The organism is Arcobacter sp. AHV-9/2010 (assembly GCF_004116575.1).
GTDB lineage: Bacteria > Campylobacterota > Campylobacteria > Campylobacterales > Arcobacteraceae > Aliarcobacter > Aliarcobacter skirrowii.
In genome coordinates, this window is the sequence record NZ_PDKH01000005.1 from 1 (window position 1) to 105,580 (window position 105,580).

Genomic DNA, 105,580 nt, shown 5'->3' on the forward strand with positions numbered 1-105,580 from the left:
ATAGACAAGTTATAATTTTACTTATACTTGTTTCTTCATAATATTTTTTTAACATTTCTCATATTCAGTTTATAAAGATTACATTCTTCTTAAACCGTCTAATCATACTTTTAAAGATCTTAATTTTAAACCGTACTGGTCAAATTGGACGGGAATTATAATAGGAAAATTTTACTTTGTCAAGAGGTTTACGCTTAAATTTTGCTTAAATTTGGAAAATTATCTAAAATCGTAAAAAACTACTACTTTTTAACTCTATTTGTTAATTTTAATTAATACTATTTTTGATACAATCTTAGCTTTAAATAAATTAAATAATGGGGAGCCGTATATACATAATGAGTAAGTCTATATTTAGAGAGTATGATATTAGAGGAATATTTCAAAAAGAGTTAAATGAAGATATTGTAAAGAAAATTGGATTTTATTTGGCAAAAGCTTTAATAAAAAGAGTTCCTAGTGCTGTTTACATGGCTGTTGGTTATGATGCAAGACTTCACTCACCAATTTTAAAAAATTGGTTAAGCTCAGGAATAAATAAAGCTGGATTAAAAGTTTTAGATATGGGATTAGTTCCAACTCCTGTAAACTACTTTGCAAACTTTAATGAAATTGATGGTTTTAAATCTGATGGCTCAGTTATGATAACAGGCTCACACAATCCTCCTGAATATAATGGTTTTAAAATTACATTAAATAAAGATCCATTTTTTGGTGAAGATATTTATGCTTTAGGAAGAGATATTCTTGCTGATAACTCAACTATTCCTAATAATGAAGAAACAATAAAAATAGATTGTAAAAATAGATATATTGATTATATAGTTAATCACTTCTCTCATTTAAAACTAACAAATAAAGAGTTTGTATTTGATTGCGGAAATGGTGTTGCTGGTGTTGTATTGGGTGAAATTTTAACAAAATTAAATATAAAACACAAAATTCTTTTTGAAGAACCAGATGGAAATTTCCCAAATCATCATCCAGACCCAAGTGATGAACACACTTTAGAAGATATTAAAAAAGAGTTATCATCTAAAAAATTTAATTTTGGATTCGCTTATGATGGAGATGCAGATAGAATTGCATTATTATCTCCAAAATATAACTTCAAAGGAGATATTTTAGCAATATTCTTCTCTAGACATATAAAAAATCCAACAGTTATTGGTGAAGTTAAATGTTCGCAAGTTATGTATGACACTATAAACTCTTATGGTAAAGCTATCATGTATAAAACGGGGCACTCAAATTTAAAAGTAAAAATCAAAGAGACAAATGCTGATTTTGCGGCTGAAGTTTCTGGGCATCTATTTTTTAACGATAGATATTTTGGATACGATGATGCTATTTATGCAACATTTAGAGCTTTAGAATTAATAGATGCTGGTTTTGATTTTGATGCTGAGTATGAAGCCTTACCACAAGTATACTCAACACCTGAAATAAATATAACAGTAACTGAAGAGACAAAATTCAAAATTATTGAGGATTTAAAAAAAGCTTTACAAAATCCACCTTCAAATTTCCCAAAAATCAAAGATATCATAGATGTTGATGGTGTGAGAGTTATTTTTGACAAGGGTTGGGGATTAGTTCGAGCTAGTAACACTACTCCAAAATTAGTAACAAGATTTGAAGCCAATACAAAAGAGAATGCAAAAATATATGAAGATGCATTAATAGAACTATTTAATATAATAAAAGGAAACTAATTATGAATACTACAAATAACCCAATAAAAAAATGTCTATTTCCAGCAGCTGGTTATGGAACAAGATTTTTACCAGCAACAAAAGCAACACCAAAAGAGATGTTACCGATTTTAACTAAACCATTAATTCAATATGGAGTTGAAGAGGCACTTGCTGCTGGAATTGAGAATATGGCAATTGTAACAGGACGAGGGAAAAGAGCAATTGAAGATCACTTTGATATTTCATATGAACTTGAGCATCAAATAAAAGGAACTAGCAAAGAGCACTATTTAACAGAGATTAGAGATGTTATTACAAAATGTACTTTCTCATACACTAGACAAATAGAGATGAAGGGATTAGGTCATGCTATTTTATCTGGTGAAAATCTAATTGGAAATCAACCATTTGCTGTTTTATTAGCAGATGATTTATGTGATGCACCAAATGATGGAGTTTTATCTCAAATGGTTGAACTATATAAAAAATATACTTGCTCAATTGTCGCTATTGAAGAGATTCCAAAAGAGGATACAAATAAATATGGAGTTATTGCTGGAAATGAGATAGAACCAGGAATTTTTATGGTAAAAGATATGGTTGAAAAACCTGAACCAGAAGTTGCTCCTTCAAACTTAGCAATTATTGGAAGATATATTTTAACTCCTGATATTTTTGACATTATTAGAGATACAAAACCAGGAAAAGGTGGAGAGATTCAAATTACAGATGCACTTTTAACTCAAGCTAAAAAAGGAATGGTTTTAGCATATAAATTTAAAGGTCAAAGATTTGATTGTGGAAGTATTGATGGATTTGTAAAAGCTACAAACTATTTTTATGATAAATCTAATAAAGAAGATAAAAAGAGAAAAAAAGATGAAAAATAGCCTCTATTATCCAAAAGTTTCACTAAGTGATGAAGATATTTTTTCAGAGATAAAAAAGGAGAGAGAGACTATTGGTTACTACGCTTTACCTCATGCAGATACTTCAAGTTTAAAATCAAGACTAAATAATCTTGATTTTAAACAAAAAAATATTGCAATTATTGGAATTGGTGGAAGTACATTAGGAACATATGCAATATATAACTTCTTAAAATATAATAAACAGAAAAATCAAACTTTAAAAAAGGATATTTACTTTTTTGAAAGTACTGATCCTGTAAATCTTAATGGAACTATTTGCGAATTTGATTTAAATGATACACTTTTTATTGTTATCTCAAAATCTGGAACTACAATTGAGACAATATCAATTTTTAAATATTTAAGTTCTCTTGTTAAAATGGATAAATCAAATCTTTTAATAATTACTGAAAATGATAGCAAGTTAAATAGTTTTGCACAACACAATAGTCTTGAAACTTTTGAAATTCCAAAAAATGTTGGTGGAAGATTCTCTGTTTTATCAAATGTTGGATTAGTACCTTTATATTTAGCTGGATTTGATATTGATGAGATTTTAAATGGAGCAAAAAAAATATCTACATCATTTTTTGAACAAAATGAGCTTTATAATCATCTAATAAAAAAAGCAAGAACTTACTATGAATACAAAGATGTTTACAATATAAATGCAGTTTTTTCATACTCACAACTTCTTGAAGGTTTTAATAAGTGGTATATTCAACTTTGGGGAGAGAGTCTTGGAAAAATCGATGCAAACAATACAAATCAAGGATTAACTCCAATTGGACTTTTAGGTCCTGTTGATCAACACTCATTTTTACAACTAATTGTTGAGGGAAAAAGAGATAAAACTGTAACATTTATCAAAATAAAAGATTTTAAAGATGATACAAAAATATCTCCTACAAATTTAAAAGCTCTTGAAGAGTTAGATTATATAAATAATATTGATTTTAAAGAGTTAATAAATCTTCAAGCTGATGCAACAATTGCTTCTGTTAAAGAGTACCAAAAAGATATTCCTATTGATTTAATAGAGATTGAAGAGATAAGTGAGTTTGAAATAGGAAAACTACTATTTTACTATGAACTTTTAACTTCACTTGTTGGAAAATTTTTAAGAATAAATACTTATGACCAACCAGGAGTTGAGGGTGGTAAGATTATTTTAAAAGAGATGTTAAAAAGTAAAAAATAGATGGAACAGATATTTTCAAGTTTAATACCAATATTCTCTTTAATAGTAATTGGTTACCTATTTAAAAAGATAAGTTTCCCATCAAATGAGTTTTGGCCAATGGCTGATAGATTAACTTATTATGTTTTAATGCCTGCTCTTTTGATAATTACTTTATCTAAAGCAAAACTTGATTCAAGTGATATAAATCTTATTCTTGTATCTATTCTTGCAATATTTTTAACAATGATTTTATTAATGATATTTAATAAACTAAGTCCTACTCAAAATAGCTCTTTTACATCAATTGTTCAAGGTGGAATTAGATTTAATACATATGTTTTTTTAGCTTTAAGTGCCTCTATTTTTGGTGATAGTGGTTTAGCTATGGCTGCTGTTATTATAACTTTTGCTATTCCTATTTTAAATATATTTTGTATAACTATTTTTGCTTTATATTCACAAAATAGTAAAATTAATTTTTTATATCTTTTAAACTCTATTTTAAGAAATCCATTAATTATAGCTTGTCTTATTGGTTCTTTGATAAATTTTTCAAATATAAATATACCAATAAGTATAGAAAAATTGCTTCAAATCTTAAGTAGTGCAGCACTTCCATTAGGGCTTTTATCAATTGGTTATACCCTAGTTTTAAAAGAGATAAAAAGCTCAAAAAAAGATTTAACTATTAGTACAATTGCTAAATTTTTGATTCTTCCTGCAACTATCTATCTATTTGCAAAGATTTTCAATCTTGATAATAGTATGATCTCTATTTTGGTTCTTTTTTCAATTATGCCAACAGCTCCAAGCTCTTTTATTCTTGCTAGGCAACTAAATGGTAATTTACCTTTAATGACCTCTATAATAACTGTACAAACTCTACTCTCTGTTATATTGTTAACTATTTTTGTAAACTATTTTATATATTTTTAATCTCATAATAGTATCCAACTCCTTGAATATTTTTTAGAAAATCTGATGGGAGTTTTTTTCGTAAATTTTTTATAAAAAGTCTCATTGCATTTTGTGACATAATAGAGTCTTCATCGCAAATATTATCATGTAACTCTTCATAACTAATCACCCTATTTTGAGATAACAAAAACTTTAAAAAATTTGACTCTTTTTTTGTTAGGATAAACTCTTCATTCTCATTTGAAATTGTTGATTTACTACTATTAAAAACCCAGTTTTTATTTAAATAGTATAAACTCTCATTTTTATAAGAGTTTAAAAATAGCTCTAAAGCCTCTTCTAGCTTATCTATTGTAATTGGTTTTACAATATATTTTACCAAAAATAGCTCAGTTGCTTCTAATAAGTAGTTAATATTTGTGTATGCAGATGTTATTATAACTCTCGTTTTTGTATCATTTTCTCTAATTTTTTTTATAAAATCTATTCCTGTTTCACTCTGCATTCTAATATCTGTAATTATTAAATCTGGTTTTTTTTCAAGATATATCTCATAAGCATCTTTTGTATTATCTGAAGTAAAAACTTCTTTAAAATAGTGCTTTAATATCTCTTTAATATTGTTTTGAATACCTAAATCATCTTCAACATACAAAACATTATACGAGCTTAGTTTATTTAAATTATTATTCATATTTTTAAAAATCCATATTAGTAAAGATATGTTATTATAACAAAGCATTCATAAATGAGGAACTTTTTTGAACTATAATATCGAGAAAAATCTATTAAAAACAATAATTTTAAGTTTTATTGCAACTATTTCGGCTTTGGTTTTTGCTATTTCAGCATTTTATGTAAAAAATACTCAAGATAATTTTGAACTTGATATGCAAAAATATGTAAATGTTTACTATAGCGATGTTAAAGATATGTTGAAAAATAAGATTAATATAGTTATTGACATTTTAGAGCATAATGAAAAAGTATTAAATTTAAACAAAGATGAACTTAAAAAATTTAATGCAAATTTTTTAAACAATATAACTTTTGAAAAAAATAAAAGTAACTATATATTTGTTTATGAAGTTGTTAATTTTGATGGTGGTGATGATTTTGCAATAATGCTTGTAAATCCAAATAGACCAGATTTAGCAGGAAGTTTAATATCTACAAATGATATTGATACACATGGTAAAAAATTTCGTGAAGAGTTTTTAGATAATATAAAAAAACATGGAGAATCATTTACAAAATATTCATATAAAAAACCAGATTCAAATGAGGCTCAATATAAACTCTCTTATTTTAAATATTATGAGAAATTAAACTGGATAATTGCTGTTGGAGTATATATTGATGATATTGAAAAAGAGCTTGTAAAACAGAAAAATGAGTTAGAAAATAAGATAGAAAAACAGATATTTCAAAATGTTTTACTATTTATTATGTTTCTTATGATTGCAATTTTATTCTCAATAACAATTTCAAATAAGATATATAATATTTTAAAAATATATAAAAATAAAGTTATAGAAAATGAAAAAGAGTTAAAACTTCTAAATAAATCTCTTGAAGAGATGATGTCAAATATAGCTCATCAATGGAGACAACCCCTTTCAGAACTATCTTCAATTTTAATGCTTATAAAATTAAAATATGACAAAAATAGTTTGGATAAGGAAACTATGGAAAAAAAATCAAAAGAAGCAAATATGGTTTTAGAGTATATGTCTAATACTATTGATGATTTTAGAGGCTTTTTTTCAACAACAAAAGAAAAAGAGGAGTTTTTTCTAAATGAGTTATTAAACAATGTAATATCAATTAATTCAAATGTTTTAAAAATGAATAATATAGATATAAAAATAGATATTGATAAAGATATTAAATTAAATAGTTTTTTAAATGAGTATCAACAAGTAGTTTTAAATATATTAAAAAATTCAAAAGATGCATTAATAGAGAGAGATATAAAAAAACCCACTATAAAAATAGAAGCTTTTGAAGATGAAAAAAGTGTTACATTAACCATAGAAGACAATGCTAGAGGTATTGATGTAAAGCCTTTAAACAAAATTTTTGAAGCATACTTTTCTACAAAAAATCAAAATAAAGGAACTGGAATTGGTCTTTATATGTCTAAAATGATTGTAGAGAAGAGTTTAAAAGGTGAAATAAGAGTGGAAAATATAGATAAAGGTGTAAGGTTTTCTATAACTATTGCTAAAAATATTTAAAAAAAGTAAGAGTAAAACTCTTACTTTAAAATATTTTAATATCCATACATTAAGTTTGGAAGCCAAAGAGATATTGCTGGAATATATGTTATTAACATTAATCCAAAAAGTAAAACTAAAGTCATAGGTAAAGATGCTTTAATAACTTGCCCCATACTAAGTCCCGTAATTCCACTTGCAACAAATAGGTTTAATCCAACAGGAGGGGTTAACATTCCTATTTCCATATTTACAACCATAATAACCCCAAGATGAATTGGATCAACTCCAAGAGCAATACCAATTGGAAGTAATAGTGGAACTGTAATCATAACAACAGAACTAGGCTCCATAAATTGTCCCATTATTAAAAGTAAAATATTTACAATTAATAGGAACATTAAAGGACTAACATTTGCTTCTAAAATCCATTGAGTAATTTGTTGTGGAATTTGCTCATCTGTTAAGAAGTGTGCAAAAATCATAGCATTTGCAATAATAAAGAAAATCATTGATGTTGTTTGTGCTGAATCTAATAAAATTTTATATAGATCTTTAATTTTTAAATCTTTATATATAAAATAAGATACAAAAAATGCATACATAACACTAACAGCACCAGCTTCAGTTGGAGTAAATATTCCTCCATAGATTCCACCAATTACAACAAATATGATTAATAAAGCCCAAAATGCGTCTTTAAAAGCAATTAATTGCTCTTTGAAACTTGCCATTTTAGAAGCTTTGAAACCACTTCTTTTAGCTAGAAGATATGTCATTAACATCATCATTCCACCAATCATTATACCAGGAATTACTCCAGCCATAAATAGTTTTCCAATTGACTCATCAGCACTAACACCATAAACAATAAATACAACTGAAGGTGGAATTAAAATTCCTAGTGTTCCAGAAGTTGTAATAGTACCAATTGCAAATTGCTCATTGTATCCAGCTTGTTTAATTGCTCCATACATAACAGAACCAATAGCTGCAACTGTTGCTGGAGAGCTTCCACTAATAGCAGCAAAAATAACAGATGCCAAAATTGCGGCAATTGGAAGTCCTCCTGGAAGATGTCCAACTAAACTTTTAGCAAAATCAATAATTCTTCTAGCAGCACTTCCTCTTGCAAGTAGTGAACCAGCTAAAATAAACATAGGAATTGCCATAAGAGTATACTTATTTAATCCATCAAATACTTTTGATGTAATTCCCATTAAATCCATATCTGTAAAGAAGAAAGTAGATGCTAATGTACTAGCTCCTAATGCAACAGCAACAGGAACTCCAACTAACATTAAACCAAATAGTAAAATAAAAAGAGTTGCAATAACCATTATTTCTTTTCTCCTTTAATCTCTTCTAAAATAGCTTCATGTTCACTAAATAATTTAATCTTATTTGCATCTGTTCTAAATAACTCAACCAATTTCTCAGCAACTCTATAAGCAGCAAGAATAAAAGCTATTGGAAGAACTAAATGTGGAATCCACATTGGAATATTTAAATCAACACTCATTTCACCAAAATCCATAAGCATTAATACTAACTCATATCCAAAATAAGATAATAAACCTAAATATAAAATTGATAAAATATTTGCAAATATTAAAAATGATTTCATAAACACTGGAGACATTCTCTCTATCAAAATAGTTATAGAGATATGCGCTCCGTGCTTAAATCCATAAGCTGCTCCAAAAAGAGCAGACCAAATAAATAGATAGTTTGTAAGCTCACCCGCCCAAGGAAGGCTCATATCAAAGGCGTATCTAAGTACTACATTAATAAAAGCCACAATCACACCTAATAGCAGTCCGTAGACTGCCATAGTTTGATTTATTGTGCCTACAACTACATCAATAACATCAAAGAATTTTTTCATATTAAAAATTTACCTACTTTGTTTCTATAGTTTGTTTGATTAGATCTTCCCCAATCACTTTATAAAATTGTGGATATACAGTTGACATAACTCTTCTCCAATTAGCAACTTGTTCATCATTTAACTCATAAATTTCAAGTTTTCCAGAATCTTTAGCATATTTTCTTAATGCATCAATAATTTTTGCATCTTCTATAGCTGTCTCTCTTCTTTCTAACTCAGTTGCTTCTTTCATAGCAGTTTTTACATGCTCTTGTAAATCTTTTGGTAATTTATTAAAGAATTGTTGATTCATAACAACTAAATATCCTAAATAACCGTGACTACTTAAAGTTACACTTGATTGAACTTCATGGAATTTTTTTGTATATAGGTTTGATAGTGGATTTTCTGTTGCATCAACAACACCTTGTTGAAGTGCTGAATAAACCTCAGAGAATGGTAAAATTTGTGGATTTCCACCAACTGCTTTAAATTGTGCTTCTAAAACTTTTGAACTTTGAATTCTAAATTTTAAACCTTTTGCATCTTCTGGATTAACAATAGCTTGTTTGCTACTTGAGAAGTGTTTAAATCCAGCATCCCAGTAATCAAATGCAAGCATCTGTTTTTTTGCATCGATAAATGATTTTAACTTAGCACCAACTTCTCCATCCATAACTGCATAAAGGTGTGCTTTATCTCTAAAAATAAATGGTAAATCAAATAGTTGCATTTGTGGTGCAATACTTGTAAACTTTGAAAGACTTGGCATAATTACTTGAACATTATTCATAACTAATGCTTTCATCTCTTCACCATCACCATAAAGTTGAGAGTTAGGGAAAACTTGAACATCAATTCTTCCATTTGATAACTCTTCAATTCTTTTTTCTAAATAGTCAGATGCTATACCTTTTGGTGTACTTGAACTAACCACATGGCTAATTTTCATAACATACTCTGCAGCCATTGCAGATGTCGCTAATAATGAAGCAGTAACTACTCCTAAAATAGCTCTTTTCATGAGTTTCTCCTTAAAATTTGTTTTTAGGAAAAGATTATAACAGAAAATTATGTAGCTATTATGTAAAAAAGTCATATTTAAAAGAAATTATTAAAATTAGCTTAAATACAGATTAATAAAAAAAACTAACTATTTAAATTAACCTAATTTTGATTACTTTTCACACTCTTTATTTAAAAAAAGTACAAGAAAAAATGAAGCAAATAAAACTGAAGCTCTTTTTAGATTGGCTATTTTTTTTGCTATATAAAAAAACATAGCATAAGCTAAAGTTACATAAATACAAAAATAATTAATTTTATTGCTAAAACAGTCAAAAGTGTTTTTAAAACTATTGTAAATCTTTTTCCATCAATTTTATCTCTAAGTTTTGTTCCAACATAACTTCCTAATATTGCTCCTATAATCATAGATATAATAATAGTTATATAATCAAAAAATACAAATCCAAAATATGCAAAAACAACAATTTTTAAAAAATGAGTAATACTCATTAAGAGTGCACCAGTTGCTACAACTTTATCTTTTTCTTTAAAATCTTTTAATAAAAGTGTCATTGTAAGTGGTCCTGTTGCTCCAACTACCATAGAAAGTCCTGTTTGAAAAAAACCTGCAATATAGTAGTTTTCATACTTTTTAATCTTTTCATTAAATTTTTGACTCCAAAGTGAAAGCAAAATATAAACTCCTATAAAAAGTGGCACATAATCAAGACTAATCATTGTTAATATACCAGCAAAAAGAGCTATTCCTAAAATTGAACCAATTAAAAATTTTGGAACAACACTAAACTCTATATCTTTATATCCAAAATAGGCTCGACTTAAATTACTTGAAACTTGAGTAAGACCATGAACAGGAATAAGTGCATTTATAGGCAAAAATGATGGCAAAATTGCTATTAACATCATTCCACCACCAATTCCAACAATTGCAGCAACAACTGATGTAAAAAAAGTAACAAATCCTAAAAATATCTCTATCATATTTATCCTATTTAAAAAATAGTGTAAATTATCAAATAATGCCTTTATTATTGAAATCTAGTTATAATTTTTTCTTTAAAAAAAGGATTTTTATATGAAAATATTACTAATAGTTACTACAATATTTGCAAATTTTTTATTTGCTAATTATGATTATAGAGGTAAAAATAGTGGAAAAATAGATATGCACGGTGGAAAAGGTGAAAATCTTATAAATGAACAAAATAGCCTTCAAAATAAAGATTTAAACAAAATAGGAATTATAAAACCAACGCTACCAAAAGCACCACAAAAATTGATAAATGAAGATAAAAAAGAGAATAAGGATGGACTTAAATAGTGAAAAAAAGATATAAATTTATTTCATGGAATGTAAATGGAGTAAGAGCTGTTGATAAAAAAGAGGCTTTAAAATGGGTTGATGAGCATGATATTCATATTCTTGGACTTCAAGAGACAAAATCTATGAAAAATCAAATTCCAAAAACAATATTTAATAAAGAGTTTAAATTTTTAACAGCTAGTGAATCTGCAATTAAAGGAAGAAGTGGAACTGCCCTATTTTCAGATATTGATATATCTTTTGAGTGTAATTGTCCAACAGTAGATGTTTTAAATGAAGGAAGAATAAACGAGGTTCATTTTAAACTAAAAGATAAAGATATAGCTTTTTTTAATGTATATTTTCCAAATGGACAAAGCTCTCAAGATAGACTTGATTATAAAATGGAGTTTTATGATAGATTTTTAACTCATTGTGAAAATTTAAAAAAAGATGGAAAATCAATAATTGTTTGTGGAGATGTAAACACAGCTCATACAGAAATTGATATTGCAAGACCAAAAGCAAACGAAAACACAAGTGGTTTTTTAAAGATGGAGAGAGATTGGATTAGTAAATTTTTAGAGCATGGATATATTGATACTTTTAGATTAGTAAATGGTGAAAAAAAAGATAAATACTCTTGGTGGAGTTATAGAGCAAATGCTAGAGAAAATAATGTTGGATGGAGAATTGACTACTTTTATGTAAGTTCTGATTTAAAAGATTTTGTAAAAGATGCCTATATTTTAGATAATATTTTTGGAAGTGATCACTGCCCTATTGGGCTTGAAATAGAGTTTTAGATACAAAAGTTTACTATTTGTATCTAAATTATAGAAAAATTGTATAAATATTTTCAATTAGTTAAAAAAATATCAAATATTTTGGATACAATAAAATCTAATTTTAACACGGAGAGTATAAATGAACAAAACAGAATTTATTGATGCAGTTGCAGCAAAAGCTGGATTATCTAAAAAAGATTCAAAAAGTGCAGTTGATGCAGTATTAGAAACTATAACAGAAGCTTTAGTTAAAAAAGATTCAGTTGCATTTGTTGGATTTGGAACATTCTCAACTGCTTCAAGAGCTGCTAGAGTTGCAAAAGTTCCAGGAACAGATAAAACTGTAAATGTACCTGCAACAACTGTTGCTAAATTTAAAGTTGGAAAAGCTTTAAAAGAAGCAGTTGCAAAATAGTTTTAGCTATTTATAAAAGGGAGTCATCAAATGATGACTCCCTTTTTTTATGCTTTTAATCTTGTCTTGGATCTAGTTGCGCAACAACAGGACCTGATGTAACAGGGAAATTTACAAAAACACTCATATCATCATCGGCAACTCTTTTTTTAGATAAAGAGTATACTCCTAAAAAAAATCCAATTGTTAGATATATAAAAAATATGGTTTCATAGTTTAAAAATGTAAATATAATACCTAAAATAATTGGAGCCATAAAACTTCCAGCACCATAAGCAAAAAGTAAAGCACGACTAATCTCCACCATATCTTTATTTTCATCTAAAACATCATTTGCTCTTGCAAGACTAAGTGGATAAATAGCAAATATAGTCACTCCTAAAAGTAGCGCCAAAATATAGTAGTAACTATATAATTCAGGAACTATTATAAAAAGAAGAGAGACAAAAGCTGTAAAAAATCCGCAAAAAGCGATTAATTTTCTTCTTCCATATTTATCTGATAACTTTCCAATAGGCCACTGAGAAATTAATCCACCAATCAAAGTTAATGACATAAATATTGATAAAATAGTTGTTGAATCAAATTTATGCAGTATAGTCAAAGGTAGCATTGTAAAAAAGCTTCCAACAAAAAAACCGCCCATAAAACTTCCTGTAAGTGCCAAAGGAACTATAGAGTATAGTTTTGGAAAACTATACTGTTCAAAAGGTTTTAAAATTGGCTCTTTTATCTTTGTCATAGCAATAGTAATTAAAGAAAAAAGTACAAGCACAGAACCAACAGTAAATACAAAAAATTCAGAATCTTTTGGAATAGTTAAAAATAGTTGTCCTAAAGCAGTTGAAAGATAGAAGATTATTGTATAAATAGCCAAAATCTGACCTCTTTGAGAGTTTGAACTCTTTTCGTTTAACCAACTTTCAACAATTATTAAAAGGGCATAAAATGAAAAACCAGAAATAAGCCTTAAAAATCCCCAAAAAAATTCATTTAAATATACAGAGTGAAGTAAAAAAGCAATTACCATTAAAGCAGCAAAAGATGCAAAACTTCTAATATGTCCAATAGTTGAGATTATTTTTTGGCTAAAAATTGATGATCCAATCGCTCCTAAAAAAAATGCTGAATTTATTAAACCTATTGAAAAACTAGATACTCCAGCTTGTTTTAAATAAACACCTATATAAGTTATCATAATTCCATAACCTATTGCTAAAAATGTGATACTTAAAAAAAGTGATGATATTGGTAAGATATAACTTTTTAAGTTTTTCATATAAATTCTTCCTTTTTATTTATTTATTTTTGAATCATTTAATAACTCATCATGTTCACTCATATCCCACGGTAAAGTTCCTGGTGATGTGTGAACAAATCTTAAGTATTTTTCAAATTGAGTTATTATGTCATTTATTATTGTATTCTCATCATAACCATATAAATCATAGTATAAACCGCCTCTTTTTAGAAAAACTTCTGCATTATAATAATATTTTTGATTTTTTTGATCTATATTTTGTTCTACAAAATCAGGAAGCTCATACTCTCTTAATCTAACCTCATATGTAAACTTAATATCATCATTTTTGAATATAACAATAATAGCTCTTATATACTCCTCATCATATTCAATTTTACAACTCCAATCTTTGTTTTCAAGCTCTTTTTCAACCTCTTTCATACTTTTATAGACATTATTTTTTATAAAATCAACAACTAAATCTTTTGTTGGAAAATTTATAAGTGTATTTAGTTTTTCTCTCCAATCACTTTGTCTCTCATCTGAATACATACTTAAACTTATGCTATGATTTAAACTTGCTACTCTGTGACTCTCTATTACCAAAGCCCTCCAAACTCCAATAGCTGCTATTAACATAATAATTGCAAAAGGCAAAGCACTTGTAATTGATGCGGTTTGCAAAGCACCCAATCCTCCAGCTAAAAGTAGAACAGATGCTATAACTCCTTGAATTACAACCCAAAAAACTCTTTGCCAAATTGGAGTGTATGTTGCCCCTCCAGATGCTAGTGAATCAACAACTAAAGATCCTGAATCAGCTGAAGTTACAAAAAAAGTGATGATTAAAATTACAGTTATAAAAGATACTATTTGAGTAAATGGTAATCTTTCATAAAGTTTAAAAAGTGCTATTGCTTTATCAGTTTGAACCTCTTTTATAAGCTCTTCATATCCTTGAACCATAACCATATGTAAAGCTGTATCTCCAAATACACTAAACCATAAAAATGTAAACAAAGTTGGAACCAACATAACACCAACTACAAACTGTCTAATAGTTCTACCACGACTAATTTTTGCAATAAATAATCCAACAAATGGAGCCCAAGCAATTGTCCAACCAAAGATAAATAGAGTCCAATTACCCATCCAATCACTTGAAGTATAAGCTTGAAGACTAAAAGTTCTCTCCACAATATTACTTAAATAACTTCCAGTATTCTCTAAAAAAGTCTCAAGAATAAATATTGTAGGACCTGCAATAAATACAAATGTCATTAAAACTACAGCAATAAAGATATTTATAATAGATAATCTTTTAATCCCTTTATCCATTCCAGCAACTACAGAGATTAATGCAATTGATGTAATAAGTGCAATAATAGTGATTTGAACAGTAATACTAACATCAATTGAAGGCCATAAATAGTTAAGTCCAGCATTTATTTGCGCAACTGAAAGCCCTAATGTTGTTGCAATTCCAAAAACTGTTCCTAAAATTGCAAAAGTATCAACAATATGTCCAGGCGCTCCATAGATTTTATCACCAATTAAAGGATAAAGAGTAGATCTCATAGATAGAGGCAATCCGTGTCTAAAAGCAAAATATGCTAAAGCCAAACCTGTAAGTCCATATATTCCCCAAATATGAAAACCCCAGTGAAAATAAGATATTTGCATAGCCTGTTTTGCTGCATCAACTGTTAAAGCCGCACCTTGAGGTGGTGTTGAGTAGTGAAGAATTGGTTCGGCAACACCAAAAAAAAGTAAAGCTATTCCATAACCAGCAGAAAAAAGCATAGCAAACCAAGAGCTAAAACTATATTCAGGCTCGGAATGGTCTGGTCCTAATTTAATTTTTCCCCAAGGAGATATAGCAACTCCAACAACAAAGATTAAAAATAGTGCAACACAAAGCATATAAAACCAACCAAAATCTTCTGTAATATATGCTAATACATCTGCAAAAATATCTCCTGCTAATTTTGGATTACTAATTGTTCCTATAACCATAAGTGATATTACAATAACTGCTGGAATAAAAACAGGAATTAGTATAGTTGAATTTGATTTTTTGAGCTTTTCAAATGACATATTAAAATCCTTTTCTTTTTAATATAGTCAAAAGTAGCTTAAATGAAAAAATTGTTTATTAGATTTTAAATAATTTAAATGGTGCGGATGGCAGAACTTGAACCCGCACAAGCGTAGCTTACCACCACCTCAAGAATACAAGTTAATTTTTAATAAGAAAATTATGATGAAATGAGTGTTTATCTAAATGAGATAAAAAATGTTGCTTAATGTTACAAAGCTAATTGGAATTAATATTTATAAATATTTGTCTTGACTTTTAGTGGCATTATTATTCCTTTAGAAACTTTGGTTAAAAGTATTTAAAAGCTAAAGATTTTTTCTGCCCATAATTCAAAAGCTCTATCAGGAATAAAATAAACTCCATCCTCTTTATCAATATACTCTTTTGCAAAAAGTTGAGTTAAAGCAGAATAGCTTCAGATAAGGAAGCATTATCAGCTTTAGTTGCAAGTTCAGTTGATCAAAGTTTAAAACAGTTGAGTGCAGGTAAAGGATTAATAGATTCATTAGCTTATGATAAGAATGGTAATTTATTATCAGGCTCAAGAGAAGCTAATTTACTAGAGCAAGGTTATGCAAAAGCAAACGAATGGGGAGAAAGGTCATCTATAGCACAAACTAAAGGTAGTATGAAGGCTTATGGAAATGATGTTGATAAAATGGCACAAGCCATTGAAGATGATAGTTTAACAAAAGCTCATGGGCAAATGTCAGGTATGAACAAAGCAAGAAAAGAAGGATTGATAAATGAAGATGGTAGTTTAAGTGATACAGGAAAAGAAGCTTTTGCATTACAGTCAAATGAAGCTATTAGTGCTTTAGTTGGAAAAGAGAATATTGGGAAAAATATTGATAAGGCTATGGAGGATATTTACAATCAAGCTTTTACTGAAGGTATGGCTAAGTATAATAATATAGATAAAGCTAAAGAGCATGCAGAGAGTAGAATTGCTCCATTTATGAAAGATGATAAGGTTAATTATAATTCTGATGGAAGTGTAAATACAGATAATGCTTTAACAGGTATAGATTTTTGGAACAAAAACGCTGAATTAAAAGCAGGAAGCTTTAGTGGTTCAAATTCAATTATGCTAGGAGGAGGTTCGATTTTCTCTGGAGGATTAGGACAAGATGGAGAAGTAACTGGAACAGTAAATAGAGGATTGGCTTCTAAAACAGACAATTCTGCAAAGGTTGATTCTAGTAGCAGCAAAAAAACTGGGGAATACTTAGAAACTGGTTCAGACATGAAAGCTGCTAAAGTAGTTGCTGAAATGTTGCTAAATAAAGAAAAGGGTGAAGGAAATTGGACAGAAGAAGACCTTATAAAGAAACAAGAAAGCATTAAAAACAATGCCGATTTATCTAATTACTTAAGATCAAAAGGGATAGACTTAGGTGTTGCTACTACTGCTGAACTTACTAAATATATGGCAAACTTTTTTGGTATAGGTAACGATGATAGTATAAATGAAGCAATAACTACTGGATTAGTTGGTGCAGGTCTTGGAATTACAGGTTATGCTGGTATTAAGAAATTGGTTGGTAATTCTAAAGATAAAGCTTTATTTAAAGATTCTTTTAATAAGGTTGATGCCACTATGCAAAATCCAAAGAGCAACCCAAATAATGCCGCCCAACATCAAGCTAGTCAAAATAGTTCCCATAACAGTCCTCCTAATAAATTTATTCCTGATGGTTTTGGTAGAATGAAACCAAATCCTGAATATGAATTATATCAAAAAAGTGCAGAAAAGTCAAACAAAATGGCTAAATATGGTACTGGGAGTCTTGTTGGAATGGGTATGTATGCTTATGATTCTTGGGCTCAAGGAAAAAGTGTAGGAGAAGTTTTTTCTGATATGAAAAATGTATTATCAAATAAATATAACGAGTATGGTAATGCTTATGATGTAGGAACTTCATTGTTTGTTGGTGATGATGCACAAAGAAAAATAAATGCAACTTCTAATCCTTTTAAAGCAGTAGGATATACAGTAATGGGTATGGCAAATACAGCAGTTGATGGAGCTTATGCGATTAGTGCTGTAGCTGCAAACACTATTAATGGACTCTCTGGGAATGGAGATTTTAAACAAAACTATCAAAACTCAATGCAAAATCAAACATATAACTCAGGACTGTTTAATGCAGTATATGGTTCTAATATTAACTCTAATGTCTTTGCAAATAATGCTCAACAAACAATTTCATATAATACAGGAGAGCAAACAGCTTATTTAAGAGATGTACTATCTGGACAAGAAGAGAATCAAGAAAAAATGGATAGGTTTGTTGAACATTTGAATAATACAACTAAGAGGTAATAATATGCAAAATCTAAGTGATATACAAAAGAGATATTTTGAAAGAGCAAAACAAGAAATAGGCGAAGAAAAAGCTTTAGAAGTTTTAAATGATTGGGATAATAGAGTAGCCCAATCAATATCCATAATGGAAATGGAAGATGGCATTAAAGAAACATATGAGCAAATAATCAATAGCAATAAAAAAAACTTAGTTGAAATATATATTGGTGGAGATTATTTCAACAATAAAGATAGCTATTTCTCTAGCTCTAAAGATGGTTTTTTACAATTAGAAAATATTGCTAGTAAAGAAGTATTTAAAACTCTTATTCCTTATGAAGATTTTAAAGAGTATGCAAGAGCAAATATAAATAGTTTAGCAGAGATATTAGCTTATATTCATACAAGTGACATAGAACTTATGAGTAGGATTACTAAAAGCATTAGTATTGATCAATTAGAACATATTGTGTTTGAATAGAAAAGAGATAGTATCAGGGGAGTGACTAATTCCCCCTTTTATTAATACTTTAGTAACACTTTGTAGCGAATACCAAGAGTATTAAAAGTAATACTATCAATTTGAACTGCATTAAAAACTCCTTTCATTAAGAATTCCCAATTCCCTAGAGTTACACTCTTGCTAACCACCCAGCAAAAAAAAAGGTAAAGCCGTTAAGCTCTACCTTTTATACTTCTTAACTAGTGAGTAGTCATCTCACAAGAGAAATTTTAATGCTTTTTTGTTCAAATCGTTATAATTATACAAAAATTAAAAATCTATGTCAATATAAGAACTACTTTTTGATCTTCACTTCATCAATAAGTTTACCATGCAAATCTTTTGCAACATCAATAGCTATTTGTATAGTTTTAACACCTTCATTTAATGCAGTCTAGCTCTTTAATAGCTTCTTTTAACTCTTTCTTTTTCATACTATATACTCCCATCTTTTATAACAATTTGCAATTTTAGAAATATCTGCAAAAGTATTTGCAGTCATAATCCTACTTTTCCCATTTACTCCATAAACTTTTATTTTCATTTTCAACCTCTTAGATATTAAATTTATGCAATATTACAACAAATAGATAATATTGTCAATAATAAATACAACATTAAGATAAAAAATAATAGAATTATGCAACAAATAGATAAATAAAAGACAATATATGACTAAACAAGAATTAACTAAAAAACTAGAAAGTATCAATTTGAGCAAAAAAGATTTTGCAGAACTATCAAATATCTCATATAACACAATAAATAATTGGCACGATGAAAATAGACCAGTTCCACCTTGGGTTGAATCTTGGCTTGAAAATTACATAGGTAAAAAGAAATTTGAGAATATAAAAGAGATATTGAAAGATGAGATATAAAAAATAGCTATATTAAGTTCCTTATAAAGGAACAAAAGGTAAAATTTTAAATGAACATAATAAGTAAAAGAACATTAGTGCAATTCTATGAAAAACATCCTCAAGCTAAAACACCTTTAGAAGTTTGGCATCAAGATGCAAAAAAATCAGAATGGAAAACTCCTGATGATATTAAAAGAGTTTATTCAAGTGCCTCTTTTTTAGAAGATAATAGAGTTGTTTTTAATATCAAAGGTAATGATTATAGACTAGTTGTTCATATTGATTATTTAAGAAAAATTGTAAGAGTTAAATTTATTGGTACTCACAGTGAGTATGATAAGATAAATGTAAAGGATTTATAAATGCAATTAAAAATTTTAAAAACTGAAAAAGATTATGATAAAGCTTTGAAAAGAATTGATGAACTAATGGAACTTAATCCAAAAATTGGAACTAAAGAGAGTGATGAACTTGAAATTTTAGTTTTATTAGTTGAAAAATATGAAGAGTTAAATTGGAATATTGATACTCCAGATCCTATTGAAGCTATAAAACATAGAATGGAAGAGATGAATTTAAAACAAAAAGACTTAATACCTTATATTGGAAATAAAAGTAAAGTATCAGAACTTTTAAATAGAAAAATATCTCTATCTTTAACTATGGTTAGAAATTTATCTCAAGCTTTACATATTCCTGTAGAAACTTTGGTTAAAAGTATTTAAAAGCTAAAGATTTTTTCTTGCCCATAATTCAAAAGCTCTATCAGGAATAAAATAAACTCCATCCTCTTTATCAATATACTCTTTTGCAAAAAGTTGAGTTAAAGATGATTGCATAGATGGTCTTGATATATTTTCTTCTCTTAATATCTTTTCTGAAAATAGCTCTTTACTATATTTTGCTAAAAGCTTAAATGCTTTTTTTTGATTTGTACTAAAAAATTCAAAAAGAGATTTATAGTGATCATTTTTTAGCATAATTGTAAATATCATTTATATCTAAAGGCTTTAATGAAAATGGTGTAGCCATAGAATATAGTGGTGCTTTATATGCAAATAATGAGTTTAAAAGAGTCTTCAATAAGCTCATCAAAACTTAAAGCTTTTGTAATTGCTCTTATTCCCATCTCACCTGTTTGTGGATCAAATGTAGGTTCAACTATATTTTTTGCGATTAATTTGAAACATTTTTTAGCACTAGATTTTCTAACACTTCATTTAAATACTTTACTATTATTTTTTTGGTCTAAAAGCTTTTATAATCTCTTCATTTGTCTCTAAATATGGACCTTCCATCAAATCAATACAGTATGGAATTGCTGGAAATACAGCATCAAGGCACTCTTTTATTGATTTTGGTTTTCCTGGAAGATTTACTATTAAAGAGCTTCCTCTAAGTCCTGCTGTTTGTCTTGACAAAATTGCTGTTGGAACATATTGTAAACTTACACTTCTCATAAGCTCTCCAAATCCTGGCATCATTCTATCACACACAGCTTCAGTTGCTTCTGGAGTTACATCTCTTAAGGCTGGTCCTGTTCCTCCTGTTGTTACAACCAAACAGCACTTTTGATTATCTATTAAATCTATTAAAGTCTCTTCAATAGTAGATTTATCATCACTAATACATCTATAAACCTCTTGCCAAGGAGATTTTAAATAACTATTTAAAGTATCAATTATAGCCTTTCCTGATAAATCCTCATAAATTCCAGCACTAGCTCTATCACTTGTTGTAATTATTCCAATTTTTGCAATCATAATAAATGTCCTTTATCTTTAAAATAGTAAACAGTTGCAAACTCTTTAAAAAACTCTTTTGCAGCTAAACTATCAATTATTTTATCGTTTCCACCAATAAAAACCTCTATTTTAATACCTTTTTTTATCAACTCTTCTAAATCTTCTTTGCTCCATTTAAAATTTAAAAGTTCATTTAACTCTTCGAAACTTCCTTTTTTAAAGAAGTTTTCTATACTTTTTGTTGATTTATCTTTCAGATTTTCTAAAAAATTTTTGATATAAGCATCTTCATCTTTTTTAAAAAACATAAGTTGCATTCTTTTAAACTTCTCATCTTTTGTTTGAAAAAATGCAGGTGAAAAAAGTTGAAGTTTATCAACTCTTTTTTCACTATTTTTTACATATAAAAATGCTTTAATAGCACCATATGAAAATCCACTTACAACAAAATCACCATCTTGTAAATACTCTTCAAAAAGCGAAGATTCATTAAAAAAACAAAATCCACTAAAAAAATTATTGTAAATCTTCAAGTGTAATTACCTCATTTTTAAGCATAATCTCTTTTAATTTTTCAATTTTTTCAATATTTTGAGATAATGTTGCTCTTAGCTCATCTTTAATCGATACTATTAACTCATTTGCATTTAGAGCCATTTTGTACTCTTCTACTATTTTAGAAGCTAAATCATATGCTTTTTTCAAATCATCATTTGATACAAAATATTTTTCATTTTTTAGTAGCTCTAATCCAATAGTTCCAGCTAAATCAATTTTTATACTATTTTTTAACTCTTTAAATGATGGGAAAACAGAGCTATCTTTTAAAACACCCTCATCTAAAAGTGCAACTTTTCTATTTGCAATAAATGCCTTACAAGCTTGATAAATTGCTAAAATCTCTTTTTGACTATCATCTAATATTCTTATTTGTTTTTTACCAAACTCTAGTTTATTTTTAGCTATTTGAATATCATCTTCAATAAGTTCAACCCTACTCTCTTTTATCATACTTAAAAGTGCTTCATTTACAAGTGTTGAAAGTGATGCTGAGTTAAATCCAGCTGTTTGATTTACCAAATTATCTAAATTTATATTGTGTCTTATATCTTTTAAATATAACTCCAAAATCTTTCTTCTATCTTCAATATTTGGAAGCCCAACATATAATCTTCTATCAAATCTTCCAGCTCTTAAAAGTGCATCATCCAAAACCTCTATTTTGTTTGTTGCAGCAATTACAATTACACCACTCTCTCCATCAAATCCATCCATTTGAGTTAAAAGTTCATTTAAAGTTGACTCTCTCTCATCATTTGATTTTCCGCTTCGCATCTTTCCAACAGCATCAATCTCATCTATAAATACAATTGATGGAGCATTTAATTTTGCACTTGTAAATAGCTCTCGCACCTTTTTTGCACCCATTCCAACATAAATATGTACAAAACTAGCTCCACTTTGATAGAAAAATGGAACATTTGCCTCTCCTGCAACTGCTCTTGCAATTAGAGTTTTTCCAACTCCTGGAGGTCCTACAAGAAGAACTCCTTTTGGAAGTTTTACCTTAAATTTTTGATATTTTTTAGGATTATTTAAAAAATCAACAATCTCTTCAAGCTCCTCTTTTATCTCTTTAATACCAGCAACATCTTTAAAAGTGATATTTGATTTTACAGGTTCAATAGATATTTCACTTGATGCTTTTTCATGACTTTTTTTAAGTTCACTATCAAAACTACTCTCTACACTTTTTCCTTTTTTCTTTAAAAAGTAATCTCTTATTTTATCTTGGTTTGCTCTTATAATAAAAGATAAAATAAGTAAAATAAATAAAAACCCCAAACCAACATAGTATGAAATACCTTGAATGTTTGAACTACTTTTATAAATAGTATAAACAAAAAGTACTAGCAATGCAATTGCTGACATAATCATAAGCTTAAAATTTTTATCAATACTTTTATTATTTGAATCTTGCTTCATTTTTATTATCCTTTACTAAATAATCATCTAAATATAACCAATCTCCAACTAAATCTTCACTGCTTGAAATCTCAACTTGATTAAAAAATTGATCAAAGCCTAAATATTTTCCATTTTTTTCTTGCTCAACTAAAACTTCTAGTTTTGATTTATTGTTTTTTCTAAACTCATAATTTTTTTTCTTAATTATCTCTACAAGCTCAATATATCTATCTTTTGCTACATCGCCTTTTACCATATCTTTCATAGAAGCACTTGGTGTTCCATCTCTTTTTGAGTATGTAAATGCGTGAACATGAGTTAGTGGAAAATTATGTAGATTTTTCATAGCTTCACTCCAAATAGCTTCACTCTCTCCTGGATGTCCAACTATAAAATCAGTTCCCAAAGCATAGCCATTTTGGCTTAAAAACTCAAAAAGCTCTAAATCACTTAAAACTCTGTTTCGTCTATTCATAATTTTTAACATCTCTTTTGAAGTGTGTTGAAGTGCAATATGAAGATGTTTTGCCATAAAAGGCTCATTTATAAGCTCTTTAAACTCATCATCAATTTGAATAGGCTCAATACTTCCCATTCTAATTCGCTTAACACCTTTTATTTGTGACATTTTTTTTAGAAGTTTTGCTAGTGAAGTGTGCATTTTTTTACCATAGCTTCCTACATTTGTACCTGTTAAAATAAACTCACTAAAACCATTTTGTGCCAAAGTTTGCACTTGATTTAAAATAACACTCTCTTCATAACTTCTAGCATCCCCTCTTACATGTGGAATTATGCAATATGAACATCTAAAATCACAACCCTCTTGGATTTTTATAAACGCCCTACTTTTTCCAACAAACTCTTCAACAATAGTTTTATCCAAAGATTTTAAATCACCCTGTTCAAAAAATCTCTCATCTTTTTTAAGTAGTTCATTGATATTCTCTTTTAAACTAGCTCCAAATAAAGCATCAATCTTATTCTCACTAAATAGTTTCTCACCTTTAGTTCTAGTTCCACAACCTGTAAAGATTACTTTTGGAGAGTTTTCAAGTTTTTTAAGTCCATTTATATAGCTTCTAGCAGTCGTATCAGCACTATTTGTAACAGTACATGAGTTTATTACAACAATATTTGCTTCACTCTCATCTTGTGTTACATCAAAATCTTTTAGATTGCTAATCATAACTTGTGTATCAAAAATATTTGTTCTACAACCAAATGTTTTAAAAAATACTTTTGGTCTATTTGTACTAAATTTCATCTTCAATTATCTCTTTTAATCTTGATGGTCCATAAGCTTTATTTGTTTGATTTATATTTATTTGTTGCGTTGGATATGCAATATTTATATCATCCTCTTTCATAAATGCATCTAAAATCTCTGTGCTTATTGTACTTCTTAAAACCAAAGCAGCAAAAGAGTTTGTAAGATACCAACCTGATATTACAACTCCATAAGGCTCTATAAATGTAAATACTCTTGGCTCTACTCCAGTTGCTCGTAATTGATACTTATTTCTCATTTTTGATAGCTGTTTTCTTGTAATATCACTATAACCTTTTGAGTAGTGTTTTAAAATCTCTCTAATGATTTTTTGAGCTTTTTTATGGTTTGAATCAAAAGTTAAAGTTATATCTATACCATCCCAAACAGTTTTTAATTCACTATGACTATAGTTTGCAATTAGCTCTGAAAATATATAGTTATTTGGAACAAAAAATATTCTTCCAGCTCTTCTATTTTTCATATAAGATACTAAAGTAACATCCTCTTTAACTGTGATTTTAAATAGTGAAATATCTAAAACATCTCCAACAGTCTCAACATCTCCTTTTGTAACTCTAATTCTATCTCCAACTTGAATAAATCCAGAAGTTACAATAACCATCCAACCAAAAATTGACATAAACCAATCTTTTAGTGCAATTGCAATACCAGCAGATGCAAATCCAAGGATTGTTACAAGATAAGCAACATTATCAATATATGAAAATAGTAAAACAATAACAATTAATAAAACTAAAGTAAAATTTATAACCTTGTTTACAATATAGTAGTTTTCACTTTGTAAAAAATATTTTTTTAAAGCTAGTTTTACTAAAAAAGTTACAACAAAAAATATAAAAATTATTAGTAAAATATCTAATATCTTTTCAACTTGTTGAGATATTTGATTTTTTGTCTCTAAAATAACTTGCTCAACTTTTCTATCATAAACCTCAGAAGATGTTCCAACAATATCTAAAACTATCTCAAAATCTCTTATTTGTTTTGTTAAAAAGTTTATCTTTTCTTCATACAAAGGTTTTGAATCCAATAAATATATTTGATTATAAAGCTCTTCTTCCTCTTTTAAACTCTTTATTAAATCAATTAATTGAAGCTCCAATTTTGTAAATTGATCTCTATTACTCTCTATTATTTTAATATTTGACAAAGCTCCAATTATTCCAAATGGATTTGTAATCTTTTCAATAGCTCCAATATCAGGTGGATTTATTAAGCCTCCAATAGGAGATCCTCTATACTCACCAATTAATTCAAGTTCATTCTCTTTTACTCTTATTTTATTTAGTAGTTGATACTCTTGTTCATCATTAAACTTCTTTTTACTTTTTAAACTATCTTTTAAAATATCTAATTCATTTGCGATTTTACTATATGAAAGATAGTTTGAATATCTTTTTATAAGAATATTATCTTTGTATGAGTTTTGAATTTTTAATATCTTATCCAGTAGGATATTTTGCTCAACTAAGTTTTCAATCTCTAAAATAGGCTCACTACTATTCTCAACTTTAAGCTCTTGTGATGCAAAAAGAGTTATTGATAAAAAAACTATTAGTGTAATTACTCTATTAATCACTTAAATTCCTTTAAAACTTCAATTACATCCTCTTTTTTTATCTCATCTGTAATTTTGCAATCACCTATTTCAATAGGAACTATAAACTTTATTTTACTATTGCTTGATTTTTTATCCAAATAAAAATGCTCATAAAAATCTTCTACATTATCTATTTTAAATCTTGTTGGAATATTATACTTTTCAAGCAAATTTTTTACTCTTTGTTCATTTTCTCTACTCATAATTCCTAGTTTTACAGCTAAAGCATTTGCCATGCACATACCAATTCCCACAGCTTCACCATGAAGATAAGTTTTGTAGTTTGTAAGATTCTCTATTACATGCCCAAATGTGTGCCCATAGTTTAATGCAGCTCTTAATCCTTGCTCTTTTTCATCTTGCGAAACAACCCAAGCTTTTGTTTGAACAGATTTTTGAATTGCTATATCTATATTTTTTTCATCATTTAAATCACTATTTTCAAGCCAAGAGAAAAACTCACTATTAAAACATACAGCCATTTTAATAATCTCTGCAACTCCAGCACCAAACTCTCTTTTTGGTAAAGTTTTTAGAAAAGTTGAATCAATATAAACAGCTTTTGGTTGATGAAAAGTTCCTACAAGGTTTTTTCCATATTTGTTGTTTATTCCAGTTTTTCCACCAACACTTGCATCAACTTGAGATAAAAGTGTAGTTGGAATTTGAATAAAATCAACTCCTCTTTGATAAATTGAAGCTGCAAATCCCGTCATATCTCCAATAACTCCACCACCAAATGCTACAAGCAAAGATTTTCTATTAAGTTTTGCTTCAAAACAAGACTCTAAAATCATCTCTAAAGTTTTCATATTTTTATACTCTTCACCATCAGGAATTGTACAAAAGCTAAGCTCTTTTGCACTTAACTTTGATTTTAAATACTCTAAGTGAAAACTACTAACAGTTGGATTTGTAACAACAACAACTTTTCTATCAAAGTATATATCTTTTAATCTCTCTATAAATATCTCATATGAGTTACTATTTCCAAGCTCTATTTTTACTATCATTTTTAAATCCATATTAATTAATTAAGCATATATAATAGCTAAAATTAGCTAAGAAAAGGCTTTTACAGTACTTTTTAGATATAATATTTTTTATTTTTTAGGATATAAAATGAGAGAATTAATTTTAATTAGACATGCAAAATCTGACTGGTCAAATCCACTTTTAGATGATTTTGATAGACCACTTAATAAAAGAGGTTCAAAAAATGCTCCTTTTATGGCAAAAATATTAAAAAAAGAGATACAAAAACCAGATTTAATAATCTCTTCACCATCAAGAAGAACAAAACTAACTTTAGAGCATTTTTTAAAAGAGTTTGAGTACAAAGGTGAAGTTATTTTTGAAAAATCAATTTATGAAGCACCTTATCTTAATCTTTTAAATGTTATAAAAAATATTGATGATAGATATAAAACTATTTTTTTAATAGGTCACAATCCAGGACTAAATGATTTAATAAATTTTTTATTAGGAAGTTTTGAAGATAATATTCCTACAAGTGGAGTTTTAAAAATAGATTTTGATACAAACTCTTGGAAAAATATCTCAAAAGATAGTTCAAAACTAATCTTTTTTAAATATCCAAAGATGTTTGAATAATCTATTTTGTACTATTTTTTCTAATAAGCAAATAAACAAAAAATGGAGCTCCAATAAAAGCTGTCACAACTCCAATTGGAAGGGCTGAAGATGTTGGTATTACTCTTGAGATTAGATCACAAAATACCAAAAAAACTCCACCAAAAAATATTATTGGAAAAAATAGCTTTGTATATGTCTGCTTATATATTAATTTTACTATATGCGGAATCACAAGTCCCACAAATCCAATTGGTCCTGTAAAACTTATACAAACACCAACGCTTAAGCTAACAACTATTAAAAGAGTTAAAACTGTTTTATTTATATTTAATCCCTTCAAAAATGCAACATCATTTGATATTAACAAAAGATTGATTTTGTGTTTAAAGCTATAAATTATAAAAATAAAAATAGTTGCTGTAATAAAAACCACTAAAGATGGCATATAACCAACAACATCTAAACTTCCAAGAGTAAATCTTACAATTGAGTAGTTCTCTTGAAGATTACTTAGATAAAAAACAAGCATTAAAGCTGAACCATAAAAATATGATAAAGCGATTCCAATTAGTAAAATTGAGTTTGTTGAGCTTATTGCTCTTTTTTTGTTTAGTGATTTTGTAATTAAAAATAGAATTAAAATTGTAAAAATTGAGCCAAAAATACTTGAAAAAAATAGTGGAATAAAAGGTAAAAAAACTATTGATAAACTTGTAAAAAGTGTAGTTCCACTTGCAATTCCTAAAGTATATGGAGTGATTAACTCATTTTTAAAAACAATTTGAAAGATAAGTCCACCCAAAGCTAAGATTGAGCCAACAAAAAATGCCAAAATAACTCTAGGAACTCTTAAATCCCAAAAAACCATATTTAAACTATCTTCTAAAGAAAAAATTGAAGATATTTCAATATTTACTTCACCCAAAAAAGGTGAAATAAAAATTAAAATTAGTGAAAAAATATATAAAAAAAGTTTCATAAATCTACCACCAAATGACTATTTTCAACTCTTAAGCTATCGTTGTAAAACTCTTTTAATCTCTCTTTAGAAAAAAACTCTTCATGGTTTCCATAAAATTTTAAAACTCCAGCTTCTAAATATAGCACCTTATAGTTTTTGAGTGCATAAGCAAAATCAAGATTATGAGTAATTATGATTTTTTGTTTTAAATAGTTTGAATTTAAAATCAAAAAAACATCTCTTAATCTTTTTATATCCAAATTTGCCATAAGCTCATCAAAAATTGTGATTTTTGCATCATGCAAAATTGCACTTGCCAATAAAACAAGCTGTTTTTCTCCAGAGCTTAAACTTGAACATGAGCTATTTTTTATATGATTTATCTTTAAAATATTTATAATATTTTCAATCTCCTCATCGCTTCTATTTTCAATTGTTGAGAGTTTTAAATACTCTAAAACAGTCATATACTCATCAAATATCTCAAAACTACTTGGAATATAGTTTATTAGTTTTGCTCTTTGAATTCCAGATAGTTTTGAGATATTTTTTTCATTAAAAAATAGATTATTTGAAGATATTATGGAGCTTAAAACCTTTGCTAAAGTTGATTTTCCAGCTCCATTTTCACCTAAAATCAACAGATTTTCATTGCTTTTTAGCAAAAAACTTATATCTTTTAAAATAAAATTACTGTAATTTTTTAGTTCTAACATCTTCTAAAATCTCTCTAAAATCATCTATTAAATATTGTACTCTATGGCTTGAAATTCCTGAGTATGTTTTATCTATTATATAGATATTCTCTTTTTTACTTGCATTTACTGGCAAATTTTTCCAAAGATTTAACATATCATCTTTTTGTTTATCACTTTTTAAATATGGAGCTAAAAGTATAATAATATCTGGATTTAGAACTATTAACTTCTCACTATTTATTGCAGGTTGTGATTTTAAGCTTGATTGATAGGCATTTTTATTTCCACTTTTTTTTATAATATCTTCAAAATATATGTAGTTGTTTGTTACATATATTTGATTAGAGAGTGTGCTTTGAGGACTAATTACAATTAAAATTTTTTGATTTTCTACTATATTTTCAATATTTTTTAAACTATTTTCTATATTTTGATTTAAAGTTTTTGCTTGTAATTGTCTATTGAAAACATCTCCTAAATCTTTGATTGCAAATTTAATATCATCTAAACTATCTGTTTTATAAACTAAAGTTTTAAATCCAAGAGATTTTAGTGAGCTATTTAATTTTTTATCATAATTTTGATTTATTATAATGCTTGGATTTAAGTTTACAACTTTTTCCAAGCTAACACTACCATATCCTCCAACTTTTTCAATACTTTTAGATATTTCTGGATAATCACAAAAATCTGTGTTTGCAATAATATTATTGCCTAAACCCAAAGCAAAAACTATCTCATTTACAGCAGGACTTAGAGTAATAATTTTTTCATTTGCACTTAAAATATTTAAAAAAGAGATATTAAAAAAAATTAGAAAATATAGTAGTTTTTTCATCTTAGAAACTAGCCTTTATACCTAAATATGCTGCTCTTTGACTTGTAGCATATCCATCAACTATTTGATAATCTTTGTTGAAAATATTATCAAGTTTAAGATAAGTAGAGAAGTTTTTACTAATATCATAATCAACTACTGCATTCCAGATTGTATAGTTTCCTGTCTTTGTTTTTTTAGTGCTACTAAGATAATTTACACTCTCTCTGCTTCCAATATATTCACCATTTATATTAAAGTGAAAATCTTTTAAACCATAATAATCAACTCCAAAATTAAACTTATTTGTTGGTCTATTTAAAAGTCCATTCCCATTTTCATCTTTTGTGCTTAAGTTTGTATATGAAAGATTTAAAAATGTATCTTCGATAACTTCATTTTTATAAGCTATTTCAGTACCTTTTATTTTACTTGTACCATGCATTTGTTCATAAGACCAAGTACTATAATTATAATCTATTATATTTTTTATTTTAGTATTAAAGTAAGTAATAGAAAAACCTTTATACTCAATGCTTATATCATAAGATTTTGTTTTTTCTGGTTGCAAAGTATCATTTCCAGCCCAAACATCATGTAGTTGATATAAATTTGGTACATTGTATCCAGTTCCATAATTTGAACTAATATTTAAATCATCTATTATATATTGTTTAATTCCTATTTTTCCAGTTGTTTTATTTTCAAAATCGCTGTATCTATCATATCTTAAAGCTTGTGTAAAGATAGTTTTATCATCAAAAAACTTATTTGTATTTGTAATAAAAATTCCTTTATTATTGTAGTTTTTAACTCTACTTTCATTTGTAGAATCTTCAACTATTTTTTTATCTTCAAATTTTTTATAATCAGCTCCCAAAGTTACATTTGAAGAGTTTAAATAATCTATGCTTGTATTTAATCCATACTCTTTTACAATACCTTTATAATCTGGTGTCTGATTGTTTGTAGAAGTTCTTTTTATCTCTGTAAAATTTGTATATAATTTTGTAAGAGCTATATCATTTCTATTTTCATAAGTAATATTTGCTAAATGAGTTTTATTTTTTGTAGAGTCTTTATTGTTTGGATCTTTGCTGAAAAAATCATCTATATCAACTTTTGTATCAATTATTTCATATGAAGTTGAGACTCTATTATTTTCATCAAAGTTATATCCAAGTTTTATATTTGCACTTGTATTTTCATAGCCATCTTTTTCATATTTTTTTGCATCAGAACTTTTGTTTGGAGAAATAGCTGAAAATCCATCTGTATCAACTCTAGTTGCACTAAGTTTTGCATCAAAATTTTCATTTTTATGAGAAATATTTGCACGAGCTATTTTACTATTGTATCTTCCATATTCAACAGTTGCATTTCCATGCGTTCCATTTTGTGAAGACTTTGTTATGATATTTATAACCCCAGCACTAGCATCTGCACCCCAAATACTACTTTGTGCACCTTTAATAACTTCAATTCTTTCAATATCATTTATCATTAAATGTTCAATATTTGCACTACCTTTTGGAGTTGTAATATCGTTATATCTTACTCCATCAATTAAAACTAAAGTTCTATTAGAGTCCATTCCTCTTAAATATACAGAACTAGTTTGACCTATTCCACCATTACTTGAAATAGAAACTCCTGAAAGAGAATTTAAAGCTTCAATTACTGTTTTAAACTTTCTAGCTTCAATATCTTCTGATGTTATAACATCAACATTGGCTGTAATATCTTTTAATTTTTGCTCTGATTTTGTAGCACTTGTAACTGTGATTGTCTCTAAAGTAGTTGTTTGTGAGTATAAATTTGTTGCTAATAAAAAGCTTGCAACTAAGCTTATATTTGTTTTTTTCATTTTGTACCTTTTTTCTAATTATTATTTATTAAATCTGTTTTGATTGGTTTTAGCTCTATATTTAAAAGCTTCATATGTATATTTGGTAGTTTTCTTAAATATTCAATTAGTTTTGAATAAAAAATATGCAATTTTTCAAAACATGTTGATATTAAAATACCAAAAAAGCTAAAATATTTTTTTGCTCGTCTCATCTTCTCTCCTTTCTTAAAATTTAAATATTTTTACTATTTTGTATTAATATGATGATTATGTTCACTATTCGTAGTTTGATTTTTTAGAAGAGTAAAACCATTGTAAGCTGTATATAGTCCAAATAAAATAACTAAAATTGATGCAATTTTCATAGATATATCTCTAAAGCTTGATTGTTTAAATAATCCCGCAAAAAAACCTACAAAAAATAGTGCAAATATTGTAGTTACTCCAAAAATAAACATTACCATTGCACCATAAAAAGCGCTTCCAGTACTTGCTGCCATAATTGCAAACATATATACAAAGCCGCAAGGTAAAAAGCCGTTTAAAACTCCAATTAAATAGAAACTAAGTTTTGAATTACTTCCTAAAACTTTTTTAAATAGTTTTTGATAAAAAGGAGATTTTGAAAAGGTTTGCTCTAAAATTGTTAAAAATTTTATTTTTCCCATTAGTGAAAAACCAATAAGTATCATTAGTAATCCAGTTATAAAAAACAAAAATCCTTTTGAAGTTGTAGAAAAAGATAGAACTGAACCCAAATATCCAAATATAAAACCTAAAAATGTATAGGTGCTTACTCTTCCAAAATTATATAAAAGATGCATAAGTGCTTGTCTTTTTTTACTATCGTTGCTATTTATTTTTACGCTTGAGTATGCCAAAACAATTCCACCACACATTCCAATACAGTGCCCAAAAGAGCCAATAAAAGCAATACTTATTATAGATATTATACTAATTGTTTCCATTAAGCTCCTGTGTTTTAGAAAATTAAAGCTTTTATTATATATTTTTTGGCATAAAAAAAGGCTTTACAGAGGGAAACTTTTTACCCTTAAAATTGAACGTTTTTTTTGGTTATACAACACTTTTTCTTAGTTTTACTATAAAAAAATTGAGACAAATACCACATGTAAGCTTAATATTTAATATGTTCCACTTTTTGACCACTTTTGATAAACCGTAAAATCGGAAGGCAATAAAAAGGGGTGGAAAAATCGTAACAAAAATTTAAAGGAAAGTGGTAAAAAATTTTTGTTTAAAATTAATGTAATTAATTTTAAAAGGATAAATATGGGAATGAGTTATATATTAAGTTTAATCGCTGGGATTGCAATGACTGTATTGCTGGGAATACAAGTTGCACCAAGTGTAATAGAAGGACTAAAAGTAAAAAAAACGCAAACACAAACGATAAACAATCAAGAAGTTATCTTTGAAGCAATTAAAAGATACACAACAATAAAACAAGTTGCTCCAACTTCAATACAAGATTTAATAGATGCTGGTTATTTAGAAGCAAATGTTAATAATAATGGATTTGGTGAAGAATATATTATTAATGTTGATAAAGCTTTAGGTGTAGCAACAATTACAACAACAATAGAAGATCCAAAAGTGCAAGAAGCTTTTTTAAATTCTTTTAATTCTATGTCTAAACCAATTTGTACTGGTACTATTGTTGATGGGGTATGTTCTTCAAATGAATTTAAAACAACTTTTGTAATACCAAATGAAGTAATGCATGGAAATGCTTTATTAATGACTGGTATTCCAATTCAAGCTACTCCACCAGATAGTAATATTAATAAATATTGGTGTGATACAAGTAGTGGAAAAGCTACTTTAAAAATATATGATGGTACTAATTGGGTGGAAGTTAATTTAGGCAGATCTGGTAATAGCATACCAATACAAAATACTCCACCTGATCCAACAAAATATTCTTATTGGTATGATTCAAGTGTTGTAGGTAAGCTTACTTTAAAAGCATTTGTTGGTAGTATATAGGAAAAAGTTCAAGAAGATAGTAGCACGCCATCTGGTTCTATCATAGCATTTGCTGGTGTAGCAGCAAAAATACCCGAAGGTTATCTATTATGTAATGGTCAAGAAGTAAGTAGAATAACATATAAAGATTTGTTTGATGTAATAGGTACAACTTATGGTTCTAGTAGTTCAACAACTTTTAAAGTACCAGATTTAAGGGGTGAGTTTATAAGAGGTTTTGATAATGGTCGTGTGGTTGATAGTGGAAGAGTAATAGGTAGTAACCAACTTGATGAATTTAAAAGCCATAGACATAATTTCAACTATAATCCTGGTTATGGGTATGGTCCTTCTTGGGGTCCCGATTCTACTCTTGCACAAGCTACATATTCATGGAATGTTTATATGAACGATAGTGCTCATACGAATGCAGGTGGAGTTGAAACAAGACCAAGAAACATAGCAATGAACTACCTTATTAAATATTAAAAAAAACTTCTATTTTTTATGGAATAATATTCCCATATTTATTATTAAATCATAGATTGAATAAATTGTAATTTACTTAAATATTCAGTGTTCATAGAATTATTAAAATATATAACTTTAACTCTATTTTGGTTAGACAACAATTTAAATGTTGGATTTGCACTAAAGTTATATCTAACTTTTCCCCGATTTTTACCAGCTTTCAAAACACTACTTCCATATATAGGTTCCAATTGTCCGTTAGGCATAGAAAGAAGATTAATATTCAATATATTTAGATTATCAGCTTCATAAAGTATTGTTACAAAGAATGTAAGACAAACTTTTTCTAAAGATGTTTCAAAATTATAATATTTTGGTAATGCAGGATTATACATTCTCACAGGATTGAATGAAGTACCATTACTTTTTCTTATTTCAGAAGCATAAGAATTTTGATTTTCACCAACAAAAATAGAAGTTGTATAATCACCTATATTATCAGTTTGAACAGTTTTTAAATCAATATGTATAAATGCATCTTCTACTTCAAAAAACATATCAGCACCAACGGGTGCAGAATTTGGTTGCCCAATACCTTTTCCATTAAATAAAGAATAAATAATTCTTTCAGCGCCTACTGCAAAATCAGAAATTGCTTGACCATTTCCATATCTAGTTTGCCAATCATTTCTAATTAATTCTTTTGTCTGAAATCCATACATCATTTCATCTTCTACATATTTTAGAAAATGATAAAACTTATTTAGATATTTACACTCTAATTGTTCAATTTGAATATCCGTTAGCATCTTTCCCCTATCAATTAATATTAATTAATAGTAGTGTTTTAAAAGCTAAATTTGCCTGAAATATTATTTGTTTTGTAAACTCTTTTTTATTTCAGTTGCAACTAATTTAGCTAATAAAGGAGGAACAGCATTACCTACTTGTCTATGTTGGCTAGATAAACTTCCTAAGAATACAAAATTATCAGGAAAAGTTTGTATTCTTGCACATTCCCTTACAGATAATCTTCTATGTTTATTTGGATGAATTTCAGGTGTAGAAGCAGTTATTGTATCACTTGGTGTTTCCCAATTTGAAATTCTTAATGATTGTTCAAACTTTATTTCTTTTTCAACAAATTCCGTAACTTGCTTATCATATTTATTACAGAAACCTAATAATTTTTTCAATTCCCACCAGTCAGAAGGTTTTGGTATAGAACCAGATTTATTATCTTTTCTAAACCAATGTCCAGCAGTATGTGCATAACCAAAGTGCTCATCTATTTTTTTAGTACTTAAACCTTTTTTATTTCTCCAATATTTTAGATAATCACAAATTTCAGCTTGATCTACTTTATATTTTCTTCCCCAAAATTTACTACTAACATTCGTGTATGCAATATGATTATAAATTTCTTTTGTTTTTAACTTAATTTTTTGATCTGTATTTCTTTCAACAGTTTCAATATTATATAGTTCTTCTAAAACTTCTTTTGCTGCAATATGTTTATTTCCTTTGCCATCATATTTTTCATGATGAATATGAGTTTGCTCAGGAAAAATTATAGGTTTATTTATTCTATTACCTATTATTATAACCCTTTCTCTTTGTTGTGGAACACCATAATCTGCACTATTTAAAAGTCTAGCTTCAAGGTTATATCCTAATTCTTTAAAGTCACTTTTAATTAATTCAAAAACCTTTCCATTATGCAAAGATAGTATACCTTTTACATTTTCTGCAACAAAATATTTAGGTTCTTTATCTTTGATTACTCTTAGCATTTCTCTATATAAAAAATTTCTTTCATCTTCTATTGATCTTTTATTATTTGCTACTGAAAATCCTTGACAAGGAAAGCCACCTATAATAACGTCAATTTCACCTTTTTCATAAGGAATTTCTTCACTTTTTATTTTAATAATATCTCCATGAACAATATGATTTCCGATATTATGAGAATAAGTTCTAGTTGCATCTAAATCAAAATCATTAGCCCATACTATTTCAAAACCAGATTCAATAAAACCTAAGTCCATTCCTCCAGCACCAGAAAATAAAGATATAACTTTCATATTACCCTTTTAAAGTTTTTAATGGAGATTGTATCTAATCTTTTATGAATGCTCAATGAAGTTAATCTAAATATTTAAAATTAAAATATTATATAAATTTGCTTAGAAATAAAAAGAAGTTTAGGGGATTTTTAAGGGGTTTACTCCTAAACTTACGAAGAACCTACACTTTAGTGTAGGTCTAGTAAGTAAATTTCAATTAAAAGGGTATATCGAAAAAATCAACTTATAACTTATAGACTATTGTCCGCTTATAGATAGTCTATAATTACAAACTTCGCAATTGCACCAACTTAGAGTCCTATGTATTAGAACTTACAGAGCTTGGCTAGGCTCTAAAAGTATCTAGAAATGTTTTTTCTCTATCTTTGAAGTAGTTGTCAAGATTCCTTTTTAGTGGTTTATTACACAACTCTCTCAAATATAAAATCTCATTAAAAACTAAATTAAAATCTTGAGTTTCTTTTTTTCGTGAATTGATATAAATAATATCAACTACACTTGCATCATCTCCATTTTGATTTAAAAAGTATCTATATCTTTTTATAAATTTCTCTTCTAATATTTCTAGTTCTTTGGAAATAAAATCTACTTTTGTAGTAGATTGTTTTTTGAGTACTGGAGATTTTACTTTTACTTTTTTTAAAGATAGTTCTTCATAAATTAGTTTTGTGTTCTCATTATTTAGAACAAAATTTTTAAAGTACTCAAAATTATAATTTATACTAAAATCGAATTTTACGAGTTTTACCTCAAAATCATTTTTCTTGTTCACAAAAAATGAAGTCTAAAAAGTTTTTCGATACTGCAAACATTTATATCACTCTCAAAAAAGATTGCTAGTGTTTTGTTTATTAGCTCATACTCTTTAAAATCTATATCTTTGTCGTTTAGTTTAAAACAAATTTGAAACTTATCTTTTGAAGTTTGAACTATGTATGTAGGTTTTATGTTCAAACTTTTAATAAGATTTGCTAAATTGCTTAGAGGTGCTAGGATTGTCAAAATCAAAGATTAGAGCATTTATATGGCTTACATTCCCTTTTGTCTTTGTTGGGTGCTTATAGTTGTTTAAAGTGCATTCTATTAATGGTTTGAAACTATTTGAAGTAAAATAAACACTATAAGTTGTGTTCTTACTTTTTATCAGGTTCAACTTTTGAGAAAAAGAGCTTATATTGTGGTGATAATTTTGTGCTCTCTTCGTTTTGTGGTCTATTAGAGTGATGAAGAAGTAATCTTCATCAGTGAAATATGATTTTAGGAAGTCTAGGCTATTGGTCATTGTCGCTAACTCTCATAGTCTTAAGTGAACTTCTTAGTGATTGTGTTTCTATTGGTGATGGTGTTAGTTTTTGTTTATCTTTTACACTTAATTTATTTTCTTTTTTGTTGTATTGGATTGTAAATTCAAAGCTTTTAAATTGTCTTGATTCTTTGATAGCTTCAAAATTAAAAGATAAGTCTGTTTTCTCTTTTAGTTCTTTTTTAATAGATTTTATTAATCTAATTAAATTCCCATTTTTATATGATTGTGGAATATTTAAAAGAGTTTTTAATTCTTCTATTTCCTGGAATGAGCTTTTAAGGTAGTCTATAGCATTTGCTTTTGTTTGTAGTTCTGTTGTATTGAAAATATCTCTAGCTTTAAATTCTAGCAACATCCTTGATACTTTAACTTGTTTTAGGTTCAAACACTTTATTAAAATAATCTTAAATCTTTTTAATCCAATTTTTTCTTATAGCTCACTTGGTATTGATTTTATAAACTCTTGCTTTGACATAAATATCCCTTACGAATGTTTATATTCAGTTTTAAGCAACACAATTTGTTGAATTCCACTTTTTGACCACTTTTTTAAAATTATTTTCAAAAAGAAATGTTAGAAAGCTTGATTTTATGGTAGTTTACGAGAAAAAAGGCATAAAAAAAGGCTTTACAGAGGGAAAAACTGTAAAGCCATATAAAATTAAATTCATTTCAAAAAAAGTATAGGATACCAAAAAATTGTATCAATTTTGTAGGAGGATCTAATACAGATACCCTATGAGTGAAATTATAAACAAAGAAATATTAAAATAAGATAAAATCTGTCCTATTTAACATTAAATTATTACTAACTTTAAAACTATATAATACAAAATTTATTTAAAAGGATAAAATTTTATGAAAATGATAATTTTTGATATGGACGGAACACTTGTAGATAGTGGGTCTTCTATTGCAAATTGTATAAACTATGTAAGAAGTCATCTAGGACTTGAACCTATGGATAAAAACTTTATTTTAGAAAATGTAAATGATATAAATATAAATAGTGCAGAATTTTTTTATAATAGCAAAACATTTACTCCAAAAGTTACAGAACTTTTTGAAGATTTTTATAGTAAAAATTGTCTTGTAGATTTACATTTATATGATGGAGTTAAAGAGTTACTAGATGATTTAAAAGGTGAGTTTAAATTTAGTGTTGCAACAAATGCAAACTCAGATTATGCTAAAAAAATGCTAGGTCATCTTGAAATTGATAGATATTTCAACTCAATTTTGGGTTACAACGATGTATCAGCTCCTAAACCAAAGCCAGATATGATAAATAGAATTTTAGATTTAAATAGCATAAAAAAAGAGAATGCTCAGCTTTTTGGAGACTCTACAAAAGATACAATAGCTGCATTTAATGCTGGAGTTGATGGAGTTTTAGTAAATTGGGGATTTTCAAACCACGATGATGGTGCAATTTCAAATATAGATGAGTTAAGAAGAGAGATTGAAAAGAAGTTTAGATTATAAATCTATAATCTTAAACTCACCCTCTTTTAAATCTTCAACACTAAAACCAGCAAACTCTAATCTATGAAGTTTTACAACTCTGTTTCCTGTGTATGCAAACATTCTTTTTACTTGATGATACTTGCCCTCAACTATTTCTAAATGAACTAAATTTGGGTTAATAATTTTTAAAAATGCTGGTTTTAAGGCTTTATCTTCACCATTTAAAATAATAGTTCCACTTTCAAAAAGCTCTTGTTCATCACCTCTTAATGGATTTTTTAAAGTTACTTCATAAACTTTTTTTACATCTTTTTTAGGACTTGTTAGTTTATGATTTAGCTCTCCATCATCAGTTAAAAGAATAGCTCCTGTTGTATCCATATCAAGTCTTCCAATAGTTGAAATCTTTGGATTTCTATCTTGCCATCTTAGTGGAAGAAGTGAATATATTAGTTTTCCAGCATCACTGTGAGAACAGATAACTCCACTTGGTTTGTTCATTAAAATTGTAAGTTTTTGGCTATCAAGTTTTTCACCATTTATAAATATATCTTTATGCTCTGCTTTTATACTTGGATTAAAAACTCTCTTATTTAAAATAGAAACCTCATTTTGTTTCATAAACTTTCTAGCTTCACTTCTACTACAATAACCCAAACTTGATAAATATGCTTCAATTCTCTTCATTTTTCTTCCTTTAAATGCGGGATATTAACATAATTTTGACTAAAATTCCCAAATGGAATTACTTGATAAAAAAAATAAAATTTGGCTACTTGATGATGAGGATTTTAATTTTCCAACATTAAAAGATATGAAAGATGATTTAGTTGCAATTGGTGGAAATTTTCATCCTCAAAGATTAATAAATGCCTATTCAAATGGACTTTTCCCTTGGTTTATTGATGATTTAGGATATATTCACTGGTTTTGTCCACAAAAAAGAATGGTTTTAAGACCAGATGAGATGAAGGTATCTAAAACTCTTAAAAAATCTATTTTTAATAGAGGTTTTGAAGTAAAATCAAATACAAATTTCATAGAAGTTATACAAAATTGTTCAAATGTAAAAAGAAAACATGAAAATGATACTTGGATTGATGAGAATTTTATAAAAGCATATACTTTATTGCATAATTTAGATTTTGCAAACTCTATTGAAGTTTATTTAGATGGAAAGCTTGTTGGTGGATTGTATGGAGTTCTTATAAACAATGTTTTTTGTGGAGAGAGTATGTTTTCACTTGTAAATGATGCTTCAAAGGTTGCCTTTTATCATCTTTGCCAGTGGGCTAGTAAAAATGATATAAAACTTATAGATTGTCAAGTTTATAACCCTCATTTAGCCTCTCTTGGAGCTTATGAGATAAGTAGAGAGGAGTATTTAAAAATTTTAAATTAACTCCTCTTTTTACTATTTTTTATGATTCATATGGTTATGTGAATTAATTTTCCCGTAAGTATCAAATATATAAACCTTATAAAAATTGAGACTCATATAAAAGATTATAAGTGCAGATGCAAATGGAAAAGCTAATATTTTTAAATATCTTTTAGTCTCTATTAATTTTAATCTATTTACCATAATAATAAATGCCCAAATATATCCTATATGTGTAAAAATATTAAAAATATGTACCCAATCATCTCTTCTACTTGCAAGTGGTTTCATATTCTCAAATCCTAAATTAAAAGCTTGATTAAATCCATTTACAATATTTGAAGCATAAGAGTAAAAGAAAAACTCTCCAATATGAGACAATCCACCAATTATAAATAAAGGTGCAAAAGCATATCCTAAAGTATAAAAAGTGTTTGAAAAATCAACTTTCATTATTTTTGAGGCTATAAATATTCCTACAACACTTAAAAATATTGAAATTATTACTGCATATAAAAAAGCAAATAAACCAACAGTATCAATTCCTCCAAAATTTATTATAGTTTCAAAATATCTAGCTGTTTTAACCCAAAAAAACTCTTCAACTATTGCACTTCTTCCTAAAGAGTGGTGAAAATTCATAGTAATACTAATAGCTGCTGTTAATAAAATCAAAGCCCAAACCTCAGCTTTTGAATTTTTAAATCTATGAAAAAGTGTATTTGATGGTTTTGTAAATTTAAAAGCTACACTCTCACACTCTCTTGCACAATCCATACATAAAGTACAATCTTCCATAGAGTTTTTTTTCTCAAATGTAAATGGTTTTAAGTTATAACTACAAACTTTTGCACAATCAAAAGTTCTACAGCTTTGACACTCTTGTTTATAAGTTTGTAATTTTGTAAAACCAACTTTTGAATATACTTTTGTAATAGTTCCAATTGGGCAAATATATTTACAATATGACATTTCATCATAAAGATAATAAAAAATCGATGCAATAATTGTCATAATAAAAAACAACATTGCAGTTGCATATGGTGTTTTAAAAAATTGTGGAAACATATAATATACAAACCACCAAGCAAAAAATAGTAGTAATAACCCAATAAATGGATTTGCTAACTTACTTGGTATTTTCTTTTTTAAACCAAATTTTGTGATATATTTTCCAATAAACCCATGAGGACAAACTCCACAAAAAACTCTACCAAAAGTAGCTAAGGTTGTAACCATAAAAAATGGCCAAAACAATCCCCAAAAAAGTGCTGTTGTAAATATATTATTCTCTTTTGTAGGATTTACAAATCCAAAATAAATGGCATAGAAAAATAGAAACAATACAGATAATTGAACTGTTCTGTGAAAAATTTTATTTTTAAATATTATATTTAAAATTGGCATTCCAAAAATATCATTTTTATCTCTTTTTATAAACTTTATCATATCTATATTCCTTAAAACTTATAACTATATGTAAGCATTGTCATTCTAGGACTTGCTGCTTTATATGAAACTCTTGAACCTGTATCTTTAGAAGCTTCAGAAGCGTAATATTTGTCAAATAAGTTATTTACATTTAATTGAATATTGTGATCTTTAAACTCATAACCAAGCATCAAATCTGTAATAAAATCATAACCTTCATACTTTTGCGTATTTGCATTATCCATGTAGTAACTTCCAAAAGTTCTTGTTGTTAATCTTGTTTTAAAACCATTTTGCTTATATGCCAAATATAGAGCATATTGATTTTCTGGAATTGATGGTAGATAATTTCCATCTCTTGAAACTAAATTCGCCCCTACTTTCTCATTAAACTTATCAAATTTAAATTTGCTATAAGCATAAGAGCCACCAATTTCAAGATTTGATGTTAAATCATAAGATAGATTAAACTCTAAGCCTTTTTTATTAGTTTTTCCTGCATTATCATATATTGAGTTACCACTTGCATCTTTAATTTGTATAATCTCATCATCTACATAGTTTTGATATAAAGCTAAATCATAAGATAGATTGTTTGTTCTTGTTTTTACTCCAACTTCATAATTTGTACTAGATGATTTTTTTAAATCACTTGTTTCATCTAACTCACTTGTAGTTGGAGCTTGATTAGCAAATGCAACAGAAGCATAAATATTTGTAAAATCACTTATTGCATAACTAGTTCCAAGTTTTGATGATAAAAGTGTAAAAGAGTTTTCAATTTTATAATCTCCTTGTCCTGATGTATATTTACCTGTTGAATAATTATATTTCGATATCTCATTCCCTTCTATATCAAATTTTAATTTATCAACTCTTGTACTAATATCAAAACCTAAATCATCATTTACTTTAAAACTCTCCATTAAATATATACCATATAAAATAGTTTTAGAGTCTTCAATATTTGCTAAACTACCTTTCTCATTTGATAATGTTTTACTAATTCTTTCACCCGAACCTGTAGAATAATAATCTCTATACTCATACTTCTTAGCATCTTTTGTTCTATCCATTTTTAAAGTTAATCCACCAACAAGCATTGCATCTTGTTTAAATAGATTATGTGATAAATTAAACTCCAAATCTGTTCCAAAAACTTTATTATCATCACTATCATTAATCAATCCTGTAACTGGATGAAAATGCTCCCAAGAGTTAAAATATAATCTTGGTTTTAATAATAAATCTCCAATCTCTTTTTCATATTTACTGCTAAATGAGAATATCTTAGAGTCTCTAGCACTATTTTGCCAAATGTATGAAGTATTATGTTGCTCTCCACTTCTTTTAAACTCATCAAACTCAGCTTGATTCATAGAAGCTGGAAGATTTAAATTTGATTCTGTATAAGATAGTTCATTCTCTATTGATGAGTAATCTTTAAATATATGTCCATATTTTAAAGTTGCTTGAGTAGTATCAAACTCATTATTATCTCTCCATGAGTTATCAATTTTTCTTTTACTAAGAGTTAATGATACAAAATTATTCTCATCAAGTTTTTCTCTTAATTTAATATTCACATTTCTTTGATTCTCATTTCCAACACCAAATTTTATACGATTTTTATCCTCTTCAAATACTGATTTTGTAATAAGCTGAATTACTCCACCAGTTGAATTAATTGCATTTATTGAACCAGGTCCTTTTTGAACCTCAATACTTGAAACATCTTGCATATCTATAAAATCAAATCTTGTAAATGAATCTGGATCTGTCATGGGAATTCCATCTTTCATAACCATTATCTCTCTTACACCAAATCTAGCTTTTAATCCAGCACCTCTAATAATTAATTTTGGACTAGGACTATTTGAAGTTGATTCTGCTATTACTCCAGGAATTGTTTGTAGTGCATCTTGAACATTTAAGATATTTTTATCTTCTATTGTTTTTTCATCAACAACAGCAATACTTTCACTAATATCTTTTGTTGCTTTTTCATATTTTGTAGCTGTTACAGAAACTGTATCTAAAGATATTCTATCTTCTGCAACTATATTTGAATGTAAAAGAATACATGCAAATATTGAGTATTTTAATCTCATAAATTCTATCCTTTATAAAAATTTATGAGATTATTTCAAAGCTCTGTTAATTTACTGTTAAAACTTCTAAATATTAGATTTTATTTTTAAATAGTTTACATAAGAGTTGCAAAATGGGCACTCTTTATCAAAATAAACCTCTATTTTCTCTTTTTTATTTTCATTAATCATAAAAACAATACTATCTAAATATCAATTTATAACCCTTTATTAGTTATACTTTTACAAAAATTTAAAAGGTTAAAATATGCAATATATAGAAGTTTCAAATAAAAGTGTAGATGAAGTTGTAGAGAGTTTAAAACAAATAGCACCAAAATATAGTTTTGGAGTTCAACATGTACACAATATTAAAGAAACACTAAATTCAAAAGGAAAAGAGCTAAATGAGAATTGTCAAGTAGTTGATATTTGTAATCCAAACTATGCAGAAAAGTTTTTAAATGGTGATATTACAATATCTTGTATACTGCCTTGCAAAATTGCTGTTTATACAAAAGATGGTGAAACAAATATAGCTTTAAACTCTTTTACTCAACTAATAGATGATGTAAATCCAGACTTTATAGAGCTTGCCTTAGAGGCACAAAAAGAGATTTTAAAAATTATTGATGAAGCAAAATAGTGATAACATCAGTTGAAATAGACTCAATTACAAATATGATTCAACTATCAGTTGCACCTGTTTTTTTGCTTGCAGGTGTTGCTGGAATTTTGAATCTATTTTCTACAAGACTTATTAGAATCATAGATAAAGTCGATAGACTTGATAAATTTGAACAAGAACAAAAATCTTTAAATAATATGAGTAGTGATTTAAAAAATATGATTAAAGCTAGAAGAGATTTTTTAACAATGAGAATGAATAACACAAATTTAGCTATATTTTTTGGAACAACAACTGGACTTTTGATTGCACTTGTAATTATTACAATATTTTTAAGCTCATTTTTCCATTTTGAATACACTATTTCTATAGCTATTTTATTCATTTTAGCAATGTGCTCTTTAGTTATCTCTTTGATTCTATTTTTGAAAGAGCTCTTTTACACAACAAAATTTATAAATAACAAAGAGAGCTATATTCCATAAAATGAGAAAAAATGACAATAGATAAAGAAATTTTCAAACTAATTACTTTTAATGATAATTTAAATCAGACACAACTTGATATTTTACAAATATCAAATGATAATATAAACTATAAAGATACTATATTTTCAAAAGAGATATCAAAAAATGATTTCAATTTACTTATGCTTTTAAAAGGGATTGAATCACTTCAAGCACAAAATCAAATAGTTGAAAATTATCATAAAATTTTAGAATATAACAAGATAAAAGCAACAGTTTATAAAAATGAAAAGACAAATCAAAATCTTAATTTAACAATCTATTGCGATGGAGCTTGTTCTGGAAACCCTGGATTTGCTGGAAGTGGATTAGCAATTTATCAAAACAATCAAAAACCAGTTTTACTCTATGGAGCATTTGTTGAAAATGGAACAAACAATATAGCTGAACTAAATGCTTTATTAAAAGCACTTCAAATAGCTTCACAAAATATTGGTGAAGAAAAAATTATAATTTTTTCAGACTCAAAATACTCAATTGATTGCATAGCTACTTGGGCATACTCTTGGAAAAAAAATGGCTGGAGTAAAAAAGGTGGAGAGATAAAAAATCTTGAACTTATAAAAGAGTCTCACTTTTTATATGAAAAAATTAAAAATAACATAGAGTTAAATCATGTAAAGGGTCATAGTGGAGTTGAAGGAAACGAACTTGCTGATAGAATGGCTGTAAATGCTATTTTAGAAAAAAGTATAGATTTTAAAGAGTTTGAATATACAAATATAGAAGATGTTTTAAAACTAAAATCTTATTGACTTATTTAGCTCTAAAGAGTTTTTAGATAGACTCTTTTTTATTTTTTTAGGAAAAACACTCTTTATATGGCACTAATAGACTTACAAAACATTTCAAAACAATACGACACAAAAGTTATTTTAAAAGATGCAAACTTTACTCTACAAACTGGGCAAAGAGTTGCTGTTATTGGTCAAAATGGACAAGGAAAATCAACTCTATTTAAAATCATTATGAGATTAGTTGAACCAGATAGCGGTGAAATGTCTATTGATAGATCTGTAAAAATAGAGATGCTAGACCAGCAACCAAAATTTAAAGCAAATTTAAGTGTACGAGATGCTATTGAGAACCAACTAGTTGAACTTAAAAGTGCAAAGCTAGAGTATGAAAAAATTACAAATGAGTTAATGACAAACTATGAAGATGATAATCTATTAAGAAGACAGAGTGATTTAGCATCTTTTTTAGAGTTTCATAATGCTTGGGATTTGGACAATATGATTGAGAGAGTTTTAGTTGAGTTCCAACTAAAACAGTATGAGTTTAAAGATGTAAATTTACTAAGTGGTGGAGAGCAGCGTCGTGTTAGCTTGGCTGGATTGATTTTAAAAAAACCAGATATTTTACTTTTAGATGAGCCTACAAACCACCTTGATGTTTATATGGTTGAGTTTTTAGAGGAGTTACTTTTAAAAAACAACTTTACTCTACTTTTTATATCTCACGATAGATATTTTATTGATAATATTGCTACAAATGTTATTGAAGTTGAAGGTGGAGAACTAAGAAGATTCAACGGCGGATACTCTTCATATTTAGAACAAAAAGCACAAATTTTATCAAATATGCAAAAAGAGCATGAAAACTTACTTAGGCTTGTAAAACAAGAAGCCCACTGGATGCAACACGGAGTAACTGCAAGAAGAAAAAGAAATGAAAGAAGAAAAGCTGAATATTTTGATTTAAAACAAAAAGCCAAAACAAATCCAGCAGCAATAAAAAAGATGAGTATAGAGCTTCAAAGAGAGCAAAAATCTTTTAATAGTGAAGAGAAACAACAAAATAAGAAAAAAATGCTTTATGAACTTGATAATATTTATAAAACATTGGGTGATAAAGAGCTAATCAAAGATTTTACAACTAGAATTTTACAAAAAGATACTATTGCAATTGTTGGTCCAAATGGAAGTGGAAAATCAACTTTACTTAAAATTTTTATGGAAAAAATGAAGATTGATAAAGGGAGTTTCAAAAAAGGTGATTTTCAAATAGCTTATTTTGATCAGCAGCGAGAGATGCTTGATGATGATAAAACTATTTTAGAGATATTCTGTCCAAATGGTGGAGATAGAGTTGTACTTGATGATGGAAGAAATATGCATGTTTTTGGATATTTAAAAAACTTCTTATTTCCAAAAGAGTATTTAGATAAAAAAGTTGGTGTTTTAAGTGGTGGGGAGAAAAATAGAGTTGCACTTGCCCTACTTTTTACAAAAAGAGTTGATTGTATGATTTTGGATGAGCCTACAAACGACTTAGATATTCCAACAATTAATATTTTAGAAGAGTACTTACAAAACTTTCAAGGTGCATTAATATTTGTATCTCATGATAGATATTTTGTAGATAAGATTGCTAAAAAACTTTTTGTATTTACTGGAAATGGTCATATTATGGAGAGTTTCCAGCCTTATAGTGAATATTTACAAATTGAAAAAGAGCTAAAAGAGCTTGACTCTTTAGAACTTGAATTAGAAAAAGAAAAAACATCTGTAAAAGTTGTAAATGAACCTAAAAAACAGACTAAGTTGTCTTATAAAGATCAAAGAGATTATGATAGTTTACCAAAAGAGCTTGAAGAGCTTGAGGCTAAAATAGAAGAGATAAACAACTGCTTGGCAGACCCAAAATGTTATGAAAAAATGGGAATTGTAGCACTAGGAAAAGAGCTTGAAGATACAAAAGCTCTATATGAAGAAAAAGTTGAAAGATTTTTAAATCTTGAGGAGTTGATTGAAAGTTTTAATTCTTAAAAAAGTATAATTAAACTAATTTGAAAAATATAAAAGGAGAAAATATGTCATTAAAAGAGAAATTAAACGAAGACTTAAAACAAGCCATGAGAGATAAAGAGGTCGTAAAAAGGGACTCTATACGAGCTATTAATACAATGATAAAACAGATAGAAGTTGATGAAAGAAGAGTTTTGGATGATGCTGAAGTTATAAAGCTAATTCAAAGAGGAATTAAACAAAGAGAAGAGGCAATTTCTCAATATAGTGCTGCTTCAAGAGATGATTTAGTTCAAAAAGAGCAAGAGCAAATTGATGTATTTATGCTATATTTGCCAAAACAGTTAAGCGATATTGAGCTTGAAGCTGGAATGAAAGAAGTAATAAGTGAAGTTGGTGCAACAAACTTAAAAGATATGGGAAAAGTTATGGGAGCTGCTTCTAAAAAATTTGCAGGTGTTGCAGATGGAAAAAGAATAAATGAGATGGTGAAAAAACTTTTAGCATAGTATTTTACTTAAGATAAATTTTATTTCATTTAGCTAAAATTGTTACTTAATTGTAGGAGAGAACATGGAGAAACCTAAAAAAGAGTATTTTACTATAACCATTAATTATGAAAGAGGTATTCATCAACTAAGAGTCCCCCAAAAACCTCTTTTTTACACATTAATTTCATTAGTATCAATATTTTCAATATCTTTAATAACAACTTTTTTTCTAAATTACTCTTTAAATAAAATAGATAAAGAGAAGATTAATTTAGAGTATGAGTTAGTAGAAACACAAAAAGTAAATGAAGAGCTAAGCTCTCTTGTAAGTCAAACTCAATCTGAACTACTTGAAAAAAATGAAGAGATATCAGAAGCCGCTAGTTACTTATCGAAAATAGAGAACCTAATAGGTCTTTCAACTACAGAAGAAGAGAGTTCTTTGAAAAAAAGAGTCGATATAGCAAAGCTAGATTCTGAACAAAGAGCAACAATTTTACAACTAGTTCCAAATGGTTATCCTCTTGAATATAAAGGAGTTACAAGTCCTTATGGATATAGACAACATCCCATTTTAGATAAAAAATTGTTTCATATGGGTGTTGACTTAAGAGCCTCTATAGGAACACCAATTTATGCAACTGCTGATGGAGTTGTTAAAAAATCCTCTTATGATAAATTTAATGGCAATTTAATAGTTCTTCAACATATTTATGGATTTCAAACTTATTACTCACATTTAAACAAGAATGTGGTAAAATCTGGCGACTTCGTTAAAAAAGGGGATTTAATAGCTTACTCTGGAAATACAGGGCGAAGTAATGGTCCTCATTTACATTATGAGGTTCGTTTTTTAACAAAGACTTTAGATCCTGTAACATTTGCAAAATGGGATATAAAAAACTATACAGAAATTTTTGAAAAGGAAACTGATATATCATGGCATTCTTTAATAACAGCGATAAGCAACTTACGAGTTCAAGAGCCGACTCCTCAACTACAATTATCACTTCAGGAACTAAAATAACAGGTGATATAAGACTATCTTGTAATTTATACATTGATGGTTTTTTTGAAGGAAACATCTACTCTCAAAAAGAGATAAATATTGGTGTAAATGGTCAAGTAAAAGGTGAAATAAATGCTCATAGAGTTGTAGTTCAAGGTTTAGCAGAAGGTATGATTAATGCTACAAAGGTAGATATTAAACCTGAAGGTAAAGTAAAAGGAACAGTAGAATCTGAAGAGTTCATTATTGAAGCTAAAGGTATTTTTGAAGGTAATAGCCTTATTAAAAAGAGCGACAAAGAAGAAAATAGTTTAAAAGACGAATCAAAGTCTAAGAATATCTTTGATAAAAAAGATTCAAATGTAGCAAGTGAAGCTACTATTGAAAAAGATAAAAAATAGTTAATACTCTCAAGCTAAATATAGCTTGAGTTTTATTAATTAACTTATTTTAAAGAGTTTTTAAACTCAACTAACTCATCTTCTATTCTAGATACTCTCATAAAATGCTCACCTATCAAAAATGCATCAGCACCAATACTGTGAAGTCTTTTTATAACATCCTTATTTGATACACCTGATTCTGCAACTATAATTTTTTCTTTTGGAATAAGTGGTATTAACTTATCACATAAACTCATATCCATCTCAAATGTTTTTAGATTTCTGTGATTTATTCCAATAATATTGGCACCACTATTTAAAGCTTTATCTAAATCCTCTTTATCATGAATCTCTACTAAAACTTCTAAATCTAAACTTCTTGCATAATTATATAAATCATTTAACTCTTTTTGCTCTAAAGATTTTGCAATTAATAGAATAAAATCGGCTCCATATATTAAAGCTTCTGCTATTTGATATTTAGTAAGAATAAAATCTTTTCTTAAAAGTGGAATATTTGTAACTTTTTTTATCTCTTTTAAATACTCTAAATTACCTAAGAAAAAGTGTGGTTCTGTTAAAACAGATATTGCATTTGCACCAAATTCATTATACTCTTTTGCTATAGCTAAATGATTAAAATCATCTTTTATAACACCTTTACTTGGACTTGCTTTTTTAACCTCTGCAATTATTCTAATAGGTTCGTCTTTCGTTGATTTTAAAAACTTTTTTACATCTTTTGTAGAAAATTTACCATCTTTTATAATATTTTCAAGCTCTTTAAAAGAGATATCTTTCTCTCTATCTCTTACATCCTGTAATGTCTGTCTATTTATTTTATCTAATATCATTCTCTATACACTCCTTAATTTTTTCATAATGTAGTTTTACCTCTTTATCCTCAAAACCAACTTTTTCAATTACAATCTTTATTAATTCAAGAGCTTTTTTACAATTTTTAATTTTATACTCTCCCCAAGCTAAAGTATCAATATAAGCATAATTTTCAGGATCTTGATACAAAGCCTCTTTTACAAGAGCTATACCTTTTAAATAATCTTTATCATTGTCAATCAAAATATATGCTAAGTAGTTTTGATAAAGTGCTCTTGAAGAAGTTTCAACAACCTTTTCAAGTATAGAGATAATATCTTTTAGCTCTTTATTATTTAAATTTTTATCTTCTAAAGCAATTTCATATCTAAACATAGCTTGATATGCTAAAAAATCATCTATTTTATTGATATCATATAGTTTAGAGGCTAATTTCAAACCATTTTTTTTATCACCTTTTGATATATATAAATTTAATAAAAAATCATCTTCAATACCGCTTGTTACTAAAAAATTTATAATTTCATCTTCAGTTTTAAATCGTTCGAAAATAAGATTTATAAGCTCTTGCTTTTCATAAAATAGATTATTTTCTAAATAAAACTTATAACTATCTTTTAATAGATTATTTACTTTTTCATCATCTTTTAATGTATCAAAAAACAGAAGTGCTTGTAATAGTAAAAGATAGTTATAGTTTTTATCTTTAATTGCTATTTGCAATCTATTAATTGCTTTATCTTTTTGATTAAACTTAAAAAACTCTATTCCACTTAGAGCATGAATAGAACTAACACTATTTGAATATTTATTTGCTTTTAAATATGATTCATAAGAGTTTTTAAAATCCTCTTTTGCTAGGTATATATTTCCTAATAGTTCATAATTATTTGAATTTTTATATTTTTTAACTAAAATTAAACCATATTTTAAAGCATTTTCAAAATCTTTTTGATTTAAAAGTGCAAAACTGTAAAGCCTTAAAATCTCCTCTTCATCTTTCATATTATCAAAATAATATTTTTGACTATTTTCAACAATAGATTTATAATCATTCATAAGTAATGATACTCTTAAATAATTTAATAAATATATTGAATTATTAGTATTAAAAAAAAGATTTAAATATATCTCTCTAGCCTCTTCATAACTATTTTGTGCCTCTAAATCATAAGCACTTAATATAAAAAAATCTTCTAAATAATATTTTTTTATATCTATTTTTTTATTATTTTCATTAATACTATTTTCAGAAAAACTATCTTCATTTTTAATATTTTTATCTCTATTTTCAATACTAAAAATATCTTTTGTGCAAGAGCCTAAAAAAAATAGAATAGCAATAACAGTTATAAATCTAATATACCTATACACTCTTTTTTAAGCTCCTCTTTATTTGTTTTAAAATAGTCCCAAAAAGGAAATGTTCTACACTGATTTGGTCTAAATTCATATATGCTACACATTTTATTAATGTTATCAAAAAAACAACAAGAATAAACTTTTGGCTCAAATTCTACCTCTTTTAAACTATATTTATACCCTACTTTATATAAATACTTTTTACTAAACTCATCAATAGTAAGATCTAAATGTTTACTAAGTCGCTCTATTTCAACAATATTTATCCAAATATAACCACTCTCTCCTGTACAACACTTTCCGCCACAACTCTCACAAGCTTTTGGATTAAATGAAAAACTATATCCATCTTTTTTTAGTAAATTACTCAATACTAGCCTTTATACTATGAGTATTTATATTTTTGTATATTTTTTTAATCTCATTTTTAAATGTTGAATCTTTTTTAAAAACTATTAAAGCAGGTAAAACTTTAAGTAATGATTTTGAATCTTTTTTTGCAAATATTAAAACCAAATTAGCATCACTATCTTTTTTTGGATAGACAAACTGTATTGACTCTATATTTAATCTATACTCATTTAAATAAATAATAATCTGTGATAACTGTTTAGCATCATAACAAAAAAATAGTTTTCCATTTGGTTTTAATATTTTTGATGATTTTTCTATAAAATTTTTTAGTGGCATTGATGAGTTGTATCTTGCAATTTTTAAATTTTCATTTTCACTTTTTATAACATCTGAGTGATAAAATGGTGGGTTTGAAACTAAATAATCAAACTTTATAGGAAAATCAATATCAAAAAATGAGCCACAAAACATATTTGAATCAATTTTGTTTGTAGAGCAGTTTTTATTTGAAAAAAACTGAAAAATTTCTTGAATTTCAACTTGATTTAGCTTAAGTTTAGAAAACTTTTTTGCTACAAGTAGTCCTAGAATTCCACTTCCACTTCCAATATCTAAAAGCTCTCCACTTATATTTTTATATTTTTCTAAATTTTTACATATGAAGTTAAATAAAAAATGTGTATCACTATTATAGCAATAACCATTTATAGGTTGATAGAGTAACAAAAACTAATCCTTATTTTTTAAAGTTTTTATTATATCCAAACTTTTTATATATTTACTTTTAATAAAATAAGCTTGACTTTGGTATTATTCTTGCAAAAATTATAAAGTTTATAAATTTTTATTATATTTTATAAAGGAAAAATATGTCAAATTTTGAAGCTCCTTTAAATACCCCTGTTTGGGTTGATGAAAGTAGATGTAAAGCTTGCGATAGATGTGTATCTGTTTGTCCAGCTGGAGTTCTTGCAATGAGACAAGAGATTCATTCAACACTTGGTGCTATGGCTACTGTTATAAATCCTGAATCTTGTATTGGTTGTAGCGATTGTGAATTATCTTGTCCAGATTTTGCTATTTTTGTAGCAGATAAAAAAGAGTTTAAATTCTCAAAATTGACTCCTGAATCAAAACAGAGACAAGAGAGAATTATAAAAAATAATTATAAATTATTAGATGAAGATAAAAAGGTTTAATTATGGCAAGAGAGTTAATATCAACTGGAAATGAGTTAGCAGCACAAGCAGCTATTGATTCAAAGTGTGAATTTTTTGGTGGCTATCCTATTACCCCTTCAAGTGAAATAATGCATGTTTTATCTTCAAAACTACCTGCAAATGGTGGAGTTTGTATGCAAATGGAAGATGAGATTTCTGGAATTTGTGCAGCACTGGGTGCATCAATGAGTGGGAAAAGAGCTTTAACAGCAACTTCAGGACCTGGAATTTCACTAAAAGCTGAAAATTTAGGACTTGGATATATTGCAGAGGTTCCACTTGTAGTTATAAATGTAATGAGAGGAGGACCTTCAACTGGACTTCCAACAAGAGTTTCACAAGGTGATCTTTTACAAGCAAAAAATCCAACTCATGGAGATGTAAAATCAATTACTTTAATGCCTGGAAATTTAAGTGAGTGCTACACAGAAGTGGTAAGAGCATTTAATCTAGCAGATAGATTTATGCAACCTATTTTTGTTTTACTTGATGAGACAATTGGGCATATGGCTGGTAAGGCTATAATTCCTGATTTAAATGAAGTAGAAAAAAATAGAGTTTATAGAAAAAGATTTGATGGGGATAAAAAAGATTATCTTCCTTATGGTGTAAAAGATGATGAACCAGCTGTTTTAAATCCAATGTTTGAAGGGTATAGATACCATTTTACAGGGCTTCACCACGGACCAACAGGTCATCCAACAGAAGATGGTGTTGTTTGTGATGCTTTAATGAATAGACTGTTTAAAAAAGTTGAAAATCATACAGATGAGCTAGAATCAAATGAAGAGTATATGCTAGATGATGCAGAAATTCTAATCATTGCTTATGGTTCTGTTTCACTTGGAGCTAAAGAGGCTGTTAATCGTCTTAGAAAAGAGGGAATAAAAGCTGGAATGTTTAGACCAAGAACAGTTTGGCCAAGCCCTGAGAAAAGATTAAATGAACTTGTAAACAGATTTGAAAAAGTATTAGTTGCAGAGCTTAATATGGGACAATACACTCAAGAGATACAAAGAGTTAGTGGAAGAAGAGACTTTGATACACTTTTAAAAGCAAATGGAAGACCTCTATCACCTATTGAAATAATAGAAAAAGTAAAAGGAATGTAATATGGCTTTTAACTATGATGAATATTTAAGAACAGATAAAATGCCAACACTTTGGTGTTGGGGATGTGGAGATGGAGTTATATTAAAAGCTTTAATTAGAGCAATTGATAAACTTGGATGGAATATGGATGATGTTTGTGTTGTTTCTGGAATTGGATGTTCTGGAAGATTTAGCTCATATATAAACTGTAATACTGTTCACACAACTCACGGAAGAACTCTTCCTTATGCAACTGGAATTAAAATGGTAAATCCAGATAAAAAGGTAATTGTTGTTGGTGGAGATGGTGATGGTCTTGCAATTGGTGGAAATCATACAATTCATGCAGCTAGAAGAAACATAGATTTAACTTATATTATTATAAACAACTTTATTTATGGTCTTACAAACTCTCAAACAAGTCCAACTACTCCAAAAGGAATGTGGACAGCAACAATGGAAAGAGGTAATATTGATCCAACTTTTGATGCTTGTAAATTAGTTGAAGCAGCAGGTGCTAGTTTTGTAGCAAGAGAGACTATGATTGATCCTAAAAAATTAGAAAAAAGTTTAGTAAAAGCACTTGAACATAAAGGTTTCTCTTTTGTAGAGGTATTCTCAAACTGCCATGTAAATTTAGGAAGAAAAAATAAAATGGCAAGTGCAACTGCAAACTTAGAGTGGATAGACTCTATCTCTTTAGCAAAAACAAAATTTGATATGCTTGAAGATGATCAAAAAATTGGAAAATTTCCAACAGGAGTTTTAAAACAAGATGAGAATGCAGTAGAGTATTGTGAAGCTTATAAAAAAGTTCAAGAGGCTCACAAAAACAAAACTATGGTTGAGTTGTAAGGAGCTAAAATGTCACAAAATCGAACTTTAATGAGATTTACAGGGGTTGGTGGACAAGGAGTTTTACTTGCTGGTGAAATTTTTGCAACTGCTAAAATAAACAATGGTGGATATGGATTAAAAACAGCAACTTATACATCGCAAGTAAGAGGTGGTCCAACTGTTGTTGATATCACTTTACAAGATGAAGAGATTATTTATCCATATGCAAATGATGGTGAGATTGATTTTATGCTTTCAGTTGCTCAAATATCTTTTAATCAGTTTAAAAAAGGTGTTAAAGATGGTGCAACAATTGTAATTGAACCAAACTTAGTAAACCCTAGTGAAGAAGATAGAAAAAGATGGAATATTATTGAAATTCCAATTATTACAATTGCAAAAGATGAAGTTGGAAATGTTATTACTCAATCAATTTTAGCATTAGCAATTGCAAACTATTTTACAAACGAAACAATTCCAAAAGAGGTTTTAAGAGAGGCTATGCTTTCAAAAGTTCCTGCAAAACTACACGATATGAATAATAAAGCTTATGATTTAGGTTATAAATATGCTAAAGAGGCTGATAATAGAAGCAAGTAGATTTTAATCTGCTTGTTTTACTCTAAAATATAATAAAAAGTATGATGATTTTAAATAGGTAGATTTATAAGCCGTGTTATGTATTTGACAATAATTTATCTAGAAGCCAAATCACTTTAGCTTTCCTGCGAAGACCAAAAATGTGAAGCTTATACCAGGTCTTCTTGCTACAGGTTGGGTTTACATAGCTGTTAAGATTGCTCAAAACACTGGTAGGCTCTTACCCTACCCTTTCACCATCACCAATAAATTGGCTGTCTTCTCTCTGTTGCACTATCCCTTAGATTACTCTAGCCATCCGTTAGATGGAACCTTGCTTCACTGTAGCACGGACTTTCCTCTTGAATTCAAGCTATTGTCTAATCTACCTAAGAGATAATTATATCTATTTTCTTATTAAATCATACCCTAAAGGAGTATTAAACATAAATTTACTATCAGAAATTTCACCATCTAAAATAGTATCAATAAATTTTATTTCAACGCTATTTTCAATCTCATCTTTATATAAAATCTTATCTATTTTTCCATTTTTTAAAACTATTTTATACTCTGTTTTATCTATTTTAGAGCTATAGATATTTTCATCTATTTTTTTAGCCTCATTTAACATCTTTAACATATCTATCTCTTTATCTAGCTTTGTAATAATAGCTTGCTCTAAATCAGGTTCATTTATTATAACTTCACTTCCATTTACAAATACATCTTTTCTAACTGGTTCTTGATAACTCCATAAAATTTTTCCACTATTTTTTATAAATAACTCACCTTTATAATCAATTTTTGTATTACTACTTGAAGTAATAGTTTGTATAAACTTTGATTGAAGAGTTTTTAAATTTTGAAACTCTTTTATTGATGCTTGTAGAAAGATTGTTGATAATAATAGCAATAAAGTAACTCTATAAAACATTTTTTAACCTTTTTTTATATATAATCAAGCTTCATTATAACGAAAAGGAACTAAATTATATGCTAAATGTTTTTTCAAAAGTTTTTGGTACAAGAAATGATAGAGTAGTAAAAAAATATAGAAAAAGAGCGAACGAAATTACTCTTTTAGAAGATAAGTACAAAAAAATGAGTGATGATGAGTTAAAAAATGAGTTTAACAATCTAAAAAAACTTGTACAAAATGAGGAAAAATCTTTAGATAATATTTTAAATGATACTTTCGCAATTGTTAGAGAGTCTAGCCATAGAGTTTTAAAAATGAGACCTTATGATGTTCAATTAATTGGTGCTATGGTTTTAAATAAAGGTGATATTGCTGAGATGAAAACAGGAGAGGGAAAAACTCTTGTTGGAGCAATCGCTGTTTGTTTAAATGCAATGGAAGGCAAAGGTGTTCATGTTGTAACAGTAAATGATTATCTAGCACAAAGAGATGCTAATGAGTTAAAACCTCTATATGAGTTTTTAGGATTTAGTGTTGGAGCTATAATTGATAGCATAAAAGATGATTTTATAAGAAAAGAGCAATACGCTTGTGATATTACATATGGAACAAATAGCTCTTTTGGATTTGATTATCTAAGAGATAATATGGTTTATGATTTAAATGAAAAAGTTCAAAGAGGTCATAATTTTGTAATTGTAGATGAAGTTGACTCTATATTAATTGATGAAGCTAGAACTCCACTAATTATTAGTGGTCCAACAAATCATAAAAACTCAAACTATATAAAAGCAAATGAGATAGCTTTAAAACTAGAGCGTGGAACTATAACTGAACCTACAAATCCTACAGAAAAAGCAGTTACTACAGGTGATTTTATTGTTGATGAGAAGAATAGAACAGTTAGTTTAACTGAAGCTGGTCATATAAGAGCTGAAGAACTTTTTGGGGTTGATAACTTATACTCAATAGAGAATGCGATGCTTTCACACTCACTTGATCAAGCATTAAAAGCAAACTATCTTTTTGTAAAAGATGTTGATTATGTTGTAAAAGATGATCAAATTATTATTGTTGATGAGTTTACAGGAAGACTTAGTGAAGGAAGAAGATTTAGTGAAGGTCTTCATCAAGCACTTGAAGCAAAAGAGAAAGTTGCTATTCAAGATGAGAGTCAAACTTTAGCAGATACAACATATCAAAACTACTTTAGAATGTATAAAAAACTCTCAGGAATGACTGGAACTGCACAAACAGAGGCAACAGAGTTTGCACAAATTTATAATCTTGATGTTGTATCAATTCCAACTAATGTTCCAATTAAAAGAGTTGATAAAAGCGATTTAATCTATAAAACAGAGAGAGAAAAGTTTAATGCTGTTTGTGAAAAAATAAAATATTATCACGAAAAAGGACAACCTGTACTTGTAGGAACTGCTAGTATTGAGAAGAGTGAAAAACTTCATAAATTTTTATCAGATAAAAAAATTCCTCACACTGTTTTAAATGCAAAACAGCACGAAAAAGAGGGAAAAATAATCGCTGATGCTGGTCAAAAAGGTGCTGTTACAATTGCTACAAATATGGCTGGGCGTGGAGTTGATATCAAATTAACTCCAGAGATTTTAGCTCTTGGTGGATTAGCAATTATTGGAACTGAAAGACATGAAAGTAGAAGAATTGATAACCAACTTAGAGGAAGAAGTGGAAGACAAGGAGATGTTGGAGAATCGCAATTTTACCTATCTTTAGAGGATAATCTTTTAAGAATATTTGGAAGTGATAAAATTAGAACTATCATGGAGAGACTTGGTATTCAAGAGGGTGAATATATTGAGTCAAGAATGGTTACAAGAGCTGTTGAAAATGCTCAAAAAAAGGTTGAATCTATGCACTTTGAAAGTAGAAAACATCTTTTAGAGTATGATGATGTTGCAAATGAACAAAGAAAAGTTATATATAACTTTAGAAATGATCTTTTAAAAGAGGATTATGATATATCTTCAAAAATCGAAGAGAATAGTTATGATTATGTAGAGTATCTTCTAGCTGAATCAAATGTTTTTGCAACTCAAAGTGAAGAGGATTTTAACTATGAACAAATTATTGCAAAAATCAAAGAGGAACTTCATTTAATATTAACAGTTGAAAATATTAAAAGTGAAGATTATGAGAGTTTAAAAAATAGATTGGCTCAAGTTTTAAAAGAAGTTTATGAAGAAAAAATGAGTGTTACAACACAAAAACAGAGAAATGAGATAGAAAGAATACTCTATCTTCAAATTTTAGATAGTGCTTGGAGAGAGCATCTATACTCAATGGATACTTTAAAAACTGGAATTGGACTAAGAGGTTATAACCAAAAAGATCCTTTAGTTGAGTATAAAAAAGAGTCTTACAATCTATTTGTTGAGCTTGTTTCAAATATTAAAATTGAGATTATAAAAATACTATTTACAATTCAACTTCAAAGCAAAGAGGATGCAAAAAAAGAGCAAGAGGCTTTAGAAAAAATCAAAGCTAATATGGAAAAATCAAATGAACATACAACTACAAATGTTGCTCAAGAGGCTGTAAAAAGTAGTGAGAAAAAAATTGCAAGAAATGAGCCTTGCCCTTGTGGAAGCGGTTTAAAATATAAACAGTGCTGTGGTAAAAGTGGACCTAAAAGAGGTTTGGTAGCAGGAAACTAGTTTGAATAAAAAACTTATAAATTTTATTGTAAAAAAGTATCTTAAATTTGATAAAAAAAATCCATTTATATCAATAAGTGCTATTTTGGCATTTATTGGTGTTGCTGTTGGTGTTATGGTTTTAATATTATCAATGGCAATTATGAATGGAACTGCAAAAGAGTTTGAAAGTAAACTATTTACTATGAACTATCCTCTTACAATATATGGAAAAACTTCAAATGCTGTAGATGAAGAGCTTTTAAAAGATTTACAGCTAGCGTTTAAAGATTTAAAATTTTCACCATTTATATCAACTCAAGCTATTATTCAAAATGGTGATAATATGAGTGGTGGAGTTGTTTTTGGAGTTGTTCCAAACTTAGAAAAAGAGATAAATCCAATATATAAAGATGCATTAAAGGATTTAGTTCCAAATAAGTTTGATATTATAACAGGTATTGGAATAAGTGATAAACTATATCTTTTTGAATCTGCTAAAGCAACTTTATATTTTACAGATTTAAATCCAGCTGGTTTCTCTTTGATGCCAAAGATGAAAAGATTTGAATATATATCATCATTTAGTTCAGGCTTAAGCGCTTATGATAAAGCTTATATGTACACATCAATTGAAGCTTTACAAACTATTTTACAAAAAAATGAAAATATTTATGATGGAATTCATATACACTCAGAGAATGCATTTGATGATATTGAAAAATTAAGAACTTTTTTAGAGAATAAAGATGTTGGAGTTGTAGGTTGGTGGCAACAAAATGGTAACTTTTTTGCAGCAATGAAGATGGAAAAAAGAGCTTTGTTTATTGTTTTAATGCTAATTATTCTAATAGCTTCACTAAATATCATCTCATCACTTCTTATGACTGTTATGAGCAGAAGAAAAGAGATAGCCCTACTTTTATCAATGGGAGCTAGCTCTAAAGAGATTAAATCAATATTTTTAAAGCTTGGAATTACTATTGGATTTGGTGGAATTATTTTAGGAATTATTTTAGGATTTGTAGGTTATTTTTTATTAGATACTTTTGATATAGTATCTTTACCAGCTGATGTTTATGGAAGCGCAAAATTACCTTTAGATTTAGCAATATCTGACTTTTTTTCAATTATAATTGGTGCAATAATTATTGTATTTTTATCATCTTACTATCCAGCTAGTCGTGCTACAAAAATCGATGTAATTGATGTTTTAAGAAATGAGTAGATTAATTCTATTCATCTTCTTCTTTTTTCTCTTCCTCTTTTTTCATTAGACTATTAAATATATCAAATGGTGAATTAATAACTCTTTTAAAAATATTAACAGGAGCATTTACACTATCTTTTAAAAAGTTTGAGTCTATTTTTGGATCACTTAAATCACCACTTAAATGTATTTTACTCTCAACTCTTTTATTATCTCCAAGAAGTATATAGTTTACAATAGGTAAAACATTTACAACATTTGAGTATGTTTTCATAAATATAAGATTTAACGATGAATCAATAGTGTGATTATCTAAAAATATTTTAGCATCACCTTCAAAATCCATTCCATTTCCAATAACATTAATATTTTTCAAATCTAAAATATTTGTTTTATTACTATAAGAAAACTCCACTCTACCTTTTTGAATACTATAATTTCCAATATTATTTATATTTAAAGCTGATGGGATTGCAAACAAAGGGTTTATTAAAGCAGGAGATGTTTGTACAAAAAATAGAATATTGTTTATTAAAGATAGATCTTTTATTAAACTATCTTTAACAAAAAGTTCACCTTTTAAATCTTGCATTGTTCCACTTGCAAACATATCAATACTACCATTTTGTAAAACTTTTTTATCTGCAAGTGCATTTATAAAACTACTATTTGCATCAGATAAAAAGATATCTAAATAACCCTCTTCTTCCTCACTATATGTAAATTTCATATCTTTATTTTCTAAATATAAAAACTTTCTATAATCATCAATATTTAACTCATATTTTGTAGCTATAACTCTATTTTTATTATTTAAAATAAAAGTTGTATCTTCACCACTTACAAATAACTTAATCTCAAGTTTACTATCACTCTTTTCTTCAATATTTTCAATACTATCATCTTTTTTTGGTGTATTGTAAAAAATTTCATACTCTTTTGTAAAAATTGTATAGTTGTTTTTATCAATATTAAGAAGTAAATCATCATTTATAGTTGAGATATCAACAATATCATCTTTATATCTACCCTTTATATCCAAATAATCTACCTCTTTTTTATTTTTGTGTAAAATAATAGGGAGTTTTGGAGTTGCAACTAACGCATTAAATAAGATAGATTCATCATCTTCAAACTTAACTTCTCCATTTTTTATATAAAATTTTTGTGAAAATATATTAAGAGTTGAGTTTTTTAACTCTACTTTAATATTTTTTATTCCATCTTTTTTATCTTTTGAAGATCTATTTTCAACTACCACTTCATAACTGTCCAAATAAATAAAGATATATTTATCAATATTTAATTTTAAGCTCTCATCTATTGAAGAGATTTTTATACTATTATTTATAATATCTGCATAAACTTCCAATGAATCAACTTTTTTACCATCTTTTTTTAAAGGAAGCTCTAATCCACTAATATTTGCCTCAAAATGTATATTGTTTTCATCAAAAATATTTATTAAAATATTTCCATTTTTTATAGAGTTTGATTTTAAAATAGTTGAATAGTTGTAAAATTTTGATAAATCATCAATTTTTATATTTAATTTTTCATCATAACTTATATCTACACCAAGCTCTTTTAAAGATATCTCTATTTTATCTTTAAAATCCATTGAGATATCACTTCTTTTAGATTTTAAATCAATAATTGAATCATCTTTTACAGCCAAATATATTTTTTTAATATCAGCCTCACCAACAGCTTTTAAATTTTTTAAATCAAAAATTAAATCTGTCTTTGCATCAACAATATCTTTATAGATAAATCTTGCATCTTTAATATATAATTTATCATTATTTAAAATAACTTTTGAGTTATTAGTTTTAAACTCAAAACTTCCAATAGCAATAGTTGAAGGCTCAATATCAAAATCACCATTTACTCCTATTTGTTTTTCACTGCTATATGGAATAGTCAAAAGTAGTTTTGCATCTGTTTTTCCACTTTTTTGAATAAGTGGTAAATTTATATGATAAGCACTTAAAATATCTAAAATTTCTCTATCTAAAGAAGTTTTTGTCTCAATATTTATTAATACTTCACCTTTTTTACTATCTTCAATATTGTTTATTTGAACAAAACTATTTTTTAACTCTTTATTCTTATAAAACGCATCAACTAATGAGATTTTTAAAAAACCATCTTCAAATTTTGCATCTAATCTTTTTGCTTTAACAAAGTCCAAATCTTTATGAAACTTAATATTTGCATCAGTTATTGTAAGCAAGCCTTCCAAAGAGCCAAGAATCATATTTTGATTATTTAAATCATACTCTCCATAAAAGGAGTCTAATTTAAATTTTCCATCTATATTATCATACAACCAAGAGTTAGCAATTGCAGGTAAATCTAAATATTTTTTTAAAAAATGTAAATTACTAAACTCCTTACTATTGATAAAGAATTTCATAAGTCCATCTTTAATTCCAATATTTGATTCTAAAACCATATCTTTGTAATATACAAAACCCTTATAGTTTAACTCTCTATCAAAATAATCAAGGTTTGCTCTACCTTGAAAATTAACTTGATAATCTTTTAAGTATAAATTCTCAAGATCTAAAAAAATCTTACTTTTTGTACCACTTATTTTTACTAAAACAGATATAAATTTATTCTCTAAATGAAGATTATTATCTTTAAAGAGTATTGAAAAATTATTATTATTTATAGATAAGTTTTTTATATCTATCTCTTTAAATAGAGTTATAACTTTTGGAAGAATTGTTAAATCTTTTTTTGAAGCCTCAAAAGAGTCTTCTGCTTTACTTGAAATATATCTATATTCAATATTATCAACTTTTAATATAAGCTTTTTATCTAACTTAATATAAAATTGCGAAATCTTAATACCAAAAAGTGAGAATGAGTTGATAAATATACCAGAAGATAGAAGCATAAATGTTAAAAATATTGGAAAAATTAAAAGTAGAACTAATGCTTTTTTAAGACTCATAAACACTGTAAATATTATCCTTATTGTTTCTATTATGATACTTTATTATCTTACTATGCCAGTAGTTACATCGAAGGTTTTATATATTCCACAAGGCAGTACAAAGTCAATTATATCATACTTAAATAAAAATTCTTACGAACTAAATAAGATAGATGAGATAATATTAAGCCGTTTTGGATATGTTCAAAGTGGCTGGATTGACCTAAAAGAGAATAAACTTACAAAAATGGATTTTTTAATCAAACTTTTAAAATCTAAAGCTGCATTAAAATCTATTACTTTAATACCTGGAGATACTTATTACTTTTTTATAAAAAAAATTGCTAGTGAGTTTAACCTAGATGAAAAAAAATTGTATGAAACATATAATAAATACTCATTTAAGTTAGATGGAAATATATTAGCAGAAACTTACTCTCTACCAATTGGAATGAGTGAAGAGGAGATTATTCTATTCCTTCTATCACATACAAATCAAAAATATGAAGAGTATTCAAATAAGATTTTTGGAACTTACAATAAAGAGCAGTGGTATAAATATGTAACTTTAGCATCAATTATTCAAAAAGAGGCTGCAACTATTGATGAAATGCCAATAGTTTCAAGTGTAATTTATAATAGATTAAAAAGAAAAATGCCACTTCAAATGGATGGAACTTTAAATTATGGTGAATACTCAAACTCTATTGTAACTGCCATGAGAATAAAAGAGGACAATAGTTCATACAATACTTATAGAAATAGAGGAATTCCTAAAAATCCAGTTTGTGCTGTAAGTTTAGATGCAATAAAAGCTGCGATATTTCCTGTAAAAAGCAACTATTTATATTTTGTAAGAGATAAGACAACTGGATTACATAAATTTTCATCAACATATAGTGACCATAAAAGTAACATTAACTCAAATATTGGAGTTATAAAAAATTATTCAAAAATAAATGACAATCCTACAAATATAGATAAAGAGGCTAGTGATATTATGAAAAATGATATAACTAATCAAAAAGTTCCATCTATAAAAGATCTCTTTAATAATATAAATTAATATGTGAATATTTGAAACAATCAAATGTTTACATCTTATTAAATATTAAATTTCAATAGTTTTAAACCAAACAAAGAGTACAATCCCAAAATATATTTTAAAAATTAGGATGGAAAAATGGCACAAATTATTTACACAAAAGTTGATGAAGCACCAGCTTTAGCAACATACTCTTTTTTACCAATCGTAGAGGCTTTCACAAAAAGTTCTGGTATACAAATGGTTCAAAAAGATATTTCACTAGCTGGAAGAATTATTGCAGCTTTCCCTGAAAACTTAAAACCAGAGCAAAAAATTGGTGATGCACTATCTGAGCTTGGAGATATGACTCAAAATCCAGATGCAAATATTATTAAATTACCAAATATTTCTGCATCAATTCCTCAACTAAAAGCAGCTATTGCTGAGCTTCAATCAAAAGGTTATAATATTCCAAATTATGATGCAAGCCAAGAGGTAACTGCAAGATACTCTAAAATTTTAGGAAGTGCTGTAAATCCAGTATTAAGAGAAGGAAATAGTGATAGAAGAGCTCCAAGTGCTGTTAAAAACTATGCAAAAAACAACCCTCATAAAATGGGAGTTTGGACAAAAGATTCTAAAACTGATGTTGCACACATGAATGCTGATGATTTTTATGGAACAGAAGTTTCAACTATTTTAGAAAAAGAGGATGATTTCAAAATCTCTTTTGTAGCAAAAGATGGAAAAGAGACAGTTTTAAAAGCTTCATTACCTTTAGAAGCAGGAGAAGTTGTTGATGCAACTAAAATGTCTGCAAAATCTTTACAAGAGTTCTATCAAAAAGGTATTGATGAAGCTAAAAAAAGAGATGTATTATTATCACTTCACCTAAAAGCTACAATGATGAAAGTATCTGATCCAATTATGTTTGGATTTGCTGTAAAAGTATATTTCAAAGATTTAATTGCAAAACATAGTGCAACTTTTGAAAAAATTGGTGTTAATTTTAACAACGGTTTAGGTGATTTATACTCAAAATTAGACCAAGTTGATGATGCTACTAGAGCTCAAATTTTAGCTGATATTGATGCTGTTTATGCTTCGCAACCAAGACTTGCTATGGTAAACTCTGCAAAAGGTATCACAAACTTACATGTTCCATCTGATGTTATTATTGATGCATCTATGCCTGCTATGATTAGAGGTGGTGGAAAAATGTGGAACAAAGAGGATAAAGAAGAAGATACTCTAGCTATGATTCCAGATAGATGTTATGCTACAACATATCAAATTATTATTGATGATTGTAAGAAAAATGGAGCACTTGATCCAAAAACTATGGGAACAGTTCCAAATGTTGGATTAATGGCTAAAAAAGCTGAAGAGTATGGAAGTCACGATAAAACTTTCCAAGCAATTGCTGATGGTAAAATAGTTGTAACAAATAAAGCTGGTGAGACTGTATTTAGTTTTGATGTTGATAATGGTGATATTTTTAGAATGTGCCAAACTAAAGATGAGCCAATCAAAGACTGGGTAAAACTAGCTGTTAATAGAGCAAGATTATCAAATACTCCTGCAGTTTTCTGGTTAGATAAAAATAGAGGTCATGATGCTAAAATGATTGAAAAAGTTGAAAAATACTTAAAAGATCATGATTTAAGTGGTCTTGAAATATCTATTAAATCTCCTGATGATGCAATGCAATACTCTCTTGATAGAATGAGAAAAGGTCTTGATACAATATCTGTTACAGGAAATGTATTTAGAGATTATAATACAGATTTATTCCCAATCTTAGAGCTTGGAACTAGTGCTAAAATGTTATCAATTGTACCACTTATGAATGGTGGAGGACTGTTTGAAACAGGTGCTGGAGGAAGTGCTCCTAAACATGTTCAACAACTTCAAGAAGAGAACTATTTAAGATGGGATAGCTTAGGTGAGTTTATGGCACTTGCAGCTTCATTTGACCACTTAGCTAATACTCAAAATAATAAAAAAGCAGCTATTTTAGCAAAAACTCTAGATGCAGCTACTGGAACATTCCTAATCAATGATAAATCTCCAGCTAGAAAAATTGGAAGTATTGATAATAGAGGAAGCCACTTCTATTTAGCAATGTATTGGGCAGATGAGTTAGCAAAACAAAATGATGATGCTGATTTAAAAGCTGAGTTTACTCCAATTGCAAAAGCAATGAATGAAAATGAGGCTCAAATTGTAAAAGAGCTTACTGAAGTTCAAGGAAAACCTGCAAATACAGGTGGTTACTACTTATTTAATGATGAATTAACTTCAAAAGTTATGAGACCATCTGCAACACTAAATAAAATTATTGGATAATTTTTAATTCAAGAGAAAACTCTCTTGAATTATTTTACTCTTAAGCTCTTTTTTAACTATTTCTTGACAAAAATCAACAAATTTTAATTTTGTTTAATCTATAATTTATCACTTCATAAAAAAGGGAAAAAATGAAAAAAATAGTTATAGCTTCAACAATTTTGGCAGCAACATTTGCATTTGCAAATCCTTATGCAAAATGTGTTGCATGTCATGGTGCAAATGGAGAAAAAGTAGCTCCAGGTGGAAAATCTAAAATCATTAAAGATATGTCAAAAGAGGATTTTATAGCTGCTTTAAAAGGTTATCAAAATGGAACTTATGGTGGAACTCAAAAGGTTTTAATGGTTGGTCAAGTAAAAGGTATGTCTGAAGATACAATGAAAGAGATTGCAGACATAATTATAAAATAGTAAAAATAGCTAGATAATCTAGCTATTTTTTAATCCTATATTTTTTAACTCTTCTAATACTTTTCTTAAATCTTCTTTCTCTTTTAACAAGTTTTTTATAATAATATCTTTGTCATCTTCAATATTTTCTATATTTTTTTGCTCCAAAATCCTTCCTAAATGAAATATAAAAACATTGTCATCTTTTTTGTACTCTAATTTATTACACTCAATTACAATTTGTGGCTTATCTTCTCCTAAACTATTTTGTAGTAACAATTTTTTTATATCTTTTATTTCATAAAAAATTGCATCATCAATTATTTTTGGATTAAATAACTCTTTTTTCCAGTAAGTTGTTGCTGGTTTAACTACTGTTTTCTCTTTTTTTAAATATATTTTTTCAAATAAATCTTTATTTATAGATAACTTATACAAAACCCACCTCTTTTTAAAAGCTCTATTATATTGAAATAACTTTATAAATGGTAAAATAAAATAAAAAAGGTAGTTTTATGATTAAAAGTTTTTTTAGTAAAAGAGTGAAAATTTTATTAGTTTTTATTGCTTTAGCATCTATTCTATTCTATATTTTTAGTGATAAAAAAGTGACTCAAACAATTTTTGAGCTTGAGGATATTGAACTTTTATCACTCTCAAAAAAGGCAAAAAATAGTGTAATTGACCAAGAAAAAGAGAGCAAAGAGTTTTTAAAAAAATATTTTTTAGTTTGGGAACAAGATAAAATTAGTATCTCTAAAGAGGATGCTTTATGGGGATTTTCAATCAAAGATGTTACAAGATATTTAGAAAACTTCTCTAAAATAGACTCAAAATGGCTAGAAAAAGAGAAGATTAACTCAAATTTTGAAGAGTTTAATACTCTAAATAAAAAAGCAATAACAATAAAAAATACAAATATAAGAGTTTTTCCTACAATATCACCTATATTTAAAAATCCACAAACTCTAGGAGAAGGTTTTCCATTTGATTACAATCAAAATTCACTTCTAAAAATAAACTCTCCATTAATGGTTTCTCATCTTTCAAAAGATAAAGCTTGGGCTTTTATTGAATCAGGATTTGTTTATGGTTGGATTAAAATAGATGATATTGCTTTTGTTGATGATAAATTTATAAATGAGTTTAAAAATGAAAACTATTTTATTGCTATAAAAGAAGATTTTGCAATTTATAATCCAAATTTTATTGAATATATAAAAGCTAGTACAATTTTTCCTAAAAAAGAGAACAGATATTTAGTGGCAACAAAAGATAGATTTATGAATGCAAGAATCGATTTTATAGATATAAAAGATGATTATGTTAGCTCTTTTCCACTTGAATTTAATTTAGAAAATAGAGTATTAGCCCTAAAAGAGTTTTTAAATGAGCCTTATGGTTGGGGTGGACTTTTAACAAACAGAGATTGTTCTAGCTTCACTCAGGACTATTTTTCTATTTTTGGAAAATTAATTGCAAGAAATTCAAAGACTCAAACTTCATTTGGAGAGTATATTGATTTGAGTGATAAATCAAATGAAGATAAAAAAAGATTTATAAAAAATAGTGCAAAACCATTCTCAACTTTAGTATATCTTCAAGGACATATAATGCTTTATATTGGAAATTTAGATGGTGAACCACTTTTAGTTCACAATATTTGGAGTATAAAATTAAAAGATAAAGATAATAATGAAAAGAGACAAATAGTTGGAAAAACTGTAATCTCTACTCTTGAAATAGGAAAAGAGTTAGAAGAGTATGATAGTGAAAATAGTGTTTTAAGTAGAGTTTTAGGAGTAACTATTTTTTAGTTACTCTTCGTCAAATAGAGGATTTACAATCATTGAATCAAGAACTTGATTTTTAAATTTTAACTCTTCTAGTTGCATACTTAAAAAACTATTCTCCTCTTTTAATGCTACATAGTGTGCATAAAGTCTATTTATATCCTTACTTGTATAGTAGATATTATTTTTTACATAAATTCTTGGAAAAAATATTAGTATTGATAAAAAAAATATCAAATATGCTATTTTTAAAGAGTTTTTACTATTTAGACTAATCAAATTTAAATATCCTTAATTTTGCACTTCTACTTCTAGGATTTTGTTTTATCTCTTCAGAGCTTGCAACAATTGGTTTTTTAGTTATTACTTTTCCTAAAGAGTTATTATTTCCACATTCGCATCTAAATACTGCTGCTGGACATATACAACTTTGACTCCATTTTTTAAAGTAATTTTTAACAACTCTATCTTCTAGTGAGTGAAAAGATATGATAGCAACTATACAATTTTTAAATTTTGCCTTTTCAATAGAGTCAAAAAGTCTTATCAAAACACCAATCTCATCATTTACCTCAATTCTTATTGCCTGAAAAATAAGTGTTGCTGGATGAATTTTTCCTTTTGGAAGTTTTTTATAAAAAAATTCCGCAAGCTCTTTTGAACTGTAAAATGGTCTATTTGAAACAATTAAATTAGCAATTTTTTTATACTCTTTTATCTCTCCATACTCTTTTAATATATTTTCCAACTGCTGTTGTGTGTAACTATTTACAACAGTTGAAGCATCTAAATTTTGAGACTGATTCATCCTCATATCAAGATTTTCAGAGTTAAAAGAGAAGCCTCTTTCAAGTTTATCTAACTGCAAAGAAGATACACCAATATCTGCTAAAATACCTTTTATTGGATGTTCTTTAAAATTTGATATTACATTTTCAAAATTTGAAAAACTAAATTCAACTCTTTTTTCAAACTCTTTTAATCTTTTTTTTGAAAATTCTAAAGCCTCTATATCTTGATCATTACAGATTAATTTAATATTATCGTTTTGCTTTAATAATCCACTACTATGTCCTGCATAGCCTGTTGTACAATCTATTATAAATCCATCGTTGATAGTTTTAAAAGCATCTAATACTTCATTATACAAAACTGGAATATGTGGAATTTCTTGCAATTTAATCCTTTTATTAAAAATGGTGTATCATACCAAAAAATAATTTAAGGCATAAGATGTTAAATCAAGATACTATAAAACTTCTATCAGAATTATCACTATCAATGTTTACAAAAAACTTTTTTGGAATATATCAAGGAGCAATATCTGCAAAATTAGATTTTGATCACTTTGTAATAAATTCAAAAGATGCAGTGTTTGATAACCTTGATGAAAAATCATTTTGTACTTTAAATATGAATAAAGTTGACTATAGATGGAATATAGCAAGTCTTGATTCATATACTCACTCAACAATTTATACAAATATACATGAAGCAAAATATGTTGCATTTGCAACTCCTATTTATACAACTGCTTATACATTGGTTCATGATAACATTGTTTTTGAAGATTATCTTGGAAAAATGATTTTTGGAGAATTAGAGATTTATAATCCTGGAGATTTAAAAACTTGGAGTAAAAGAAGTGCACTTGAAATAACAAAAGAGATAAAAAAAACAGAACATAATCTTTTAGTTATAAAAGGAATTGGGGTATATATTTATGATAGAAATATTCATGAGCTTGTTAAAAAGGTAGCTATACTAGAGAATTCTTGCAGGCTTTTGAGTATCAAAAGTACCTTTAAGTAGTTTTTTATATAAAAACATTGAATTGATAATATTTTTAGGAAACTTAAAGTTTAAATAGAATAAAGTTTTAAAATTTTAATTTATATGAGGAGTTACCCTATGAACAAAGCTGAATTTATTGATGCAGTTGCTGCAAAAGCGGGATTATCTAAAAAAGATGCAAAAGGTGCAGTTGATGCAGTTTTAGAAACTATAACGGAAGCTTTAGTTAAAAAAGATTCTGTAAGCTTTATAGGATTTGGAACATTCTCAACTGCTTCAAGAGCTGCTAGAGTTGCAAAAGTTCCAGGAACAGATAAAACTGTAAATGTACCTGCAACAACTGTTGCTAAATTTAAAGTTGGAAAAGCTTTAAAAGAAGCAGTTGCAAAATAAGTTCGCTTATTTTATAGTGTAAAAGAGTTTATCTATTTTGAGATAAACTCTTTTTTTAATTTAAAAATTATGCCTGTATGGTGAAATTGGTAGACACGCTAGATTCAAAATCTGGTTCCTTCGGGAGTGTCGGTTCGACTCCGACTACAGGTACCACTTAAAAAATCTTCTTTAATTACCATAATATCGAATACAAACAACCATTTAAGCTTATATATTTATATCTTTTTGAAGAGCTTTTGTAGAATATCGCAATCGTTTATATTTGCTATATGTTTTTGATTTCATCTATAAAACCTTTTTCATAAAGATATCTCTTTTGTAGGTTTTGTGCTTTGGGGTATAAAAAGTAAACTGATACTTTTTATAAAGTTCAATCGCTGGTGCATACTCTTTTGAATCCCAACTATACAGATGTAACTCATTAGCACTATTTTCTTTTGCTTTTTCTATAGCAAACTCTAAGAGCTTTTTCCCTAGCTTGTTTTTTCTAAATTTTTTATCAACAGCAAACCATCCAAGCCAAGCAATATGGGAAAAATCTACTTCATAATACAATCCAACCATACCTATGGTTTTTTGTGCAAAAGAATCAAAAATAATCCAGTATTGCATAGATTCTATGGAGTTGTTTTCTAATGAAGTGTGGAACTTTTTTGGATCAAGACTCGCTTCTAAAAGTTGTTTTTCATCTTCGCTTAGATTAGAAAAAACAGTATCTCTTAAAAGTATGGTTTGGTGTAAAGTGTCATAACTAAGAGGTTCTATAGTGTATTTTAGTGTATCCATTTTTAGAGGCTCCTTGTAAAAGAAAGTGTACCACTTAAGGGAGACAAAAAGATGTCCTTAGTGTAAGTTACAATTCTCTTGCACCATAAAATCAATACCAAAGGATAATCATCTCAGTGGATACAGCCTCACAAAAAAACAAATTTTAAAAATACCAAACTTGAGTTTAGACAGTGCTATAGCTTTTATGAGAGATATAAGAGTTCTTGTGGTGGCAGGACTTATAAAGAAGTATCAAACTACTCTTACAAAAACATCAAGACTCAAAAGAGTATTTCAACTTCATAAAAATTTTGATGAAAAATATGAGTTACTAAAAATATACATCAGTACAGCTCATACCAATTTTCTTGAGGGAGAACATCAAAGTGTTATTTATGAAAATATGCTGATACTTGATAGATTGATACTTGAAGTTAATGAGGGAGTCAATAAGTTTGCTGCGTGAAGTTAATATTTTATATAATAAAACAAAAAAGGATATTAAATGTCTATAGAAATACACCCTTTTGAGCCGTTTATACCTGAAGAGGCGACAAAATTAATTATTGGAACTATTCCTCCGGAAAGATTCTCAAAAAACAATTTATTTGAATCAGATGTAAACTTTTATTATGGAAGTAAAGATAATGCTTTTTGGAATCTTTTATCAGAAATATCACATACAGATTTCTTGAAAAAAAACAGCTCTGATGAAATAGATAAAAGAAAACAGTTTTTAACTGATCACAAAATTGGAATTTGTGATATTGTAAAAAAAACACTAAGAAAAAATGGAAGTTCTTTAGATAAAGATTTAGATGTGATTGAATTTTTAGATATAGTTGATATTTTAAAAAAGTATCCAACTATTGATTCTTTAATTTATACAAGTGGTAATGGTGGAGTGAAGTTTTTTATGACAAAATATCTTAGAGATAAATTTTCTAAAGAAATTTGTCATAGAACTATTAATTCAAAACAAAAAAAATATTTCATTGAAATCAATTCTAAGAATTATCAAGTAGATATTCTATTTTCACCATCTCCCAATGCACTTAGAAGTCTATGGAAAGATGGTGCTACTAAAAGAGTTAATAAATGGAAAGAAATTTTTGCTTAACTCTAAAAAATATTTTATAATTGAGAGTAAAAGTCAGGTTGTATTAGTACCCTTTTTTTCTCAATCTCTTGTAATAGTTTTAAATAAGAACCAGAAAATAGTTTTTCATAAGGCAAAATATAAGCATATTCTAAAAGATACTCACTTCTTAATATAAGTCCAATGATGCCACTTTGAGAATCTTCAATTAAAGTAATAGTTTCTTCATCAATAAGGTTTTTATCTCCTAGAATTTTAGTTTGATTAAATCAGAGTTGTCAATATAGTTCGAACTAATTGCCACTTTATCCAAAGCAAAGTATCCATAGTGAATTTGATTTTTTTCATTTAATAAATAAAAACTTTTTAATTTTTCTTTACCATTCATAAATAGATAACTGAAATTAGGTTACCATTCCAGTTTCATTGTTTGTATGACCACACGGATCTAAATATGGAAGATATTCTTCGTATTGGTACCACTTAAAAAATCTTCTCTTGACCTAATCTATAAATTGCAAAATCATATTTTATAGGATCATTAGCTTCAAACTCTTTTAATTTTTTTGTTATTTCTAAAGCTGATTTTAGATTATATCTCTTGTTTTTTAGAAGTCCTAATTTTTGTGAAACTTTAAAAGTGTGAGTATCTAAAGGTAAAATCAAATCTTTTTTATCTATATTTTTCCAAAGTCCAAGATCTATATTATCATCTCTTACCATCCATCTAAGATACATATTCCATCTTTTATATGGAGAGTTTGACTCTTTTATATCTCCATTTTTATCTCTTTTAAAACTATTTCCAACTAAAAAATCGAATCCAGCAGATGAGTAATTTGACTCCTCTTTAATCTTTTTTATAACAAAATCAATACCCTCTAAAACACTATTTTCATTTTTATAAGCTTCATAAAATAACTCTTCTAAATTACTTTTATCTTTTAATCTTTTAAAAGTTTTAAATACAGCTATCACATCCGAGCTATTTTGAAATCTATAGTAGTGATTTTTTAACTCTTTTTCTATAATTTCATCACTTTTATCTAGTAGTGAAAAATCCAAACTATCCAAAAATTTAACTATTAATCTTGCATTTCCATAAGCAAACAAAGCACAAAGTAAAATAGCATAGTGACAATTTTGTCTTTTTGCAACAATTAATGGATCTGGTTTTTCATAGCTTACTTCAAAAATATTGTTTCTACTATTAACTTCAATATCCAAAAGCTCTTTTAATTCTATATCTTTTTGTGTCATTTAAATTCCAAAATTAGTTTTGGGTATAATAGCCAAAATTTTATTAGGAATCTTATGAAAAATATACTAATTACAGGTTGTTCAAGTGGTATTGGACTTGAAACTGCACTATTTTTAAAAAACAACAATATTAAAGTTTATGCAAGTGCAAGATGTGAAAAAGATGTAGAGATTTTAAAAAATTTAGGTTTCAAAACTTTTAAGATTGATGTTACAAAAAAAGATGAAATAACTTTTGCTCTAAATGAAATTTTAAAAGAGGATAAAAAACTTGATTCTGTTTTTAATAACGCTGGTTTTGCAATTCCAGGAGCTATTGAAGATATAAAAACTGATGATTTAAAAGAGCTTTTTGATACAAACTTCTTTGGACTTCATGAGCTTACAGCTCAAGCTATGAAGATATTTAGAGCTCAAGGGTATGGAAAAATAATTCAGCACAGCTCAGTTTTGGGAATTATCTCTTTAAGATTTAGAGGAGCTTATAATGCTAGTAAATATGCAATTGAAGGATTATGTGATACTTTAAGACTTGAAACTTTAAATAGCAATATATTTGTAAGCACAATAAATACAGGTCCTGTTACATCAAAATTTAGAGAAAACTCTTTAAAAAATTTTAAAGAAAAAATTGATATAAAAAGTAGTTTCTGGAAAAGTTCTTATGAGAGTGAACTAAGAGCAAGACTTGAAAGTAGTGATGATAAAGGAGCTTTTACACTTCCACCAATAAGCGTTGCAAAAGTTGTTTTAAAAATTTTAAACTCTACTAAGCCAAAACCAAGATACTATGTAACAAAAGCTACATATATATTAGGTTTTGCAAAAAGAGTTTTAAGTACATCATGGCTTGATAAATTGCTTGTAAAAATCTAATTTTTTACAAGCTCTTTTTTATTTGCCATATTTTGCAGATAATCACTTATTTGAATTAGACAAAAAGTTATAATAAATATCATAAGCCCAGGGAAAAAACTAACCCACCAAGCAATATCTATTACAGTTTTCCCATCACTTAACAAACTTCCCCAGCTCATTTGTGGAGGATTAATCCCAAGTCCCAAAAATGAAAGCCCTGATTCAGCCAAAATTGCACCAGCAACACCAAATGAAAAAGAGATTAAAAAAATAGGTGCTAAAAGTGGAGCAAAATATTTTAAAATAATTTTTGTTTTACTCACACCTGATACTTTTAAAATCTTGATAAATGGTTTATTTGATAGTGCAAAACTCTCACTTCTTATCATTCTTGACATTCCCATCCAACCTGTTATTGAAATAACAACAATTAAAATAAGAGTGTTTGCCTCAATATATGAAACCAGTGCTAAAAGCAGAAAGAATGTTGGAAAAGTTAAAAAAAGATCAATTATAATTGTAACTGCTTTATCAACATTTCCTTTAAAATAACCAGCTGTAATTCCTACAATTAGTCCTAAAAAAGATGAAAAACTAGCCGCCAAAAATCCAATAATAAGTGAAGTTTGACCACCTTGTAAAACTCTAGCAAAAATATCTCTTCCTAATCTATCTGTTCCCATAATATGCTCAAAACTAGGAGCTAAAAGAATTTTTTGTGGATCTAACTCATATGGTGAAACTGTATAAAAAATTGGCAAAATAAACATTGCTAAACTAACAGTTATCAACAAAATAAAAGCAAATCTAAACATTAAATAGTATAGCTATAATAAGATAGTGAACTTTTACCAAATTTTCTAGTTTTTTCTAAACTAAATTTTCCTAAAATCTTTGGAACTTCAAGTTTTGACTCATGCTCAATTATGATTTTAAAAATATTATTTGACTCTATATTTTCAATCATTCTAAAAGATTTATCATAAATATCTTCCATTCCATCTCTATAATCAAAAGGTGGATCCACATATAAAACTATCTCATCTTTAGAGTTCTTTAAAAAATCTAAAATTAAAGGTGTTTGAACAAAGGCATTTCCTTGGATTGTTTGACACTTTTCAATATCAACTTTTTTACAATTTTTTAATAAAATTGAGTAAGAGTTCTTATCAAGCTCTATAAAATAAGCTCTCTTTGCTCCCCTACTTATTGCTTCAAGTCCAATAGAACCGCTTCCAGCAAATGACTCTATAAATATCTTATCAATAATATCAAATTGCAAAACATTAAAAACTGACTCTTTTAAAACAGCCTTTGAACTTCTTGTAACATCAAGAGATGGTAAATCTAAAACTTTTCCTTTGTAGGCACCTGCTATTATTTTTGTTGTTGGTTTTGCTTCTTTCATATTTTTGCCTTTTATAGATTATCTAGCGTAACTTTCAGCTCTTAACTCTCTTATTACATTTATTTTTATCTCACCTGGATATTGAACTTTCTCTTCAATCTCTTTTGCTATCTCTGTTGCCAATAAAACTGCTTCATCATCATTTACAAGATCTGCATTTACTATAACTCGAACCTCTCGTCCAGCATTTATAGCATACGCATTTGTAACTCCAATTTTACTTGTAGTTATATTTTCAATCTCTTCAACCCGCTTTAAGAAGCTCTCTAAAACCTCTCTTCTTGCACCTGGTCTTGCGGCACTTAGTGCATCTGCTGCACAAACGGCAGCTGATTCTACATTTATTGGTTCTTCATGACCGTGATGAGCATAAATTGCATTTATAACAGTTTCACACTCCCCATATCTTTTACAAATATCAGCACCTAAATCAACATGACTTCCAGGAGCTTCATGAGTTAAAGCCTTTCCAATATCATGCATAAGTCCAGCTCTTCTTGCAAGTATTGCATCTCCACCCATTTGTGCAGCAATAAGACCTGCTAAATGAGCAACTTCAAGTGTATGTGCAAGTGCATTTTGTCCATAAGAGGCTCTATATCTTAATCTTCCAACAAGTTTAATAAGCTCAGAATGCATAGATTTAATTCCAAGCTCCATAACAACATCTTCGCCCTCTTTTTGAATATTTTTATCAAATTCAGCTTTTACTTTTTTATAAATCTCTTCAATTCTTGCTGGTTGAATTCTTCCATCTTCAAGTAGCTCTTGAATCGTTTTTGTTGCAATTGCACGCCTGTATAGATTAAAAGATGAAACTGTAATTGTATTTGGTGTATCATCAATAATAATATCAACACCTAAAAGCATCTCAAGAGCTTTAATATTTCTTCCTTCCTTACCAATAATCTTCCCTTTTGTCTCTTCATCATTTAAAGGAATATTATTTATAAGTCTCTCTGCTGCAAACTCTCCTGCATATCTAGTAACCGCCTGTGATAAAATATTATTAATCTCTTGCTTTGAGTTTTGTTCAGCAAGTTTATATTTTTTTCTAAATATTGAAGATATTGTAGCTCGTGAATCCTCTTCAACTTTTTTTAGCATTAACTCTTTTGCTTCACTTTTTGTAAGCCCAGAACCATTTTCTAAGATTTTCATAGCTTCTAAAGTTTTTTGTTCATAAACCTTTTTTTGCTCTTCCAATCCATCTTTTAGAGTTTTTATTCTTCTATTGTTATCTTCAATTTGCTCTTTTTCTCTTTTTATAGCTTTTAATTCGCTCTCTAAATGCTCATTTAAATCTTTCTCTTTTTTCTCTATTTTAAAGAGCATATTTTCATACTCTTTTCTAGCATTTTTAAACTCTCTATCACACTCAAACTTTGCTTTTAGCTGAGCGTCTTTTAGTGCAACTTCAGCTTCATGCTCAATTATTCTTGCTTTTGCTTTTGCTTGTTCAATAAATACTTCAATCTTTGCTTTATGTATTTTTCTCACAACAAAAACAGTAATTGCAGAACTTAAAAAAGCTACAACTATTGCTAATATTATACTCTCCATTTTAACCTACCCAGTAATTATATAATCTGCTTGTATATCGTAATTATCACTTAAAATCTCTTCACTTTTACAAAGTACTAATTGAGTAAATATTATTGTAGGTTTATAATCTAATCTATCAAAAAATCTATCATACATACCTTTTCCAAAACCAATTCTTTTATTGAGTTTATCAACACCAACTATTGGAACAACTGCCAAATCTATTTTTGGTGGTTTTATAAATGAATTGTTTGGCTCTTTTATGTTGAAGCTTTTTTTATTTAAAGGTAACCTATACTTTACAATTTTAAAGCTATCTTCAAACATATAAGGGACATAAATATTTTTTCTATTCATTCTTAGCTCTTGAATTAAAGGCTTAATATCTACCTCTAAATCTAAAGGCAAATAGAGCATTATATTGTTTGCATTATATTTTTTGATAATTTTTTTTAAATTATTAACAACTAATTTACTTTTTGAGTATCTTGAATTTTGTGCAATAGATTTTAATCTTTTTAAACACAACTTTCTAAAACTGCTCTTTTGATTTGTTATCATTTAAGCCTCTCTTAGGTAAAATCACTACCTAATTAACAATTTTACCTAAAGGAATTGAAATGAAGTTTAAAATTTTATCTATTTTTATAATTTTTATATCAATATTTTTTACAGCATGTGAGAATAAACCAAAAGAGGAGATTAAAAAAGTTGAGGAGTTAAAAAAATACTCTTTAAAAACTACAGATAACTCTACAATTAATATAACTATAAAAGATAATAAAATTTTATTAGAAAATAGCGACAATAAGATAGTTCTTTTAAACTTCTTTACTACATGGTGTCCAGCTTGTAAGGCTCAATTTTCAAATTTAGTAAAACTACAAGATACATTTCAAAATGATATTATTATAATTGGAATTTTACTTGAAGATTTAAAATCAGATGAAGAGCTTCTTCAATTTATTACAAAGTATGATATAAACCATCCTATTACAAACTCTTCAAATGGAATTGAGTTAGCAAAAGAGTTAGGTGGAATAAAAGCAATTCCAAAACTTTTTATTTTGGATAAAGAGGGTAATATATTTGAAACAATTACAGGAATAGCTCCAACAGAGATGTTAGATATTAAAATTAAAAAATTATTAGAGAGATAAAATGTTTGGATTTTTAAAAAAAGATAAAAATAGTTTAACAGAAACTGAAAATAAAAGCTTTTTAGCTAAAGCTTTAGATAAAACCTTTTCATCTATAAAAACTATTGTTCCACAAAAAAAAGAGAAGATTAGTTTTGAAGATATTGAAGAGCTTTTAATAGAAGCTGATGTTGAGTATGAGATTATTGAAAAAGCTATGAATGGACTTCCAGCTATGATTTCAAGAAAAGAGCTAAGACATAGACTTGTAATGCTTTTTGAACATAGCGTTGATGTTGATTTTACAAAATTTGAAAAACCTTTTGTAAGACTTATAATTGGGGTTAATGGAGCTGGTAAAACTACAACTATTGCTAAACTTGCTGCTAGATTAAAAAAAGATGGAAAGAGTGTTATTTTAGGAGCTGGAGATACATTTAGAGCAGCTGCAATTGAGCAATTAAGCTCTTGGGCAAACAGACTTGATATTCCAATAATCAAAACAAAGCAAGGTCACGATTCAAGTGCTGTTGCATTTGATACAATAAATTCAGCAATCTCAAGAGGTATTGATAATGTAATAATTGATACAGCAGGAAGGCTTCAAACACAAACAAATCTAAACAATGAGTTGAAAAAAATAGTTAGAATTTGTGAAAAAGCACTAAACAACAAACCATTTTTAAAAATCATGATTCTTGATGGAACACAAGGAAACAGTGCCATAGCTCAAGCAAAAGCTTTTAATGAGATGGTAAAAGTTGATGGGATTATTGTTACAAAACTTGATGGAACAGCAAAAGGTGGAGCACTATTTTCAATATCAAACCAACTAGAACTTCCAATTTTTTATATAGGAGTTGGAGAGAAAGAGGATGATTTAATTGAATTTAGTGCTGATTCATTTGTTGATAGTTTGCTTGATGAGATATATTTAAAAGAAGAATAAGGGGAAGTTATGAAAAAACAAAAAAAAGTTAAGGGGTTTTTTGAAGATTTACTACTAATATCTTTAATTTTAGTAGTTATTTATGCAATCTATTTTTTTGTTTTTAAAGATAACAATGAAACCAAAGAGCCTGTTACAACTGCTGTTTCAAAAGAGAATAGATTTTTTAAAAATCTATATGAAGAGATAAAAGAGTCTTTATTTACAGATATTCAAACTCAAGAAAAAATTGAGCTAAGAAATATTCAAACTAGACATAATATTGAAGAGTTAAATTCCAATAACAACTACTTAAACTACTCAAGAGAAAAAATATTATCAATTAGAAATGAAGATATTTCAAATAAAGAAATTTCAGAAGAGTTAGAAGAAGAGAGTTTAATTGAAGAAGAGTTAAATAAAGAGATCTCTAATAGTGATTTTAACTCTTTAGAAAAAGAGGATATAACTCAAAGATTAGAAGAAAAAGCTGAAGTTGTTGAAGAAACAAAGTTAAGTGAAGATACACAAGAGCAAAAAAATAAAGATGATGAGATATCTTTTAACATAATAGAAAATGAAGAGCAAAAAAAAGTTCCTAAAAACTACAAAAGAGATGAAAATAGCATTGATGTAAAAAAATCTAGTGAACTATTTACTAATTTTAGAAATAAAGTTTATGAAAATATCAAAAAGAATATCCCATCTTCTACTTTAGAAAAAGGTAAACATGTAAATATTCGAGTAACTATCTTAAAAGATGGTGGATATGAGGAATTAATTTTTGTAGATGGTAGCATTTATAATTATGATATGATAAAAGAGCAGATACAAAATGTTTTTCCTCTTGAAATTGATGAGAGTATAAAAGGAATTTTTCCAAGATACTATAGAATGAAAATAAACTTTTAATAAGATTTTACTCTAAAAAACTCTCTATCTTTTGAAAATATTTACCTATATTTTCAAAAGAGTGATTACCACCCTCTTCTACTATTAAATTTGTATTTTTTAAAATATTTTCTGCAATTTTATAATCCAAAACTTCATCACCACTTTGCAAAAGAGTAAAGATATTTTTAGGATTTTTAAGCTCTTCTATTTCATAATCTTTTAAAGAGTCTATGTGCTCTTTCGTAAATTCAAACTTTGAACCATCAAAATAGTTTTTTATATAGTTTGCACCTTCATAGCGACTTAAACTATTTAGAGGTTTTATTGCTGGATTTATTAAAACAGCTTTTAAATTATACTTATTTGCTAAATATAGTGAATAGTATCCACCCAAAGATGAACCAATTAAATGAACATTTTGATTTAATCTTAAAAAAGCCTCAATTATTTGTTCTAAATTATTAATTGCTAATTTTGGAATAGTAGGAAGTGAAGGGTGTATTAAATCATCTTTAAAATACTCTTTAAACTCTAATGCTTTTTTTCCAAAACCTGAGCTTGAAAAACCATGAATATATAAAATCATATTAAACCTTAAAAAAATTTACAAATTGTACTAAGAATAAGATTACACTTTGCAATATTTTTACTCTTTTTAAAATATTTTCGATAGAATCACTCAAATTTTAAAAGGTTTTTTATGGCAAAGAAAAAAAATACACTATTTGAGTGTCAACATTGTGGTGAGCAATCTAGCAAGTGGCTTGGAAAATGTCCAAATTGTGACTCTTGGGATAGTTTTTTAGAACTAAATGCAGATCAACAAGAGGTATTAAAACAGACTATTAAAGCAAGCAGTGAAGCTTCAAAAGCAAGACCAATTACAGATATAAAGCAAGATGATGTAGAAAGATTCTCATCTTTTAACTATGAGTTTGATTTGGTTTTAGGAGGTGGTGTTGTTCCTGGAAGTTTAACACTTATTGGTGGAAGCCCAGGAGTTGGAAAATCAACGCTTTTATTAAAAGTAGCTGGAAGTATTGCCAAAAGTGGTAAAAAAGTACTTTATGTATCAGGAGAAGAGAGTGCTGGTCAGATAAAATTAAGAGCAAATAGACTTGATGCAAATAGCGAAAACTTATTTTTACTTAGTGAAATAAAACTTGAAGAGATTATGGATGAGTTACTAAGAGAGAACTATGAAGTGTGTATAATTGACTCTATTCAAACAATATACTCAAGCCTTTTAAACTCAAGCCCTGGAAGTGTTTCACAGGTTCGAGAGATTACTTTTGAGCTTATGAGAAAAGCAAAAGAGTCAAATATTGCTATGTTTATAATTGGACATATCACAAAAGATGGAAGTATTGCAGGACCTAGAGTTTTGGAGCATATGGTTGATACTGTTTTATACTTTGAAGGAGAAGCTAGCAGGGAAATTAGAATGCTAAGAGGCTTTAAAAATAGATTTGGAAGTACAAGTGAAATTGGAATTTTTGAAATGACTGCTGAGGGACTTATAAGTGCTAAAGATATTGCTAGTAAATTTTTTGATAAAAATAAAAGCCAAAGTGGTTCAAGCTTAACAGTCTCTATGGAGGGAAGTCGTGCAATTATTCTTGAAGTTCAAGCACTTGTAACAGAGAGTACCTATCCAAATCCAAAAAGAAGTGCAACAGGATTTGATGCAAATAGACTTACTATGCTTTTGGCACTTTTAGAGAAAAAACTAGATTTACCACTAAACAACTATGATGTTTTTGTAAATATTAGTGGTGGAATAAAAATTAAAGAGAGCAGTGCTGATTTAGCTGTAATTGCCTCAATTATAAGCTCTTTTAGAAATAGACCTATTTCAAAAGAGTCTGTATTTATTGGAGAGGTTAGCTTAACAGGTGAGATAAAAGATGTTTACTCTTTGGATATAAGACTAAAAGAGGCAAGTGCTCAAGGAATTAAAAAAGCTGTTGTTGCTCAAAAAATAAAACAGGATTTAGGAATAAAAGTTTTTGCAGTTGATGAAGTATCAAAAATGATAGAGTTGTTTTAACTAGCGACTCTATTTGTGGTCGCTAGTGCTATTTTCATTGTCTAAAATAAACTCTTTGTTTTTATAAATTGAGTGCATAAATGCTAAAGATATTGGAACTATTGCAAAAGTTGTAATTAGCATTGGTGGTAGATGATAAAAAATCTGTATTAACATAGATAAAGATAGAAGTCCAATTGACCACATAGCTCCGTGTTCTAAATAGATATATTTAGCGACAACATCTTTTTCTACCATATAAATTGTAAGACTTCGTACAGCCATCGCTCCAACTCCAAGTCCAAGCATAATAATTATAACATTTTGAGTAATAGCAAAAGCCCCTAAAACACCATCAAGTGAGAAGCTCATATCTATCATCTCTAAATACATAAATGAGATAAATCCACCACTTAACTCTGTAATTTTAGTATCTCTACTCTTGTGATTTTCACTTCTTAACTCTATAAAACCTTTTAGAAGTTCAAGCAAATAAAAAGCAATAACACCAACAATCATTGGAACTAAAATCTCTAGTTTATTTATAGTTACCAATTTTTCACCCATAACAACTTCATTTGGTGCTATATAAGTAATTGCTAACATTAAAAACATAACAAACAAAGCTTTAATATCACCAACTTTTGATAACTTAACAGCAATATTTTCAATATATTTAATCCAATGAACATCTTTATTCTCATCAAAAATAAACTTTAAAAATAGCATCAATAAAAACATTCCACCAAAAGACATAATTATATGATGAGAGCTTTGGATGATTTTTTCATACTCACTTGGATTATTAATTGCTAAATTAAAAGAGTCAACAAGTCCCATTGAAGTAGAGAAATATACAATTAAAATAGGAAATACAAATCTAACACCAAAAACAGCAATAATCATACCCCAAATAAGAAATCTTTTTCTCCAAACAACTGCCATTGTTGCTAAAATTGTTGCATTTACAACAGCATTATCAAAAGATAGACTAAGCTCCAAAACTGATAAAATAGTACCTTGATATAGTGCAAAAAATCCACCATACAGATATAATAAAATAGAAGCTACAAACCAAACTGCAAAAAGACCATAAAAATATGAAATTATAGGTTTTTGTTTCAAACTTATTCCTTGAAATTTTTTGTGATTGTATCGAAAAAAGAATCTATTTTAGATTATCTCTGAACCATTTTTTACAATATCAACTCCAAACTTCTCTCTTAAGCTTTGAAGTTTATTAGTTAATTTCTCTTTTTTTAAATCATCTTCATACTCAAAAAGATTATATGTATGACTATTTTGTTTTGCAAAATTAAATACACTTATATAAAGTTGCACAACTCTATAATTTCTATGTATATCTGCTTTTAAAAATAGTTCTTGCATAGAGTTTTTAAAATCAAATTCATTAAAAATTGTATTTGTATTTAATTGTGATTTTGATTTTGTATTGTACTCATATCTTATTTGCAACTGATATGACAAAGGATTATAACCCTCTTTATTTACAATAAAACTAAGGTATCTGCTTAAAATCATAACTCTTCTTTTAAGTTCATCTCTACTTAAAATTGGATCAAAACTTCTTCCAATTCCAAGGGATTTTCTCTCTTTATTTATTGTTAAACTATTATCTCTAATTCCACAAACTCTATTGTATGTATCAATTCCAACTTTACCCCAAGAGTAAAAAAGAGTTCTGTTTTTTCTAATATCTCCTAAAGTTTTAATATTATAACCATATAGTTTTTCAACAAAAGATTTTCCAATACCTGTAAATTTTGATATTTCAATATCTTTTGTGAAATTTTCTATATCATTTTGTTTTAAAACTTTAATTCCATTTGGTTTTGCAAAATCTGTCATAAGTTTTGATAGATATTTTGTTGGTGCAACTCCAATAGAAACTGGAAGATCCAACTCTTTTTCAATTTTTTCTTTTAATTTTTTAGCAAAATAAAAAGCCTCATCCTCTTTTATATATCCACTTAAATCTCCAAAAAACTCATCTATTGAAAATTGCTCAATTAGTGGAATTTCAAGCTCTAAAAGATTTTTTAAATTATTTGACAAATTATCATATAACTCAAAATTTGGTTTTATCATTTTTAATTTTGGACAAACCCTTAATGCCTCATTTACACTCATGGCTGTTTTTACTCCATAAGCTCTTGCTTCATAAGATGCAGTTGTTATAATTCCTCTAATCTTTCCATTTTCATCTACAAAATAGTCTCTATCTTCAACAGTTGAACTATCTAAAATCTTACTTGAAAAACTAGCACGGTTTGTTGCAACTTTTCTATGAACCCTTTTATTTGAAAAAATATCAACATTACTCTTTCCTCCAACCGCAACTGGAATATTTAATAGAGTTTTATCAATAGTTCTATGAGCAGAGACAAAGTAGCAATCTAAATCAAGGTGAATAAACATGGTGGAATTTTACTATATTGTGCATAAATAGAACTATTTATAAAATTTGCTCATTAATTAATAGAAAATTAACACCTCTTTGCAATACTTCACAAAATTTATTTCAAAAAGGGAAAATTTATGAAAAAGATTATTACTTTATCTTTTGGTTTAGCTGCAATTTTAAGTGCCAATGAAGCTCTTAAATTAGAGCAGGTAAATATTGTTGAGAAATCAAACTCAAAACTTATAAAAAATATTAGTAGTGAAGAGTTAAAAAGTGCTGATTTAGCTGAAGCTTTAATGAAAAACTCTGCAAATATCTCAATTGTAAGAAGAAATGGTATCGCAAATGATATTATATTAAGAGGGCAAAAAAAAGATAATATTAATATCTTAATTGATGGTGCAAAAATATATGGTGCTTGTCCAAATAGAATGGATCCACCAACTTCTCATGTAGTTACAAATAATATTAAAAGTGTAAAGATTATTGAAGGTCCTTATGATGTTGAAAATTTTGGAACTTTAAGTGGAGTTGTAAAAGTTGAAACAAAAGATCCAAAAGAGGGATTTCATGGTGAGTTGAACTTAAATGCTGGAAGTTTTAACTATAAAAAAGCAAGTGCAACTATTGAGGGTGGAAATGATAAAGTAAAAGCTCTTATTTCTGCTTCAACAGAAGAGAGTAAAGCATATAAAGATGGAAATGGTGATAACTTTTTAGAACAACAGAAAAAAAGAGGAGTTCCTCTTGCAACTCAATATAAAAGTGATGATATAGATGCATTTGAAAAAGATAGTTTTTTGTCAAAACTACAATTTAATATTACAGATGATCAAGATTTAAAACTATCATATAGTGCAAATAGAAGTGATGGTATTTTGTATCCAGCTGGTCCTATGGATGCTGATTGGGATGATAGTGATATTTATACTTTAGGATATACAATAAGAGAGTTAGGAAGTTTTTCTAAAGAGTTAAATTTAGACTATTACTACTCAAAAGTAGATCACCCTATGAGTGGAAAATTAAGAGTTGGTAATGGAACTTCATATATGACAAACCACTTAAAAACTTCAGTTTGGGGAGCTACAGTTAAAAACTCTTTAGAAGTTAGTGATAGTTTAATTACTCTTGGTCTTGATACAAGTGTAAGAAACTGGAGAGGTTCTATGTATACAACAATCATTGCTTCAGGAGCAATAATTGAAAGACCTTACAATAATCGTATGTATGATACAGATACTACAAATAAAGCAGTTTTTACAAAATTTGAAAAATCTATTGGAAACTTAGATATTGAAGCTGGTTTAAGATATGACAATACAAATATAGATACACAAAGACCAAATGTGGATGATAAAAAATATACAGGAATAAATGGATATTTGTTTACAGCATATAATTTTGATGAGCAAAGTAAAGTTTTTGCAGGTATTGGAAAATCTTCAAGAGTTCCAGATGCTAGAGAATTATATCAACTTGGTAGCAAACCTAGCTCTTTTACAGAAAGTGATTCAATAGCTACTTCTAAATCAAATCCAAACTTAGATCAAACAAAAAATTATGAAGTCGATTTAGGATTTGAAAAAACTATTGGAAACTTTAATATTAAACCAAGAATATTTTACTCTGAGTTAAAAGATTATATCTATAATAGTTTAAAATTTGAAAATATTGATGCAAAAATTTATGGAGCAGATTTAAGTGGATATTACTACTTTACAGATGATTTATCACTTGATTTTGCACTTGCTTATTTAAGAGGGAAAAAAGATGGGAAATATACAGGAAATGATAAAGATTTAGCAGAAATTCCACCACTTAAAGCAAATTTTGCTTTAAACTATGAGTATAAAAAAGCAAAATTTAAAGCAGAAGTAATTGCTGTTGATAGATGGGATAGCTATGATGCAAGTGCAAAAGAGCAGGAAATTGCTGGATATGCACTTATGAATTTAAAATATACTCAAGAGTTATTTAAACACTTTGAAGTAACTTTAGGAGTTGATAACTTATTTGACAAAGTTTATAACTCAACAAATACTTATCAAGATGTAAATTATGTAAAAACTGGAGCAAATAAAGACCAAATTCTATTTAATGACCCAGGAAGATATGGTTATATAAATTTAAAATATAGTTTCTAAGATTTTAAACAAGCCAATTTTAGGCTTGTTTAACTATGTTTTTAAGATTTAAACTTATTTTTACACCATCTTCAATATTATTTATATTTATAGCAACTCTATTTCTATCACAATACTCTTTTACAACTGCAAGTCCAATTCCATGACCAATATTTGAAGAGTCTTCTTGAAAAAATCTATCAAAAACTAGCATTAAATTTTTTGCATCAATTTTTTCACCTCTATTAAAAATAGATAAGATATTTTCATTTAAATCAATTTTTATATATGGATTTTTCTTATCATTATATTTAATTGCATTTGATATAAGATTATCTAAAACTATCAAAAAACCCTTATAATCGCTATATAAACTAAGCTCTTTTAAGTTTAAATCTATCTTTGTATCTTTTTTTATATCTTCAAATTTATCTAAAGTTTTATTTATAGATTCAAGAAGATAAAACTCCTCACTATCTATATTTTCAAGAACTTTTTGAAACTCATACTCCATATTTTTGTAAAGTTCAAACAAACTATCATTTGCTTTTTCAATTCTCTCAACTCTTTGAAGTGTTTTTTCATCACTTACACTTTTTTTTAGTAGTTGAGTATTTATTTTAATAGTTGAAGTTGGAATATTTAACTCATGAAGAGTGTTTTTTATACTATTTTTCAAGCTCTCATCGCTTGTTAAAAGTGATTTTAAAATCTTTTTTGAAAATATTAAAAATAAAATTGAACCTAAAAGTGATAAAAAAAGGGTAAAAACAATACTATTTTGTAAAAAATCAAACCTAATAGTTAAAAAAGAGTTTAAAAATAGTATTAAAAGAAGTAAAAAAAATATTAATATAAAATTTGATAGATGAAAAAAGAGTCTTTTAAAGTTCAAATTTATATCCAACACCTTTTATATTTTTTATCACATCCTCTTTTGTTTCAAAAATATTTTTAATCTGATTTATATAGACTCTTACCGCACCTTCACTGTGAGTTTGATCTTTGCTATAGAGTCTTGAAAAAATCATCTCTTTTGTAACAATTTTATTTCTATTTTCAATAAAAAGCTCAAGTAGCTCTAAAACTTTTGAAGGAAGATTTAAATCTTCATTATCTTTATAGACTCTTTTATCCTCTTGATTAAAGTATAGATTATCTTCTAAAATAACTTTTGAAAAACCTTTGTTTTCTCTTCTTAAAATAGCTCTTAATCTCAAATTTAACTCATCTAAATCAACAGGTTTTTTTATATAATCATCACATCCAGATATAAAACCATTTTTTAATGTATCTTTATCTTTATATGAAGTTAAAAAAATACAAGGTGTGTTGTCATTGCTCTGTCTTAACATCTTTAAAGTTTCAAGTCCATTTAGTTTTGGAACATTTATATCAAACAGATATAGGTCATAATTTTTTGAGTATGTATATGAAAATACCTCTTCTGAATCTTTTGCAATATCAACTTCAAAATTTTCACAATTTAAAAAATCCTCTATACTAGATGCAAATAAAGAGTCATCCTCTAAAATCAAAATATTATACATACTATCTTTTCTTATCTTTAGTTTTTTGTCTTGCAAGTTTTTTGTACTTGTTTTGTATCTGTTTTCTATCTTTTATCTCTTGTTTTACATCGTACTCATCGGCACTTTTTAATCCACTTCTTTTTTCAATAGGTATTTTTCCTTTTAATTTTGGATTTAATCTAAAAAACTCATCCAAATCAATCTCAAAAATATCACCTTTGTTGTGTAGTTCTGCTTTTTTAGGGTAGCTTATAATATAACACTCTTCAAAGTTTTTATTAATCTTTCCACCATAAGATAAGATAGAGAAAATATTATATTTTTTAATTATAAAAAGCATAAAAAATATTAAAAAAATATATATTGAAATATCAACTGAACTCATCTTTATCCACTCTTTTAATTTTAGTTTAAATAGTATCAAAAAACTGCTTATTAATTAATTTTTAGCTACAATCCGCTTTATTTTTAAATATACTTCAGGGGGCTTGATTGGTAAAAAATATCTCTATGAGTTTAGGGTTTTTACTTCTTGGTTATGTAGTAATCACTTATGAAAACTTTACTGTACTTTTAAGTGGAATTGCCATTTTTATTATTGGTATGTTCTTTATGCAAGATGGTTTTAAACAACTATCTGGAGGTCTTTTAGAGAGACTTCTACAAAAGTTTACTTATAATAGTTTTTATGCAATTGCAACTGGTCTTGTGGCAACTTCAATAGTTCAAAGTTCAACTATAACAACACTTCTTACAATCTCTTTTGTGGGTGCTGAGTTAATTACTTTAGTTCAAGGAATTGGAGTAATATTTGGTTCAAACCTTGGAAGTACAACAACAGCTTGGATAGTTTCAAGTTTGGGAGTTGATGTTAAAATCTCAGCTTACGCATTTCCTATGCTTGTATTTGGTGTAATTTTAAGATTTTTTAAAACAAACTCATTTAAAGGGACTGGAAATGTTCTTTTAGGACTTGGTTTTATCTTCTTAGGAATTGCATATATGAAAGATGGATTTGATGTAATTAAAGATCAAATTGATTTAGCTAGTTATGCAATGGATGGTTATGCTGGGATTTTATTATATATTTTAATAGGTCTTTTTGTAACAATTGTTATTCAATCAAGTGCAGCAACTTTGGCAATTGTTATTACAGCTTTAAATGCGGATAGTATTTCATATATAAATGCTCTATCTTTAGCAATTGGAGCAAATCTTGGTACAGTTTTAACAGCAGTTGTTGCATCTCTTACTTCAACTCAAGATGCAAAAAGAGTTGCTGGTTCGCATGTTATTTTTAACTTTGTAACAGCTTCTATTATTACTATTTTTATCTACCAATTTAAAGATTTTGTTGATTTAATTGCTCCATATTTTGGAATTAGTGATGATAACTATGGAATGAAACTTGCACTATTTCACACTCTATTTAGTTTGGTTGGTATTTTGGTTCTATCTCCTTTTATACCATCTATGGCAAGATTTTTAGAGAGAATTCTTCCTCAAAAAGTTTCATCTGCTTCAAAACCAAAATTCTTAACTCCTATTGTTTTAGAAAGTCCAGATGCTGCTTTAGTATCTATTAAAAAAGAGATAATAAATCTTTATGAAAATTGTCAAAAAGCAATACTTCACGCACTTAGTCTTCACACAACTGGACTTAATAAAGAGACTTTAGCAGTTCAACTAAACAAAGAGTTCACTGTAATTGATACAAATATCGATGAGATTTATCAAACAAATTTAAAATCTTTATATAGTGAAATTATAAAATACTCATCACTTGCTCAAACAAATATGTTTGATTTCCAACAAAAAGAGGCTGGAGAGCTTAAAAGAGCGGCTTCTTTAATCGTTGAAGTTTTAAAAGATACAAGAGATATTCAAAAAAATGTAAACTTCTATTTAAAAAGTAGAAATAGCTTTATTAAAGAGGAGTATAATATCTTAAGAAAAGAGCTTGCAGAGATTTTAATAGATATTGATACTCTTAAATCTTTGGAAGATGATTCAGAGCAACTAACTCAATTTGAGTTTATAAAATCTGAATTGGTACAAAATGATTTAGCAAGTAGTGAAGAGATTGATGCACTTATTAGAGAGGATAAAATCAAATCAACAATGGCAACTTCATATATGAATGATAGTGCAACTGGTTACTCTATTCAGAAAAAACTTGTTGAAGTTGCTAGTATTTTATTTTTAAATAGTGAACTTATCAAAAAAATTAGTGAGGTAAAAAATGAAACTAAGTAAAATTATAGATAAGATAAAAAAGTATCTTAAAAAAGATAGATTAAAAAACTCTCACGAAGAGAGAATAAGTGAGATTGTTGAGAATCTAAAATTAAGAAAAGAGAAGATAAAACTTGAAATAAGTGAACTTAAAGATTATGATTTAAAAAAGAGTATAGAGCTTGAGAAGAAACTAAAAGCTATTAATATTCTTATTAAAAAGAGTGAATCTTTAATATCTAAATAAAAAAAAGTGAAACTCTATCTTAAGAGTTTCGCTTTTTATCTTTTACAAAATATCCTACAAATAAAAATATAGCTGCTGGAATAATCCAAGCTAAACCTTCATTATAAAATGGTATTTTTTGCATAAACTCAAAATTAAAATATGAGTTTGAAATAAGCTCAAAAATAGAGTAGAAAATGGTTGCAAAACTTGTAAATTTATAGATATTTTGATTTGTAATATATTTATCAAAAAAAGTTAAAAAAACCAAAACAATAACTGCTGGATATACTATAAATAAAATTGGAGCCGCAAAATTTATAATATTTTCTAAACCAATATTTGTAATAAATATTGCAAATATTGATGTTAAAACAACTAACTGTTTATAGCTAAACCTACCACTACTTATTTTTGAAAAATACTCAGCTGTAACACTAACAAGCGCAGCTCCTGTTGTAAAACAAGCTAAAAATACAACAAATGCTAAAACAATTGATGCACTACTTCCAAAAAGATTATATATGATTAAATTTAGTAGTTTTACTTTTTCAATATCAGATTCATATAAAGAGCTTGTAGTTGCTCCTAAATATGCTAAACCAAAATATACAAGCATAATTCCAAAAGCGGCTATTATTGAAGCATTTGAAACAACTTTAAATGTCGTTTTATTATCGCTATAACCTTTTGATTTTAAAATCTTAACAACAATAATTCCAAAAGCTAAAGCTGCCAACATATCAAGTGTTTGATAACCCAAAATCAATCCATCAAAAAATAGAGTATCATTTTTATCATTTTCTACAATATCTCCTAAAGGTGTAACTACTCCTTTAATAATAAGAACAAGCAAAGATATAAATAGTAAAGGAGATAAAACTTTCCCCAAAATCTCTATCATACTACTTGGTTTTAATGTAAAAAATAGAATAAGCCCAAAATAAAAAATTGAAGTTATTATCGAATTTAGACTACTATCTCCAAAATATGGAATTATAAGCATCTCATAAGTAACAGCTCCTGTTCTTGGAAGTGCGATTAACGGACCTATGCACAATATTACTATTGCCATTAAAATCTTACCATTTGTTTTTCCAAGTTTTGAAGTAAGATTATCAACATTTCCACCTGCTTTTAATAAAGCAAACATAGCAATTGTAGCAAATCCAATATCAGCTAAAAAGTATGCAAAAAAGGATATCTTCCAATCACTTGCACTAATTAATCCTAAATATGGAGGAAAAATCACATTTCCAGCCCCAAAATACATAGAAAATATTGCAAATCCTAAAATTAAACTATCTTTATAGATACTATTTTGTCTTATCATATTTAACTTATCTCAAAAAAGTTGTAATTTTGTCTTAGAGCTTCATAAGTTATTATTGATACACTATTTGCAAGATTTAAGCTTCTTGCCTTATTTGTCATTGGAATTGTAATTAAACTATTCTTTGCTTTTTTCAATATCTCTTCTGGAAGTCCAGCATCCTCTCTTCCAAAATAGAAATAATCCCCTACTTCAAATTTTTCCTCAAAATATAATTTTTTTGTCTTTGTTGTTGCTAAAAAATGTCTTGATGAAAGAGGATTTTTTTGCCAAAAATCATCAATATTTTCATACTCAAAAACCTCTAAATCAAACCAATAATCAAGCCCTGCTCGTCTTACCTCTTTTTCTGTAATATCACCAAATCCATAAGGTTTTATTAGATGTAATTTACAATTTAATGCAAATGCTAATCTTCCAATAGTTCCAACATTTCCAGGAATTCTTGGCTCATGAAGTACAATATTAAACATTATAAAATCACCGTTTTATTTTTGAATACAAAAACCCTATCATTTAAAAGAAGTTCAAAAGCATTTGAAAGTACTACTTTTTCAACATCTCTTCCAGCATTTCTCATATCTTCCCAAGAGTAAGTGTGATCAACTCTTACAACATCTTGATAAATAATTGGTCCCTCATCTAAATCATTTGTTACAAAGTGAGCTGTTGCACCAATAATTTTAACTCCTCTATCAAAGGCTTGTTTATATGGATTTGCACCTATAAACGCTGGTAAAAATGAGTGGTGAATATTTAAAACTTTACCTTCATAATGTTCAACAAAATTTGGTGTTAAAATTCTCATATATTTTGCTAAAACGATTAACTCTGGATTAAACTCATCTATTTTTGATTTTAAAAGCTCTTCGTGTTGCTCTTTTGATAGATTATCTGCACTAATACAGAAAAATGGAATATCAAACTTCTCAACTAAATTTCTTAAATCCTCATGATTTGCAATTACAGCTTTTATATTTGCATTTAACTCATTTGAGATATATTTTATAAGTAAATCACCTAAAACATGAGCCTCTTTTGTAGCTAGTAGTACAACATCTTTTTTTGTCTTTTTATTTAAAGTTATTTGAGAACCTTGTGGTAAAACCTCTTTTAACTCTTTTAATAAAATATTTGAAGATACATTTCCAGATATTAAACTTCTCATAAAGAAATTTTTTGTTTGGGGATCTACATATTCAGCATTTGTATCAATATTTAAATTATTTGCAAAAAGAACTTTTGAGATATTATAAATAAGTCCTTTTGCATCATTTGTTGCAATTTTTAATATATATTGTTCCATATTTTCCATACTATTTTAAATTTTCAAGCTCTTTTTTGTATGCCTCAACATCAAATTTTTTAACTCTTGTAATTCCTAAATTAAAGGCTTCAAGAGCAACAGCTGATGATACTTCAGCTAATAATCTTTTATCAAAAGGAGTTGGAATAATATAATCTTTTCCAAAACTCAAATCTCCAAAAATATCTTTAACTTCTTGAGTTATTGGCTTTTTTGCTAAATTTGATATAGCTTTTGCAGCAGCTATTTTCATACTCATTGTAATCTTCATAGCTTGAACATCCAAAGCACCTCTAAATATAAACGGAAATCCTAATACATTATTTACTTGATTTGCAAAATCAGATCTTCCAGTTGCAGTTATTGCTTTTGGTTTTACACTTTTTACATCATCTGGAAATAGCTCAGGAGTTGGATTTGCAAGAGTAAATACAATTGGTTCATCACACATAAGCTCTATATGTTTTAGAGTAAAAGTTTTTGGTCTTGACAATCCTAAAACCATATCAGCATCTTTAAATGCATCTTCCATAGTCTCATAATTGCTTATAAACTCTTTTTTATATTGATTTAAATCATCTCTTTTATCATTTATTACACCTTTTGAATCACACATAATTAAATTTGTAATTCCAAGCTCTTTATACATTTTTGAACAAGCAATTGCAGCAGCCCCTGCTCCAACAACTACTACTTTTAAATCTTCAACTCTTTTATTTAAGATTTCACAAGCGTTTAAAAGTGCAGCACTTGTAATAATTGCCGTTCCGTGTTGATCATCATGCATAACAGGGATATCAAGCTCTTGAACTAATCTCTCTTCAATAGCAAAACACTCAGGTGCTTTTATATCTTCAAGATTAATTCCACCAAAAGTTGGACTAATTGCTTTTACAACATCACAAAATCTATCAATATCATCTTCATCTACCTCAATATCAAAAGAGTCAACCTTTGCAAACTCTTTAAATAGTACAGCTTTACCTTCCATAACAGGTTTTGATGCAAGTGCTCCTATATTTCCAAGACCTAAAACAGCAGTTCCATTTGAAATAACAGCTACAAGATTTCTTTTTGTTGTATATAAAAAAGCATCTTGTGGATTATTTTTTATCTCTTCACAAGCATAAGCAACTCCAGGAGTGTATGCAAGACTTAAATCATCTCTATTCTTAAAGCTCTTTGTTGTGTAAACACCAATTTTCCCAGCTCTATCATTTTTATGATAATCAAGAGCCAACTCTTTTGTAACTTTAAAACTCATATTTTCCCTCAATCTGTTTTTAATAAGCTAAGATAGTAGCAAAAAATAGCTTAATAGTGCCGTTTATTCAACCATTATAACAGCAGCAAACCTTCCACAATTTTTATCTTCTCTATATGAAAAATAGTCAAATCCACCACACTTTGTACAAATATCTGATACTTTTATATCTTCAACTCCTAAAGAGTTTAATTGAGCTTTATTTATTCCTTGTAAATCTATGTTCCTATCATTTACAAACTCTTTTCCAAAAGATGTTTCAACTATTTTTGCCATCTCAACACTTACTTCATAACAACACTTTTGAATAGATGCTCCTAAAATTGCTTTAATATCTTTTGGGTTTGAGTTAAATTTTTCAATAAAAAGTTTGGCTGTTTTTTTTGCTATTTGCAAAAATGTTGAGTTTCTTCCTGCATGAATAGCTGCAACTACACCTTTTTTTTCATCAAAAAGTATTATTGGAATACAATCTGCAACCATTACCATAAGAGGAAGATTTTTTCTATTTGTAATAATTGCATCACAACTATCAATTAATTTTGGACTTTTTTCATCTACAATTACAATATTATCACTATGTATTTGATTCATATAGACTAAATCCTCACCCTTAAAAGAGTGTTTTTTTGCTAAATTTTCTCTATTTTTTTCTACATTTTTTATATCATCACCAACATGAAATGCTAAGTTTCCATCACTTTTATTGCTAAAAAAATATCTTATGCTCATTTTGCTCTCTTAATTCACTTTTAGCTATAATCTTGCCTAAAATTAGTTTAAGGATAAGATTTGAGCAAATTTGATGATAGAGCTAAAGATTGGGATAAAAAGCAAACAACACTTGATAGAACAGAAGCTTGTATAGAAAATATTAGAAAAAATGTAGATTTAAAAAATGTAAAAAATATTTTAGAGTATGGTTGTGGAACTGGTCTTGTATCCTTTGCTTTAAAAAATAACTCAAATAAAGTTATTGGATTTGATAATTCAATTGGAATGGTAGAAGAGTTTAATAATAAAGCAAAACAGAGAGCCTTGGATAATATAAAAGCCTTTAAACACGATATAGAAAACGACAATATTGAAGAAAATAGTTTTGATTTAATAGTAACTTCAATGTCACTTCACCATATAAAAAATTTAGATATTTTTTTTAAAAAAGCCTATAAAGCTTTAAAAACTGGTGGAACTCTTTGTATAAATGATTTAGAAAAAGAGGATGGAACTTTTCATAAGAAATATAATAACGAAGGTGTTTATCACTTTGGATTTTCAAAAGAAGAGCTAGAAGATATCTGTTTTAAACTTGGTTTTTCTAATTTTATTTATGAGAGAGTTTTTGTTTTCAAAAGAGATTATGGAGATTTTCCACTATTTAATTTTTATGCTTTAAAGGTTTAAACTAATGAAAAAATTTGCAATATTTGGAAATCCTGTTATTCACTCAAAGTCACCTCAAATGCAAAATGCTGGTTTTAAGCACTTAAATATAAATGCAAACTATGAGAAGTTTTTGCTTGAAGATGGTGAAAAAATAAAAGAGGAGTTTATAAAAAATGGTTTTAGTGGAGCAAATATAACAGTTCCTCATAAAGAGTTTGCATACAAAATGGCAGATGAAGTTGTTGGAATTGCAAAAAAAATAGAGGCTGTAAACACTTATATTTTAGAAGATGGTAAGGTTTTAGCACACAATACAGATGCTCCTGGATTTTTAAAAGCTATAGAGGAGTTTAAAGATGTTAAAAAAGTTTTACTTTTAGGAGCTGGTGGAACTTCTAAAGCTATCTCTTTAGCTTTAAAAGAGAAAAACTACGATGTTACAGTTTTAAATAGAAGTGCAAATAAACTAGACTTTTTTAAAAACAATAATATAAAAGCCTACTCTTTTGATGATTTTAAAATTGAAAAATTTGATTTAGTTGTAAACTCAACAAGTGCAGGTTTAAAAGATGATTTGCTTCCAGCTCCTAAAGAGATTTTAGAAGCTGTTTTAAAATCAAGCTCTTATGCAGTTGATTGTATTTATGGGAAAGAGACACCATTTTTAAATTTAGCCAAAAGTTTAGGAAATGCTACTAAAGATGGAGAGGATATGTTACTTTTTCAAGGTGTTCTAGCTTTTGAACTATTTACAAAAACCAAGGCAAATGAAGCCTTAGTTGAAGCAATGAGAAAAGGTTTAAAAGGCTTATAGTTTCTGCTATAATCAAAAATGTTAATTTCAAATCAGTCAAACTTAAATATACTTTTATCAAACAATCAAGCACTACTAAATAAGATTTTAGATAGTAGTTTAGACAGTGAGCTAAAATCTCTTTTAACAAATCAAAATAGTGGTGCTGATGTTTTAAAGATTATAAAAGAGCTATTTTTGGCACTAAAAGATGGCTCAAAATCTGCTACAAATTTAGAAAATTTATTAAAAAATTTAAATTTTTCAAAAGAGTTGGGAAGTTTATCTTCAAATATATCTACACTTTTACAAAATCTACAAAGTGATGAGAGCTTATCAAATTTTAAAACACCTTTAGAAAATTTTCTAAAAAATTTCCAAAACATAGATGATCTAAATTTAAAAGAGCAGATAAAAAATAGTGGTATTTTTTTGGAAAACAAACTTTTAAATAGTTCAAAGTATAATTTTGATGATGATTTTAAGGCAAATTTACTAAAACTCCAAGAGGCTTTAACAAATAAAAGCGATGCAAAATCTCTTGAGAATTTAAAAATTGTAAATAATCTTTTAGCTCAAGTTGAACTAAATCAGCTTGGAAGCTTAGCTTCAAACTCAAATTTTGTTTTTATTCCATTTTTTTGGGATATGCTTGAAGATGGTTTTATTCAGATAAAACAGAAAGAGGAAGAGAAGTTTTTTTGTCAGATTAATCTGAATCTAAAAGATTTTGGAAAAGTTGATTTGATGCTATTTTTATATGATAAAAACAAACTTGATTTAACAATTTATGCACAAAGAGAGCATTTTAAAGTTGCTATTAAAGAGAATTTACAAACACTAAAAAAAGCTTTGAATAGTGTAGAGTTAATAGCTGTAAATGTAAAACTTCTTGATATGAAAGATGATAAAAAAGAGGATACTTTAGAGCAAAAGTATCAAAATTTTTATGAAGATAGTATATTTTCAAATCGTATTGATATAAAGGCATAAATATTGCAAAATAGTCAAAAAATCAAAAAAGCCGTTGCCCTAGAGTATGAACAAGGTATTGATAGTGCTCCAAAAGTTACAGCAAAAGCAAAGGGTGAAGGTGCAAAAAATATAATAAAAGTTGCACAAGAACACAATATTCCCATAAAAAAAGATGAGGATTTGGTTGAACTTTTAAGTCAAATTGATATAGACAAAGAGATTCCAGCTTCTATGTATAAAGCTGTTGCTGAAATTTTTGCATTTATATATGATTTATCAAATAAAAATAAGGATAAAAGATGATTTTAAAAAAGATTTTAATAGAGGATCAAAAAGAGTTATATAGACACAAAAACTATCTTTTAAGCCTTGGATTAAAGTTTGATAGCGTAAATAGAATCTACTCAAATAGTGAAGAGTTGGATTTTAATATTGAGTTTGAATTAGTAGAGTTTTTAAATAACAATAGTTTTGTTTACAAATTTGTTGAAGAGAAAATTGTAGATTTTAAAAAGCAAGTTAGTGCCAAATATGAATCTTTGCAAATTGATGATAAAAATATATTTATTCAAGAAAAACGAACAAATCAAAAACTCTATCTGATAAATATTGAGAAAAATAGATTAGCAATAATAGATTTAAAAAAAGCTATCTTAAAAACTTATAAACTCTCAAAAGATAGTTTAGAAAGTAGCTCATCTTTGGCTATTTTAACCTTAGAAACACTAGCAAGTAACCAAGAAGATTTTACTGAACTATTCTCTATTTTTGCAATTTTACAAAATCAAAGTAGCCAAGAGCTTCTATATTTAGACAAACTTAAAAAGTTTAAATATTTTTGTATTGCAAAAATTAAAGAGAAACAACAAGATATGTTTTTGTGCAACTGTGTAACTGGATTTTTTCCTGAAACTAAATTTTATATAAAAGGAAACCGAGTCTTTTCAGATTATACAAACTACTTTTTAACTTATGATCAAGAGATTAAAATATGGAAATATTTATATGATAATAAAAATTTAGTAGGAGTTTATAAAGAGCCAACTTTAAATGAGCTATTTATTGGAAGAAAAATCTATACAATTGATGAGTATGGAAACAAAGTTAAAAGATTAATAAAATTTGCTAAAGAGATAGAAAAAGATAAAATTGAGATTACTTTAAGTGATGGAATTCATTCAAAAAAGTTAGAAAATCTATTTTTAAAAGATGATTTATTAAAAAGAGTTATTGAGGCTAGAGATTAGCAAGCCTATAACTTACAAACTTCTTTCTAAAATTATTTTACAAAGAGGGTGTTTAACTCTCTTTTTATTCTCTCTATCATACCAAAACACCATATACTCTAGTAAACAAGATTTTAGTTTATATCCACCTTCAAATTTTTCAGATATTAGTTTATTAAATTTTTTTGAAAAAACTGCAATAATTTTATTATTATATTTTAAACAATATTCACTATCTTTTTTACCAATCTCTAATTCTACTTGTGCAAATAGATTATCTACTTTAGAATATTTTGTAAAATCATACCCTAGTTTTATATCAGATAGTGACATAATATGGGTAAATCTTTTACTGCTATTTATATACTCCTTATCATCATATATATAATTTACAAAATCTTTAACTTCACTTCTAAGTTTCTCTGTCTTTAATATATTTAATTCATTTTTTGCTCTAGTCATTCCTACATATAAAACTCTTTTATCTAAATCAATATTTTTAAAACCATTTGCTACTAAATATACTTTATCAAACTCCAAGCCTTTTGATTTATGAATTGTGGATACTATAATATTTCTTTTAAATCTTAAAAAATCCTCTAGTTTTAACTCTTCTAAATATGCTATCCACGAACCAATATTATAATCTTCTGTAAAATCATTTAAAAATCTATCAACAATCTCAAAAACTAATCCTAAATTATTAGAGTTGTTAAATCTCTCTTTTAATATCTTTAAACTTTTTTCAAAATGAATCTCTTTAAAACTAAATTTATCCTCTAAAAATGTTTGTAATACCTCATCAAAAAACACCATTTCTTCAATGTTTTTTAGTTTAAATTTATCTCTATCTATTATATATCTTGCTTCTATATTGTTCTCTTGAAGAAGAGAGTAAATATTAATTACATCTTCATTTGTTTTGGCTAATATTGCAATAGTTTGATTTTTATCTTCTAATTTAATCATATTTAACAAAGGAAGATCTAAATTAGTAGTTTTAAATCCAAATAGATTAACCAAGCCTTTATCTTTACTATTAGCATATAATGGATTTGTTTTATATCTATTTGATATTTGTGTTGAAAAACTATTTGTATATTTAACTATATTTTGTCTACTTCTAAAGTTACATAAAAGCTCATACTGTTTGTATGATGTATCATCTTCGATATCTCTAAACTCCTCTTTAAATTTATCTATAAACTCTACTCTTGAGCCATTAAACTCCATAATACACTGATCATCATCTCCGACTGCTATTACTTTCATATCATCATTTGACCTATAAATAGCCTTTATAAATTCAAAACTCTCTTCATTTATATCTTGATATTCATCTAATACCAATACAGCAATATGAGGAAGTAGTATTTTTCCTTCATTTATACCTTTGGTAGCCTCTTTGATTGACTCTTTTAAAATCTCTTCACTTCCATTTACAACTCTAGCTATTAATTTTAAAGCATAAGAGTGAAATGTCTGTATCTCTACATCATAAGATAACATTCCCATAAGTTCATACAATCTTGATTTAAACTCCAATTTGGCTGTTTTAGAAAATGTTAACATCATAAACTGTTCTGGTTTTATATCTTCTGTTAAAATTAAAGAGGCTATTTTATGTACTAATACTTTTGTTTTACCACTTCCTGGACCAGCTAAAATCATCATTGCTTTTGTAGTCGTATCTTTGATAATAAGTTTTTGATTACTCTGCATCTGTTCAAAAATTTTGTTATATCTTTTTTGTGTTATTGGTTTAGATATCTTCTCTTTTAATAATTTATATTTATCTTTAAAAAGTTCATAAGAGAGAGTAAAATAATCTGTTAAAAATTGTTTTGCTTTATAACTATCATCTTTTAATCTTTTTGCATATTCACCCATAATATGGATAGACTCAATTTTTGTTTGATAGTATGAATCTAATCTATTTTTATATTCATTCATTGTATATTTTCTTTTTGTTTGAGTTTTTTGCTCTTTTTTTATCTCCATTGGAGAGTAGTTTATAAATCTTCCTCTTAAAAGTTTTATTACATCTAAATGATGAAGATATAAAAGTGTTTTATCTATATCTTCAATTTTATATTGATTATTTAAAACTTCTTTTAGCTCTTGTAAAGAGAAAAATATCTCATTATTTTTTTCAAACTCTATGCTGTTATTAAAATATTTTAGAATATCATCTGAAATTTTATGATATTTATCTATTTTTAAAGTTATAGCTTCTTTATCTAAAAACTCAAAATGCCATAAATCTTGTTCTCTATTTAATCGTTTAAATATAAAATGGGATTTATCTATCCAAGCTTTAATAATAGATTTAATTAGCGTTGTACTATTATTATCTATCTTATTATTAACAAATAATAACTCATTTAAATCTCTAATTAATACTCTATTGTTAGATAAAGAGTCTAAATGTCGAAATATAAGTAACTCGATAGCTTTTATATTTTTAAATATCTCTAAACTATTTTTAAATATCTCTAAACTTAAATCTTTACTCTCACCTAATAATCCAAACTCTTTTAATCTATTAATTGCCACTATTAATGTTGTTTTATCATAACCTAAAAGATACGCCAACTCATCAACTTGAACAGCTTCAGGTTTTCCTCTGCCCAATATATTTTGCATAACTAAAATTAACTTCTGTTTATCATCTTCACTATAATTAGAATTCTCTAGCTTATCATGTAATTTTTCCATACTCTTTGAAGCAACAGAATCTGCAAAAAAGCTTGTTTTATTTCTTCCTCTATTTATATAACCCTCTCTTTCTAACTCAAGTAAAACTGTTTTTACTTTTGTTCTATAATCCTCTTTGTTATCTTCAACATCCCAACCAGCCTCTTTTGCTAGTTCAAATGATGTTTTATATAGAACTTCACCTTTTGATTTTTTTATTACCATAAAAATTGAGTTTATCTCACTAGCAGTTAGCTTAGTTCTAGTTAGTGTAGAAAAGTGTTTATCTAAATCATTTTCATCAAATAGTATTGGACAAGTTGCATTTAACTTTTCATCTCTTGCACCTCTTCCAGCCTCTTGTGAATAGTTTTCAAGACTATCTGAAATTTCATAGTGAATTACATTTGTAATATTTGGTTTATCTACACCCATACCAAAAGCTGTTGTTGCCACAATCACATCTATTTCATTATCTATGTACTCTTTTAAAATTTTCATTTTTTCTTGAGAATCTATTTTAGAGTGAAATGATTTTACAACTTTACCTGTATCTATTACTAACTTTTTTGCAATATCATCACATTTTGAAGTAGATGTAGGAATATATACTAAAGTTGAACCATTATGTGATTTTATTAAATTGAGTAGCTCATTATACTTATTCTGGCTATTTGTAGGAATTGATTTATATTGAAGATTTTTTCTCTCTGGAACAGCTAAATATTTTGACAGTTCAATATTTAATCCAGCATAGAAATAATTTTCAATATCTTTTATTACACTAGGTTTTGCAGTTGCAGTAAAACAAGATATTGGAATGTTTTTTTGATAGGGCTTCTCTTTTAATAAATCCTTTATAAATTCGCATATATAGTAATAATCTTGTCTAAAATCATTTCCCCAAGTAGATAAACAGTGTGCTTCGTCTATTACAAATCTCTCTATTAGTCTATTTTTTAGAATTTTAAATATAGTGTTTGATCTTAATGACTCTGGGGCAATATATAAAATATCTGCTTCACCATTAATCACTTTTTCAACTGCTTCATTTCTCTCTAATGGACTCATAAAGCCACTTATTGCAACAGCTTTATAGTTTGCAACTTTTTGTTGAAAAGATTTTATATGATCTTCAATCAAAGCTTGCAGTGGAGAGATTACAACTGTTAAACTTTTATATGCACTAGATTTTATGACAGCTGGAAGCCAGAAACAAAATGTCTTACCTCCACCTGTTGGCAAAATTGCTAAAAATGATTCATCATTTAATGAAGCTTCAACTATCTGTTTTTGTGAAATTGATTGACTATCTAATAAATTTGCATTTAATCTGGAAAATTCTCTAAAGCTAGAGATTCCAAATATCTCTTTTGAATAATCTAAAAGTCTATTTATAGAGTTTTTATTTGAGTAACATAATTTTTTTTGAATATCAACAATATGTGGATACGAAAATAGAATTTTAGGTGGATGAGATTTTATCTCAATATATGGTGTAATTAAAGCAATAATGTAAGCTAACTCAAATTTATTATTAGTAATCAACTCTTTTAAGTATTCAAAATCAACAATAGTTTTAAAATGCTCTTCTTTGATTAATAAAAATAGTCTATCTGAATCTATAAGTTCTAAACTATTATCAATTTGTATATACTCAAAAAAACCTTTGAAATATAAATTATCATATAAAAGAGAATAAAATATATTTTTTGTAGTATTTGGAAGTGTATGAAATCTCTCTAATATTTTGTTAAATAATATAGCAGTAATTTTGGAATCCTCTACAGGATTATTTTCAAAATTATCTTCACTTTTATAATCTTTAGGTAAGCTATGTAAGGTTTTTTCACTAAAAAATAGCAAAGATAGTGGCAAAGTATCTATAATACTATAAAAATTTTCTAAATTATGCAGTGTTGTATTTTTTAATACTTGTAAATCATAATCTATAAAGTTGTGTCCAACTATAAAATTTGATTTTATAGCAGATAAAAAATCAATAACTTCTTTAAGTGATGAAGTTTTTAACTCTAAATCTTTAAATACAAGACCTATTTCTGCTATTTTTTTACTATTTATATCAGCCTCAATATCAAAAAAAATCATAATTTTTCCCAATCTTTTTATTTATGAAATTTTGTCTTTTAAGGAGAATATATATAATAAATTTTAATAAAGTATAAAACTTTTGCCCCTTAACAGTTTTATCAAAATTAATTTCTAATTATTATACTTTAATTTACTTTATTATAGATTTTAAATAGCCTTTATACAAAGAGATAAAACTGGTTATGTTTTCGATACTTTAAAGTAATATTTTATTAATAATAAATGATAGAATAATAACAATTAGTATAACCTATTTCTATTTTTATATATCAATTGACATAATACTATCAATTATAATAAATATTTAAGGTTTATATATGCTAAATAAAAATTTAGATAAATTGA

The 105,580-nt window shown here is 27.4% G+C and carries 108 protein-coding genes, 1 tRNA gene and 1 other RNA gene; 53 read left to right on the top strand and 57 right to left on the bottom strand.

Annotated elements, in window-relative coordinates; translation table 11 throughout:
* Window positions 1–338 precede the first annotated feature (338 nt).
* The 4 genes from CRU94_RS07835 to CRU94_RS07850 are packed head-to-tail and all read left to right on the top strand — an operon-like array spanning window position 339 to window position 4,727.
* A complete protein-coding gene (locus CRU94_RS07835) occupies window positions 339–1,715 on the top strand; it encodes a phosphomannomutase/phosphoglucomutase (protein ID WP_129106230.1) in 1,377 nt (458 codons plus the stop codon).
* Between the two features lie 2 nt (window positions 1,716–1,717).
* Window positions 1,718–2,587 (top strand): UTP--glucose-1-phosphate uridylyltransferase GalU, encoded by an 870-nt coding sequence (gene galU / locus CRU94_RS07840; RefSeq protein WP_129106231.1) that lies wholly within the window; start codon window positions 1,718–1,720, stop codon window positions 2,585–2,587.
* The gene (locus CRU94_RS07845; protein ID WP_129106232.1) at window positions 2,577–3,809 is read left to right on the top strand and encodes a glucose-6-phosphate isomerase; all 1,233 of its coding nucleotides are present in this window, start codon (window positions 2,577–2,579) and stop codon (window positions 3,807–3,809) included. Before galU ends, CRU94_RS07845 begins: the two co-directional genes overlap by 11 nt.
* Window positions 3,810–4,727, top strand: a complete 918-nt coding sequence (locus CRU94_RS07850; RefSeq protein WP_129106233.1) for an AEC family transporter — start codon at window positions 3,810–3,812, stop codon at window positions 4,725–4,727.
* Here the strand turns inward: CRU94_RS07850 and CRU94_RS07855 are convergent.
* A complete protein-coding gene (locus CRU94_RS07855) occupies window positions 4,714–5,403 on the bottom strand; it encodes a response regulator transcription factor (protein ID WP_129106234.1) in 690 nt (229 codons plus the stop codon). The two genes, CRU94_RS07850 and CRU94_RS07855, sit on opposite strands and share 14 nt — an antisense overlap.
* Before the next feature lie 67 nt (window positions 5,404–5,470).
* Here CRU94_RS07855 and CRU94_RS07860 point away from each other — a divergent pair, with 67 nt between their 5' ends.
* Entirely contained in the window at window positions 5,471–6,949 is a 1,479-nt protein-coding gene (locus CRU94_RS07860; protein ID WP_129106235.1) for a cache domain-containing protein, read from the top strand.
* 35 nt (window positions 6,950–6,984) lie between these two features.
* Here CRU94_RS07860 and CRU94_RS07865 read toward each other — a convergent pair whose 3' ends face one another.
* The 4 genes from CRU94_RS07865 to CRU94_RS07880 form a co-directional block, all read right to left on the bottom strand.
* A complete protein-coding gene (locus CRU94_RS07865; protein ID WP_129106236.1) occupies window positions 6,985–8,268 on the bottom strand; it encodes a TRAP transporter large permease in 1,284 nt (427 codons plus the stop codon).
* Window positions 8,268–8,816 carry a TRAP transporter small permease gene (locus tag CRU94_RS07870; RefSeq protein ID WP_129106237.1) on the bottom strand — a complete coding sequence of 183 codons (549 nt, stop codon included), beginning with the start codon at window positions 8,814–8,816 and terminating at the stop codon, window positions 8,268–8,270. The genes CRU94_RS07865 and CRU94_RS07870 overlap by 1 nt, the downstream gene beginning before the upstream one ends.
* A gap of 13 nt (window positions 8,817–8,829) precedes the next feature.
* Entirely contained in the window at window positions 8,830–9,822 is a 993-nt protein-coding gene (locus CRU94_RS07875; protein ID WP_129106238.1) for a DctP family TRAP transporter solute-binding subunit, read from the bottom strand.
* Between the two features lie 272 nt (window positions 9,823–10,094).
* Window positions 10,095–10,808, bottom strand: a complete 714-nt coding sequence (locus tag CRU94_RS07880) for a sulfite exporter TauE/SafE family protein (RefSeq protein WP_129106239.1) — start codon at window positions 10,806–10,808, stop codon at window positions 10,095–10,097.
* Window positions 10,809–10,902: 94 nt separating this feature from the next.
* On the opposite strand from CRU94_RS07880, the gene CRU94_RS07885 reads away from it, so the two are divergent.
* The 3 genes from CRU94_RS07885 (at window position 10,903) to CRU94_RS07895 (ending at window position 12,333) form a co-directional block, all read left to right on the top strand.
* Window positions 10,903–11,148, top strand: a complete 246-nt coding sequence (locus CRU94_RS07885) for a hypothetical protein (RefSeq protein ID WP_129106240.1) — start codon at window positions 10,903–10,905, stop codon at window positions 11,146–11,148.
* Complete coding sequence (locus tag CRU94_RS07890) at window positions 11,148–11,936, top strand: exodeoxyribonuclease III (RefSeq protein ID WP_129106241.1); 789 nt, start codon at window positions 11,148–11,150, stop codon at window positions 11,934–11,936. The genes CRU94_RS07885 and CRU94_RS07890 overlap by 1 nt, the downstream gene beginning before the upstream one ends.
* A 121-nt stretch (window positions 11,937–12,057) precedes the next feature.
* Window positions 12,058–12,333: an HU family DNA-binding protein gene (locus tag CRU94_RS07895; RefSeq protein WP_129106242.1), complete on the top strand. Its 276-nt coding sequence runs from the start codon at window positions 12,058–12,060 to the stop codon at window positions 12,331–12,333.
* A gap of 55 nt (window positions 12,334–12,388) precedes the next feature.
* Here CRU94_RS07895 and CRU94_RS07900 read toward each other — a convergent pair whose 3' ends face one another.
* Both CRU94_RS07900 and CRU94_RS07905 read right to left on the bottom strand, forming a co-directional pair.
* Entirely contained in the window at window positions 12,389–13,612 is a 1,224-nt protein-coding gene (locus tag CRU94_RS07900; protein WP_129106243.1) for an MFS transporter, read from the bottom strand.
* Window positions 13,613–13,627: 15 nt separating this feature from the next.
* A complete protein-coding gene (locus CRU94_RS07905; protein ID WP_129106244.1) occupies window positions 13,628–15,673 on the bottom strand; it encodes a BCCT family transporter in 2,046 nt (681 codons plus the stop codon).
* A 479-nt stretch (window positions 15,674–16,152) separates the two neighbouring features.
* Here CRU94_RS07905 and CRU94_RS07910 point away from each other — a divergent pair, with 479 nt between their 5' ends.
* From CRU94_RS07910 to CRU94_RS07930, 5 genes are all read left to right on the top strand, one after another.
* Window positions 16,153–18,003, top strand: coding sequence for a hypothetical protein (locus CRU94_RS07910; RefSeq protein WP_129106245.1), 1,851 nt, complete (start codon window positions 16,153–16,155; stop codon window positions 18,001–18,003).
* A gap of 4 nt (window positions 18,004–18,007) precedes the next feature.
* On the top strand, window positions 18,008–18,466 hold the full coding sequence (locus CRU94_RS07915; RefSeq protein ID WP_129106246.1) for a hypothetical protein: 459 nt from the start codon (window positions 18,008–18,010) through the stop codon (window positions 18,464–18,466).
* Window positions 18,467–19,158: 692 nt separating this feature from the next.
* Window positions 19,159–19,368, top strand: a complete 210-nt coding sequence (locus CRU94_RS07920; RefSeq protein WP_129106247.1) for a helix-turn-helix transcriptional regulator — start codon at window positions 19,159–19,161, stop codon at window positions 19,366–19,368.
* A 50-nt stretch (window positions 19,369–19,418) separates the two neighbouring features.
* Window positions 19,419–19,712 carry a type II toxin-antitoxin system HigB family toxin gene (locus CRU94_RS07925; RefSeq protein ID WP_129106248.1) on the top strand — a complete coding sequence of 98 codons (294 nt, stop codon included), beginning with the start codon at window positions 19,419–19,421 and terminating at the stop codon, window positions 19,710–19,712.
* The gene (locus CRU94_RS07930; protein WP_129106249.1) at window positions 19,713–20,075 is read left to right on the top strand and encodes a helix-turn-helix domain-containing protein; all 363 of its coding nucleotides are present in this window, start codon (window positions 19,713–19,715) and stop codon (window positions 20,073–20,075) included.
* Window positions 20,076–20,078: 3 nt separating this feature from the next.
* On the opposite strand, the gene CRU94_RS07935 is transcribed toward CRU94_RS07930, so the two are convergent.
* The 7 genes from CRU94_RS07935 to aroB all read right to left on the bottom strand — a co-directional run bounded on the left by CRU94_RS07935 (window position 20,079) and on the right by aroB (window position 26,970).
* Window positions 20,079–20,345: a hypothetical protein gene (locus tag CRU94_RS07935; protein ID WP_129106250.1), complete on the bottom strand. Its 267-nt coding sequence runs from the start codon at window positions 20,343–20,345 to the stop codon at window positions 20,079–20,081.
* A 240-nt stretch (window positions 20,346–20,585) separates the two neighbouring features.
* Window positions 20,586–21,113 carry a molybdopterin adenylyltransferase gene (mog, locus tag CRU94_RS07940; RefSeq protein WP_258237432.1) on the bottom strand — a complete coding sequence of 176 codons (528 nt, stop codon included), beginning with the start codon at window positions 21,111–21,113 and terminating at the stop codon, window positions 20,586–20,588.
* Window positions 21,110–21,628: a pimelyl-ACP methyl ester esterase BioV gene (gene bioV / locus CRU94_RS07945; protein ID WP_129106252.1), complete on the bottom strand. Its 519-nt coding sequence runs from the start codon at window positions 21,626–21,628 to the stop codon at window positions 21,110–21,112. The genes mog and bioV overlap by 4 nt, the downstream gene beginning before the upstream one ends.
* Window positions 21,612–23,081 (bottom strand): AAA family ATPase, encoded by a 1,470-nt coding sequence (locus CRU94_RS07950; RefSeq protein ID WP_129106253.1) that lies wholly within the window; start codon window positions 23,079–23,081, stop codon window positions 21,612–21,614. Before CRU94_RS07950 ends, bioV begins: the two co-directional genes overlap by 17 nt.
* A complete protein-coding gene (mtaB, locus tag CRU94_RS07955) occupies window positions 23,062–24,330 on the bottom strand; it encodes a tRNA (N(6)-L-threonylcarbamoyladenosine(37)-C(2))-methylthiotransferase MtaB (protein WP_129106254.1) in 1,269 nt (422 codons plus the stop codon). Before mtaB ends, CRU94_RS07950 begins: the two co-directional genes overlap by 20 nt.
* Window positions 24,320–25,936 (bottom strand): mechanosensitive ion channel family protein, encoded by a 1,617-nt coding sequence (locus CRU94_RS07960; protein ID WP_129106255.1) that lies wholly within the window; start codon window positions 25,934–25,936, stop codon window positions 24,320–24,322. The genes mtaB and CRU94_RS07960 overlap by 11 nt, the downstream gene beginning before the upstream one ends.
* Window positions 25,933–26,970: a 3-dehydroquinate synthase gene (gene aroB, locus CRU94_RS07965; RefSeq protein WP_129106256.1), complete on the bottom strand. Its 1,038-nt coding sequence runs from the start codon at window positions 26,968–26,970 to the stop codon at window positions 25,933–25,935. The genes CRU94_RS07960 and aroB overlap by 4 nt, the downstream gene beginning before the upstream one ends.
* A gap of 109 nt (window positions 26,971–27,079) precedes the next feature.
* Between aroB and CRU94_RS07970 the strand changes: the two genes are divergently transcribed.
* A complete protein-coding gene (locus CRU94_RS07970) occupies window positions 27,080–27,571 on the top strand; it encodes a SixA phosphatase family protein (protein WP_129106257.1) in 492 nt (163 codons plus the stop codon).
* A gap of 1 nt (window position 27,572) precedes the next feature.
* Here the strand turns inward: CRU94_RS07970 and CRU94_RS07975 are convergent, their stop codons facing one another.
* Genes CRU94_RS07975 through CRU94_RS08000 form a run of 6 tightly spaced genes read right to left on the bottom strand, consistent with a single transcriptional unit; the run spans window position 27,573 to window position 32,846 of the window.
* On the bottom strand, window positions 27,573–28,532 hold the full coding sequence (locus CRU94_RS07975; protein ID WP_129106258.1) for a FecCD family ABC transporter permease: 960 nt from the start codon (window positions 28,530–28,532) through the stop codon (window positions 27,573–27,575).
* Complete coding sequence (locus tag CRU94_RS07980; RefSeq protein WP_129106259.1) at window positions 28,529–29,230, bottom strand: ATP-binding cassette domain-containing protein; 702 nt, start codon at window positions 29,228–29,230, stop codon at window positions 28,529–28,531. Before CRU94_RS07980 ends, CRU94_RS07975 begins: the two co-directional genes overlap by 4 nt.
* Window positions 29,205–30,050 carry an ABC transporter substrate-binding protein gene (locus tag CRU94_RS07985; RefSeq protein ID WP_129106260.1) on the bottom strand — a complete coding sequence of 282 codons (846 nt, stop codon included), beginning with the start codon at window positions 30,048–30,050 and terminating at the stop codon, window positions 29,205–29,207. Before CRU94_RS07985 ends, CRU94_RS07980 begins: the two co-directional genes overlap by 26 nt.
* 1 nt (window position 30,051) lies before the next feature.
* Entirely contained in the window at window positions 30,052–31,896 is a 1,845-nt protein-coding gene (locus CRU94_RS07990; protein WP_129106261.1) for a TonB-dependent receptor plug domain-containing protein, read from the bottom strand.
* Window positions 31,897–31,910: 14 nt separating this feature from the next.
* Complete coding sequence (locus CRU94_RS07995; RefSeq protein WP_129106262.1) at window positions 31,911–32,090, bottom strand: hypothetical protein; 180 nt, start codon at window positions 32,088–32,090, stop codon at window positions 31,911–31,913.
* A 33-nt stretch (window positions 32,091–32,123) separates the two neighbouring features.
* A complete protein-coding gene (locus tag CRU94_RS08000; RefSeq protein ID WP_129106263.1) occupies window positions 32,124–32,846 on the bottom strand; it encodes a sulfite exporter TauE/SafE family protein in 723 nt (240 codons plus the stop codon).
* Window positions 32,847–33,177: 331 nt separating this feature from the next.
* Here CRU94_RS08000 and CRU94_RS08005 point away from each other — a divergent pair, with 331 nt between their 5' ends.
* Window positions 33,178–33,888 (top strand): hypothetical protein, encoded by a 711-nt coding sequence (locus tag CRU94_RS08005; protein WP_129106264.1) that lies wholly within the window; start codon window positions 33,178–33,180, stop codon window positions 33,886–33,888.
* Between the two features lie 42 nt (window positions 33,889–33,930).
* The gene (locus tag CRU94_RS08010; RefSeq protein ID WP_258237436.1) at window positions 33,931–34,356 is read left to right on the top strand and encodes a tail fiber protein; all 426 of its coding nucleotides are present in this window, start codon (window positions 33,931–33,933) and stop codon (window positions 34,354–34,356) included.
* A 44-nt stretch (window positions 34,357–34,400) separates the two neighbouring features.
* Here CRU94_RS08010 and CRU94_RS08015 read toward each other — a convergent pair whose 3' ends face one another.
* From CRU94_RS08015 to CRU94_RS08035, 5 genes are all read right to left on the bottom strand, one after another.
* Window positions 34,401–35,147: a hypothetical protein gene (locus CRU94_RS08015; RefSeq protein ID WP_129106266.1), complete on the bottom strand. Its 747-nt coding sequence runs from the start codon at window positions 35,145–35,147 to the stop codon at window positions 34,401–34,403.
* Window positions 35,148–35,210: 63 nt separating this feature from the next.
* Window positions 35,211–36,422: a DNA cytosine methyltransferase gene (locus tag CRU94_RS08020; protein ID WP_129106267.1), complete on the bottom strand. Its 1,212-nt coding sequence runs from the start codon at window positions 36,420–36,422 to the stop codon at window positions 35,211–35,213.
* A gap of 328 nt (window positions 36,423–36,750) precedes the next feature.
* The gene (locus tag CRU94_RS08025) at window positions 36,751–37,197 is read right to left on the bottom strand and encodes a hypothetical protein (protein WP_129106268.1); all 447 of its coding nucleotides are present in this window, start codon (window positions 37,195–37,197) and stop codon (window positions 36,751–36,753) included.
* The gene (locus CRU94_RS08030; protein WP_129106269.1) at window positions 37,194–37,379 is read right to left on the bottom strand and encodes a hypothetical protein; all 186 of its coding nucleotides are present in this window, start codon (window positions 37,377–37,379) and stop codon (window positions 37,194–37,196) included. Before CRU94_RS08030 ends, CRU94_RS08025 begins: the two co-directional genes overlap by 4 nt.
* Window positions 37,380–37,696: 317 nt before the next feature.
* Entirely contained in the window at window positions 37,697–38,086 is a 390-nt protein-coding gene (locus tag CRU94_RS08035) for a replication initiation protein (RefSeq protein ID WP_129106270.1), read from the bottom strand.
* Between the two features lie 503 nt (window positions 38,087–38,589).
* Here CRU94_RS08035 and CRU94_RS08040 point away from each other — a divergent pair.
* Entirely contained in the window at window positions 38,590–39,216 is a 627-nt protein-coding gene (locus CRU94_RS08040; RefSeq protein WP_129106271.1) for an HAD family hydrolase, read from the top strand.
* On the opposite strand, the gene CRU94_RS08045 is transcribed toward CRU94_RS08040, so the two are convergent.
* Window positions 39,211–39,885 carry a pseudouridine synthase gene (locus CRU94_RS08045; RefSeq protein ID WP_129106272.1) on the bottom strand — a complete coding sequence of 225 codons (675 nt, stop codon included), beginning with the start codon at window positions 39,883–39,885 and terminating at the stop codon, window positions 39,211–39,213. The genes CRU94_RS08040 and CRU94_RS08045 overlap by 6 nt on opposite strands.
* A gap of 52 nt (window positions 39,886–39,937) precedes the next feature.
* On the opposite strand from CRU94_RS08045, the gene aat reads away from it, so the two are divergent.
* Window positions 39,938–40,600, top strand: coding sequence for a leucyl/phenylalanyl-tRNA--protein transferase (gene aat / locus CRU94_RS08050; RefSeq protein WP_129106273.1), 663 nt, complete (start codon window positions 39,938–39,940; stop codon window positions 40,598–40,600).
* 12 nt (window positions 40,601–40,612) lie between these two features.
* Here the strand turns inward: aat and CRU94_RS08055 are convergent, their stop codons facing one another.
* From CRU94_RS08055 to CRU94_RS09735, 3 genes are all read right to left on the bottom strand, one after another.
* A complete protein-coding gene (locus CRU94_RS08055) occupies window positions 40,613–42,028 on the bottom strand; it encodes a 4Fe-4S binding protein (protein ID WP_129106274.1) in 1,416 nt (471 codons plus the stop codon).
* 11 nt (window positions 42,029–42,039) lie between these two features.
* Complete coding sequence (locus CRU94_RS08060; protein ID WP_129106275.1) at window positions 42,040–44,121, bottom strand: TonB-dependent receptor; 2,082 nt, start codon at window positions 44,119–44,121, stop codon at window positions 42,040–42,042.
* 66 nt (window positions 44,122–44,187) lie between these two features.
* Window positions 44,188–44,292: a DUF393 domain-containing protein gene (locus tag CRU94_RS09735; protein ID WP_258237433.1), complete on the bottom strand. Its 105-nt coding sequence runs from the start codon at window positions 44,290–44,292 to the stop codon at window positions 44,188–44,190.
* A 76-nt stretch (window positions 44,293–44,368) separates the two neighbouring features.
* Between CRU94_RS09735 and CRU94_RS08065 the strand changes: the two genes are divergently transcribed.
* The 7 genes from CRU94_RS08065 (at window position 44,369) to CRU94_RS08095 (ending at window position 49,906) form a co-directional block, all read left to right on the top strand.
* A complete protein-coding gene (locus tag CRU94_RS08065) occupies window positions 44,369–44,746 on the top strand; it encodes a DUF302 domain-containing protein (protein WP_129106276.1) in 378 nt (125 codons plus the stop codon).
* On the top strand, window positions 44,746–45,213 hold the full coding sequence (locus tag CRU94_RS08070; protein ID WP_258237434.1) for a DUF2721 domain-containing protein: 468 nt from the start codon (window positions 44,746–44,748) through the stop codon (window positions 45,211–45,213). The genes CRU94_RS08065 and CRU94_RS08070 overlap by 1 nt, the downstream gene beginning before the upstream one ends.
* 11 nt (window positions 45,214–45,224) lie before the next feature.
* A complete protein-coding gene (locus tag CRU94_RS08075) occupies window positions 45,225–46,010 on the top strand; it encodes a ribonuclease H family protein (RefSeq protein ID WP_129106277.1) in 786 nt (261 codons plus the stop codon).
* 66 nt (window positions 46,011–46,076) lie between these two features.
* Window positions 46,077–48,026, top strand: a complete 1,950-nt coding sequence (gene abc-f / locus CRU94_RS08080; RefSeq protein ID WP_129106278.1) for a ribosomal protection-like ABC-F family protein — start codon at window positions 46,077–46,079, stop codon at window positions 48,024–48,026.
* Window positions 48,027–48,070: 44 nt separating this feature from the next.
* Window positions 48,071–48,514, top strand: coding sequence for a GatB/YqeY domain-containing protein (locus CRU94_RS08085; RefSeq protein ID WP_129106279.1), 444 nt, complete (start codon window positions 48,071–48,073; stop codon window positions 48,512–48,514).
* 64 nt (window positions 48,515–48,578) lie between these two features.
* Window positions 48,579–49,523 carry a M23 family metallopeptidase gene (locus CRU94_RS08090; protein WP_129106280.1) on the top strand — a complete coding sequence of 315 codons (945 nt, stop codon included), beginning with the start codon at window positions 48,579–48,581 and terminating at the stop codon, window positions 49,521–49,523.
* Window positions 49,436–49,906: a bactofilin family protein gene (locus CRU94_RS08095; protein ID WP_129106281.1), complete on the top strand. Its 471-nt coding sequence runs from the start codon at window positions 49,436–49,438 to the stop codon at window positions 49,904–49,906. The genes CRU94_RS08090 and CRU94_RS08095 overlap by 88 nt, the downstream gene beginning before the upstream one ends.
* 44 nt (window positions 49,907–49,950) lie before the next feature.
* On the opposite strand, the gene trpC is transcribed toward CRU94_RS08095, so the two are convergent.
* The 4 genes from trpC to CRU94_RS08115 are packed head-to-tail and all read right to left on the bottom strand — an operon-like array spanning window position 49,951 to window position 53,167.
* On the bottom strand, window positions 49,951–50,742 hold the full coding sequence (gene trpC / locus CRU94_RS08100; protein WP_129106282.1) for an indole-3-glycerol phosphate synthase TrpC: 792 nt from the start codon (window positions 50,740–50,742) through the stop codon (window positions 49,951–49,953).
* Window positions 50,729–52,099, bottom strand: a complete 1,371-nt coding sequence (locus CRU94_RS08105; protein WP_129106283.1) for a hypothetical protein — start codon at window positions 52,097–52,099, stop codon at window positions 50,729–50,731. Before CRU94_RS08105 ends, trpC begins: the two co-directional genes overlap by 14 nt.
* Window positions 52,075–52,458 carry a YkgJ family cysteine cluster protein gene (locus tag CRU94_RS08110; protein ID WP_129106284.1) on the bottom strand — a complete coding sequence of 128 codons (384 nt, stop codon included), beginning with the start codon at window positions 52,456–52,458 and terminating at the stop codon, window positions 52,075–52,077. The genes CRU94_RS08105 and CRU94_RS08110 overlap by 25 nt, the downstream gene beginning before the upstream one ends.
* Entirely contained in the window at window positions 52,451–53,167 is a 717-nt protein-coding gene (locus tag CRU94_RS08115; protein WP_129106285.1) for a tRNA1(Val) (adenine(37)-N6)-methyltransferase, read from the bottom strand. Before CRU94_RS08115 ends, CRU94_RS08110 begins: the two co-directional genes overlap by 8 nt.
* Before the next feature lie 143 nt (window positions 53,168–53,310).
* On the opposite strand from CRU94_RS08115, the gene CRU94_RS08120 reads away from it, so the two are divergent.
* Genes CRU94_RS08120 through CRU94_RS08135 form a run of 4 tightly spaced genes read left to right on the top strand, consistent with a single transcriptional unit; the run spans window position 53,311 to window position 56,190 of the window.
* Window positions 53,311–53,640 carry a 4Fe-4S binding protein gene (locus CRU94_RS08120; protein WP_129106286.1) on the top strand — a complete coding sequence of 110 codons (330 nt, stop codon included), beginning with the start codon at window positions 53,311–53,313 and terminating at the stop codon, window positions 53,638–53,640.
* Window positions 53,641–53,642: 2 nt separating this feature from the next.
* A complete protein-coding gene (locus CRU94_RS08125; protein ID WP_129106287.1) occupies window positions 53,643–54,773 on the top strand; it encodes a 2-oxoglutarate synthase subunit alpha in 1,131 nt (376 codons plus the stop codon).
* 1 nt (window position 54,774) lies between these two features.
* Complete coding sequence (locus CRU94_RS08130; RefSeq protein ID WP_129106288.1) at window positions 54,775–55,608, top strand: 2-oxoglutarate ferredoxin oxidoreductase subunit beta; 834 nt, start codon at window positions 54,775–54,777, stop codon at window positions 55,606–55,608.
* Between the two features lie 9 nt (window positions 55,609–55,617).
* Window positions 55,618–56,190, top strand: coding sequence for a 2-oxoacid:acceptor oxidoreductase family protein (locus CRU94_RS08135; protein WP_129106289.1), 573 nt, complete (start codon window positions 55,618–55,620; stop codon window positions 56,188–56,190).
* 51 nt (window positions 56,191–56,241) lie between these two features.
* Here the strand turns inward: CRU94_RS08135 and rnpB are convergent.
* Both rnpB and lolA read right to left on the bottom strand, forming a co-directional pair.
* Window positions 56,242–56,561, bottom strand: an RNA gene (rnpB, locus tag CRU94_RS08140) — RNase P RNA component class A.
* Between the two features lie 14 nt (window positions 56,562–56,575).
* A complete protein-coding gene (gene lolA / locus CRU94_RS08145) occupies window positions 56,576–57,106 on the bottom strand; it encodes a LolA-like outer membrane lipoprotein chaperone (protein ID WP_129106290.1) in 531 nt (176 codons plus the stop codon).
* Between the two features lie 59 nt (window positions 57,107–57,165).
* On the opposite strand from lolA, the gene secA reads away from it, so the two are divergent.
* Together secA and CRU94_RS08155 are read left to right on the top strand one after the other, a co-directional pair.
* A complete protein-coding gene (gene secA, locus CRU94_RS08150) occupies window positions 57,166–59,784 on the top strand; it encodes a preprotein translocase subunit SecA (protein ID WP_129106291.1) in 2,619 nt (872 codons plus the stop codon).
* 1 nt (window position 59,785) lies between these two features.
* Window positions 59,786–60,991 (top strand): ABC transporter permease, encoded by a 1,206-nt coding sequence (locus CRU94_RS08155; RefSeq protein WP_129106292.1) that lies wholly within the window; start codon window positions 59,786–59,788, stop codon window positions 60,989–60,991.
* Window positions 60,992–60,998: 7 nt separating this feature from the next.
* Here the strand turns inward: CRU94_RS08155 and CRU94_RS08160 are convergent, their stop codons facing one another.
* Window positions 60,999–63,938 (bottom strand): YhdP family protein, encoded by a 2,940-nt coding sequence (locus tag CRU94_RS08160; RefSeq protein WP_258237437.1) that lies wholly within the window; start codon window positions 63,936–63,938, stop codon window positions 60,999–61,001.
* 34 nt (window positions 63,939–63,972) lie between these two features.
* Here CRU94_RS08160 and mltG point away from each other — a divergent pair, with 34 nt between their 5' ends.
* The 3 genes from mltG (at window position 63,973) to CRU94_RS08175 (ending at window position 67,709) form a co-directional block, all read left to right on the top strand.
* Window positions 63,973–64,986 (top strand): endolytic transglycosylase MltG, encoded by a 1,014-nt coding sequence (gene mltG, locus CRU94_RS08165; RefSeq protein WP_129106294.1) that lies wholly within the window; start codon window positions 63,973–63,975, stop codon window positions 64,984–64,986.
* Window positions 64,987–65,103: 117 nt separating this feature from the next.
* Window positions 65,104–67,296 (top strand): NADP-dependent isocitrate dehydrogenase, encoded by a 2,193-nt coding sequence (locus tag CRU94_RS08170; RefSeq protein ID WP_129106295.1) that lies wholly within the window; start codon window positions 65,104–65,106, stop codon window positions 67,294–67,296.
* Between the two features lie 131 nt (window positions 67,297–67,427).
* A complete protein-coding gene (locus CRU94_RS08175; protein ID WP_129106296.1) occupies window positions 67,428–67,709 on the top strand; it encodes a c-type cytochrome in 282 nt (93 codons plus the stop codon).
* Window positions 67,710–67,727: 18 nt separating this feature from the next.
* Here CRU94_RS08175 and CRU94_RS08180 read toward each other — a convergent pair whose 3' ends face one another.
* The gene (locus tag CRU94_RS08180; protein WP_129106297.1) at window positions 67,728–68,126 is read right to left on the bottom strand and encodes a hypothetical protein; all 399 of its coding nucleotides are present in this window, start codon (window positions 68,124–68,126) and stop codon (window positions 67,728–67,730) included.
* A 77-nt stretch (window positions 68,127–68,203) separates the two neighbouring features.
* On the opposite strand from CRU94_RS08180, the gene CRU94_RS08185 reads away from it, so the two are divergent.
* Window positions 68,204–69,505 (top strand): C40 family peptidase, encoded by a 1,302-nt coding sequence (locus CRU94_RS08185; protein ID WP_129106298.1) that lies wholly within the window; start codon window positions 68,204–68,206, stop codon window positions 69,503–69,505.
* On the opposite strand, the gene CRU94_RS08190 is transcribed toward CRU94_RS08185, so the two are convergent.
* Both CRU94_RS08190 and rsmH read right to left on the bottom strand, forming a co-directional pair.
* Window positions 69,506–69,760, bottom strand: a complete 255-nt coding sequence (locus CRU94_RS08190; protein WP_066161517.1) for a hypothetical protein — start codon at window positions 69,758–69,760, stop codon at window positions 69,506–69,508.
* The gene (gene rsmH / locus CRU94_RS08195; RefSeq protein WP_129106299.1) at window positions 69,753–70,658 is read right to left on the bottom strand and encodes a 16S rRNA (cytosine(1402)-N(4))-methyltransferase RsmH; all 906 of its coding nucleotides are present in this window, start codon (window positions 70,656–70,658) and stop codon (window positions 69,753–69,755) included. Before rsmH ends, CRU94_RS08190 begins: the two co-directional genes overlap by 8 nt.
* A 56-nt stretch (window positions 70,659–70,714) precedes the next feature.
* Here rsmH and CRU94_RS08200 point away from each other — a divergent pair, with 56 nt between their 5' ends.
* The 3 genes from CRU94_RS08200 (at window position 70,715) to CRU94_RS08210 (ending at window position 71,824) form a co-directional block, all read left to right on the top strand.
* A complete protein-coding gene (locus CRU94_RS08200) occupies window positions 70,715–71,293 on the top strand; it encodes a class II aldolase and adducin N-terminal domain-containing protein (RefSeq protein WP_129106300.1) in 579 nt (192 codons plus the stop codon).
* Between the two features lie 99 nt (window positions 71,294–71,392).
* Window positions 71,393–71,668 carry an HU family DNA-binding protein gene (locus CRU94_RS08205; RefSeq protein ID WP_129106301.1) on the top strand — a complete coding sequence of 92 codons (276 nt, stop codon included), beginning with the start codon at window positions 71,393–71,395 and terminating at the stop codon, window positions 71,666–71,668.
* A 71-nt stretch (window positions 71,669–71,739) separates the two neighbouring features.
* Window positions 71,740–71,824, top strand: a tRNA-Leu gene (locus CRU94_RS08210).
* A 132-nt stretch (window positions 71,825–71,956) separates the two neighbouring features.
* Here the strand turns inward: CRU94_RS08210 and CRU94_RS08215 are convergent.
* Window positions 71,957–72,457, bottom strand: coding sequence for a GNAT family N-acetyltransferase (locus CRU94_RS08215; protein WP_129106302.1), 501 nt, complete (start codon window positions 72,455–72,457; stop codon window positions 71,957–71,959).
* Between the two features lie 208 nt (window positions 72,458–72,665).
* On the opposite strand from CRU94_RS08215, the gene CRU94_RS08220 reads away from it, so the two are divergent.
* Window positions 72,666–72,905 (top strand): hypothetical protein, encoded by a 240-nt coding sequence (locus CRU94_RS08220; protein ID WP_164966582.1) that lies wholly within the window; start codon window positions 72,666–72,668, stop codon window positions 72,903–72,905.
* Between the two features lie 39 nt (window positions 72,906–72,944).
* Window positions 72,945–73,559 carry a uracil-DNA glycosylase family protein gene (locus CRU94_RS08225; protein ID WP_129106304.1) on the top strand — a complete coding sequence of 205 codons (615 nt, stop codon included), beginning with the start codon at window positions 72,945–72,947 and terminating at the stop codon, window positions 73,557–73,559.
* 462 nt (window positions 73,560–74,021) lie between these two features.
* Here CRU94_RS08225 and CRU94_RS08230 read toward each other — a convergent pair whose 3' ends face one another.
* A complete protein-coding gene (locus tag CRU94_RS08230; protein ID WP_129106305.1) occupies window positions 74,022–74,798 on the bottom strand; it encodes a TIGR02757 family protein in 777 nt (258 codons plus the stop codon).
* A 54-nt stretch (window positions 74,799–74,852) separates the two neighbouring features.
* Between CRU94_RS08230 and CRU94_RS08235 the strand changes: the two genes are divergently transcribed.
* On the top strand, window positions 74,853–75,674 hold the full coding sequence (locus CRU94_RS08235) for an SDR family NAD(P)-dependent oxidoreductase (RefSeq protein ID WP_129106306.1): 822 nt from the start codon (window positions 74,853–74,855) through the stop codon (window positions 75,672–75,674).
* Here CRU94_RS08235 and CRU94_RS08240 read toward each other — a convergent pair.
* From CRU94_RS08240 to CRU94_RS08255, 4 genes are read right to left on the bottom strand one after another with little or no spacing between them, the layout of a single operon-like run.
* On the bottom strand, window positions 75,671–76,471 hold the full coding sequence (locus CRU94_RS08240) for an ABC transporter permease (RefSeq protein ID WP_129106307.1): 801 nt from the start codon (window positions 76,469–76,471) through the stop codon (window positions 75,671–75,673). The two genes, CRU94_RS08235 and CRU94_RS08240, sit on opposite strands and share 4 nt — an antisense overlap.
* The gene (gene rsmD, locus CRU94_RS08245) at window positions 76,471–77,064 is read right to left on the bottom strand and encodes a 16S rRNA (guanine(966)-N(2))-methyltransferase RsmD (RefSeq protein ID WP_129106308.1); all 594 of its coding nucleotides are present in this window, start codon (window positions 77,062–77,064) and stop codon (window positions 76,471–76,473) included. The genes CRU94_RS08240 and rsmD overlap by 1 nt, the downstream gene beginning before the upstream one ends.
* 18 nt (window positions 77,065–77,082) lie before the next feature.
* Window positions 77,083–78,627, bottom strand: coding sequence for a ribonuclease Y (gene rny / locus CRU94_RS08250; RefSeq protein WP_129106309.1), 1,545 nt, complete (start codon window positions 78,625–78,627; stop codon window positions 77,083–77,085).
* A 6-nt stretch (window positions 78,628–78,633) separates the two neighbouring features.
* Window positions 78,634–79,170: a 5-formyltetrahydrofolate cyclo-ligase gene (locus tag CRU94_RS08255; protein WP_129106310.1), complete on the bottom strand. Its 537-nt coding sequence runs from the start codon at window positions 79,168–79,170 to the stop codon at window positions 78,634–78,636.
* Window positions 79,171–79,229: 59 nt separating this feature from the next.
* Here CRU94_RS08255 and CRU94_RS08260 point away from each other — a divergent pair, with 59 nt between their 5' ends.
* From CRU94_RS08260 to CRU94_RS08270, 3 genes are read left to right on the top strand one after another with little or no spacing between them, the layout of a single operon-like run.
* On the top strand, window positions 79,230–79,769 hold the full coding sequence (locus tag CRU94_RS08260; protein WP_129106311.1) for a TlpA family protein disulfide reductase: 540 nt from the start codon (window positions 79,230–79,232) through the stop codon (window positions 79,767–79,769).
* A gap of 1 nt (window position 79,770) precedes the next feature.
* On the top strand, window positions 79,771–80,697 hold the full coding sequence (gene ftsY / locus CRU94_RS08265; RefSeq protein WP_129106312.1) for a signal recognition particle-docking protein FtsY: 927 nt from the start codon (window positions 79,771–79,773) through the stop codon (window positions 80,695–80,697).
* Window positions 80,698–80,706: 9 nt separating this feature from the next.
* Window positions 80,707–81,588, top strand: coding sequence for a hypothetical protein (locus CRU94_RS08270; RefSeq protein WP_129106313.1), 882 nt, complete (start codon window positions 80,707–80,709; stop codon window positions 81,586–81,588).
* A gap of 7 nt (window positions 81,589–81,595) precedes the next feature.
* On the opposite strand, the gene CRU94_RS08275 is transcribed toward CRU94_RS08270, so the two are convergent.
* Window positions 81,596–82,156, bottom strand: a complete 561-nt coding sequence (locus CRU94_RS08275) for a YqiA/YcfP family alpha/beta fold hydrolase (protein ID WP_129106314.1) — start codon at window positions 82,154–82,156, stop codon at window positions 81,596–81,598.
* Between the two features lie 114 nt (window positions 82,157–82,270).
* On the opposite strand from CRU94_RS08275, the gene radA reads away from it, so the two are divergent.
* Window positions 82,271–83,620, top strand: coding sequence for a DNA repair protein RadA (gene radA / locus CRU94_RS08280; RefSeq protein WP_129106315.1), 1,350 nt, complete (start codon window positions 82,271–82,273; stop codon window positions 83,618–83,620).
* Window positions 83,621–83,629: 9 nt separating this feature from the next.
* Here the strand turns inward: radA and CRU94_RS08285 are convergent, their stop codons facing one another.
* Complete coding sequence (locus CRU94_RS08285) at window positions 83,630–84,724, bottom strand: DUF475 domain-containing protein (protein ID WP_129106316.1); 1,095 nt, start codon at window positions 84,722–84,724, stop codon at window positions 83,630–83,632.
* A gap of 48 nt (window positions 84,725–84,772) precedes the next feature.
* Entirely contained in the window at window positions 84,773–86,038 is a 1,266-nt protein-coding gene (locus CRU94_RS08290) for a Y-family DNA polymerase (protein ID WP_129106317.1), read from the bottom strand.
* Between the two features lie 120 nt (window positions 86,039–86,158).
* On the opposite strand from CRU94_RS08290, the gene CRU94_RS08295 reads away from it, so the two are divergent.
* Entirely contained in the window at window positions 86,159–88,171 is a 2,013-nt protein-coding gene (locus CRU94_RS08295) for a TonB-dependent receptor (RefSeq protein ID WP_129106318.1), read from the top strand.
* 19 nt (window positions 88,172–88,190) lie between these two features.
* Here the strand turns inward: CRU94_RS08295 and CRU94_RS08300 are convergent, their stop codons facing one another.
* From CRU94_RS08300 to CRU94_RS08310, 3 genes are read right to left on the bottom strand one after another with little or no spacing between them, the layout of a single operon-like run.
* On the bottom strand, window positions 88,191–89,045 hold the full coding sequence (locus tag CRU94_RS08300) for a sensor histidine kinase (RefSeq protein ID WP_129106319.1): 855 nt from the start codon (window positions 89,043–89,045) through the stop codon (window positions 88,191–88,193).
* Window positions 89,035–89,700 carry a response regulator transcription factor gene (locus tag CRU94_RS08305; RefSeq protein WP_129106320.1) on the bottom strand — a complete coding sequence of 222 codons (666 nt, stop codon included), beginning with the start codon at window positions 89,698–89,700 and terminating at the stop codon, window positions 89,035–89,037. The genes CRU94_RS08300 and CRU94_RS08305 overlap by 11 nt, the downstream gene beginning before the upstream one ends.
* 1 nt (window position 89,701) lies before the next feature.
* Window positions 89,702–90,106 (bottom strand): hypothetical protein, encoded by a 405-nt coding sequence (locus tag CRU94_RS08310; protein WP_258237435.1) that lies wholly within the window; start codon window positions 90,104–90,106, stop codon window positions 89,702–89,704.
* A 68-nt stretch (window positions 90,107–90,174) separates the two neighbouring features.
* Between CRU94_RS08310 and CRU94_RS08315 the strand changes: the two genes are divergently transcribed.
* Together CRU94_RS08315 and CRU94_RS08320 are read left to right on the top strand one after the other, a co-directional pair.
* On the top strand, window positions 90,175–91,938 hold the full coding sequence (locus tag CRU94_RS08315) for a Na/Pi cotransporter family protein (RefSeq protein WP_129106321.1): 1,764 nt from the start codon (window positions 90,175–90,177) through the stop codon (window positions 91,936–91,938).
* On the top strand, window positions 91,925–92,164 hold the full coding sequence (locus tag CRU94_RS08320; protein WP_129106322.1) for a hypothetical protein: 240 nt from the start codon (window positions 91,925–91,927) through the stop codon (window positions 92,162–92,164). The genes CRU94_RS08315 and CRU94_RS08320 overlap by 14 nt, the downstream gene beginning before the upstream one ends.
* A gap of 19 nt (window positions 92,165–92,183) precedes the next feature.
* Here the strand turns inward: CRU94_RS08320 and brnQ are convergent, their stop codons facing one another.
* The 5 genes from brnQ to pgeF form a co-directional block, all read right to left on the bottom strand.
* A complete protein-coding gene (brnQ, locus tag CRU94_RS08325; RefSeq protein ID WP_129106323.1) occupies window positions 92,184–93,476 on the bottom strand; it encodes a branched-chain amino acid transport system II carrier protein in 1,293 nt (430 codons plus the stop codon).
* A gap of 2 nt (window positions 93,477–93,478) precedes the next feature.
* Window positions 93,479–93,949 (bottom strand): tRNA (cytidine(34)-2'-O)-methyltransferase, encoded by a 471-nt coding sequence (locus tag CRU94_RS08330; protein WP_129106324.1) that lies wholly within the window; start codon window positions 93,947–93,949, stop codon window positions 93,479–93,481.
* A complete protein-coding gene (purU, locus tag CRU94_RS08335; protein ID WP_129106325.1) occupies window positions 93,949–94,782 on the bottom strand; it encodes a formyltetrahydrofolate deformylase in 834 nt (277 codons plus the stop codon). Before purU ends, CRU94_RS08330 begins: the two co-directional genes overlap by 1 nt.
* Before the next feature lie 10 nt (window positions 94,783–94,792).
* Window positions 94,793–96,046, bottom strand: a complete 1,254-nt coding sequence (locus tag CRU94_RS08340) for a malic enzyme-like NAD(P)-binding protein (RefSeq protein WP_129106326.1) — start codon at window positions 96,044–96,046, stop codon at window positions 94,793–94,795.
* 63 nt (window positions 96,047–96,109) lie between these two features.
* Entirely contained in the window at window positions 96,110–96,778 is a 669-nt protein-coding gene (gene pgeF, locus CRU94_RS08345) for a peptidoglycan editing factor PgeF (protein WP_129106327.1), read from the bottom strand.
* Window positions 96,779–96,838: 60 nt separating this feature from the next.
* Here pgeF and CRU94_RS08350 point away from each other — a divergent pair, with 60 nt between their 5' ends.
* The 5 genes from CRU94_RS08350 to CRU94_RS08370 are packed head-to-tail and all read left to right on the top strand — an operon-like array spanning window position 96,839 to window position 100,447.
* The gene (locus tag CRU94_RS08350; protein ID WP_129106328.1) at window positions 96,839–97,450 is read left to right on the top strand and encodes a class I SAM-dependent methyltransferase; all 612 of its coding nucleotides are present in this window, start codon (window positions 96,839–96,841) and stop codon (window positions 97,448–97,450) included.
* 4 nt (window positions 97,451–97,454) lie between these two features.
* Window positions 97,455–98,246: a shikimate dehydrogenase gene (locus CRU94_RS08355; protein WP_129106329.1), complete on the top strand. Its 792-nt coding sequence runs from the start codon at window positions 97,455–97,457 to the stop codon at window positions 98,244–98,246.
* A gap of 18 nt (window positions 98,247–98,264) precedes the next feature.
* Window positions 98,265–99,218, top strand: a complete 954-nt coding sequence (fliK, locus tag CRU94_RS08360; RefSeq protein WP_129106330.1) for a flagellar hook-length control protein FliK — start codon at window positions 98,265–98,267, stop codon at window positions 99,216–99,218.
* A gap of 3 nt (window positions 99,219–99,221) precedes the next feature.
* A complete protein-coding gene (locus CRU94_RS08365; protein ID WP_375153677.1) occupies window positions 99,222–99,503 on the top strand; it encodes an EscU/YscU/HrcU family type III secretion system export apparatus switch protein in 282 nt (93 codons plus the stop codon).
* Window positions 99,500–100,447 (top strand): hypothetical protein, encoded by a 948-nt coding sequence (locus tag CRU94_RS08370; protein WP_129106332.1) that lies wholly within the window; start codon window positions 99,500–99,502, stop codon window positions 100,445–100,447. Before CRU94_RS08365 ends, CRU94_RS08370 begins: the two co-directional genes overlap by 4 nt.
* A gap of 12 nt (window positions 100,448–100,459) precedes the next feature.
* On the opposite strand, the gene CRU94_RS08375 is transcribed toward CRU94_RS08370, so the two are convergent.
* Complete coding sequence (locus CRU94_RS08375) at window positions 100,460–105,232, bottom strand: RecQ family ATP-dependent DNA helicase (protein WP_129106333.1); 4,773 nt, start codon at window positions 105,230–105,232, stop codon at window positions 100,460–100,462.
* Window positions 105,233–105,580: the final 348 nt, after the last annotated feature.

Bases quoted from the DNA above. Each gene is read 5' to 3' on its own strand.
- CRU94_RS07835 (WP_129106230.1), top strand. From the start codon at position 339: ATGAGTAAGTCTATATTTAGAGAGTATGATATTAGAGGAATATTTCAA.
- galU (WP_129106231.1), top strand. From the start codon at position 1,718: ATGAATACTACAAATAACCCAATAAAAAAATGTCTATTTCCAGCAGCT.
- CRU94_RS07845 (WP_129106232.1), top strand. From the start codon at position 2,577: ATGAAAAATAGCCTCTATTATCCAAAAGTTTCACTAAGTGATGAAGAT.
- CRU94_RS07850 (WP_129106233.1), top strand. From the start codon at position 3,810: ATGGAACAGATATTTTCAAGTTTAATACCAATATTCTCTTTAATAGTA.
- CRU94_RS07855 (WP_129106234.1), bottom strand. From the start codon at position 5,403: ATGAATAATAATTTAAATAAACTAAGCTCGTATAATGTTTTGTATGTT.
- CRU94_RS07865 (WP_129106236.1), bottom strand. From the start codon at position 8,268: ATGGTTATTGCAACTCTTTTTATTTTACTATTTGGTTTAATGTTAGTT.
- CRU94_RS07870 (WP_129106237.1), bottom strand. From the start codon at position 8,816: ATGAAAAAATTCTTTGATGTTATTGATGTAGTTGTAGGCACAATAAAT.
- CRU94_RS07875 (WP_129106238.1), bottom strand. From the start codon at position 9,822: ATGAAAAGAGCTATTTTAGGAGTAGTTACTGCTTCATTATTAGCGACA.
- CRU94_RS07880 (WP_129106239.1), bottom strand. From the start codon at position 10,808: ATGATAGAGATATTTTTAGGATTTGTTACTTTTTTTACATCAGTTGTT.
- CRU94_RS07885 (WP_129106240.1), top strand. From the start codon at position 10,903: ATGAAAATATTACTAATAGTTACTACAATATTTGCAAATTTTTTATTT.
- CRU94_RS07895 (WP_129106242.1), top strand. From the start codon at position 12,058: ATGAACAAAACAGAATTTATTGATGCAGTTGCAGCAAAAGCTGGATTA.
- CRU94_RS07900 (WP_129106243.1), bottom strand. From the start codon at position 13,612: ATGAAAAACTTAAAAAGTTATATCTTACCAATATCATCACTTTTTTTA.
- CRU94_RS07905 (WP_129106244.1), bottom strand. From the start codon at position 15,673: ATGTCATTTGAAAAGCTCAAAAAATCAAATTCAACTATACTAATTCCT.
- CRU94_RS07915 (WP_129106246.1), top strand. From the start codon at position 18,008: ATGCAAAATCTAAGTGATATACAAAAGAGATATTTTGAAAGAGCAAAA.
- CRU94_RS07920 (WP_129106247.1), top strand. From the start codon at position 19,159: ATGACTAAACAAGAATTAACTAAAAAACTAGAAAGTATCAATTTGAGC.
- CRU94_RS07925 (WP_129106248.1), top strand. From the start codon at position 19,419: ATGAACATAATAAGTAAAAGAACATTAGTGCAATTCTATGAAAAACAT.
- CRU94_RS07930 (WP_129106249.1), top strand. From the start codon at position 19,713: ATGCAATTAAAAATTTTAAAAACTGAAAAAGATTATGATAAAGCTTTG.
- CRU94_RS07935 (WP_129106250.1), bottom strand. From the start codon at position 20,345: ATGATATTTACAATTATGCTAAAAAATGATCACTATAAATCTCTTTTT.
- mog (WP_258237432.1), bottom strand. From the start codon at position 21,113: ATGATTGCAAAAATTGGAATAATTACAACAAGTGATAGAGCTAGTGCT.
- CRU94_RS07950 (WP_129106253.1), bottom strand. From the start codon at position 23,081: ATGAAGCAAGATTCAAATAATAAAAGTATTGATAAAAATTTTAAGCTT.
- mtaB (WP_129106254.1), bottom strand. From the start codon at position 24,330: ATGAAATTTAGTACAAATAGACCAAAAGTATTTTTTAAAACATTTGGT.
- aroB (WP_129106256.1), bottom strand. From the start codon at position 26,970: ATGATAGTAAAAATAGAGCTTGGAAATAGTAACTCATATGAGATATTT.
- CRU94_RS07970 (WP_129106257.1), top strand. From the start codon at position 27,080: ATGAGAGAATTAATTTTAATTAGACATGCAAAATCTGACTGGTCAAAT.
- CRU94_RS07975 (WP_129106258.1), bottom strand. From the start codon at position 28,532: ATGAAACTTTTTTTATATATTTTTTCACTAATTTTAATTTTTATTTCA.
- CRU94_RS07980 (WP_129106259.1), bottom strand. From the start codon at position 29,230: ATGTTAGAACTAAAAAATTACAGTAATTTTATTTTAAAAGATATAAGT.
- CRU94_RS07985 (WP_129106260.1), bottom strand. From the start codon at position 30,050: ATGAAAAAACTACTATATTTTCTAATTTTTTTTAATATCTCTTTTTTA.
- CRU94_RS07990 (WP_129106261.1), bottom strand. From the start codon at position 31,896: ATGAAAAAAACAAATATAAGCTTAGTTGCAAGCTTTTTATTAGCAACA.
- CRU94_RS07995 (WP_129106262.1), bottom strand. From the start codon at position 32,090: ATGAGACGAGCAAAAAAATATTTTAGCTTTTTTGGTATTTTAATATCA.
- CRU94_RS08000 (WP_129106263.1), bottom strand. From the start codon at position 32,846: ATGGAAACAATTAGTATAATATCTATAATAAGTATTGCTTTTATTGGC.
- CRU94_RS08005 (WP_129106264.1), top strand. From the start codon at position 33,178: ATGAGTTATATATTAAGTTTAATCGCTGGGATTGCAATGACTGTATTG.
- CRU94_RS08015 (WP_129106266.1), bottom strand. From the start codon at position 35,147: ATGCTAACGGATATTCAAATTGAACAATTAGAGTGTAAATATCTAAAT.
- CRU94_RS08020 (WP_129106267.1), bottom strand. From the start codon at position 36,422: ATGAAAGTTATATCTTTATTTTCTGGTGCTGGAGGAATGGACTTAGGT.
- CRU94_RS08035 (WP_129106270.1), bottom strand. From the start codon at position 38,086: ATGTTGCTAGAATTTAAAGCTAGAGATATTTTCAATACAACAGAACTA.
- CRU94_RS08040 (WP_129106271.1), top strand. From the start codon at position 38,590: ATGAAAATGATAATTTTTGATATGGACGGAACACTTGTAGATAGTGGG.
- CRU94_RS08045 (WP_129106272.1), bottom strand. From the start codon at position 39,885: ATGAAGAGAATTGAAGCATATTTATCAAGTTTGGGTTATTGTAGTAGA.
- aat (WP_129106273.1), top strand. From the start codon at position 39,938: ATGGAATTACTTGATAAAAAAAATAAAATTTGGCTACTTGATGATGAG.
- CRU94_RS08055 (WP_129106274.1), bottom strand. From the start codon at position 42,028: ATGATAAAGTTTATAAAAAGAGATAAAAATGATATTTTTGGAATGCCA.
- CRU94_RS08060 (WP_129106275.1), bottom strand. From the start codon at position 44,121: ATGAGATTAAAATACTCAATATTTGCATGTATTCTTTTACATTCAAAT.
- CRU94_RS09735 (WP_258237433.1), bottom strand. From the start codon at position 44,292: ATGATTAATGAAAATAAAAAAGAGAAAATAGAGGTTTATTTTGATAAA.
- CRU94_RS08065 (WP_129106276.1), top strand. From the start codon at position 44,369: ATGCAATATATAGAAGTTTCAAATAAAAGTGTAGATGAAGTTGTAGAG.
- CRU94_RS08075 (WP_129106277.1), top strand. From the start codon at position 45,225: ATGACAATAGATAAAGAAATTTTCAAACTAATTACTTTTAATGATAAT.
- abc-f (WP_129106278.1), top strand. From the start codon at position 46,077: ATGGCACTAATAGACTTACAAAACATTTCAAAACAATACGACACAAAA.
- CRU94_RS08085 (WP_129106279.1), top strand. From the start codon at position 48,071: ATGTCATTAAAAGAGAAATTAAACGAAGACTTAAAACAAGCCATGAGA.
- CRU94_RS08090 (WP_129106280.1), top strand. From the start codon at position 48,579: ATGGAGAAACCTAAAAAAGAGTATTTTACTATAACCATTAATTATGAA.
- CRU94_RS08095 (WP_129106281.1), top strand. From the start codon at position 49,436: ATGGCATTCTTTAATAACAGCGATAAGCAACTTACGAGTTCAAGAGCC.
- trpC (WP_129106282.1), bottom strand. From the start codon at position 50,742: ATGATATTAGATAAAATAAATAGACAGACATTACAGGATGTAAGAGAT.
- CRU94_RS08120 (WP_129106286.1), top strand. From the start codon at position 53,311: ATGTCAAATTTTGAAGCTCCTTTAAATACCCCTGTTTGGGTTGATGAA.
- CRU94_RS08125 (WP_129106287.1), top strand. From the start codon at position 53,643: ATGGCAAGAGAGTTAATATCAACTGGAAATGAGTTAGCAGCACAAGCA.
- CRU94_RS08130 (WP_129106288.1), top strand. From the start codon at position 54,775: ATGGCTTTTAACTATGATGAATATTTAAGAACAGATAAAATGCCAACA.
- CRU94_RS08135 (WP_129106289.1), top strand. From the start codon at position 55,618: ATGTCACAAAATCGAACTTTAATGAGATTTACAGGGGTTGGTGGACAA.
- lolA (WP_129106290.1), bottom strand. From the start codon at position 57,106: ATGTTTTATAGAGTTACTTTATTGCTATTATTATCAACAATCTTTCTA.
- secA (WP_129106291.1), top strand. From the start codon at position 57,166: ATGCTAAATGTTTTTTCAAAAGTTTTTGGTACAAGAAATGATAGAGTA.
- CRU94_RS08160 (WP_258237437.1), bottom strand. From the start codon at position 63,938: ATGAGTCTTAAAAAAGCATTAGTTCTACTTTTAATTTTTCCAATATTT.
- mltG (WP_129106294.1), top strand. From the start codon at position 63,973: ATGATACTTTATTATCTTACTATGCCAGTAGTTACATCGAAGGTTTTA.
- CRU94_RS08170 (WP_129106295.1), top strand. From the start codon at position 65,104: ATGGCACAAATTATTTACACAAAAGTTGATGAAGCACCAGCTTTAGCA.
- CRU94_RS08175 (WP_129106296.1), top strand. From the start codon at position 67,428: ATGAAAAAAATAGTTATAGCTTCAACAATTTTGGCAGCAACATTTGCA.
- CRU94_RS08185 (WP_129106298.1), top strand. From the start codon at position 68,204: ATGATTAAAAGTTTTTTTAGTAAAAGAGTGAAAATTTTATTAGTTTTT.
- CRU94_RS08200 (WP_129106300.1), top strand. From the start codon at position 70,715: ATGTTAAATCAAGATACTATAAAACTTCTATCAGAATTATCACTATCA.
- CRU94_RS08205 (WP_129106301.1), top strand. From the start codon at position 71,393: ATGAACAAAGCTGAATTTATTGATGCAGTTGCTGCAAAAGCGGGATTA.
- CRU94_RS08215 (WP_129106302.1), bottom strand. From the start codon at position 72,457: ATGGATACACTAAAATACACTATAGAACCTCTTAGTTATGACACTTTA.
- CRU94_RS08225 (WP_129106304.1), top strand. From the start codon at position 72,945: ATGTCTATAGAAATACACCCTTTTGAGCCGTTTATACCTGAAGAGGCG.
- CRU94_RS08230 (WP_129106305.1), bottom strand. From the start codon at position 74,798: ATGACACAAAAAGATATAGAATTAAAAGAGCTTTTGGATATTGAAGTT.
- CRU94_RS08235 (WP_129106306.1), top strand. From the start codon at position 74,853: ATGAAAAATATACTAATTACAGGTTGTTCAAGTGGTATTGGACTTGAA.
- CRU94_RS08240 (WP_129106307.1), bottom strand. From the start codon at position 76,471: ATGTTTAGATTTGCTTTTATTTTGTTGATAACTGTTAGTTTAGCAATG.
- rsmD (WP_129106308.1), bottom strand. From the start codon at position 77,064: ATGAAAGAAGCAAAACCAACAACAAAAATAATAGCAGGTGCCTACAAA.
- rny (WP_129106309.1), bottom strand. From the start codon at position 78,627: ATGGAGAGTATAATATTAGCAATAGTTGTAGCTTTTTTAAGTTCTGCA.
- CRU94_RS08255 (WP_129106310.1), bottom strand. From the start codon at position 79,170: ATGATAACAAATCAAAAGAGCAGTTTTAGAAAGTTGTGTTTAAAAAGA.
- CRU94_RS08260 (WP_129106311.1), top strand. From the start codon at position 79,230: ATGAAGTTTAAAATTTTATCTATTTTTATAATTTTTATATCAATATTT.
- ftsY (WP_129106312.1), top strand. From the start codon at position 79,771: ATGTTTGGATTTTTAAAAAAAGATAAAAATAGTTTAACAGAAACTGAA.
- CRU94_RS08270 (WP_129106313.1), top strand. From the start codon at position 80,707: ATGAAAAAACAAAAAAAAGTTAAGGGGTTTTTTGAAGATTTACTACTA.
- CRU94_RS08275 (WP_129106314.1), bottom strand. From the start codon at position 82,156: ATGATTTTATATATTCATGGTTTTTCAAGCTCAGGTTTTGGAAAAAAA.
- radA (WP_129106315.1), top strand. From the start codon at position 82,271: ATGGCAAAGAAAAAAAATACACTATTTGAGTGTCAACATTGTGGTGAG.
- CRU94_RS08290 (WP_129106317.1), bottom strand. From the start codon at position 86,038: ATGTTTATTCACCTTGATTTAGATTGCTACTTTGTCTCTGCTCATAGA.
- CRU94_RS08295 (WP_129106318.1), top strand. From the start codon at position 86,159: ATGAAAAAGATTATTACTTTATCTTTTGGTTTAGCTGCAATTTTAAGT.
- CRU94_RS08305 (WP_129106320.1), bottom strand. From the start codon at position 89,700: ATGTATAATATTTTGATTTTAGAGGATGACTCTTTATTTGCATCTAGT.
- CRU94_RS08320 (WP_129106322.1), top strand. From the start codon at position 91,925: ATGAAACTAAGTAAAATTATAGATAAGATAAAAAAGTATCTTAAAAAA.
- brnQ (WP_129106323.1), bottom strand. From the start codon at position 93,476: ATGATAAGACAAAATAGTATCTATAAAGATAGTTTAATTTTAGGATTT.
- CRU94_RS08330 (WP_129106324.1), bottom strand. From the start codon at position 93,949: ATGTTTAATATTGTACTTCATGAGCCAAGAATTCCTGGAAATGTTGGA.
- purU (WP_129106325.1), bottom strand. From the start codon at position 94,782: ATGGAACAATATATATTAAAAATTGCAACAAATGATGCAAAAGGACTT.
- CRU94_RS08340 (WP_129106326.1), bottom strand. From the start codon at position 96,046: ATGAGTTTTAAAGTTACAAAAGAGTTGGCTCTTGATTATCATAAAAAT.
- pgeF (WP_129106327.1), bottom strand. From the start codon at position 96,778: ATGAGCATAAGATATTTTTTTAGCAATAAAAGTGATGGAAACTTAGCA.
- CRU94_RS08355 (WP_129106329.1), top strand. From the start codon at position 97,455: ATGAAAAAATTTGCAATATTTGGAAATCCTGTTATTCACTCAAAGTCA.
- fliK (WP_129106330.1), top strand. From the start codon at position 98,265: ATGTTAATTTCAAATCAGTCAAACTTAAATATACTTTTATCAAACAAT.
- CRU94_RS08370 (WP_129106332.1), top strand. From the start codon at position 99,500: ATGATTTTAAAAAAGATTTTAATAGAGGATCAAAAAGAGTTATATAGA.
- CRU94_RS08375 (WP_129106333.1), bottom strand. From the start codon at position 105,232: ATGATTTTTTTTGATATTGAGGCTGATATAAATAGTAAAAAAATAGCA.